The sequence below is a fragment of the Paenibacillus favisporus genome, from assembly GCF_040545415.1.
GTDB lineage: Bacteria > Bacillota > Bacilli > Paenibacillales > Paenibacillaceae > Paenibacillus_AQ > Paenibacillus_AQ favisporus.
The window spans coordinates 980,414-1,095,756 of record NZ_JBEPLV010000002.1 but is presented as its reverse complement, the minus strand read 5'-3'; the positions used below and the strand labels follow the sequence as shown (position 1 = coordinate 1,095,756).

Sequence of the window (115,343 nt, the reverse complement as noted above, 5' to 3'; positions counted from 1 at the left end):
CCGCTGATCGATCTGAAGGCGTAGCAACTTAAAACCCCGGTCAACTGCTTCTCTGCCGCAGATGACCGGGGTTTATGCATTCCTTTTATTTTTTAATCCACGATGCCCAAAATCCGGATTCATCGTCATCGGTTTTGTGATAATGCTCGACCAATCGGTTAAGCCGCTCCAGCTGATACCCGTAATCGTACATCGTGGCCCCCACGATGGATAAGCGCAGCCTGCCTTCGGGTTCCTCGATGGCCAGGCTAAGCACCCCCTGGATAAACGCGGTATTTTCCTGGTCCAGCTGCGAAGCTTCCAGGCAGTTCGGCTTGAGCTTCTCTTCGAATTTGAGCAGGATGTGCTCGTGAAACTTGATCAACCGTTCCAGCTGTTCGTCAAAGATCCGGTCGGTGCCGGCTTCCCGGTCCGACTGGAAATAATGCTCCTCCACCGCGTCGAGCACTTCGCGCCCTTTCCGCAGAGCATTCAGCATCTGCTTATAGACGACCAGCAGCCGGGTCTGGCTGAAGGAGGCCCGCTTCATCTTCTTCTGCTCCTCTTCAAACAGCTGATATTTGCTCGACAGCGATTTGATGGCATCCTCCAGCTCGCGCTTTTTATCACGGAACACATTTTCCTTGATTTCGTCCGAAATGGCCGTCCGCATGAGCAGCGACATCCGGTCGAACGTATTTTGGATCTGCCCGATAAACTGCTGCTTGGGCTTCGGCGGAAACAGCAAAATATTAATCAAAAAGGCCGAAATGATGCCGATCAAGCTAAGTGAAAACCGGGTCAGTGCAAACTGCCATTGCCCGGAGGCCTCCATCACGGCAATGACCGTAACCAGCGTCAGGCCGATCGTATCGCCCATCTTCAGTTTAAGACATATCATGATGACCAGGATGCACACCAGGCCGACGGCAATCGGCTCGTTCGAGAACACCTGGCCTGCCAGCAGTGCCAGTACGGCTCCCAGTGTATTCGTCTGGAGCTGGTCCAGAAAGTACCGCCATGAGCGGTAAATCGACGGCTGCATGGCAAAGATGGCCGCCACAGCCGCCATCACCGGCGAAGACAAGTTAAGCCAAATGCTGATATATAAAGCGAGGGTAACCGCGATTCCCGTCTTTAACATCCTCGCGCCAAAAGTCACGCTCACCCCTCCTAATTCTATCGTTGTATAGATTGAACTAAAGTTTTCATTGTTCTATATAGTACATATTGTATCGTCTTCCCGAATTAATTACCCGGTGAAGCCCTTTGTGATACCAAACCAAATATTACAGCCTGGGCCGAGGGCCCAGCATCTTTGAATATACATGTATGTTTTTCCAAATCAGGCGCATAATAGGACAGAAAAAATAAAGCATGACCCAATTCAACCAAGAGGTGAACTGACATGAATCCAATCAAAAATGCGCTGCTGGCCGGTACGCTGGCCTGCACCGTGTTCGCCGGATCCCACGGCATGGCTTTCGCCGACCCGGCGCCTGTTACTCCCCAAACGGACGACTCCCCATCTGCCCATATAGCTACGCCGGATCAGGACCGGAAGGAGAACGGCCATCACATCCGCCATGGACATCACGGCCGTAAGTACATTCTGCTTAAAGACGCTGCGGATCTGCTCGGCATGAGCGTCCAGGATCTCAGCAAGGAATGGAAGCAGGGCAAAACGCTGCAGCAGATCGCCAAGGAGAAAAAAGGCTGGAGCGGCGACGAGCTCGTCAAGAAGATGACAGCCGTCCAAAGCTCCAAAATCGATGCCGCCGTCAAAGCCGGCAAAATGACCCAGGAGCGTGCCGATCAGCTCAAGCAGAAGCTGCCCGCTTCCTTGAAGCGGTTTACCGAGCGGACGTACCGCCCGCACTCGGACCGCACTCAGCCAGGTTCCTACTCGCACATCTAACGCAAGGATATCCGCACAATAAAATCCTAACTTCAACCGTTAGGATTTTTTGTGTAGTATTTTTTTGTTCTTCCTGGCGGCTCCAGCGGGTTCATCTTTCGGCCCGTTGACCGGCACCTCCAGCAGATCCAGCAGGAACATGAACACCGGCACGCCGAGAATAAGTCCCCACACCCCGAAGAAGTGCTCGGAGATGATCAGGACGGCAAACGTATAAAATATCGGCAGATGCGTTTTATCCGACATAAACTTCGGATTCATGACGTACGCCTCGAACGCGTGCAGGACGGCCACCATGATCAGGACGTAAACGACCTTCATCACTCCGCCGATGCTGAACGCGATGGCACACAGCGGCACCAGTGAGACGATCACCCCCATGACCGGCACGAGGCCGAGCAGGAAGATCATCAGCCCGAGGGCGAACAGATTGGGAAATCCGAGGATCCACAGAAACAGCGTGGAAGCCGTTGCGTTAATAATGGAAATCAAAAACTGGACCTCGATCACTTTTCCGAAAGAAAACGTAAATTTTTTTCCGAAATAAGCTAATTCATCATAAAAGTAGGCGAATTTGCTGCTTCTGAACTTATCCGTGAAATGGGTCACTTTCTCTTTCTCCAGCATAAAGAACAAGCTCATAATGATCGCGATGGCAAAATTGATACCGACCTTGCCGATGTTGGAGATCGTTCCGGTCAGCAGGTTGTAACCCTGCTTGACGTACTGCGAAATATCAATCTTATGGATGTACTCCAGCACGTAGTCGATGACTTTATTGTCGGTAAGCTCCAGCGGCTTGCTGTAGAACGAAATAACCTGGTTGATCAGCACGTTCAGTTCACCCAGCAGCTTCGGAGCGTATTGATAGGTTCCGATCGACAGGGCTCCAAGAAAGACGGCATAGATAATTAGCACGGCGATCTTCTTGCTGATTCCCATTCGATTCGTAAACCGCCGGGTGAGAGACGAATGAATCCGGTTCACCAGGTATGTAATGATGAAGGTAATCAGAATGAGGTTCATCATGCTCCGGAAGACATACAAAAACAGCACGAGCAAAATGAGGACCATCACTTTTTTAACGGCAGGCAGTTGAACAAAATCTCTTAGCGACGTCATCGGACCGAAGCCATACACCCTTTCCTTTAAAAAGATCTTTATGCAATCATATTACGCGAGCGAGGCGTTTTCATGCAAGTTTCTGCCGCCTGATGTACGGTTTTCATTTCCTGGCGCCTATGGCCTTGGCTTCCAGTACTTTTCAAAGATATAAATGGACAGCATCAGCCACGTTGCGCTCGCCAAATACCCGCCGAAGACGTCGCTCGGATAATGCACCCCGAGATAGATCCGGCTGATCCCGATCAGCAGCGTCAGGGCCACCCCGATAACGATCATCGCAATTCTTCCGGCCAGCGCGGGAATATGCCTCCACAGCAAGTAGGTCAGCGTACCGTACAGGGCGAACGCAGCCATCGAGTGCCCGCTCGGAAAGCTGAATCCGCTGATTTCGATCAGCCGGTGCGTGTTGGGGCGCTGCCGCTGCATCCAATTTTTGATGATGATATTCCAAATTTCCGATCCTCCCACGGACAAGAGAAACATCATCAGCTCCTTGCGGTGCCGCAAAACCAGCCACAGAAACAGGAACGCGATTACGCTCAGCAGCGTCGCCACAAGCGATGACCCAAGGAAGGTGAAGCCCTTCATGATTCGGGTCAATCCCTCATTCTCCATCCCCTGAACTGCATCGATGATCGATTGGTCAAACCAGGCGATCCGGTCCGCTCGGACCAGGACCATCATGATTACGAACAGCACGCCCAGCACCAGGCTCATAACTAACAGCTTATTCAGCCGTCCTTGATTTGCTCTCATATCTATATGTACTCCTCTCTCTATAAACCCCCCGCTTCTGCCATGCGGTATGACTTTAATATTATCCATGAAGACCCGGCCTTTGTCACGCTTATCCGGAAGCAGAATTTGTCAGCTGCAGCATAAGCAAAAAGCACCGGCAAAACCGGTGCTTAAGGCAATACGTTATTGGACTGGAGCGGTATGGCCTGATACGGGGGATCAATTAAAGGATTAGAAACCTTTATATTGAGGCTCCTCGTTTTCAAGCTGTTGTACCCGGCTTTCCACCTGCTGCACGATTTGCTGGGTTTGCTGGGCAGCTTGAGTGAACAGGTTTTTAGCTTCCTGGTTTTGCGTGCCGAGAGCAAACGTCTCCAAGCTGGCTTGGGCGCTTTTCAGGGATGCAAGTGTCGTTTTGACTTGGGATGCAACGGTCATTGTTACTTTCACCTCCTTTACAGGATAAGTACGAAACATAATCTAACCTGCCTGAAATCAAAAAATTCATAAAACGAGAAGATGCTGCAAATAATTTTGTTATCCGCGTTTAAAGCAAAGATCTGGAATGGAGGAATTTATAGATATGCCGGATTGGATAGAGGTTATCGTTCGGACTTTGGCTTCTGTGGTCTTTCTGTTTGCCTTGACCCGTCTCTTGGGCAAAAGACAAATCTCCCAGCTGTCCTTCTTCGAGTACATTACGGGGATCACGATCGGTGACCTGGCGGCCTCCATCTCGCTTGATTTGAAAGCCACCTGGTACCTTGGCGTCATTTCCCTCGCCGTGTGGGTAGCCGTTTCGCTCATGATTGAATTTTTGCAGTTAAAGAGCAAGAAAGCCCGGGATTTCATTGACAGCACCAGTACCGTGCTGATCAAGGACGGCAAGATCATGGAGGACAACCTGAAGAAGGAGCGGCTGACAAATGAAGAGCTTATGGAGCAGCTCCGCGGGAAAAACGCCTTTAAAGCGGCGGAGGTTGAGTTTGCGATCATGGAGCCGAACGGACAGATCAACGTGCTGATGAAAAAAGAAAATCAACCGCTGACCCCCACCCATCTCGGCATCAAGGTCGGGCCGGAGAGCGAGCCTCAGACGGTCATACTGGACGGCAAAATCATGGACGAGCCGCTGGCTACAAGGGGCCTGAACCGGCGCTGGGTACATACCGAGCTCGAAAAACTGGGCGTATCGCTGGACAACGTCTTTATCGGGCAGGTGGATGCGTACGGACAGCTGTACGTCGACCTCTTCGACGATCAGATCAAGGTTCCCGAGCCGCAGCAGAAAGCGATGCTGTATGCGGATCTCAAAAAATGCCAGGCGGACCTGGAGATGTACGGACTTTCGACCAAAAACGAGCAGAACAAGGCGATGTACGAGCAGGTGTCCGCCCAGCTGGAGCAGGTTATCTCGGACGTCAAGCCATTATTAACCCGTTAGGAGTGAAGCATCATGGTCAGCAAAAAGAAAAAGAAACTGACGCCTGTCCAGCAGGAATACCAGGAATTGGCCAAAAAGCGCGAGCCCAGCAAGTTTACGTTCAAAAATTTATACAGGGCCTTTCTCGTCGGCGGCCTGATCTGCCTGCTCGGGCAGGCGGTGCAGCAGATGTTTATCCACTGGTGGGGCTTTGAGGAAAAGGCGGCCTCGAGTCCGACCGTAGGCGTTATGATCATCATCTCCGTCATTCTCACCAGCTTGGGGGTATATGACAAAATTGCCCAGTGGGCGGGCGCTGGAACCGCCGTCCCGGTCACCGGCTTCGCCAACGCCATGGCTTCGGCGGCGATCGAGTACCGCCGGGAAGGGCTCGTGCTCGGCCTCGGCGGCAGCATCTTCAAGGTTGCCGGACCCGTCATCGTGTTCGGTTCGGTCGCAGCCTTTTGCGTCGGCATCGCCTACATCATTTTTGATCCTAATATTGTAGGGGGGTAAGGATTCATATGCTGAAAGGCCATCAAAGCTGGGTGTTCGAGAACAAGCCTTCCATCAAGTCGAAAGCGGCGATCGTCGGCCCGTTTGAGGGTCAGGGTCCGCTGGCCGACGACTTCGACATTATCCACGGCGACATGTATTTGGGACAGGACAGCTGGGAGAAAGCCGAAAAGGCTTTAATGGAGGAAGCGGCCAAAATGGCGGTGCAGCACGCCGGACTGACCGAGGGACAAATCCAGTTTTTTCTCGCCGGCGACCTGATGAACCAGATTATCAGCAGCAGCTTTTCCGCGAGAACGCTGGCCATTCCTTATCTTGGCCTGTTCGGCGCATGCTCCACGTCGATGGAGAGCCTCGCGCTGGCCTCTTATATCGTAAACTCAGGCGGGGCAAAATACGTGCTCTCCGGAACGTGCAGCCATAATGCCAGCGTGGAGAAGCAATTCCGGTATCCGACCGAGTACGGCTCCCAAAAGCCCCCCACGGCTCAGTTTACGGTGACCGGGGCCGGCGCGGTCGTCCTGTCGCAGGACGGGGACGGGCCATACGTCACTTCCGCCACGATCGGCCGGGTGGTCGACATGGGCATCAGCGACCCGTTCAATATGGGCGCGGCAATGGCGCCGGCAGCGGTAGACACCATGGAAGCGCATTTCCGCGACCTGCAGATCGAGCCGGGTTACTACGACCTGATCGTTACCGGCGACCTGTCCAAGGTCGGGTATCAAATCGCCAACGATCTGCTGAAGAAGCATAACATTCCGATTCATCAGACGACCTATTCGGACTGCGGCATGATGATTTACGATTACGGTAAACAGAATGTTCAGGCCGGGGCCAGCGGCTGCGGCTGCTCGGCGGTCGTAACGTACGGCCACCTGCTGAACCGGATGCAGCGCGGCGAGCTGAACCGCATCCTCGTCGTGGCGACGGGCGCCCTGCTCTCCCCCCTCTCCTATCAGCAGAAGGAGAGCATTCCTTGTATTGCGCACGCCGTATCGATCGAACGGCAAAAATAAGGCATATCGCTATGGCCGCTCCCGGGGCATTCCCGTCCGGAGCGGTCTTTTATTTGGACACATCGTCTGCTTCCTGATTAAAACCGCCGCAAACAGCCGAATCTTAAAACAGGATTAAAAAAAATCTGTCACAATTTATGTCTTCTTAAGGATTATTTACGGCAAATCTGGTAAAGTGAACCCATAAGCGTTTTGCATATATTAAAGGAGGACAAGATTTAATGACAGACAAAGAAAGAGAATCGTTAAACAACGAAGAGCTGAACAATACCGAAACAACGGGGGAATCATCTGAACGGACCAGCAAACCGGCAGCCCCTTCCGAGAGCGGCGCACCGGTCCTCAGCGAAATGAAGCGCGACGGCGAGACGCCGGCCAAGCCAAATAAAGAGAAGACGCCTGCTCCCAAAGCGTCTGCTGCAGCGTCCGGTCCTGCTCCGAAAGCATGGTCCGGCGGAACTGGCAAGGTATGGATGGCCGTATCGCTCGTGCTTGCCGTCATTCTCGTCATTGTGCTGATCAAGCCTCCTTTTAATTCGGGTAGCAACCCGACGGTAGCGACGGTCAACGGCACGGACATTAAAAAGGACAAGCTTTATGAAGCACTGGTGGACGCCGGCGGCAAACAGACGCTGGACAGCCTCATCACGGAAGAGCTGGTCAACCAGGAAGCGAGCAAAAAAGGCATTAAAGTAACCGATGCCGATGTCACCAAGGAAATGGACGATATCAAGAAGGGCTTCAGCAGCGAAGAGGAATTCCAGATGGCTCTGCAGCAGTCTGGCATGACGGTGGAAGACCTGAAGAAGCAAATGAACATGCAGGTGCAACTCCGCAAGCTGCTCGAACCGGAAGTAAAAGTGACCGACGACGATATTAAGAAATATTTTGATGAAAATAAAGCATCCTTCAACACGCCGGAAGAAGTTAAAGCTTCCCACATTCTGGTGAAGACGAAGGAAGAAGCCGAAGGCATCCTGAAGCAGCTCAAGGGAGGCGCCGATTTCGCCACCCTGGCAAAAGAGAAATCGATCGACCCGGGCTCCAAGGACAACGGCGGCGACCTTGGCTTCTTTGCCAAAGGTGTGATGGAAGCACCGTTTGAAGAAGCAGCGTTCAAGCTGCAAAAGGGCGAAATGAGCGGCATCGTGCAGTCCAGCAACGGCTACCACATCATCAAGGTTACCGACCGCAAAGCGGCTCACACGGCTACACTTGACGAGAAGAAGGCTGACATCAAGGAAACGCTGATCACGCAAGGCATTTCTTCCAAAGCGTCGACCTGGATTGCCGACCTCAAGTCTAAAGCCAAAATCACCAACTCGCTGGATGATTCGGCTAACGCGGCAACCGATACGGCTGCAGGCGCAGACGCAGCCGATACAGCAGCAAATACAACGAAATAACAGCTTGTTTATCGAAGAAGCCCGAGGATAATTATCCTCGGGCTTCTTCTTTGTTTTTGAATAGGCGGCTTGCATGAGATCTTGGTCAAAGCTCTGCCTGGTGCATTTCCCGGATGCTGGTGCAGCCCCCAGTCACCGCACGTTTTCGGCAACTCCTCCGGTTAGAGCCGGAGCGATACATATTTGACCTCGAGGTATTCCTCGATGCCGAAATGGCCGCCTTCCCGTCCGAGTCCGCTCTGCTTGAATCCGCCGAACGGAGCCTGCGCCGTGGAAGGCAGCGGATCGTTTACGCCGACGATTCCGTATTCGAGTGCTTCGGCGGCGTACAGCGCCTCCTGGATCCGCTCCGTGAAGACGTAAGCGGCCAGCCCGTAAGGACTACGGTTGGCCCGCTGTACGGCTTCCTCCAGCGTACGGAAGGTCGTAATCGGAGCAAGCGGTCCAAACGTTTCGTGTACCATGCATTCCATGTCGTCCGTCGCCTGTTCAATCACGGTTGGCTGCACGAAGTGTCCGCCGGAATGCTGCAGCGCCTCGCCGCCCGTCACGATGATCCCGCCCTTAGCTTTGGCGTCCTCAATTTGCCGCAGCACTTTGTCCACCGCTTTGGCATTGATGAGCGGACCGATATCCACGCCTTCCTCCATCCCGTTGCCTACCTGAAGCGCGGCCGTTCGTTCCGCCGTTTTGCGGGTGAACTCGCCGGCGATCCGTTCATCCACATACACCCGGTTGGTGCAGACGCAGGTCTGGCCGCCGTTGCGGAACTTGGACTTGATCAGCCCGTCCACCGCTTTGTCCAGATCCGCCGCGGCGGTCACGATAAACGGGGCGTGGCCGCCAAGCTCCAAGGAAATCTTCTTGACGGTTTCGGCCGCTCCCTTCATCAGCTCCTTGCCTACGGCGGTCGAGCCGGTGAAGGAAATTTTGCGCACCCGCTCGTCCTGCTGCCAGCGGCCGGCGATCGCTGCCGCCTCGCCGGTCACCACGTTGATCACGCCTGCCGGAAGTCCGGCGTGGTGTGCGAGCTCAGCGAGCTTCAAGGCCGTATACGGCGTCTCCTCGGACGGCTTGATCACGACGGTGCAGCCGGCGGCCAGCGCCGGCGCAACCTTGCGGGTAATCATCGACGCCGGGAAGTTCCATGGCGTGATCGCCGCAACGACGCCGACCGGCTGCTTCTGCACCCAGATCCGCTGCGAAGCGGACGAGGCCGGTATGCTCTGCCCATAGACGCGCTTGCCCTCCTCCGCGTACCAGGAAATAAAGCTGTTCGCGTAGCCGATTTCGCCGGCGGCTTCCTTCAGCGGCTTGCCCTGCTCCGTCGTCATGATCCGGGCGAGCTCGTCCGTATGCTCTGCGATCAGGCCGTGCCATTTCATCAGCAGCGCTCCCCGCTCGTCCGCCGTGAGCGCGGACCATGCCGGGAATGCTTCATAAGCGGCATCCGCGGCTTCGCCAGCCTCCTTCGCACCGCCGTTCGGTACGGTGCCGATCACGTCACCGGTGGCCGGGTTCAGGACGTCGATGTGCTCCGCGGCATCCTTCCAGGCGCCATTTATATACATTTGGTTGATAAACATAAATGATTCCTCCCTGCTCCTAAATTCACCTCTACTTATTCATTATACCCCCGAATGGAAGGTTCACGCGAAAAGACGGACTTTGATTTAGCCTTGAGGCCATGCTAAATCGTTACCCGGGTGCCTCGTTTGGCGGTTGTGAGGACGCTCCGCGCTCGAATCCTTCCTCCAATCGCTGTTGCCCCCGAATATCCTTGAATCTATTTCAATGGTGGATATTCGGGGACAAAGGCGACCGCTTCGCTTTTCCGGAATGGCTTCGATCTCTCCGCTTCTGCGTGCGTCCGCCTAGCTAAAGCAATAACAACTTCCACCCAATCGGAAGGTTCAAGCGAAAAGCCGGCTTTGCACCAGGCCATCGAGTCGTTCGCTTTGCTGTTGTGACGCGCTGTGTTTGGCGGTTGTGAGGACGCTCTGCGCTCGAATCCTTCCTTCAATCGCTGTTGCCCCCGAATATCCTTGAATCCATTTCAATGGTGGATATTCGGGGACAAAGGCGACCGCTTCGCTTTTCCGGAATGGCTTCGATCTCTCCACTGCTGCGTGCGTCCGCATAACTAAAGCAATAACAACTTCCACCCAATCGGAAGGTTCACGCGAAAATCCGGCTTTGCGCAAGGCCATAGAGAGACGTTCGCCTTGCTGTTGTGACGCGCTGTGCTTGGCGGTTGTGAGGACGCTCCGCGCGTTTGAATAGCTTCAAGCAACAAAAAAACTCCCTCAAGAAGACGGAAGCTCAATTTGCCGTCTTCTTATGGGAGGTACCCTCAACCATTCGCATTCGATTAGGATGAACATTGACCTCTTTTTCTCGAGCCCTCACGAATTCCGCAGAATTTTCCGGCCGAGACTGACCGTCAGCAGCAGCATGCTCAGGCCGACGACGATCTGCACGCCATAGATCCGGGTCCATTCCGGCCAGTGGCCGATGAGCTCGTAAAGATTGCCCCCGATCAGCGGGCCAAAGAACGCTGCGACACCCGTAATCGCCGCGTACATCGCCATATACATCGGACGCTCCGCCTTCGGCGTGTCACCGATCATGAAATTGAACGCCAGCTGGTTGAATCCGCCGACACCGATGCCAAAAATCATGTGTGCCGCAATCAGTACAGGCAGCATCGGCAGCACCGACAGCAGCCCCCAGCACAGGCAGGATAATGCGATGATCGGCAGCGTCCAGAACAGCAGCCTGCGGTTGCTGTGCCGAACGTTCAGATTCCCCCACACATAGAAGCTGGCCATCATGGACACCGTTTGCAGCACGTTCAGCAGCGACAGCTTCTGGTAGTTGATGTGCAGCATTTCCAGCATGACGTACGAATACAGCGGGACAACCAGGTTTTGCAGAAACAGGAATCCGGCCAGGAAGAGCGTCGCCTTCAGAAAAGAAGCGTCGCGCAGCGGTTTTTTCAGCATCGGGATAAAACGCTTCTCCGAGGACCGCTCAAACGGAATGTCCGGATAGAAGAAGAACACGGCGATATTGGCCGCAATGCAGACCCAGACGATGATATAGAGCAGCAGAAATCCCTTTCCGCCCGGCTCATGATCGAGGATGACTCCACCCCCGTACATCACCAGCGTTCCGAGCGCATTCAGAATCGTGTTCCGGATGCCGAAGTACCGTCCTCTGACTTTGGGGTGGACCATATCGCTGATAAGCGAGTTCCACAGAATGCCCCCCAGCGTATTGAACATGAAGGCCACCGTGTACAATACGATAAACGCGGGCACCCAGTATGGCTTCGGGACAATAAACGGCACGAGACCGGTGCTCCCCCAAATGACCCGGTGCACGGCTACGAACAGCACCAGCGTCCACTTCCGGCTGCGCAGCCTCTGGATCAGATACGCGGCAAAAATTTGGACGATATTGACAAAAGTTGTGATCGCCAGCACGAATCCAATCTCACCCGAGCTTGCGCCTAGGTACAGCAGATAACCGGTCAAAAACTGCCCGCCGAGCAGGGTCATAAACATCACGGCCGGGATGCCTTCCAGGCTGGCTACCCTCAGGTTTCTGCGCTGCATGGAAGTCTTGCGGCGGTGCTGCGGCCGCGTCTTGAATGATATCATCGGGTACTCTCCTCCGGTGCCTTCAAACCGAATCATTTTGTCGTTTTCACTTCGTCTTTGCTCCCATTCTACTCGGAAGGAAGGGCAAGTCAATATGCGCCGGACCGCCTCTGTTTACAAAAATAATTGTGGGAAATCACGTGGTAAAAGCGGCAAGAAAGCGTTATAGTGGAATGTCATGACGCTGCATGCCCCATGGCAGCAGACAGCTTATGTACCCGCTTCCCGCCGAAAACTTTTCCTTGTCGCGCTATCCTATTTTTGGTATGATGGAAATCCTTCTCACTCACCCGCCTTGACTGAAGTTGACGGTTCTCGTCGCCACAAAACTTATCGGAGGTGTGTAATGCTTTATTTCTCACTTGCTTCAAAAGCGTATGCGCGCAACCTGCAGTACCGCGGGGCCCATATGCTGCACAACGTTGCAAGCGCCCTGTTCGGCTACCTGTATGCCTGCATCTGGATCGGCATCGGCCAGGACAGGCCGCTCGGCGAATACGGCGTGCACGGGATGATCGGCTACATCGCTTTTACCCAGGCGTCGCTGTGGATTTCCGGATTTACGACCAATGGGCTGGGCATTCCCCAATCGGTCAGGACAGGCCAGATCTCACTGGATCTGATGCGCCCGGTTCATCTGTTCGTTCATTTGATGTGCCGGGAATGGGGTCAAATCGCGTACCAGTTTGTGTACAAGTCCGTTCCGATCTATCTGCTGTACGTCCTCGTATTCTCCCTGTCGCTTCCGCAGCAAGTCACCACCCTGCTTCTGGCACTGGCCGGTTTGGCCGCGGCCGCCTATTTATCGATTTGCATGAATTACATCATCGGGGCTACGGCCTTGTGGACCACGGAATCCAGCTGGCTGTATTGGATGAACCATGCCCTGATCAACCTGCTGGCAGGCTTCTTCATTCCGGTGGAATGGCTGCCGCGCTGGCTGCAAACGGTTTCCTGGCTCTCCCCCTATCCTTACCTGCTGTACGTACCGACCCGGATTTATCTCGGGTTTGAGGATGCCTCCCGGCTGCTGGGCTCTCTCGTATGGTGCGTACTGATGACTCTGGCTTGTCTTGGCGTAACGGCGGTCGTTCGCCGCAAGGTGGAGGTGCAGGGCGGATGAACATTCGGTATTGGCTTCATCTGTATTTCGTATTGATCCGATCCAGCATCCGCAGCGGGATGCAGTATAAGATGAACTTTCTGCTTGGGATGTTGCTGGCCGCTGGAATCCAGATCGCCGAGTTTCTCATGATTGCCATCGTGCTGAACAAGTTCGGTGCGGTGAAGGGCTGGTCGCTCTATGAAGTCGGCTACCTGTTCGCCGTCATGACGCTGTCCAAGGCGCTGTACCGCAGCTTTGCCAATGATGTTCATCATCTCGAGAACTACCTGACGTCAGGCGACCTGGATCAGCTCCTGACCCGGCCCGTCCCTGTTCTGCTTGCCCTGATGTCGCAAAACTTCCGGATGATGCCGGGGGAACTGCTGCAGGGCGGATTTATTCTGACCTGGGCGCTGCACGGGATGATGCACGCCGGGCAAATTACCTGGATAGCGGTTCCCTTCACTTTTCTGGTGATCCTTACGGGAGCAGCCATCCTGTTCGCCATTGGTCTCGCCACCGCTACCGCCGGGTTCTGGCTGACCCGAATCAACGAGCTGCAGACGCTGACAGAAGACGCCTCCCAGACCGGGGTCCGTTACCCGCTGGTCTTGTATCCTGTCTGGCTCCGGTCCATTCTGCTCGTCGTCATTCCCGTCGGTTTTGTCAATTATGTACCTTCGCTGTTTATCCTGCGCGGGGAGCTGGGTGCCTGGGTCCTGCTTGGCATCGTCCTGGTGGCGGCAGTCAGCCTCTTCGCCAGCATGAAATGGTGGACATTCGGCATGTCCCGTTACCAAAGTACCGGAAGCTAGAAAGGAGAAGATCGATATGGGAATCATGACAGAAGCAGCCGTACGAACGGAGTTGGAACGGTCGGCGGATAAGGATCGGCCCCAGCCGATGATTGAAGCCAGGGGGCTGCACAAGCAGTTTAAAACGCCTGTGGTCAAGGAGGGGAGCTTCGCGGGCATCCGAACCTTGTTTACGCGGGAGTACCGCGTCAAGGAAGCGGTGAAAGATATCAGCTTTACGATCAACCAGGGGGATTTTATCGGCTATATCGGGCCGAACGGTGCGGGCAAATCGACGACGATCAAAATGCTGACCGGCATCCTTCATCCGTCATCGGGGGAAGTCCGCATCGCCGGAGTCGATCCTCATCGGCACAGGCGCCGCGTCGTCAGCCGCCTTGGCGTCGTCTTCGGGCAGCGAAGCCAGCTGTGGTGGGATCTGCCGGTCAAAGACTCATACGAAATATTGGCCCATATGTACAAAGTTGGGGACAAGGAGCGGGACCTGCGTCTCGGACAGCTGTCCGAGCTGCTCGGCCTGGGGGAATTTTGGACGACGCCGGTGCGCAAGCTGTCCCTCGGACAGCGGATGCGGGCCGACATCGCGGCCTCGATGCTGCATGATCCGGACGTCCTGTTCATGGATGAGCCGACGATCGGCCTCGACGTCACCGCCAAGCGCAGCATCCGCGATTTTCTGAAGACGCTGAATACCGAGTTCGGCAAGACGATCCTGCTGACCACCCATGACATGGACGACATCGAGCAGCTCTGCGAGCGCGTCATGGTCATCAATCACGGGCAGCTCAGCTATGACGGGACGATCGATGAACTCCGGGAGAAGATCGGTCTTCCGACGACGATCCGGGTAACTTTCGCAGGAGCTTGGTCCATCCCGCTACCGCCAGGTGAGAGCCTCCGGCTCCCGCTTGAAGTTCGCCTCCCCACCGGGGAAGCGTTCCGCGTTGTCGAGACCGGACCCGATTACGTCCGGGTTGAAGCGAACCGCCAGCAGATCCGTGCGGTGGACATTCTGCGCGAAATGTCCGCATGGGGCGAAGCAGCCGACATCCATACGGAAGAGCCGGCGTTTGAGGATGTGATCCATAAAGTTTACTGAGGAAGCAAGGAAAGAGCAGAGCTGCTGGGCCTGCTCCCCATTCACAGCCGGCCCTCTGCCGCAGAGGTGCCGGCTTTTCGTATGTATCCAGCCGATCCATCATTGATAGATGGCTTGGACGTTACCGGCGGCAAGCTGCATGAGATAGGCCCCGTATGCATTTTTGTTCATCCGCTCGGCAAGCCGAGTCAGCTGCTCCCGGTTGATATACCCTTTGGAATAGGAAATTTCCTCAAGGCAGGCCACCTTCAGACTTTGCCTTTTCTCAATCGTCTCAATATATTGGGAAGCCTCCAGCAGCGACTCATGCGTTCCCGAATCAAACCACGAAAAACCGCGGCCCAATATTTCCACACGCAGCTGTCCACGCTCCAGATACATCCGGTTAATATCGGTAATTTCCAGCTCTCCCCTGTCTGATGGTACGATTTGTTTGGCGTAATCCACAACGTTCCGGTCATAAAAATACAGCCCGGTCACCGCGTAATTGGACCTCGGCTCTGCCGGCTTCTCTTGAATGGAAACGGCCCGCCCGTCTGCATCGAACTCCACTACGCCGAATCGGCCGGGATCCTGCACATGGTAGCCGAAGATCGTGGCACCCTGCTCCCGCTGGACCGCCGTCTGCAGCATTTCCGTCAGTCCATGGCCGTGGAACAAATTATCTCCCAGGATCAAAGCCACGCTGTCCCCGCCGATGAACTTCTCGCCGATGATGAACGACTCCGCAAGCCCGTTCGGCTGTTCCTGCACTGCATAAGACAGCCGGATTCCGAGCTGCTCACCTGTGCCGAACAGCTCTTCAAACCGGGGAGTGTCCTGCGGCGTCGATATGATCAGAATATCCCGGATCCCCGCAAGCATAAGAACGGACAACGGGTAATATATCATCGGTTTGTCATAAATCGGCAGCAGCTGCTTGGAAATGATTCTGGTGAGCGGATACAGCCTGGTGCCGCTGCCCCCTGCCAAAATGATGCCTTTCACTTGCGAACAACCCCTCTCTCTACCATCATATGATCTGCACACCACAGGACATCCCTTGATTATGGGTTCACACTAACGATATTACCGCTGAAATCTCTCCAGTTTGCGCCGTCGTAATAGACCGGCTTTTTCCGAACGGTATCGTAGTATGTGTCGCCTTCGACCGGGGTTTTCGACACTTCGGTGCTTCTTTTCAAATTGATGAACTTATCCTTCAGCACGACCTCCGCGTACTTGCCGTTGGAATTATTCGGTTTACCGCGGTAGAACAGCCTTCCCGTTTGGGTCTGATAGCTGAAAAATCCCGGCGCATAGTCACCGGACGGGAACCCGGAGGTGCTCTTCTCATCCAGAACGAGCGGGGTCAGCATCGTTTTATCGTATCCTTTATAAAACAACGCCCGCTTGCTGTGGTTATACCATACGGTTCCGGGGTCCACCCCTGTCATGACACCGTTGTTGACGTCGCCCGGCAAGGACGAAAACCGTACGAAAGGGGTCCGTTCGGCAATTTGGTGCCCGGCCCAGGCCAAATCGGCTTCCACATGGTCGTCAATCAATAAATTTTGGGGATTGATATTGCCCCGGATCAGATGGCGGCCTTCCACTACAGAGATGGCTTTTACGATATTTTTTCGACCGGGTCTCGTGTCCATGAGCAGATTCCCTTGAATCAGGCAGCAGTCGGCATTGAACAAATTAATCCCGCAGATCTGGTCATGATTGGTCGCGGGGCTCAGGTCAAGGTTGTTCCAGTTCAAGATCCGGTTGCTCGTGATGATGATATTCTGGCACCGGGACTCTGGATATTTCGGTCCGTTGACCAGTGCAATCCCGGAGGTAGGCACATTCTCGATCGAATTGCCGTCGATAATGACGTCCTTCGTCGCAAAAATGTTGATCGCCCCGAAGCTGTACTCCTTCATCGCGGGCGCACTGATGCTGTTCCCCTCGATCACGCCCTGCCTGACACCCCAAAATTCGATCCCGTTATACCGGTTATTGATGCAAATATTGTTTACGACCGTTATATCATAGGTTTCGTATTGTTTGGAAGCAAACGCCGTAATCCCTTCCTGCCCGTTCCCGATCACGATATTGCCTGCGGCAATGTTGCTGAAGCAGGCCCGGGACGCAGCGTCCGCAATCCCTGTATTGGTGTCGAAGCAGATGCCCTGACCGCCGCAGTTTTCCACATAGTTATTGACGATTTGGCAGTAGCTGGAGGAGGAAATATTGATTCCCGTATTGCTGTTCGGATCTGCGCCGTTGAACAAGGTCTGATTTCGGATCTGGTTGCCCTGAACGAGCATACGGGTACAATCGTTAAGGTATATGAATCGTTCGTCCTTGTTGGCGGACTCCACGATGCGGTTATCCATAAGCTGTCCGTCTTCGGACTGGTAGATATGCCATCCCTCCACATTTTGACGAACTCGGAGGTTCCGGATAACAAAATCCGAACTGGATAGGATGTTCAAGCTGATGGGCCCTTCAAGGTCGGCTACCTCGAATCCGGCTGCTCCGGAAGCGGTCAGTTTTGCATCCTGACCCGCGGTAAACGGCTCCAGTACTGCGCCCTTCTCTCCTCTCAGCTTCATACGGTTCTGAAGCTTGATCTCCCTGATTTTGTACGTTCCTGCAGGCAGGACCACGGTCGCCCCCGAACCGTCCGCTGCGTTGACGGCGGCCTGAATGCCGGCTGAATCGTCCGCGTTCCCGTCGGCAGCCGCTCCGAACCACTGCGGATAATATTCGGCCAGCGCCCCTTTCACGATGCCTGAACCTGTAAAGATGGGGTACAATCCGGCCTCCACGCCGCCGTTAATGGTCAGCACTTTTCCTTGTGCGATGTTCAGCCGAGCCCCGTTCATCAAGCGAAGGGTAATGCCCGGATCCACCACCGTATCGGCCGGGATCGGATAATCTCCCGCGGGGACTACGAGCACGCCACCCCCTTGGGCCTTCAACCGGCTCAGGGCATCAGCGAAGCCTGCGGCGGCAGGGACGCTCAGCCAGGATAAACCGAGCTTGTCGGCAGTGACCGAATGTTCGGCGATTTTGGTCGTCACCACAGCCCCATCCACCAGATTGGACGTCCCCACCGAGTTCAGCGGAAGATTCCCGCTTGTCGCTTCAGCCGCCGATATGGAAGCGATTTTCTTCTCCGGCTTGGCGCGGCCCCTGTTTCCCCGCTGCCCTATCCCCTTCTTGTGCCGATGCCTATCAAAAAGACGACCCATAGGCAAAACCTCCCCATCAACGAATGTCAAGTCCAATGCTATTGTATTCGGGGCAGACTTGCTTAGCTTTGGACATTTCCCTAGGGCCGCTTGCCTATTTTACTTGCCGCAGGTTCCATTTAGCCAAGCGCTGTACCCTGACGAATGGGCCCAGTTTACTTCACAATTTACTTCACAAAGGTGTGGTCGTCCCTTTGGTGCGCGCCAGCCGGCGTCCGCCCGCCTGCTTCGCCGGCACATAATCGTTCCCTTGAAACAGCGTTTCGTAGGATTGCACGATAAGATCCCACGAATATAAGCTCCGGATCCGGTGCTTCGCCCGTTCCCCAAGCTCCTCCAGCTCTTCATGACTCCACGATTCAGCCTCATCAATCAGCCTGCTCAAGGCGCCGGATTCATTCGAAAAATAGTGACAGCTCTCCCCGCCGACTTCCCGGTTGAATACGACGTCAAACAAAAGGTTCAGACGTGTCGATGCCAGCGATTCCAACAGGGACGGGTTCGTTCCGCCCACTTCATGACCATGGCAGTATCCGTATGCCTGCTCCCGGATCTTTTTCAAGAGTGGCTGCTCGTAGACGGTTCCTACAAATTTGATCCGCGGATCCGAATCGAAACCCGTTCTTAGCCTCAGCTCGTCATAAAACGGCTGCTGCTGGGCCCCCGTCACAATGACCAGGTCTTTGGCGGTGCCCGACTTCATAAACTCGCGGATCATCAATTCATAGTTGTTCTCCGGAACAAAGCGGCCGATGACCAAATAATATCCGTATTTGGACAATCCGAACCGGTTCATCCAATCCGTAAACCGGTGATCCTCATCGTCCAGCGGCGACGGCGTCACGTCCGCCCCGTAGGCGATAAAGGTGGTATTCGGCTCATACCGGGCGTACATGTCATGAATGTACTGCTCGATCCCGCGGGAATCGCAAACGAGAAGATCCGCGTGCTTCACCATCAGGCGCTCGGACCATTTCCAGTAGCGTTTGACGGGTGCGCTCCATTTTCCCCGCTTCCATTCATGACCATCAGGATTGACGAACACAGCAACCCCCAGCTTTTCGAGCTGCCTTTTTAGAATATAGAAAACAGGGCCGATCCGGCAGGCCAATACATAAACGATGCTGTTCTCAAGTCGATGGGTTTTGATATATTTCACGCACTCCAGCAAGCTGAGCACATCGTAGACGACCGCCCTTGCACTTCCCATCTTCGGTGTATGCACCGGAAAGCAGCGCGCATCCTGATACACAAATTCCTCTGCTTTGCGGTCGGACAGGCAGGCGACATGATACTTTGTATCCCGGTCGGTCTTTCTTCCGGTCAGCTGGTCGACGAAGGTCTCAAACCCGCCGTACTTCGCCGGTATTCCTTTCGAGCCAACGATAAACACGTGCTTCATTTGACCACGACCTCTTCTCCGATTTGAAGATACCATTCATAGATATCCTGGGCATGGCGCTTCATGGACAAGTCCAGTTCGCTGTTCACGATGCTGCGGTTCGCCGCGGCGAGCAAATGCCGATTGGTCAGCAGGTGCGTAAGACGCTGCGCCAGATCCGCGGGATCAGGCTCAAAAATCCATCCGTTGACTCCGTCTGCGATCATATCCTTCACGCCCGCCTGTCTGGAGACCAGCACCGGTACCCCGTGCGACAGCCCTTCCAGCCCGACGAAACCGAACGTTTCCTTCCATACGCTGGGGACGATCAGCAGATCGGTTTCCGCGAAAATACCGGCAATCTGATCCGGTTCGTAGCGGCCATGAAAAGTACAGTGCTCGGCAGGGGGTGCCGATGCCGGGATGCCGTCATTTCCGTAAACGTGAAGATGCCAATGGCCCGCATGGGTATCCGGCAGTTGATCCAGCGCCTCCTGCAGCAGAAAAAATCCTTTATAGCGGTCAACCGGACCCAAATAAGCGATGCGCAGGGGTTCATCCGCGGAAGGAAATGATTTTAAGACTCTCCGGTCGGCCATATGCCGGTGGCGGATGGACAGGACCTTTCCTTTCACGTTCAGGTAAGCCGTAAAAATCTCCTTGGCCACCTGGCTGTTGAAATGAAATTCGTCGATCATTTGATACATTTCCAGGTAATAGCTTCTGAGCTCTTTGTATTCGTTGGCCCGTTCCGGATGAATCATAGGCTTGGAATCCCCCGCTTTCCTAGGCATATGGCTGGAAGTGCTGGAAGTGCTGGAAGTTCGTTTTTTCACGGCCCTGCGGGCCTTTTGCAAAATCCGGCTGTTTTTCAAGCGCCTGTAGCTGTAGGACTGCATCATGTAAATCATGTGCGGCGAATACGCATGCTGGTTGCAGGAAATGCAGCTCTTTCCCTGGTCAAAATCGTCGCAGTGGTCTCCTGCCGCATTCAGGAGGTTGACCTTGGGGCAGATGCCGAAGTAGTCGTGCGACGTATACACCGTCCGGATTCCCAGCGCTTTGGCCGCCTCCAAGAGTTCTTTATGGATTCCCATCAAAGTGTGAAAATGGATCAGATCCGGTTGTACTTCCCGGAGCAGCTTAAGGAATACCTCAGGATCTCCGGCTCGGGAAAATGCGGGTGGGCGGCCGATCCCTCCGAGAAGGGGAACCGGAAGCGGATTGATGATCTCGTATACGCCGATGCCCTCATACGGAGGGTTTGGCTTTGTTTTCATTTTTCCGGACCATGTATAACGCCCCGGATACAGCAAGCTGACTTCATGCCCCTGCTGCAGCTGGGACAGCATGAGATCTACGCTGTATTTCGTCAGTCCGCCTGTTCGGTATGGGGGCAATCCGAGGGTGACATGCAGCAGTTTCATGACTTCAACTCCAAGGTCCCCGTGCTCTGAACGCCTGCGGCGGGCAGATTCTCAGCAGGAACAAGATTTGGGCTGCGGCTGTGCCGAAGCAAATAGGGATTGGCTATGATGCCATACACAATCCAATTGACCGGGTTCGTAAAATATCCGCCGGCGATTTGGTAGCTGACAATAAAGAAGAGAAGCGCGTATTTCAATATTTTTTCTTCCGGACGAACCGGAAGGACTAATGAGAGGAAGAAGACAGCGAGGAGAAGGAGCATCAGCCACCCTCCCTCGGCCAAGGCGTACATGAAGGAGTTGGAGATGACATCCACCAGCCCGAAGCCGGCATAGGTGTTATGGATCGTGTCCGTGTTCAGATTGCCGAAGCCGATGCCGAAATAATGCGTGTCCAGCAGCATCTGTTTCATGACGCGAAAGCTGACGTTAAACCGGTAGACGACCGACCCGTCATTTCCGTTCACGATATCGTTAAAGCGGAGATAGAAGCTGTTATTGCTGTTCACGACCGCCAGCACACTAAGAGCCGCCAGAAAGATCAGGGCAATCAGCCCGAGCACCCGGACTGTGCTGAAGTTTTCCTTCAAATAAAATAAGTACATCACGACACAGGCCAGAGACAGGCTGAACATCCCTCCCATGCCGGCCGAGAGCACCACGATGACCAGATTCGCGCCGATCAGCGCAAAGTGGAGAAGATTCCTGGACCCTGATTTTTCCCGCAGGGCAAAGAAAACGAGCAGCAGAACCAGCAAGGCGGCATGAAAAGAGGCTTCGCTCGGTTCGAAGTACAGAAGCGACAGCCTCGTTTTTTGATAAATATTGACCGTTTCGTCCAATCTCCACAGCCACTGCGTTTTAAACGCCAGGCTGACGGCAAGAAGGAATACATGAAGCAGGGAGGAATAGACGGCCATTTTTCTCCATACCGGTAATGGAATTTTCGATTCCTTGATTTGGATGAATAAAAAGACGTTCAGAAAGATTTTCGCGACGTTAATAACCAGTCTTGGAATCTCGATCTGGTCGTTCAGTACGATCTGCAGCAGCGCATACAGGACGACAAGGTAAATGTAACCCAGTGCTTTGACCGTCAGCCGTTTGTTTTTATAGATATCCACGAAAATCAGGACAAGGCTGAGAAAGTACAGCAGGTCCAAATTGGCGGACAGCAGTTCATGCAGCACGTAGGAACACGACAACATCAGCGCCATTTTATACCCTCTTTACTCTTTTTTGCGTCGCTCCACGAATGTGCTCCCCAATCATGGCCAGAAGCTGCTCCGCCTGGTTCGTACGGGAAAAGGCTGACCGGCCGGAGAAATCGAACTCCCTGGCGATCAAGTCCGCCAAACCATCGGCCACGCTGTCCCGGTGATGGCCCGCGCAGATGCCGTACCGGCCGTGGACCAATTCCACCAGCTCCCGGTCGGCCGTAACCGCCAGGATCGGCTTGCACGCCCCGATATATTCAAAGGTTTTGCCCGGGATGGCATAATCGCTGCCCTTGGTATGCGTAAGAGTGACCGCTACGTCCGCTTCTTTCAGCAGAGACGCCGCCGCCTCATGCTTGACGCTTCCTACGATCTCCACCGTAACCCCGTCACCTGTCATATTCACATTGGATAGATCCCTGGCCGCCTGCTGGTCAAGCAGCCCCGCAACTTTCAGCTTGATCCGTATGCCGGTCCTCTCGTGAAACAGCTGCAGCCCCTCGATCAATGCATGTATATTTCGTCCTTTATAGATGGAGCCAATATGAGCCACGGTCAGCTCGCGAACATTGTCGGAAATACGTTGATATACGCAGTTTTGGAACGGTTCCTCGTCGTATCCGTTGCGGATCAGCCGTATAGACGGCCGTTCTTGCCCAATTTCATAATGCTGCCGGATCCCCTGGGACACGGCCACGATTGCGTCGGCCAGCCGAGGGATCATCCTCTCCGCCCTGCGGTAGGCCTGACGGGGCTGACCTTCCCCGATGTTATGGTTGATGATATCCCTGATCTCGATCACTACCGGAATGCCCGGCGCTTTGCGTTTGATGTGGTCAATGATGTACAGTCCGTACACATCCGGTATCGTCAAAAATACGGCTGATACCTCGTTCTGCTCCAGGCATGCGTCCAGCTCGCGGAAGAGGCGGATGTTCATGCGCCTGAAAGCATAAGAGCTGTACTTATAGTTCCTCCATGCCGTGATCGTCCATTTGTTTCTGAGCACACCTTCAATAAGCTGCTTGATTCCCCGGCCGGAAGGCTCCCCGCCAACCATCGTCTGCGTAAAGGTACTGCTGGGCGTATCGTATTTGTAATTGACAGCGGCAAACCGGCTCGGCGCCGGGCCGTATTTCCGGTCGTTCACGACGATCAGGCGGTATTGTTCCATAAAATGCTTCATCAATCCGGCATACCGGACCGATGCGACCACCGGCGCGCCTTCGATATAATCCGAGATGACGATCATCGTCTGCTTCATCTGATTTCACCTTCCCGAATGAAATATTCCCCTTTCATGACCGGAAGGTTCGCAATCCCGGCTGTTACCCGGACTGCCGTGCCGTCGGGCAGCAGGATGCTTGCAGGATTGGACGGGTCCAGCTTCAGCGAGAGAATGCCGCCGGTTCCGTATCTGGATTCGTGTTCCAGGGTAAACATCCTTTCCTCACCCGGATAAGTCACGACCTGCACGTGATCCCGGAGGTTCACGTAATCGGCAAGCTCCGAACCGGTGCAGTACCATACGTTTTTCCCCTCCAAATAATGAAAGATCGCCTGCAGGCTGCCGCAGTCGTCAAAAATGTTGGGGGACTGCCTCTTCCCATCGTCGCGTGCGGGGGAAATATGCTCCTGAATCCCGATGACCAGCCTGTTCTCCAGCAAATAATCCAGCTCCCGGAGCTTCCAGCGGCGAAGCGGCGTCTTTAAGAACCGTTTGGCCATCCCCTTCAAGGAAGCTTCCGGCCGGTAAATCCCATTCAGCAGCCCTCCGTCCACCGTCGAGGGAATGTCGATTACGCCGCTTTCGCCAAAGCGTTTAATGTCGTAGTTGGTGAGCGGATCTGGATCCCCGCCGCTGATCCGTTTCATCGCAGGGTCTCCCGCCCCCCGGTTCCAGTATCTGCACCACCAAATGAACCCCGCCCGATCAATGCTTTCATCCGAGCAGTCGTTGCCGGCGTACCCGCAGTATTTGCCGCCTTTCGGCCTTTCGCCGACGGCATCGGCATAGACCGATATCCCTTCCAAGGTACGTTCCAATGCTTCTTCGGCGCTCTCGAACAGCTCCCATTCCTGTACAAAATCCTCCGGATTTGGTCCCGTTCGGCCATGGGTCGTACCATGATAGGCGAGTTCATAGCCCGGGTGCCGGTGAATGCCGCGGAAGAAAGCCCTGCTCTCCTCGTCGGCGTTGATCGGGCGGGAGGTTTGCCTGCACACCGGGTGATCGGACATACCGGCCCGGACCCCTACCGGAACGAAGAAGGTTACCTTGACCTGCGGAAAATGCCGCAGGATTTGCTCATTCAAGTACCGGAAGGATGAGTTTTCTCCATTTTTGCAGTAACCCCAATCCTCCTCCAGATCGGGAATTCCGTTATGGTTGACGTCCACCCACGTATTGGCCAGATCATCGATCATAAAGAAAACAGGCGAATCGGCGCCGTTAAACCATTTGCATTTCTCCAAGTGCATGACGATTTTCCCCTTATCCCTTTCCTTCACCCTGCTGCATCAGGAATGCACAGCGGTTTTCCGGTTCAGGTACTTCAAAATTCCCTTCCCCTTGACCAGCATTCGGTACAGCCTGGTGTGAAGGCGGTCATTGTTCCACATTTGCAGCGAATACATGACGGTAAATTGATTGGTCCACCGGAACTTCCACGGGTACGAACCGGCGCCCAGATCGATGTCCGTCACCTGCCCCTGCTCGATCAGCCGGCGGATCGTTTCCAGCATCAGTACGTCGAAGACGCCGTATTTCGCATAATCGGGGGAATACCCGGTATTCCAGCCGTACAGCTTTCCCCTGTGCAGAAAAAACAGCTGGTAGGCGATCATCACGTTCGAGTCCTCAAGCTCGAGGAAGGACGCAATGACCTGGTCGTTGTTCATAAATACCCGCTTGTAAAACTCCTCGTTCTTCTGGTCTTCAAACAGGCTTCTGCGGTCGATCCTTCCCCTTTGCTCGTGCAGATACGCCTTCTCCTGCTTGTGAACATTGGAGATCCGGTCATAAATATCCCCGCTTTGCCGGCAGTCCACCATTTTGAACTGATAATCGGTCTCCTGCTGGAGCTTCCTAAGCTTCTTTTTCGCCTTGGCATTGATTCCGCTCGTGTCCCACCCGACTGTGGTATCCCATCCGCCGATCCGGATGCTCGGACAGGAGGTGAGGTACTTGATGCTCGGATTGTACCTGTCATGGCGCAGTAAAAAGTGAAGCAGCGACGTGTCGGTTGCAAGGTGCGTCAATTCGATTTTGTCCCACAGGTCGGAATGGTCCTCGATGGCTTTGAAAATTTCCTTGATAATCGCAGCCGGACTGCCCTTTTGGGAATGGAGGATGAAATTGAAATAATCGCCCTTACCCATAAATCCGAGCACACGGCATTTCACGATTTTTTTATCCACCGTACGGATGACAAGCGGAGCGATGCCGACCATTTCGTTGTCCCGGCTGCAGCAAATAATGAACAGCTTGTTGTTCCGGTCCTCTCCAAAGGTCAGCCACCATGCGTAGTTATATTGAAAGGTGCTGTAGTAGGTCAATTCGTCGTCCAGCTCCTGCAAGCGCTCCCAATCCTCTTGAATGCTAAGGAATCCATCGGTATCGGTAACAATTTTTATACTCATGGTTCCAGTTAAACTCCTTTATCCTTGAGTCAGCTCGGCTGTCGGTAGACATTACAGCATGATTTCGATCATTCCGGTCATGATGAAAGCGGTCTGAAGCATCGTTTTGAATCCGGACAAAAACCGGTACAACCGGCCCCTGGCTTTCAGCAGATTCCACATCTTGAACGTATAGTTTACGTTGAACCGGCTGGTCCATTTAAATTTCCAGGCATAACTGCCCGCCCCGCAGTCGAGCCGTTTGCCGAGCTTCTCCTTGAACAAATGCTCCAGCGTTTCGATCATGAGCACGTTGGCTAAGCCGTGAAAAGTCGAATATTCGGGGGCGTAACCCGAGTTCCAATCGTACAGAACATCCTTGTAAAGATAGCAGATGCTGTAGTTGATAATCTCCCCGCGTTCATCCTCAAGCATAAAGACGACCACCTGCTCGTTATTGCGGAACAGCCGCCTGAGAAATTCGTCAGTGTACTCGTTTTCAAACAGGCTCCGCCTTTCGGACCTGCCTTTTTCGGTCTGCAGGTATTCCTTCAGCAGCCGGTGAACCCGGGCTACCCGGTCGTAGATTTCCGCGTTCTGCTCACCGGTGACGACCTTGAACCGGTAGTTCACCTGTTTGCGGAGCTTATCCCGCGTCTTTTTCATTTTGATAAAATCCTTTGTTTGGCTCAGCCGCTCGTAGGTCTCATGCTCCCTGATCGGGATCACCGGACAGGAAGTGAGGTACTGCACATGTTCGTTATACTGCTCATGGCGAAGCAGGTAGTGGAGCAGCTGCGACTCCTGCGTCAGATGGGTCAGCTCGAATTTGTCCCAGAGGCTGTCATGGGCGTGAAAAGCGCCGAACAGCTCCTTCAGGATTTTGATCTCGCTTCCGCCCCCTCTTTCGAGCAAAAAGGTGAAATAATCCCCCTGACCGATAAAGCAAAGCGTGCTGCAGCTGAACAGCTTGCTGCGGTCACGGCGGATCATGAGCGGTGCGATCCCCACAACCCTGTTGTCCAGGAAGCAGCACACGATAAAAAGCCGTTTGCCCGGGTCCTTGGAATGGGTTTTCCACCAGAAATAATTGAACTGAAACGTACTGTAATAGGTCGCATCCGGATCCTGAAGCTCCAACCGCTCCCAGTCTTCCTGAAGGCTTTGAAACCCCTCCATATCGGTTACAATTCGGGTATTCATAGCTCGGATTGGACTCCTTTCATGGACATATTGGACTTCTGCTTGAGCACCTGCCGGATCATCCCGCCCAGCTCCGCCCGGGTCACCAGCTTGCACAGCAGGCATAAATAAACGAAGCCGCAGCAGAGAATGCCATTAAACAGAATTTCCAGCAGCACGGAATGGATGACCTGCATCAAGACGAAATAAATGCCGTAAATCGGCAGGGTAACGGTCAAGTACTTGTACGGAAACAGCAGGCCGAGCCCAATCGAATAATACTTGGTGCCAAACCGGTAAAACAAATAATTCGAGGCCATATAAGCGATCACGGTGGATATGGCCGATCCGTACAGCCCAAGAAGCGGAATAAGGGCCAGGTTGCAGCCGACGTTGATCAGGGCGGCCGTAATGATAATGATCGAGTACAGCTTCATTTTTCTGGCGATATGGAGCCCCAGCGCATAGAAATCCGCCGCACCCGCCAAAAAATACGAAATCGCCACGATCGGGATAATGTAGTTCGCATCCCGGTATGCCTCGGTGGCGACCAGCTGCGTGGCAAGGTTGGCAAACAGCGAGAGCCCGAGCACGCACAGCCAGCCTACGAAGTTGTACAGCCTGAACATTTTACGGATCTGCTCCGGTCCGGCCGTTTCCTTGTACATGGCATATTTGAACGGCGTGAATACGGACATGAACGGGTTGATGAACACCGGATTGATCAGCATGCCGATTTTGTAACCGATGGAATACACCGCTACCGAAGACAGGTTCAGAAAGCCCTTTATCAGAAAACGGTCGCTGAGGGACAGCACCCATGCGGAGACATCGCCGATCATCAAACCCGTGCCGTAGCCGAGCATCATCCGCAGCTTCCGGATACTCAGCCTGAAACGGTACTGCCGGATATGAATGAGAAAAAGCAGGACGAATACCGTCAAGTGGCCGAAGAGCTGAGCTTGCAAAATACCGAGAACCCCCATCTTCAGCACCAGAAAAAAGTACAGCGCATAGACCAGCGTGAACACAACGGTTGCGATTTGGATGCTGCTGGCGAGCAGCGCCTTAAACTGCATCGTGTAGTAGCTGGTATAGATCAAGTTATGACAGGCCAGCACCGAACTCATCACGACATAGGGAATAAACAGATGGGTGGAGTCCGAGAGCTGAACGAACACATGGGGATAGATCCAGGGATTTACAGCCCATGTCAAGAGGATAAATGCCAGCCCCCACAGCAGGGAAAAATTCACCGCCGTATTTCTCAGCTCCAGCTTGTTGTCGTATTCATGGTAAAACCGGACCATGCCCGAATATACGCCCAGCGTAATCCCGAGCGCCAGCAGCTGCTGAATGCTGAGAATGATGTCATATTGTCCGTACTGCTGCTGGCTTAAGTTGCGGGTGTACAGCGGGATGAGGATCAGGTTCACCATTTGGGTCATCAGAGAGGAGCAGAAATAGGCGACGCCGTTGGAGAGAATTTTTTTATTTTCCATAGACCTCCACAGCCGGCTTGCCGCTCGGCGATTCCTTTCCTGCGATGCTGGAATACACCTGGATGAGCTCCGCCGCGTAGTCCCCGACTTGAAGGTTCTGCAGCTGATCCTTGTAATGCGGATAGCGGTCAATGATGTCGCTCACTTTGGCGGCAAGGTCCGCCAAGTCCCGGGAGCGGAACACGACCGTCCCCTCCGGCCGCTTGCATACGTCGCTCGCCGCGCAAGGAATGCGTCCGTGCAGCGACTCCGCAATGGACATGCCGTAACCGTCCGTGTTCGTCGGCCGGATGAATAAGTGGCTCTTCTTCAGAATCGGATAGAACTCCGTATCGTTCACTTCATAGAACATGACATCGCCGCTGAGGCCGTACGCGTTGAGCTCCCGTTGAAGCCTCATGTAATGGCTTCGTTCCTCCCCGGTTTGCGCGGAAACCCCCATGACCGCAATCAGCAGCCTGACCCGCCTGCCGCGTCCGCGCAGTTCCTTCATCAGCTGGATCAACAAATCGAAGCCATACAAATCCTCCCCGCTGTAAAAGCGCACATAGCCGTTGGCACAAATCGCAAAATCCGCTTCTTCCAAAAACGTGTACACCTCGGCAGGGATGGCCCTGGCCTCCTCTGCTCGTTCCGGCGGGTGAATATATGCCGGGATCGTTACGACCCGGTCATGACGAAATCCCAGTTCGCGCAGGAACCGGGTCGTATCCTCATTGACGCATATAATCAGGTCGATGCTCTTCAGGCTGCGTATAAGAATCCGCCGCCTCAGCGGACCGGCATGCCGGATCTGATCCTCCAGGTTGACGCCGTGAACCGTGAGGATGATTTTTTGGCCAAGCCGCTTATACAGCCCAAGCAGACTGCGAAGCCGTGGGTCGATCGTATGGAAATGAAGAATGTCCCCCTTCAGAAAAGGGATCTTGAACAGAAACCGCCGGTACCGGTTCAAAGGATGGACGTGCGGGCTGCGGGCCGCGCCCTTGGCTTCGTTATATATCTCATAATCGATACCCTGCTGCTCCAGGACGGCGGACAGACGGCTGAGATGGACGGATACGCCGCCGCGCGGAGGCGGAAGCGGACCGATGAATACGACTTTCATGGAAGGATCACCTCGTTCACTTGAGCTGCTGCGTTTGATTACGAAGTCAACATGTGCATCTGCTGCGATTTTATTTCCAACGGATGCGGGTGCTAAGCCCTTCCGGATGACTGCTTCGAACCCGGATCAGCCGGCTTGCGCGCCGCACGCCATATCGTTCCGAAACCCAGGAATCTTCCAGCTGGATGGCGGACGCCCCCTCAAAACTCATATGTATCGTTACTCCGGCTTGGCGTATGAGAACGATGCCATCCGTTTGGGCTGCAGCGGCACCCGGTGCCAGCATGAATGAAGCCGTAAATTCCCGGATCTCTTCCGCTCCAGGTGACACCGGATCCAGACGGTCGGATAGTGTCAGTTTCCCCTCGTGAAAATCAAACACGCGCCGATGGATGACGCCGCACTTGCCGGCATAGCCTGAATGACTGCCAGCGAAAAAGCCTTCCCTGAACGCATCGCAGCGCGCGAATGTCTGCTCCCACATCAGGAACAGCTCGTGTTCATCAAAATCGTTTTGCTCATGCCCGCCCACTTGAACGGTGTTATGCATGCCCGTACTGCGGAACAGGTTGCGCAGCCGGTAATCGGCGGAGTAAATATAGGCGCCCGGATCGACAAAGATGTCCTGGCCAGACACCTGAAGCTCAAAGCTCAGCTGGTCGTTGTGGCTGTGGGCCCCTTGGCCGCGGAAAGACAGCTCGCCGCAGCGCACCAGGCAGTACGCCGAGCTGCTGCGCAGCACATAATACCCGCCGTCCGGATATGCTGCGCAGGGCCGGCTCGCGGACGCTCTTTCAGGCGCTGCATAAGGCCGGAGCGCGGGCAGCCCGGCAATCCACATCGCTTCCTCACGGTGCAGGCGTCCGGCGGCGCGGAAATCGTCGCGGTCGAACAGCTCGCCGGCCACGGCCAGCATATGGCGGCAATCCGCCGGCGCCCACCGGCCGTAACCGGACGCGATCATCACGCGTCCGTCGTCCGCATCGCCGACGACCGGCGTTCGCCCATTCTGCTTCAAGAGGTCCAGCATGAACTCGTGCATCTTCTCGAGCCGCTTCATGTATTCCGGCGTGAATTCAATCCCGTTGCTGCGGCACCAGACCGAAGCCAGGACAAACAGCTCGGCGACGAGCCGGTGATAGGAAGTGGAAGCCTCGTAGTTCGATCCGTCCGCGTTCACCTGCACAAACATTTCCCGCTCGGTTTCCCGGATGCCGTAAGCGAGCCACTCCTTGGGGCTTGAGCCGCTTATTCCTTTGCCGCGCACCTCTATATCCCCAAAATAAAGGCCCAGTCCGATCAGCCCGGCGAGATTGGACAAATAGTGGTTTCCCGTATGCTCGCCCGTGTTTTCCAAATTGTCCATAATAAAACCGCCGTGCCTGTACAGCGACGCATGAAGCCGATCCCAAAACGCTTCGGGCAGCGAAGGGCTGCCGCTGAAAAAATAAATGCCCGCAATCCAGTTGACGGCACGGATCGCCACATCCATCGCGCAGGCCCAGTTTACCGACATTTCGGGTGGATTCTCCTGGATCCAGTCATCCAGCTGGGCTTGAAATTCAAGCGCATACGCCTCTCTGCCTGTCAGCCAATAAGCTTTCCCCAACGTAAAGACATGCTGAAAACGCGAAAGCTCCCAGGGAACCTTCACGTCAGCCCGGTTCGATAGATCAACCGTTCGGATTCGTTTATAATACCGGGGCTCCCAGCGGAATCCCGTCTTGAAGTCTTCATGCCAGGGAAGCCGCTCTCCAAGGGTCATGGGACCCGATCCCAGCAAATCGAACTCGTGGACGCAGATGCGGTCCGCCTGCCGGATAATCTCTGTATCGGCGCCCCCTTTGCGCAGCAGTTCGGCATACCGCTCCTTATCCTGCGGATCGAACAGGAAGCGGCCACAGCTTCGGAATCCGCTGAACAGGCTCGGCTTCAGCACGGCCGGAGCCAGCCTGTGCCGGATGCTGAGATAGGCGGAGCGCGTTTCATCAAGCGCTTTTTCCGCGACCTTGGCCGCCGCCGCATGCAGCGGCATCCTGCGCAGCTTTTTCACCTTCATCATCAGCGTGGACATCAGTACACCCCGACCCGTTCCCGGGGCGATTCGCTGAAGAAGCCCCTTGTATCGATCACGATTTTTTCCTGAAGCAGGTTGCGGTCCATATGGGAGAAAGCGTCGTGATTCACGAGCAGCAGCACGATATCCGCCTTGCGGACCGCCTCCACCGTTTCAAGCAGCTGAACCCCGGCTTCCGCAAGCGACGCCGGCAGAAGCTGGATATGCGGCTCTACCGCATAAATGTCCCCGATCCGGGCCTTCGCCAAATGCTCCACGATGGCAAGCGCGGGGCTCTCCCTCAGGTCGTCGATGTTCGCCTTAAAAGAAAGTCCCAGGCAGGCAATGACGGGCGACTTCAACCGTTTGGCCCGCTCCGTCACCTTATTCACCACGTAACCGGGCTTATAGTCGTTAACGATTCTGGCGGTATGAATCAGCTTGGCCTGTTCCGGCGCCGCATGGACGAGAAACCATGGATCGACCGCGATGCAGTGTCCTCCCACGCCCGGTCCCGGCTGAAGAATGTTCACCCTGGGATGGTGGTTTGCCAGCCGGATCAATTCCCACACGTTGATGTCCAGCTGGTCACAGATGAGAGACAGCTCGTTCGCAAAAGCGATGTTGACATCGCGGAAGGAATTTTCGGTCAGCTTGGCCATCTCCGCCGTTTTGGCGTTGGTTTCAAGGATTTTCCCGCTGACGAACTGCTTGTAAAAGGCCACGGTTCGCTGGGTCGACTCGATATCGATCCCCCCGATAATCCGGTCGTTTTCCACGAGCTCGCGGAGGATTTGCCCGGGCATCACCCTCTCGGGGCAATGGGCGACGTAGATCCGCCGGGCGGCCTGCTGCGGTGATCCGGACACGGTCAGGTCCGTCCGGGCGTCCAAAATCGAGCGCGCAACCATCTCGGTCGTCCCCACCGGACTCGTAGATTCCAGGATGACAATGTTGCCCGGCCTGAGGTAAGGAGCCACGGAAGCAGCCGCCTGTCTGACGTAAGACAAATCCGGCTTCTGGTTCTCCTCGAAAGGGGTTGGAACGGCCAGAATAAATACATCAGCCTCCTCCGGTTCTTCCGAGACATGCAGCTGTCCGCTCTGGACGGCCGCCTTGACCATAATGTCCAAATCCGGTTCCACGATATGAACCTCGCCCTGGTTAATCAGCTCGACCGCATGCCGGTTCGTGTCCACGCCATGCACTTCAAAGCCTTTAATCGCAAGCAGACTGGCTGTCGGCAGTCCGATATAACCGAGCCCCACGACGCAAATTTTTTTGACCATATGTCCGCCCCTGCCTTCATTTCAAATGGTAATGACCTTTCTTTCACCGCTCATACGGCTGATCAGGCACGCTGATCCCGGTCAAATCTTCGGTTCCACGTTCTCGATTTGCAGAATCCGGTCCAGTTCCCTTAAGAGGGGCGTCCGAAGTTCTCCCTGGCGAAGCGCAAACTGAATGGTGGTCAGAATGTACCCGAGCTTCTCGCCGACGTCGAAGCGCTCCCCTTCGAATTCATAGGCCAGACAGCGATGCTTGACGATCAGCTGCTGGATAGCATCTGTAAGCTGGATCTCCCCGCCATACCCGGCTTCCTGGTGTTCCAGCAGGCTGAATATTTCCGGGGTAAGCACATAACGGCCCATAATGGCCAAATTTGACGGCGCCTCTCCCGGAGCGGGCTTTTCCACCACTCTCCGCAGCTCAAAGGTCCGTTTGTCCGTGTCGTGAATCGCACTCGGGTCGATGATGCCGTACCGCGATGTGTGCTCGGACGGAACCTGCCCGACGCCGACGACGGAGCACCCGTGCTTTTCGTACTGGCGGACGAGCTGTCCGATGCAGGGCGCTTCCGCGCGGACGATGTCATCACCGAGAAGCACGGCGAAGGGCTCGTCACCGATAAAATTCCGTGCGCACCATATGGCATGGCCGAGGCCTTTGGCTTCCTTTTGCCGGATATAATGGATCTCTACGGCTGACGAACGCCGAACCATCTCAAGCACGTCCAGCTTCCCTTTTTCCAGCAGGCTGAGCTCCAGCTCGAAGGAGTAATCGAAATGATCCTCAATCGACCGTTTTCCCTTGCCGGTGACTATAATGATGTCCTCGATTCCCGCCTCGATCGCTTCCTCCACGATGTATTGAATGGTCGGCTTGTCGACGATAGGCAGCATTTCTTTGGGCATCGCTTTGGTTGCCGGCAGGAAACGGGTACCGAGTCCGGCAGCCGGGATAATGGCCTTTTTCACTTTTTTCACTTGAATAAACCCCCAACTTCATAATGTTGTATCCTTCGGTTTTATGTTTGCTTCTGTTTATCAGGATGAAAGGATGAGCTATACCGCCTGCAGGCAGCATAGCTCATGCTTCCATCCGAAGCATGAGCGTTACTCGGGCATTGAACCCGGCCTCACATCACACTCTCGACGATAAACGTCTAAGGTATCCGAATACCCACAGCATGACCGAGTGCCTACCCGTGATAAAGGTACAGTAGACATGACCTGTAAAGACATGCTTCATGAACACGTGGTTTCCTTGATACCCGAAAAACTATTGATGACCGTAATAACGGTACTGGTTCGCCTCGGATTTGCTGTATTTTTTCTGATTCAGAACGACGCCGAGAATCGTTGCCTTCGCCAGCTCCAGCTTCTCTTTCGTTTTCTGGATGTACTCCCGCTTGACCTTGCCCGATAGAACAACGAGGATCACCCCGTCGCACACGGAGGAGACGATCAAGCCGTCGGCAACAGCCATAACCGGTGACGTGTCGATGAGGATGATGTCGTATACGGGCTTCCAGCCGTCGATCACTTCCTGCAGCCGGTCCGAAGATAACAGCTCCGTCGGATTCGGAGGAACCGGTCCGGCGGTGACCAGCGACAGGTTCTCCACCACGGTCGTCTGCACGACATCACCGAAAGCGCATTGTTCGGCGAGAAGGTTCGAGAGCCCAAGCCGGTTCGGCACGTTAAAAATGCTCTGCAGCGACGGGTGCCTGAGATCGGCGTCGATCAGCAGCACGTTTTTTCCTTCCTGGGCATAGGCAACCGCCAGATTGCTGATCGTTGTCGATTTCCCTTCCCCCGCCTGGGTCGAGGTCACGGCAAGCACCTGCAGCTTTTGATTCCAGCCGGAAAATTGGATGTTGGTCCGAATGTTGCGGTACCCTTCCGAGATCGACGACCTGCGGTTGACGTTCATGATCAGCTTGTTTCTATTGGCTGACTGACGCATACTTTTCACCTGCCTGTTGTTTGGATCGGGCGGTCGCCCGCGTTCGCAAGTCCCGCTTTTTCATTTTCCGGATCGCGCCCAGGGTCGTAAGCTCAAGATACCGCTCCACGTCCTCATCGGACTTGATCGTGTCATCCAAGTACTCGATAAACAGCACTACGCCAACGATGATCATGAACGAGGCGGCAAAAGCGATGGCGATGTTAAGGACAACATTCGGACTGACCGGATCGGGAGCACTCGTTGACAAGGTGCTGTCCAGAATCGAAATATTGTCCACTTTCATGATTTGGGGGATTTCATGCTTGAACACGAGCGATACGGCGCTCACGATCTCTTTGGCATGCTGGTAGGAGGCATCGCGGATTTTCAATTCGATGATTTGCGAGTTTTGGGTCGTCACGACTTCGACCCGGTCCATCAAGTCCTGCGCGGTCTCATGCAGACCGGGGTATTGGGCGACGACCTTTTCCATGATGGAAGCGGAGCTGATAATGACCTTATAGGAGTTGATCAGCATAATGTTAGAATTGATTTCATTAATATCGAGCGTCGGTTTTCCCTCGCTGTCCAAATTGGACTTATTGACGATCATCGTGCTGCTTGCTTCATAAACCGGCTTCATGACATAGATGCTGTATGCACCGGTGCCGGCCGAGCACAAGACCACCACCAATACGATCAGCCAAAGGCGCTTTCTTAATATTTGCAGCAGCAGCTTGAACTCCATAATCCTTCCCCCCCAATTTCATCAAATGGTTGCCTCCGCTCTAGACGGTGGGCTGATGAAACGTTCCGATCTCCTTTCCGCTGATGAGCTGCACCGCATGGTCCTCCAGGCTCTTCCGAAAGCCTGCTCCACACAGCTTGTCGATGATGCCGAGCCCTTCCTGTGCGTAAAATTTCCGCCGGACCGTGTTGTGCGCATCCGTTCCTATCAAATGGATCAACCGGTGTTTGCACAAGTACGCAGCTGTGCTCTGTACCGATTCCCCAAAAAATCCGGCAAGAGATGGGGTCGTTACCTGCAGCAGGACGCCGAAGTCCCGAATCCATCCCGCCACTTGGTCGGGCTGATCGATAATCCCCAAGTTCCGTTCCGGATGGGCAATGACGACCCGAATATCGGCCCGCTTCATGAAGGCAAGAAAATCTGTAAAATACCCGGGTACCTTGCGGGAGGGAAGCTCTACGAGTAAATAGCGGCTGCCGGCAAGCGTCTGGATCCGGCCGCGCCGGAATTCGGTGGGATAACGTTCGGTAAGGTGGTACTCCTGTCCGGGGAGCACCTTCAGGGGGATTCCGACGCGCTTGAGCTTGGCGTTAAACAGCTTCACGCGGCGGTTGATTTTTTTGGCGGAGTTCAAATAATGTCTCTCTCGGTGGTGCGGGGTGGCGATGATCGTCGTAATCCCTTCTTCCACTGCAGCCGCAGCCAAGCGAAGTGCTCCATCGATCGTTTTCGGCCCGTCGTCCACAGCCGGCAGGATATGGCAGTGTGTATCGATCATACGTATCAGCATCCATCCCTTTGATTTTTGAAAAACAATGCAACATTATGTATCATTAAATACGGAAGCTCGACAGAATATGCACTGGTTCCGGCTTCCTGGTGTAACCGATGGTGACGAATTGCGTCTTTATTCCTGGAATTGGCTTATTCTATGAATAAAGATTGACTTTCCAAGAGGAGAATGAACCTGATTTTTTGGGTAAATCGGTTCAAAAACAGCTTGCACTATTGACGACACTGTTAATTTACGATACATTTTGTATCATGTCAAGCGTTATTTAGCAGGTCCAATTGCTCACGCATACCCGGGTATCCAAGGGGGGAAAGAAATGAATTACGGCAACCGAATATCAGAGCTCAGGGAGCAGAGGAAATTGACTCAAGAGGCATTGTCCATCACCCTTGGGATCAGCCGGGCGGCCTTGTCCCACTATGAGAAGAACCGCAGGAAACCGGATTTTGATACGCTGTCGAAGCTGGCTGATTATTTTCAAGTCTCCATAGATTATTTGCTTGGACGAACAGAGGCAGCCGCGGCGAACGAAAATTCGGATACAGCCAATCCGGCTGATTAACGGACCTGATGGTTACACGAACTTTAGTCCCATCCTCTCTGACAGGCATATACACGTGACACCAAAACGTGTATAATACGATAGCAAACATATGTTTGCCTGCAATCATCCTGTTGTCAGTCAGAGGAGGAGAAATGAAGGGTTCGACACATCTCGCTATAGGCGTAGTGATCGGTGCTGCCGCCGCAGCCCATTATCCGTTTACGCTGAAGCATGCAGCGATGTACATCGCGGTTTCCGCCTTATCAGCGCTAAGCGCAGACCTCGACGGCCCCAGCATGCTCAGTTCTACCCTCGGCCGGTTCTCGAAATGGCTCAGAGAATGGCTGTACTGGTCCGGGCTTCTGCTCGTGATCGTCCTGGGGTACCTGTATATTGCTAAGGGGAGCTTTTATCTCGAATATTCCATCTTGGCGCTCGTCCTGTTTCTGCTCGGACTGATCATTAAAGACGGCATGATTCGTAACGTGCTCGTCAGCCTGATTGGCTGCATATTGATTTACGCCGGAATACATAACGCCATGGTCTGGATGTCCGGACTGGGTGCATTTGTGGGTATCGCCCCTTGGCTCAAGCACCGCGGCATGACTCATACCGTCTGGGCAGTTTGGCTCTGGGCATGGATCAGTTCCGGACTGGAGGCATACCTCAATCTGGAAGGGATCATGCTCGTATCCACCGCCGGGTACTTGTCCCATCTGATCGCCGATTCGATGACGCCAAGCGGTGTGAAGTGGCTGTATCCGCTCTACAGGAAATCCTTTAAACTTCCGTTTAAATAGCCTCCGCAGTTAGACGATCCAGCCTTGTACCGGAAAAGCTTCTGTTTCATCAACCAAGCAGCGTCAATTTAGGCCTCATAACCGGCATAAGCCTCCTGTTATTTGTCAGCCTCCTGCACCTCATGTTATGCGGAGAAGACAAATGTCACGGGAGGCTTTTGTTCTGTCGCTTGAGCCGGAAAGTGGGAATATGATGTATACGATTCCACCTTTTTCCGAATACTTTTAACTCGGAGAACTCCCGAGGCGCGATATTGTCGTGTCATGCGGGGGTTATCTTTGTCCGCTAGGCATGTTTTGGCGTAATAAGAAATGTTTATTTTTGGTTATATAAAAAGAAATAAACCCAAGAATGGAGCGAGGAGACTGGAGTCCGTGGCCAGCAAATCAATATTGGCGGTATGGGTCAGCCTCATCAGCAACGTCTTGCTGACCCTTCTCAAAATCATCGTCGGGCTGTTATTCGGCAGTAAGGTTCTCGTAGCCGACGGGATTCATAATGCAGGCGATGTCGTGGCGACGATCGCGGCACTTACCTCGGCCATGGTATCCCGCAAGCCGGCGGATGAAGATCATCCCTACGGGCATGGGAAAGCAGAAGCGATCGCATCGGGCATCGTGGCGATCATTCTCGTCATGGCGGCGCTGCTGATGGTGTATAAATCGATCGAATCGCTGTTCGTTCCTCCAGCCGAAGCCAGCTGGATCGCGCTTACGGCCGCGCTGGTTTCCCTGATTTGGAAGCAGATCCTGTACATGTACTGCATCCGGATCGGCAAGGCCGAGAACAGCCGCAGCCTGATCGCCACGGCCTACGACCATATCGCAGACGTCTACGCTTCCGCAGCCGCGTCCATCGGGATCGGCATTTCGCTGATTGGCGAAGCCTATCATATCCCCTATACGGAATACGGCGACCCGGTGGCCGGGATTATCGTATCGTACCTGGTGATCCGGCTCGGTTACAAAATGGGACGGGAGTCCGTCGACATTCTGATGGACAAAAACATCACGAACGAGCAGCTCGCCATGCTGAGCTCGATCATCTACTCCGTTCCCAACGTGAAGCGCGTTGACAGCATTCGAGCCCGGGAGCTCGGCAACGCCATCATCGTCGACGTCAAAGTCAGCGTCCCCAACCATCTCACCGTACAGGAAGGGCATGACGTCAGCCGGGAAGTGAAAAAAACGATCATGGAGCGCATGAAGCAGGTGGCCGACGTCATGGTGCACCTGAACCCATGGTACGATGACGGACAAGAGGCTGTCCCCGCCAGGCCGAAGTAGCCTGGGGGACAGCCTCTTGGTTTGTGACAGCACCGGTTCCATCATCCGGTGCTTAATGTCCAAGCGCATGGTCGATACGGCCATGTCCGCCGCTCCAAATCCGCTTGGACGTCCACTCGGCTTCGCCCTGCCAGAACGGATCGTTCTCCGGCAGCGCGAGAGGCAGCAGGACGGTCGCGCATAGATACAAACTGCCTGTAGAAATATAACCCTCGCCCAGCTCCGGCTGGTGACCGCTGAGGCCAATGCGCAGCCAGCCTTCGGCGTCGTACGTTCCGGCCGGCTCGAAGCAGCGCTTCATGACGGCCGTCAGCGCGCCGCGCACCTGCGCCGCGTCCAGCCCTTCCGGCAGCCGCCGCTGCCAGGCCAATTGGGCCAGCAGATGGAAGGCGCCCGTCCGGTAGCTGATGGACCGGCCGACCACCGGAAAGCTGCCGTCCGGGGCGATCATACGCTCCAGCTGCTCCGCGTAACGCTGCGCCCGGACGAGCGCAGGTCCCTTATGCTCCTCCCAGTCCGGCTGCAGCGCGCCGGCGTGATCCAGCACGTCCAGCAGCATCGGGTGGATGACGAAGCTGTTGTAGTAGTCGGCGTGGTACGCCGGCCCGTCGCCGTACACTCCGTCGCCGGCGTACCACTGCTCCAGCTGCTTCAAGGCGTAATCGATCCGCATCGGATCCCAGTCCCGGTCGCCAAACCGGGCCAGAGCCGTCTCGATGACTGCCGAGAACAGCAGCCAGTTGTTGAAGAACGGCTTGCGCGTGCGGGTCAGCTTCCAGGTGGATAGCCATCTTCGCTTCTGCTCGTCCGTTAACGGATCCCATAAAACATGGGGCGCACGGAGAAAAGCTTGGCACAAGAAGGCCGTGTCCACGATGGGCTGATGCCCTTCGCCAAAATTCAGCACATCCGGGGAGGCCGGATCGCTGGCCTGCTCCAGCGCTTGATGTGTCAGTCCCAGCAGCTCTGTGCGCAGCCGCTGCTCCTCCGCACTTCCACCCTCGGCTCCGAGCCAAGGGGCGATGCCGTCCAGGAGGCGGCCGAAGGCCTCCAGATGGGTGTAAGCCTCCCGGCCTTCCCCGCTGCTCTCCACCGGCATCTCTGCGCGCAGCCTTCCCTCCGCAAGCCGCGTCAGCACCGGACGCGCCCAGCGTTCCAAATGATGAAGCCAATACAGCCGCTCTTCCCTGCCAGCATGTTCTGTTCGTTCCGACATTCCTGTGTCTCCTCTCCCGGCTTCACGGCCGGCCCTAAGTTGGATGAAAGCACCGTATTCGCGCGGGCTTACAAAAGCCCCCTCCACTCGCTACTGGCAGCGGTTCATGAACTCCACCATGCGGGTGTACGCGATTTTTTCGTTGGCCTTTTTGGTCATGCCATGACCCTCGTCCTCGAACACAATATACTCAACGTCGCGGCCCTTGGCCTGGAGCGCTTCCACGATCTGGTCGGACTCGGCCTTGACCACCCGGGGATCGTTAGCCCCTTGAATGATCAGCATCGGGTTGACCATCTGATCCAGGTACGTTATCGGCGAATCCTTGACGAACCGTTCGCGGTCGCGTTCCGGATCGCCGAGCCAGCGCTCCATGATCGACTTCCAGTGGTCCGGCACGGAATGGTAGAACGTAAACAGATTGCTTACGCCGAAAATATCCACGGCCGCCCGGAAATACTCGGGATTGCGCCCGGCCAAGAGCAGGGTCATATATCCGCCGTAGCTGCCGCCGACCACGAACAGCTTATCCCTTGAGGAAATGCCTTGCTCGAACAGCCACTCCATCCCTGCCAGGCAGTCCTTGCGCGGCCCTTCGCCCCAGTCCTGCTCCACCAGCTTCACAAACGAGCTGCCATAGCCTGTGCTGCCGCGGAAGTTCGGGCAGAAAATGTTGTAGCCCTGTGCGATGATATATTGGAACATCGACCGGAACTGCTTGCGCTCCGCGGCCTGCGGCCCGCCGTGCGGCCAGAATACCGTATACCCGTTGGCCGCGTCCTCCTTCGCCCGGTACAAAAGAGCCTCTATCTTCATCCCGTCAAAAGAGGAATAGGACACCACTTCGGGCGCGGACAAATCCTCCTCGGTCAGTCCCGTCAGCACGTTTTTCGTCAGCATTGTCCACTGTCCGTCCGCATAACGGTACACATTCAGCGGCTTGACAGCGCCGCGTGCAAGCACGTACAGGTTCCCTGACCGGGTTACGGTCAGCTGGTGCACGATATCGGCGGGCAGCGGAATCGGCGTCAGCTCGCCGGTGTCCAGCGCATACGCGTACAGCCGGTCCTCGACTCCGCGGTCCGTCACCAGATACGCCGTCCGCGATTCCCGGTGCAGACGGATCAGCTCCACACTTTCCCGCTCGATGTGCAGCCGTGGTTGAAACGTCCCGGTTGTCAGATCGAAGGAGGCCAAATACGCAAATTCAGCATCATAATCGGTGGCAAAGACCACTTCCCCATCATTTACAAAATGAACCTCACCGGCATTATGGACCCGCTCCGGATCCGGCGTCAGGCACTGATCCGCCTCGTCCCCTACCCGGCGTAAATAACTGACGTTGTATGTATTGGCATAGCTCTTGGTGTATGCGAAGGTCTGCTCATCCGGGCTGACGGCCGTAAGGCTGGTCGTCGTTTCTTCGCCCTTCAGGAGCATCCGGTCCTCTCCCGTATCCAGGCGGTACACCCGTGAATTCAGAAACATCGGGTTATCCCGGGAGGTGCTGTAATACAGGCGGTTGCCGTCTTCGGACAGATGGACAAAGTAATGCTTCTCGTCCGGAGCACTCTCAGGAAACAGCGGCAGCGGCTGTCCTCCGTTCCACTTTAGCGCATGGAACTGGTAGTTTTCGTCGCCGTCGCGGTCAAACGCCGTCAGCAGATGCCTTCCCTCCGGGTCCGGCTTAACGAAGCTGGCCATTTGATCGTTGTACGTCAGCGGGTACGGATACGATGTATCCCCTTTCAAATCCATGGCCCACACATTGAATTTCCCGCTCAGGCTGGCGCTGAACACAAGCCTCGACTCGTCGGCGCTCACTCCGAAGCTGCTGATGACATAGCTCTGAAAAAACTGCTCCACATCCGGTTTTGGAAATGATATCATGACTTCGCCTCCTTTGATTAGGTGTGATTAGGCGCTTGTATACTTGCTGCTGCAATGCTGCTCGTGTTGGCTGCGCCTGTACGCTTTCTTACCCATTATATCGAAAAAACGGCCTGCGGAAGGGAGATCCTCCCTACTTTTTTCCGCCAAAAAACCAAAAAAGCCGCATCCCAAGGTCCATGCATCCCATTGCATCCTTCCTTGAGCGTACAGCTTTTTCCTGTTACAGCTTTCCAGCTTCAATAAATGTTCGTATCCCTCGAATCATGCTTTACGGAGCAGTTGTCTCCCGCCAAGATGGCCCAGCATATCCTTCGTCATCGCGTCCAGGTCGTAACGCGCCCGGAATCCCCATTCGGCCTTCGCCGCCGAAGCGTCGATGGAGTGCGGCCAGCTGTCTGCAATCGCCTGCCGCTTCGGATCGACATCGTAGTCCAGCGTGAAGCCGGGGATCTCTTTGCAGATCGCCGCGGCGATCGCCTCGGGATCTACGCTCATGGCCGTTACGTTAAAGGAATTGCGGTGCGTCAGCCGCGACGAGTCGGCTTCCATCAGATCAATGATGGCGGTCAGGGCGTCCGGCATGTACATCATATCCATGTTGGTGCCCTTTGCGATATAAGACGTGTACTTGCCTTGAGTGACGGCCGCATAATAAATCTCCACCGCATAATCCGTCGTCCCTCCGCCGGGAGGCGTCACATAGGAAATCAGCCCGGGAAAACGGAGGCCACGCGTATCCAGCCCATATTTATGGAAATAGTAATCGCACAGCAGCTCACCGGACACCTTATTCACGCCGTACATCGTGTTGGGGCGCTGAATCGTGTCCTGCGGCGTGTTGTCCTTCGGCGTCGACGGCCCGAACGCCCCGATGGAGCTTGGCGTAAAGAACTGGCATTTCAGCTCTCTGGCCACCTCCAGCGCATTCATCAGACCGCCCATGTTCAGATTCCAGGCCAGGAGCGGCTTCTCTTCGGCTGTTGCCGACAGCAGCGCCGCCAAATGAATGATCGTATCGACCTGATATCGCTTGGCAATTTCATGCATCGCCTTGTCATTGGTTACGTCCAGCAGCTCGAAAGGACCCGTCCGGGTAATTTCGTGGGCGGATGAACGCAGATCTGTCGCAACGACCGCGTCGTTGCCGTATATTTCACGCAGCTTGGCAACCAGCTCGGAGCCGATTTGCCCAAGCGCCCCTGTCACCAGAATCCTTTTCACGCGTCATTCCTCCTTGGAAAAATTCACTAAAAAATTTACCCGATCAGGTTCATTTCTTTGCCGACCTTTTCGTATACACCGATGACCTGCTCCAGCATTTCCTTCGTATGCGCTGCTGTCGGCATGTTGCGGATCCGGCCCGTTCCCTTCGGCACCGTAGGGAATACGATCGATTTCGCATAGACGCCTTCCTCAATCAGCCGCTTGCTAAACTGCTGCGTCTTCACTTCGTCCCCGATGATGCAAGGGGTGATCGGCGTTTCGCTGTGCCCGATGTCATAACCGAGTGCGCGCAGACCGTCTTTCAGGAAACGGCCGTTCTTCCACAGCTTGTCGATGAGCTCCTTGTCGTTCATCAGAATGTCTACCGCCGCGATGCAGGCCGCAATGACCGCGGGAGGCTGGGAGGTCGAGAACAGGAACGGACGGCTTCTCAGCTTCAGCCACTCGATCAGCTGCTTCGAACCGGCGACATAGCCCCCTACAACGCCAATCGCCTTCGACAACGTACCGATTTGAAAATCGATCCGGTCGGACAGACCGAAATGCTTGACGGTCCCCGCTCCTTCGCCCAAAACGCCGGAGCCGTGAGCATCGTCAACATACGTAATGAGGTCGAATTCCTCGGCAATCTTTACGATTTCCGGCAGCTTGGCGATATCGCCGTCCATCGAGAACACGCCGTCCGTGATCACCATGATTTTGTTGTACAAGCCGGATTCCTTGGCTGCTTTCGCCTGGCTTCTCAGATCTTCCATGTCCGAATGCTTGTAGCGGATCACTTTCGCCTTCGACAGGCGGCAGCCGTCGATAATGGAAGCGTGATTCAGCTCATCGGACAAGATGGCGTCGTTTGAGTCCATCACCGCAGAAATGGCGGCCATATTGCAGTTAAAGCCCGATTGGTACACAATGACAGCTTCCGTGTGCTTGAACCCGGCCAGCTTCTCCTCCAGCTGGTTATGCAAATCCAGCGTTCCGTTGATCGTTCTGACGGCGCCGGCACCCGCACCGTGCGTCTTGGCTGCCTGCACGGCCGCGTCGACCAGCCGGGAATCGGTGGCGAGACCCAGGTAGTTGTTGGAGGAAAGGTTAATCAAGGACTTTCCGTCAATTTGGATCACCGGGCCGTTTGGTCCCTGCACCGTATCAATCACGTTATACAATCCCTTGGCTTTCAGATCTTCTATGTTCGTGCTAAGAAACAAATCCAATGCCTGACTTGCCATATCAATCCCTCCTCAATATACATATGTCCTCTCGTAGTAGACATTTAAAATCCGTTATATCCCTTGTCATTAAAGGATTTATTTAATTTTTAATGTATCACCTTTTATTCGATTTGTACATCCACTGAGGACAAAAATATTTCGGGTTTTTTACGGAGCAAAGCGCTGGCCGGGCTGATAAACAGCGGAAATGAAAAACAACTAAACCCGAGGCATTCGGAGTTTAGTTGTTTTCTGGGCTTGCCGTTCCACTGGAAAACAGGACAGCGATGCCTTGTTTCTGAACGCTTACTTCATCGCCTTATTTCGGCTGCTCGGCTGTTTGCTTCCTGGTCGTCCATGCTTTTGCAAATTCATTCAAATCGATCGATTTCCCTTGATGAAGCCGCGATTCCTCTGCCGCGAACGCCATCAAATGGCTGCGTACCGATGCGCTTGCCGACGTCAGGCCTTCCTGACCGCTGTAGCCGCGGACTTCCTTGAGGAAGCTGCGGACGATGCCGCTGTCTCCGCCGCCGTGGCCGCTCGCCTGGGACGGGATGGCGATCTCCGTCTGCTGATGGGTCAGAAAATCGAAGACGGTGATCTTCCCTTCCTCGCCGCGGAGCTCGCCGCGCGTACCCATGATCTGAATCCGGCGCTCCTGCTCAAAGGTAAAGCCGCACATGCTGAACATCGCCGTAGCTCCGCCTTCAAATTCCATGTTGACCACCTGGTGGTCAACGACGTTATTGTCGCTGCGGTAGACGCAGCGGCCGTAGTCCGTCTCGCGCAGGCCCTGGATGATGCTCGCCTTCGTCAGCTCCGGCGTGAAATGTCCGGCCCAGCCTTTGTATTGGTCGCTGAGGTAGAACCTCGGCGCCGAATACGGGCAGTCCGGCTCGACGGCGCAGTCCAGGCAGCGGGCCGCCGAGCCTTCCGGCGCGCGGCCTTCATGGAAGTGCATCAGCGAGCCGTACGAGCTCACCCGCAGGCACGGCTTATCCATAAGCCAGGACAGCACATCCATGTCGTGGCAGGATTTGGCCAGAATCATCGGGCTGGCCTTGTCCGAGTGATTCCAGTTGCCGCGGACGAAGCTGTGGGCGATATGCCAGTAGCCCACGTTCTCGTTCAGCTGGATCGAAGCGATTTCGCCGATCGCCCCGCTGTCGATCACCCGCTTGATCGTGCTCCAGAACGGCGTGTACCGCAGTACATGGCAGATCGTCAGCAGCCGGTCGTGGTCCCTGGCCGCCTGCTCCATGTCCAGGCATTCGCCGGGATCCGGAGACATCGGCTTTTCCAGCAGGACATGATACTTTTGCCTCAATGCCTGCATGGTGGGACCGTAATGCATCCGGTCCTGCGTGCAGATGACGGCAATGTCCGCCATCCGCTCCGCGGCGAGGAGCGGCTCCCAGGTTTCATAACACCGCTCCGGGTCAATGCCGTGCTTCTCGGCAAAACGGAGCCGCCGCACCGGATCCGCCTCGGCCACGGCCACGAATTCCAGCTCATGCGGGTAGTCCAGCGCGTATGGGGCATAACCTCCGGCTCCGCGGGCGCCAGCGCCGATCAGAATCGCTTTCAGTTGCGTCATATCTTGTTCGCTCCTTTGAAGTCACTATATCAGTTGAACCATTGAACTGGGTTCAACCTATCCATTGCAATTATTTGGAATAACGGTCCGCGGCCGACTGATAGATGGCGATGTAGCGGTCCAGGCCCATTTTTTGCAGCGTGGACACGTACGCATCCCACTCGTCAAAGGAGGCGTTGCCGGATATGAATTTGTCGCGCATTTCGTCGACATAGGTCGTAATATCCGTCTGGATGCCCGTCAGGTCGGCCTGCTCCTCGGCGGTGAAGTTGAACGGCGGCCAGATTTGATCCTGCGGCACGACATGCGGCTCCGCTTTTTTGGCATTGTCCACGGACGTCGGCAGCCCTTCGGCTCCTTTGAAGTACTTCTGAGTGACGAAGCCGGGATAATAGCCGCCTGGCCAAATCAGGTACTGCCCTACCGCCTGGTCCAGATTCAGGCCGTTCGGGTTGTTTTTGATGTCGTCCACGTAATCCACGCTGCCGTCCGCGTTTTCTTTATAGGTCTCGTCTTTCCAGCCCATGAAGAACATCTTGATGCCTTCGTCGCCGTAAAAATAGTCCATCCAGCGCGTCAACGCCTCGGGATTTTTCGCTTTATCGGTCAGTACAAACATCCCGATGTTGCCGAGCGGCGATCCGGTCGCGCTGAACATTTGGTCGCCATGCGGCCCCTTGAGCACCGGCAGCCCGACATAGCCCTTCTGGTTGTAAATCGCCACCGGGTCGACATTATCCACTACCCCGATCAGCCCTTCCATCCCTTTCGCATCGACTTCGGTGCTCTTGACCGACATGATGTCCTGTTCCAGCAGCCCGTCCTTGTAGAGCTTGTTGACGTACTGAAGCAGCTCTTTGTAGCGCGGATCGGTCGGGATAAATCGGACTTTCCCGCTGTCCGGATCGGTATCGACATAAATATTTGACGTTCCGTGGTTGTTCAGGCCGAAAGATCCGCGAAGGTAATTGACCAGGCCAGCCGCTCCGACCGCGCCCCATGCGATTTCATCCTTCTGTCCGTTACCGTTCGGATCATTCTCCTTAAACGCCTTCAGCATGTTATAAAACTCATCCAGCGTCTGCGGCTCCTTCAAGCCCAGCTTGGTGAGCCACTCGCTTTTTACCCATGGCGTCCCGTACAGCACGGAGTTGAATTCCGGATCGTACAGCGTCGGCAGACCGTAAATGTTGCCGTCCGGCATCGTGATGCCCTTTTCGATGATCGGATACTTCTCCATCAGCGCTTTAAAGTTGGGCGCGTATTTGTCGATCAGGTCGTTCAGCGGAAGAAATGCGCCCTGTTTGCCGTATTTGAGCAGGTCGGCCCGGGGAAACGCGGAAGCGTAGAACATTTCCGGATAATCGCCGCCGGCCAGCAGCAGATTGCGCTTCTCCGCCAGATTGTCCTTCTGGACCGTGTCCCACTGGACGTGAATGTTGGTCATTTTCTCGTATTCCTGCCACAGCTTGATGTTGTTCCAGTCGGCATTGGCGAAAAACTTGCCCGCAAAAGCGGTCACCGTCAACTTGTCGGTTACGATCGGCATTCCGGTCTCATTAACCTGTCCCCCGGCCGATCCCCCGCCCTTCGATTCCGCGGCTGCGCCGCCTTCCTTGTCCCCCGAGCTGCAGCCCGCCGCCAGCGATACCGTCAGCACGCAGGTCAGCAGCAGACTCCCCCATTGCTTCAGCTTCATCCAAGATTCCTCCCTTTGTTCTGATTCCAACCACGATTCCATCATTTATCCATGCAAGGAATTATCCTTTGATGGCTCCGATCATGACGCCTTTGACAAAATAACGCTGCAGGAACGGGTACAGCACAAGCACAGGAATGTTGGCCACCACCAGCACGGCGTATTTGATGCCTTCCACCTCGCGCTGCTGCTTGATCGCCGATTCGGTCGACATTTTGACCATGTCGTTCGTCTGCCCCTGGATCAAAATTTCGCGGAGCACCAGCTGCAGCGGGAACTTGTCCTTATCCGTGAGGTAGAGCAGCGCGTTAAAAAACGCGTTCCAATGGCCGACCGCATAAAACAAGATCGTGACCGCGATGATCGGCATCGAGAGCGGCAGTATAATGCGCGTCAGAATCTGAATGTTGGAGCAGCCGTCGATCGTCGCCGCCTCCTGCAGCTCATGCGGGATGGACTGCTGGAAGAAGGTCCGCATAATGATGATGTTCCAAATGGAGACGGCGTTCGGAATGATCATGACCCAGAGGGTGTTCAGCATGCCGAGGTTTTTGATCAGCAGGTATGTAGGGATCAGGCCGCCGCTGAAAAACATCGTGAACACCAGCAGCGCCATAATGCCGTTTCGTCCCACAAAGTCTCGGCGGGACAACGGATAGGCAGCCAAAATCGTCATGACGAGATTGATCGCCGTCCCCATCGTCGTGTATATAAGCGTGTTGGTAAAGCCGCTGATGATGTCTTTGTTCTGGAAAATTTTCTCGTATGAGTTCAGGTTGATGCCTTTGGGCCACAGCAGCATTTCACCGCGCAGCACCGTCTGCGGGTCGCTGAACGAAGCGCTGAGCACAAATACGAGCGGATACAGCACCACCAGCGTAACCAGGATCAGAACGACGTAGTTGATGACGTTAAAAATGCGATCTCCCTTGGATTCAATAAGCATGCCTCATGCCTCCCCTACCATAGACTTGTCTCGCTGATTCGCCGGGAAATCTGATTCACGACGACCAGCAGCACGAAGTTGATGACGGAATTGAACAAACCGATCGCGGCGGAAAAGCTGTATTCGGCGTTCTGGATCCCGCTGCGGTACACATAGGTGGCGATGATGTCGGAGGATTCCAGATTCAGATTGTTCTGCATCAGCAGCACCTTCTCAAACCCGACGCCCATGATGCTGCCGATGTTCAAAATGAGCAGGATGACGATCGTCGGCATAATGCCGGGGATGTTGATGTGCCAGATCCGCTGGAGCCGGGTGGCTCCGTCAACGCGGGCCGCTTCATGCAGCTGGTTGTCAATCCCCGCCAGGGCGGCCAAATAAATGATCGAGCTCCAGCCCATCGTCTGCCATACGTCGGAGAGCACATACAGCGATTTGAACCAGGCGGGCTCGGTCATGAAATTGATCGGCTGGCCCCCGAACAGCTGGATGGCATGATTGACCATCCCGTAGCGCGGCGACAGAAAAATCATCATCATGCCGACGACAACGACGGTAGACAGGAAATGCGGCGCGTAGGTAACGGTCTGTACGAATTTTTTGAATTTCTCGGCCCTTACCTCGTTCATCAGGAGAGCGAGGAGGATCGGGATCGGAAAACCGACAGCCAGGCTGTACAGGCCGATGCCCAGCGTATTTTTCATCAGCCGCCAGAAAAAGTAGCTGTGAAAGAAACGCTCAAAGTGGTCAAAACCGACCCATGGGCTGCCCCATATGCCTTTGGTCGCAATAAAGTCCTTGAAGGCGATTTGGATGCCGTACATCGGAACGTATTGGAACAGGATGTAATAAGCGATCACCGGGGAAATCAGCAAATAGAGCTGCCAGTTCCGGTAGATCCGGTTCCACTTCAACGCCTTGCGTTTTTTGCCGGCTGCCGCCTGCACGGCGGGTTGTACTTGAATCTCAGCCATACGACATCACCTCGAATGAAGGATAGGATAGCGCAAACCCTGTCATGACTGGGGATCGCAAACAAACGACCCGATTTATATGTAATATAAAATGACATAACAGCAATTGGAACGGAGTTTGGAGATGTGTCGCTTACAAGAATGGAGTGTTTTGGATTATTTTTGGATAAAAATATGGATTTCATTTGGATTAATTTTGGATATAAACAATCATCTATAGGACAAAACCGGGATATCCCGGGGAGTTATCATTAAAGGGAGGGATGACCTCATTTTCATAATTCCTTTATTCAAAGTAAATGAAAACGCAATCATATAGCATATGGTTCGCGGAAAGTTTGGATTTTGATCACTCCAAAAGGATGAAAACCTATCCAAACGTTGTTTAATTTTTCCTCATCATAATATAGCTTTTTGGGGATGTCAAACATTATTTTGGATTGTTTTGGTTTCAAAACCGCTCAAATTTTGCTTAAAAATGCAAAAAAGCATCCGCCGGAACCTGCTCCCAGCCGATGCTGCTCACAAAAATGCGTTATTATTATGTAACATTATCGAACATATAAAGTCATTTTCTGCTGTAACTGGACGACTCTCTGACGATCAATGAACAGGACAGCAAAATCTTGGTCCCTGCCGGATAGTGCCCGTCCAAATAGTCGACAATCGATTTGGCGGCAACCCGGCCGATTTCATGCTTGGGCACCGAAACTGAAGTTAATGGAGGCGTTGTATATTGGGCGACATCAATATTGTCCATGCCGACAATAGCGATATCCTGCGGGATCCGGCCTTCATGCTCCACAACCGCCCGCATCGCCGGGATCGCCAGCATGTCGCTGGCGCAGAAGATCGCCGTCGGCCATTCCGCTTTCGGAAGCCGGCTCAGCAAATCGCTCACCCCGCTGTAGCTGCGGTCCACGTTCCAGCCCGTATTGATCAGCCAGTCCTGGCGCAGGGCAAGTCCCTCCTCCAGCATGGCGAATTTATACCCGACAAAACGCTCCTCGCTCTCCATCTGCCTGGAATAGGCAGGACCACCGACAAACCCGATCCGCGTATGTCCCTGTTCGATCAAGTGGCGCACGGCCGCCCGTGAGGAGAAGATCCGGTCGCAGTCCACGACAGGCACCGACAGTCTATCGTCGTTCAGGCTCACGCCCAGGATGGCGATCCCTTCCTTCTGAATCAGCCCGAACAGCTCCTCGTCATACCAGCTGATGGCCACGACGCCCTGTGCCCCGGTTTCCCTCAGCATCTGCTTCAGCCTCTCGGCATCCGACACTTCCTCCGATGTGCGGACCATCGCCGGCGGCTGTCCCATCTCTTCCATCTTTTCATGGAAACCGGCCAGCACCTTGGAGAAATACGGATGATCGTCCATCAGATGCTGGGGAACGATACAGGCGATCCGCTTGGTCTCGACAACCTGCTGCGACGCGCCTTTCGGCGATCCGTGCCATTTGTACCCCAGCTCTTGGGCCGCTTCCCGGATCTTCTGCTTCGTTTCCTCACTGACCGGCCGGCTGGTGTCATTGCTGATCGCCCGGGATACGGTAGAAATGGACACGCCCACCCGTTCGGCAATATCTTTTAGCTTCGCCAATCCAAGTCCCTCCTCTGCAAATTTTGGCTCCAAATTTTTCAACCGTAAATTGATCATATCATAAACCTGGAATTGCGTGGCGTCAAAATTCTGCGGCGGCGGTGCCGCCAAAAAAAGAACCAAATGCAAAAAAGGCTGTTCCGAAAAACGGATGAATCCGCTCCGGGAACAGCCCGTACTGCCGCTATCTGTCGTAGGTGACCACATAATTTTGAAGGCCGGTATGATAGTAACCGATGCTGTATTCGATCACCTGGCCCAGCTCGTCATAGGAGTAACGCAGCCTTTTGAGGACCGGGGTACCCCCGTCCAGGCCGAGCGTCTTCTGCACATGTTCCGGAGGGACGGCCACCGTAAACTCATCCCGCAGATTGCCGAGGGGAATATCCCGCCCTTCGAGCCATTCATACAGGGACATGGCGTTCAGGTCGTCCATATCCACCTCGCCGGCATCCGGGGTCACATAATGCGTGTAATAAATGTACGGCCGGTCATCCAGGAAATATACCCGTTCCAGCAGTAAGCTGGTCTCTCCCAGCAGCCGCCAAGCTTCCGACGATTCGTCATTGGTCACGTGCTTGACCTGAAGCCACAGCTTCCGGATCTGATGCCCTTCCTCCACCAGCACTTCCGTGAAATGCTTCCACTTGGCCAGCTTGGATACCGATGTATTGCGGATGACCTTCGTCCCCCGGCCGCTGCCCTTCTCCAGAAAGCCCTCGCTGACCAGCTCCGAAACGGCGGCCCGGATCGTAATTTTGCTGACCGCAAATTCCTTCTCCAGCTGCGGCTCCGAAGGGATATTTTCGCCTTTGGGGTACACGCCGTGCAAAATCCGTTCCTTCAAAATATGCTTGATTTGTATGTACAACGGCCTATCTTTGCGGGATAAGCTCACAGCAGCTCCACTACCTTTCTACGTCACCTGCGGATGCCGTCATCGCCTTGAGAATGTCCTGTGCGGTGGACATCGGCGTATCGCCCGCCACCGTATGGGCCAGCATGCCTGCGGCCGCCGCATAACGCACCGTCGTCTCCGGCGGCAGGACTTCCAGCTCGCCATGGATGATTCCGCTGGCAAAAGCATCTCCTGCCCCTATTCTATCATAGACGGCGAACGTCAGCAGGTCCGAATACGCAAATTGTCCGCTGGTGAACATAAATCCTTGCAGCGAATGGGAATTGTCGCCGTTCACGAAGCGGTGGGTCCCGGCGACCGTGCGGATGCCGAACGTCCGGGCGGCCTGCGGGATCAGCTCTTCCAGCTGCTCCCGGCGCGCCTCCTTCTCCGTATGGAGGCCAAGCGTCAGCATGGCGTCCCGCTCGTTCATCAGGACGACGTCCGAGAGGCGGAGCATCTCTTCGTAATGCGGTCTTGCCCGGTCATATCCGTCTTCCCCCCACAGGGAAGGACGGTAGTTGCAGTCAAATATGACCGTGCCGCCCTGCTGCTTCACCGCCCGGGCGAGCGCCTTCATATGGGCACGCACCCCGTCGTTCATAGCCAGGGCGATCCCGCAGAAGTGAACGGCGTCCACCTTGTCCGCAATATCGGCGAAATCGTACGTTCCCTCTGGTGCGGTGTTAAAGCTGCTCTCCAGCCGGTTCGTGTACGTGACCCGGCTCGGCCGGACCCCAAAGCCGTTCTCGAGAAAGTACATCCCGAGGTACTTTCCGCCGCGGCCCGCAAAGGAGAGGCCGATGCCGAGCTTGCGGAGATAGGCTGCCGCCGCATCGCCCATCGGATTGTCCGGCAGGCGGGTCACGATCATGCCTTCATGGCCCATGCGTGACAGTGCGGAAGCCACGTTGACTCCGGTGCCGGAGAACGTGTAATGCAGCGTCCCGGACTGGGACAGCAGTTCAACTCCCGGAACCGTCAGGCGCATCATCACTTCCCCGAAAGCCGCAATGCGCTTAGGCATAATCGTCCGCCAGCTTCTTCATGATTCCGGTCAGCGTCCGGACGTGCATGATGTTGGTATTGCCCGTATCTTTGTCGATGATGGAAGAATACACATGCGGAATGACCTGCGGCACGCCGCCTTCCAGCGCGATGCGGAGAATGGCTTCGAAATTGTCTATGTCGATGCCGCCGGTCGGCTCCAGGGCAAAACCCTCCGCAGCGCATGCCTTCACGACTTCACGGTACTCATCCTCGCGGGATAGCCCCTGCATCGGGAAATACTTGAGCGCATTCCCGCCCATGTCGCGCACCAGCGCGATCGCTGCCGCCACAGGAACGATGGCGGGCTCGGACTGCGCCGCGCTGAACGGGCCGGTCGAAATGTTGACATAGCCCGGACGGCCGCATGGCGATACAAGGCTGTTGATCCAGCTGTCCTTCGCCCCGAGGTTCGCCCGGGTCGCGCCGACCGCCGGGAAAACCTGATTGATGTGGCTGCCGGGATAATGCTTGGCGATCTCTGCCACAACTGCTGCCTGGCGGTTGTCCCCGGCCCCAAGCCCGATCGACACCGCCTCGTCGATCGCCTCGCCGTACTGCTTCATCGCCGCCACAGCTTCTTCCACGCTGGCGTAGTTCTTCGACAGGACGCCGACAAGCACATGGCCTTCGGCCGCTTCAAAAATCTCCTTGGCGTTCGCGATATCCTTCGCCAGCACGTTCAGGGCGACACGGCCCTTATACCATCTCTTCTCTATGTGGGACATTTTATTTTCCTCCTGTCAATTCACGGATTCGCGATTCAATCACCGTCATGTCATCGCCCATCAACGGCCTTGGATCGATGTCAAAATACCCCTGTCTTACGCCGTAATCCCGGGTATATATCGCAATGGCGCCCTGCCTCAAGCCGTCGTTCACATCCTTGGCGGTCGTTCCCGCCTGCTGCGGATCGATCTGCACCCGCGCCCGGTAAATGGCCCGGCCGGCCTCATCCTGCACGATCGTTACCCGGACCCCGGGAATATCGTTCAGCGGCATCAGTGCCTGCAGCGAAGCCTTCTCCTCCTCGCTCCGGTCGACTTTGACCCTATATTCGTCCAGCGCCTGCAGCAGGCCGAACGACGTTTCCTTGCCCACCTTCATGCTTCGTCCGATACCGTGCAGCTGGACCTTCACCCACTCGATATATTCCCGTTTACCGGCCACAATGCCGGAAGTCGGTCCTTCGATCGCCTTGGAGCCGCTGTAAATGGCCAGATCCGAGCACTTCACGTACTTCTGGAGGTCTTCTTCCGCCGCAGCGTCGACGATCAGCGGGACGCCTGCCCGCTTGGCGGCTTCCCACGCTTCTTCAACAGAGATCATGTTCTTTTGTACGGCATGATGCGATTTTACGTACAAAATGGCAGCCGTCTTGTCCGTCACCGCGTCTTCGATATGCTCCGTGCGCCCCTCATTGGCATATCCGACCTCGACCAGCTTGCCTCCGCCGAGGTAGACCATCGTTTCCACCGGAGCGCCGTACTGCACGTTATGACCTTTAAGAATGATAATTTCGTTTTTCGCGATTGGCTCTTTATGCAGCTGTTCGCTCCGGCGGCGGTTTCCCTGCGTAACGATACCGGCCACCGACAAGGCGATGCCGCTGGATGCCGAGTTGACGATGACCGCAGCCTCCGAGCCGAGAACTCCGGCAATGTAATCGCCCGCCTTATCCACCAGGTCGGCGATTTCCACATAGCTCTGCCCGCCCTGCTTCATCGCTTCCATGACCGTGTCCGTCGGCGCGGACACGCCGAGAATGCTCATCCGTCCGCTGGCATTGATGACCCGCTTTAGCCCATACTTAGAAAACAATGAATTCCCCATGAATGACCACTCCTTTGGTAGTAATGACTTGCTCGGCCGTTCTGTGCACACCCTCGGAATCTACAAGCTGCGCGGATTCGCCGCTCACCGTAAAGAGGCTCAAATTCGCCGCATCTCCGACCTGTATCCGCCCGAGCTCGGATCTGCCAAGCCACTGCGCCGCACGGACCGTGACCCTGCTGATCGTTTCCTCTAGAGAATACCCCAGGCTGAGGAACTTGGAAAGTACATTTGCCAAGCTGTACACGGGACCGTTCAGCCGGTTGCCCCGGTAAATATCCGTACTGATCGTATCCGGATGAATGCCGTGCCGTTTCGCGTCTTCAGCCACCCGGAAGGAGAAGCTTGCCGTCCCATGCCCAACATCCAGATGGACGCCGCGCCGCACGGCATCGGTGAGCACGTTCAGCGGACGGCCGTCCGCGTCAAACAGATTGTTGCTCTTGCCGTTTAAATAATGGGTGATGATGTCGCCCTTCTCCAGAAGGGGGATCACGTCCCGGATATCCGGCGGCGCCGAGCCGATATGCACCATCAGCGGCAGGCCGGTATCGGCCGACAAGCCCCGGGCAAGGCGCAGCGGCTCGAGCCCGCTCTCCTTGACGACGCTCCGGCTGATGCGCGCCTTCAGCCCGACGATCAGCTCCGGATACGCCTGCACCGCCTCGATCGCTTTGCCGCGGTCGATCCAATCCAGCCGGGACAGCTCATCCACCCGCTCCAAGCCGATCCGCGAAATGTTCATGAAGGCGAGCAGATTCGTCTTGGCTGCACGTCCGCTGGCGGCCAGATCGGCAATCCGGTCGGCCCCGCAGCTTCCCGCGTCGACGATCGTCGTGACGCCCTGCTTGACGCCGATTTCGTCAATGTCATCGCCGTAAGGGTCAAATTCGGGAAAGGCGTGAACGTGCATATCGATCCAACCACTCGACACGTAAGTGCCCCGGCCGTCCCATACGGCGTCGCCCTTCCCCTCGCCGGCAGCCGTTATGCCGGCGATGACACCGTTGGTTATGACGATGTCGATTTCTTCTCCGCTCACAAGCTTCACTTGGCGGAGCACGGTAGTTTGCTCCATGTCATCACCTGTCTTTTTATTATAACGTTATAATGTTTAAGATAGCATGGAACCATCCACAAGTAAATATAACGTTATAATGTTTCAAAGAAGCGACTTTATCCAAAAATCAGAATGAAAGGTTGTAGATCCTCAGCCCGCCGTCATAGATAATAGGATTAGACAAACCGCGTTCGACGTACATTGGAAGAAGCAGAACCGCCATCATCAGCTCCGTACGATACGGAAAGGGGAAACAGCCATGAAGCTGACCTTGGTAAGACTTACCGCCTACGGGCTGGATTTTATCATGCTTGCGCTTGTGCTCGTCGGTCTCCAGCTGGCGGCCTATCATCTGACCGGAGGATTCCCGTTTGACAGGCTGGTCAAAGGCTATCAGATCGAATGCTGGGTGCTCGCCACCATGTCCTTCCCCGTGTGGTTGTATTTTATCGTGTCGGAGTATTTTTTCGGCGCGACGTTAGGCAAAAAGCTGCTGCGGCTCTCGGTGACCCGCAGGGACGGAGGGCGTATTTCCTTCATCCAGGCCGCCGGCCGGACCTGCCTCAAGCTGCTGCCGTGGGAGCTGACCCATCTGATCGTCTTGGTGCCGGATCCATGGTGGAGCATCCAGGAGCCGCCATATCCCGCATTGGTTCTGATTCCGAACGGGATGATCCTGCTGTATATCGTGTTTCTGCTGCTTAATCGGGGAAAGCGCGCGCTTCATGATATTCCCGCCGGTACTTTCGTCCGTTAACCGTTGACAGAGCTGGACAGCTCCGCTGATCGTTTATAATCTAAAAAACGGACCACGCCCACTGGCATGATCCGTCTTCCTTTATAACTATAATTTTGCCGGCGTGCCTGCAATCGTTCGGCCCACTTGCGTCAAAATGTCGGACATGGACCGCTCGTCGTGCACATCATAATCCTCGATGTTCAGGCGCAGCACCGGGCAGGCATGAAATCCGTTAATCCAGACGGTATACCGTTCATGCATTTCTTCCCAATAGGACACGTCGGTCTGGATTTCCATCTCGCGGCCGCGTTCCCGGATTCGGGACAGAATGGACGGCAGGCTCCCTTCGATATAGATCAGGACATCCGGATGCGGAAAATAAGGCGTCATTACCATCGCCTCGAAGAGGCTGGTATATGTACGGAAGTCCGTTTCCGACATCGTCCCTTTATCCGCGTGCATTTTGGCGAAAATCCCGGTATCCTCATAGATGGAACGGTCCTGGACAAAGCCACCGCCGAGTTCGAACATGCGCTTCTGCTCTTTAAACCGCTCGGCCAGGAAATAGATTTGCAGATGGAAGCTCCAGCGCTCAAAATCGTGATAGAACTTCTCCAGGTATGGATTGTCGTCCACCTGCTCCAGCGAGGTTTTAAAGCCGAGCGAACCGGCCAGCGCCGCCGTCAGCGTCGATTTGCCGACACCCACCGTGCCCGCCACCGTAATGACCGCATTATCCGGGATATTATATGGATTCATACACAAGCTCCTTTATTTGCGAGGCTATCGTTTCAAATTGTTCCTCATTCTTGACGAAATCAACTTCGTCCCCATCAATCGTCAGCAGTACCGTCGATGAACCGTCTGTGCCGGCACTGAGCTTGCCCATCGCGGCATCATAGTCTTCGATCAGCTGCTTGAGATAGGCGGGATCCATTCCTTCTTCAAAAGGGCGGCCCCGCCGGGCGATCCGTTGCAGCAGCGTATCCAGGCTGGCCCGGATATAAATAATGACGTTCGGCCTCGGCAGATCGCCGGTCAGCACCTGATAGATTTGCCGGTACTTGTCCCGCTCGACTCCGTGCAGCGTTCTTTCGCTGAAAATTAGGTTTTTATACATATGATAATCGGAGATCACCGGCTGTCCCTTGCCGATATAGCCGTTCACCGTATGGGTGAGCTGCTTGTACCGGCTGCACAAAAAGAACATTTCGAGCTGAAAGCTCCAGTCCTCCATATTCTCGTAAAATGACTCGATGAACGGATTTTCCTCCACAATTTCCTTCACCACCGGAAAGCCCAGTCTGTTAGCCAGCATCGCAGCCAGCGTGGTTTTCCCCGCTCCAATGGGCCCTTCCACGGCGATAAACGGCACCTGTTTCATGAATGGTGTGACTCCCTCCCTACGGTATGCCAAAAAAAACGACTTACCTATTGTATCACAGCAGCGTCCGTTTGCTAGAAGAACTTTTCTTGAAATCATATCCTTTAGCTGCACAGGTTATGCAGGCGCTGAAGGCCTGGAGAGCCAGTGCTCCGGTCCTGGTTGACGGGCATGCCGACATAACACTATAATTTGTAGTGTAAAGGGAGTGCGCTGTATGAAGATGAACAAGTTCAATTATCAAGGACGGGGATTGGAGCGATTCTTCGGCCCGCTTGAAGCCAAGGTCATGGACGTGATCTGGAGCCGCCTGGAGGCGGTGACCATCAAGGAAGTGAACGCCAAGATCAGCGAAGACAAGCCCATGAGCTTCAACACGATCATGACGGTCATGAACCGGCTTGTTGACAAGGGAATTCTGCAGAAGAAGCTTCAGGGGAAATCTTACGTGTACAGCCCCGTTCTGACGAAGGAGCAGTTTCTGGAGGAACAATCGAAAGAGCTGTCCTACGATCTGGTTAAGGAGTTCGGTTCCCGGGCCGTCGCCCATATGATCGATGCGATGGAACAAGTGGACCCCGACCTGCTCGACCAGCTGGAGAAGCAAATCAAACAATGGAAAAAGGATCGGTAAGCCATGTGGGAAAAGCGATCGAAAGGGATGCTCGCCTTTGTCATGCTGACGGCCGGCTTGGTCTACGTGCAGATGACGCTGTTTGTGGTTCAGTTTATTTTCCATGTCCGTATGCCGGCGAACCTCTTTAATGTCTGCATTGAATTTTTGCGGTTCATCGGGTTCCCGGTCCGGATCAATGTCATGCTGTTTTTGCTGCTTACCTCGCTCCTGCTGTCGCTTGCCGTCTGGCTCCGGGAAGGCATCGCTTCGTTCCGCTGGAGGAAGCTTCTGCACCGCTGCCTGGATCCCGACTTATCGCAGGCGATCGGCGAAGAGCACGGTCTTGGTCCCCAAGCTTTAACTGTGATCGATCATCCGGATCAGGTAGCCATGACGGTGGGACTGCTGCGGCCCCGCATCGTCCTGTCGACAGGCCTCATATGCGAGCTGAGCGAGAGCGAACTCGCGGCCGTCATGGCTCACGAGAAGTACCATTTGAGCGAGAGGCATCCGCTTAAAATTTTTCTGCTGACGCTGGTCGGCACCACGTTCTGGTACATACCGATCTACCGCTGGCTGATCGGCAAATACAAAATGCTGATCGAGCTGATGGCCGACCGGCAGGCCGTTCGCGCCACCGGGAGCGTCGCCGATCTTGGCAGTGCCCTGCTCGTGATGTTGAAGCGGGGGACATCCGCCACGCTGGTACCGAGCAGCGCGTCGTTTGCCGACAATGCGATCAATCTGCGCTTGAAGCTGCTGGTGGATCCGCACTTTAAGCCGCCGCTGCGTCCGCCGCTTATCCCCTGCATCGTCTCGCTGATCGCATTCGTATTCGTCGTATTTGGCATTGGATAATGCGGTAAAACAACGCCTTGCCGTTTCATATCAGGCAGCGGCGTTTTTTCGGAGACTTAAAACTACGTTATGTAGTGTTAATTGAAATGGAGGAGGAATGGTGATGAATTATTTATGGGATAACAAGCATTTTATCATTACTCATTTTCCGATCGTGCTCCTGCTGTTCAGCTTGCTGTTTGATCTGGCTGCACTGATCTGGAAAAAACGGGAGTGGCATTCCGCAGCCCTCATCTGCCTCATCATCGGCACGGTCAGCACGGTCGCTGCGGTACTGACCGGACCGAAAATGATGCGCAATCCGAACGTAGAAACTCATGCAATGTACGGCGTCTATACGATGTATTTGGCGATCGCGCTGTGCATCGTCCGCGGAGCGATTGGGCTCTGGAAAAAGCGGGATATCGGCAGAAACCCGCTGTACCTCGTGGTGACCCTCGCAGCCGTCGTCCTGGTGATGTATACCGCTCACCTCGGAGGAGAGATGGTGCACCGTCCGTTCGAGTCCGGGCAGTTCCCTCAAGGGCAGATGGGCGGCGGTCAAGGCCAAGGAGCCTCAGCCGGGATGCCGGGCGGGCAGGGTGTGCCCGGGGACCAGGGCGGCCAGCCGCCGGCAGAAGGAAGCTCCGGCGCTTCCGGATCGGATTCGGCGGAGTAAGTTCCTATTTCCGCCAGGCTGCACTCCCCTTAACGGCAAAACAGCGGTCCCCGGTGCATCCGGTTGGGGCCGCTGTTTTTTGGTATGACGATCCATGCCGTTGAATAATCCGCTCACCGTGCCGGATGATCCGCTGCAGGCTGCTTGATGCGCTCTTTGCTTCCGTCCTTCCCCGCTTTTCCGTTTGGACTCGGCTTGGCACGGGGGCCGGCTGGCCCATCATTGCCCGCCTGTTTTTCAACCGGCTTTGCTCCCGGCCCGGTTTCCGCTTTAGGCGGCGCTTTGGCCCCCGCGGGCTCCTGCTTCGACTGGGATTCCAGCTTGACGCCGGGCCTGGCGGGCAGACGCTTCACGTACCGGTCTGACAGCCCCATCCGCTTTTGAATAAATTCAAAGTCCGGTCGATACCGCCCGACGTTCTGCACCGGCAGCAGCGTTCGGAGATCGTATGCTTTTCCGTCCTCAAATCCGTTTTTTCCAGCGACAAACACGATGTCGTCATTAAAAAAGGAGCCGGCCGGCATGTAATACCGCGATCCGACAATATTATGATCGACGTTGGCCAAATCGTGGCCGAATGCGGTAAACTTCTCCTGTTTCAAATCAATGCCCATCACATTGGCCACTGTGGGCAAAATATCGATTTGCCCACCGGTCCGCTCGATCCTCTTGCCTTCGTGCTGGCCGGGCAGGTGGATGATCAGCGGCACGTTGTACGTGCTGATGTGCTTATGGTACGGAATGCCGAGCGCTTTGCTGACGGTGGCGGGGCGATGATACCTTTTATGAAGGCCGAAATGGTCTCCATAGATCACGACTACGCTGGTATCCCAGAGACCCGATTTTTTCAGCATGTCGATAAAAGTCCCCAAGGCATAATCGGTATAGTTAACGGCCGTCAAGTAGTCCCCGAGGCGCCGATCGGCGAAGTCGTCGGGAAGATGAAGACGCTTGTCGGCTTCTTTAATTTTATAGGGAGAATGGCTCGTCACGGTGACGAATTGGGCGTAGAACCGCTTGTCCAGCTTTCGCATCGTTTTCATTTTACGGATACCGACCCGGAACAATTCCTCATCTGACGCCCCGAACCGGCTGAATTTGACCTTGCTGAAATAGGGCTTGTCATAATACGCGTGAAACCCCAGCGCCGGATACATTTGGTCCCGGTTCCAGAAGGTCACGTCATTGACATGAAACGTCGCCGTTACGTAATTATTCCTGCCCATCAGCTTGGCAAGGCTCGGCAGCTTTCGGTCGGCATACGTAGTAGACATGGCCGAAAACCCGATGGGGTAGATCGACGTGCTGGCGGCAAACTCCGCGTCGGACGTATTGCCTACTCCGATTTGCTGGAATATGTATGGAAAATACAAGCTTTCTTTGGACAGCTTTTTCATAACTGGCGCTACCTGCTGCCCCTGAACCGATGCATTCAGCACAAAATTTTGAAAGGATTCCAGCTGAACGACAATGAGATTTTTGCCCTTTCCGGCCCCCCAGTAAGATCTGGCACTGCCCTCAGGAGGCTCCCCAAATGGATAAGTCCGGTCGAGCTCCTCTAGTTTTTCGGGAATCGTTTTTTCACGCTGAGGCTTAACCACTTTTTGTGTCATCGAATGCGGTTTGGTTTCGGGCTGCAGCTGGCCCGGAAGGTTCCGGTAGAGCAGGACCGCGCCTGCAATCAATGCAGTCGACAGGACAGCGGCAATATAACGGGCATAACGAGACTTGAATCGGTTCATCAGCTCTTTAACCACTCCAAGAAGCATAATATGGCGGTCAATCCTGGACCTGTTATAGGGTGTCCCATCCTGCCCGAATGATTCCCGGTTCTGCGAAAAAAAACAAAAAAACCCTTGGCATTCAAGGGTTCGGATTTCCATATCGCGACGGGTCTAAGGTTAACATTTACAGCGTTTCGGCAGCCTTGCTGAGCCAAACCGACAGCTGGCCGGCATCAAACGAGTCCCCTTTGCGCAGCCTCATCGTTTTTCTTTCCGCCGGTCCCTCAAACATGCCTTCCGGAAGGTCCAGCCCGTCCGCATTAAAGATCGTAAAGCTGACCGCATCCTTCGAGACGGAGATGACAGCAGCGTATTTTCCATTTTTCAAAAAATGGGGTTTCTTGTACTGGATGCGCTCGCTCACGCCCGGCAAGGCCTGTTGGACCACTTCACGCAGACGGGTGGACAGCTCATTTTGCCACGGTTCTTTCAACGCCTCAATATAATCGACGACTTCCTGACTCATTTATAATTCGCTCCTTTGTCAACGATGAATGGGTTGCTTATAAAAATTTCTGCATCTGATTCAGCATACGGACCTGCTCCTGCAGGTCGGCTTCCAGGGCCAACACCCTAGGATTCCGGTCTTCCTGCACCCACTCCCTGAGCTCGCGGACATCTACTTCGCTGCCCTCACAGCCTGCGGGTACCGGCATCTTCATCGCCCATGCCACCGCCTCGTCCGCCGTTTCCGCCTCGATGACTACGTATCCCGCGATGAGCCGATGATCCAGCGGGAATGGACCGGGGTTGACCTCCGGACTAGCGTCCCGGCCGGTGAGCCGGATTCGGACCCCGCTTGAACTGGGCTGGAGCTCCTCGGCGGCGAGGAGCTTGCCTGCCTGCGCCAACGCCTTGCGATATTCAGCCATTCCTTCTTCGAACCAGCGCGTGTGTAAAATACCTGCTTCGGACAACCCGTTTGCCCTGACGATCAACATAAATCTCATGAACGTTTCCCTCCTTGTTGGAGGAAGAACGAAGGCCGCGATTTCCTGCCCTTCTTATTCTTCCACCTGCTATGACGACGAATGGGAACGTCCTTCATCGACATGCGGCAGCAAAATAATTAATTTGGTGAACCGCCGCACTCCGCGGCCCGCTTCAAGAGCAGCTGCTGCTCACGGCTGTTGCGAGTCATGGCGGCCGCCCGTTCGAATTCGGAGCGGGCTTCGCCCATCCTTCCGAGCTTGGCCAAAAGGTCGCCGCGGACGCTCGGCAGCAGGTGATACTCTGTCAGGGCGGGCTCGTGCATCAGTTCATCGACGAGCTGCAGTCCGAATGCCGGACCGAAGGCCATCGAAATGGCCACCGCCCGGTTCAGCTCGACGATCGGGGATGGCGCCACCCTGGAGAGCGCCTCGTAGAGGGCAGCGATGCGGGCCCAATCCGTGTCCGCTGCAGCGGGCGCCTGCGCATGACAGGCGGATATCGCCGCCTGAAGTGCGTAAGGTCCGAGCGGGCGGCCCAGCTTCCGGCACCGCTCCAGCGCCGCCAGCCCGCGGCGGATAAGCAGCCTGTCCCACTGCGCCCGATTCTGGTCCATCAGCAGCACCGGCTCGCCGGAAGCGCTGACCCGGGTCTTGAAACGGGAGGACTGGATTTCCATCAAAGCCACCAATCCGTGAACCTCCGGTTCCTCCGGGGCAATCTCGGCCAGAACGCGTCCAAGCCGCAGCGCTTCCTGGCAGAGCAGCGGGCGGAGCCAATGGTCTCCGGTCGTCGCCGAATATCCTTCATTAAACATCAGGTAGATGACTTCAAGCACGGCGCTCAAGCGCTTCTGCAGCTCCTCTCCTGCCGGAACCTCAAAAGGAACCTTGCGGCTGCTTAAGGTCCGTTTGGCGCGGACGATCCGCTGGGCGATGGTCGATTCTGCCGTCAAAAAGGAACGGGCGATTTCATCCGTGGTCAGGCCGCATAACAGGCGAAGCGTCAGCGCAACTCTGGCATCCTGCGACAGTACCGGATGGCAGGTCATAAAAATCAGACGGAGGAGATCGTCGCCGATCTCCCCGTCCATATTCCGCTCCAGGTCATCTTCGGTATACAATTCCGTTGTCTGTGCCATCTCCGCGTATTTCTCGTCCCGAAGCTTGTTTCTGCGGAGAAGATCGATGGCCCGCCGTTTGGCCGCCGTCATCAGCCAGGCGCCGGGATTGTCGGGAATGCCGCTTTCCGGCCACCGCTGAAGGGCGATCACCAGGGCGTCCTGGGCCAAATCCTCGGCCAGGCCCACATCCCGGACCATTCGTGTCAGGCCGGCGATCAGCTTCGGGGATTCAATCCGCCAGATGGCGTCAATGGTCCGGTGCGTTTGGGATGAAGTCACGCTTTTCTTTGCTCCTCCAGCTGCTGTCTCAGCGCGTTCTCCTTGGCGATCGCTTCCGGATTATCCGTCAGGTCCTCCACCTCAAACACCTGTCTCAGCTCAATTTGACCCTGGCCAAATCCGTGGGGATCCGGCATCCGCAGCGCCCACTCGATCGCTTCCTCTCTCGATTTGACTTCGATCAGGGTGTATCCCGCGATCATCTCCTTGGCTTCGGTGAACGGCCCGTCAACCACTTTCGGTTTGCCGCCGGGCTCCGGATAAGAAATGCGGATTGCACTGGAGCTCGGATGCAGGCCATCGCCTCCCAGCAGGACACCGGCTCTGGCCAGCTCCTCGTTGTAGCGGTGCATGGCTTCGATTAACTCCGGACTTGGCAGAACTCCCGCCTCAGAATCCGTTGTAGCTTTGACGATCATCATAAATCTCATGTTTTATTCCTCCTTGGATTGGATGAAGCCGCCCGCCGTGCTCTTCACAGCTTCCCTAATTCAGCTTCTATCATTTCGACGAACGGGAGAGACTGATATCGACATCAGCGCTTCATTTTTTTAAAAATTCATTATTTCTTTTGGTCTGGATCGTTCAAACAATGCCTCTACATGCCGGATGCTTTCGCCTTGTCTGCAAAAAATGCGGACAGCTCCGCCGCAATTTTCGTAGCGTCCAGCTTTTTCGTATGGCCGAGCCCCTTCTTACTCAGCAGGATGGCGTTAGGCAGTCCTTGGGCCAGCGCACCGGCGGCATGGCGGAGGGAGACCGGACTGTCCGGCCCTTCCAGAACAAGCGTCGGCATCGTCACGCGGCCCCACTGTTCAATCGGCAACGGTTTGCCGTCCCAGTAGCCGTCAAGCAGCGCGGCATCATAGGGCAGCGTGTGGGCCACCGCCATCAGGTTCGCCCACACCTTCGGCATCATTCGCATCATGCTGACAACGAACCCGGGGGCTCCCATCCCTTTGGTCATAAAATACTTGATCGCCTCAGCGCGCCGCCCGCTGCGGATCAGCTCCGTCACCTGCGGTATAAAGTCCTGCGGCGGCTTCCGGTCCGAGGCATCGACCACAAACGGCGGTTCGTGGAGGGCAAGCTTCGTGATGGCCGCCCCTCCGGCGGCTGCCTCAAGCGCCAATACGGCTCCCGAGGACAGCCCCCAGACATACGCGGAGCCTCCGGCCGCTTCGATGACCGCTTCCAAATCCTCGATCTCGCGTTCCACGGCGTAAGGCTGGGAATCCCCGCTTTCTCCCCGCCCGCGGCGGTCGTAGTTATATACGGTAAACTGACTGGACAGTAGCTGAGCCAGCTGGACCTGTGCCGGAAATTTGCGGTAGCTGAAAGCTCCCGCCACCAGGATGAGCGCAGGCCCCCTCCCGGTCCGGTCGTAAGCGATCTTGGTTCCGTCTTTTGAAAGGACAATGTGCATGAGAATAATCTCCTTTTTCATGGTTTCTATATAGACGACGAATGGACGAAACCCAGATCGACATATTTCAAAAAAAAGTTTTCAACACAAGCTGTTCAGTCCTTCCTTCCCTTTCCGGATGTAATCACCCTTCGGTTGGATCTTGGACGCCTAATTGTTTTCGGCAGCGTATGCCTGATTTCCTCCCCTGTTCACGGAGTGCTCTTTTTGCAGCTAAAGCAGCCGCCGGGAAAATCCCTTGAGCCGCTTTTCTGACCCATATTTCCCAAAACGATCTGGCGCGCTTTCGTTCCTTAGACAACAAGGAGTATGAAAATACGATGTCGAAGAACAAAATCATAGAAACTGAATGAGGGGGATGTCAATATGGCAGAAGACAATACCCGGTACGAACAGGTGAAAGTGATTTGCGGAGAAGATTGCGGAAACGCACCCAAAAAAGAGTTCCTCAGAGCGTTTAATGCTGCCTTTGTTTGCAACGATATTGACTTTATTAATGAGAAGACGATAGAAGATATCCAATGGAATATTATCGGCCGTAATACATTGCAAGGTAAGGATCAGGTTTTCGAAATGCTCAAAAAGCTGATGGACAAAACACCGACGGAGTTAATCATTAGCAATATCATCACGCACGGATATTCCGGCTCTTTAAATGGCATACTCAACCTTGAAAATAATATGAGCTACGCTTTCTGTAATATTTATCGTTTCAACAGCAGTTTAAACAAAACAAAAATTAAGGAGATTACTTCTTATATCATTGACATTTCAAAATAACAAACGATAAATAAGCCGCCTATAATCCTCAGGCGGCTTTTGTTCATTTAACAATGAACCTTCAAACCATCAGCGGCAGAGCCAGCGGTTCTAAGGCATGGGTCTCATGGATAAAGACGAACGCATCATAACGCATCGGCATACGCGAGGGAACGTAATTCCCCAGCTCATACCCGGGGTCATAGACGACGCCGATCGCCCGGTGACCGAATACCTCCCGCAGCTCCGGCTGGGCATCGGCGTCGAACAGCAATAGCATGTTCTCGCCTCCGCCTGCACGGGCCAGCAGGTCTTCCCAGCTGCCCCGGATGGCGGGCGGAACTTCCATGACCTCCACGGGGGCTCCCCAGGCCGAGCCTGCCAGCACATGCCCGTGATGGGTACCGAAGCCGACGCTGAACGTCTGGGCCGGACGGTAATATTCACGTACGAGCTGACCGACGTTGACCATGCCGTCAGCCGCCATGTCCGTTGCGCGGGCGTCCCCGATATGGGTATTATGCTCCCACAGCACAGCCTGGCCATCCGGCCCGTGATAATCGAGCAGCTGCCGGAGCGCCCGAACCATATGACGGTCCCGGACGTTCCAGGAATCGGGTCCTCCGCGGACCATGGTCCGGTAATAGTGCTCCGCGTCGGCGGCCGCCATCGTGTTCATCATGGCGTTCAGCTCCGCTTCGCTTTGCGGATGGCCGAGCCTGGTGCGCTGCATTTCATGCAGCAGCGCCACGATCTCCTCCTCACAGCCTTCCCCGATCAGTCCGGCGGAAATGCCATAGGACTGCGAGTCGTCCCCATAAGGCTCAAAGCAGCCGAACGCCTGCAGCGCCGTATCCAGGAGAGGCGACTCCGTTTGCTTCAAATAATCGACGATATGCTGCATGGATTCCCACAGGCTGTATACGTCGAGGCCGTAAAAGCCGATCCGTTCCCCGGCGGGCCGCTCCAAGTTATAGCTTCTGAGCCATTCGATGAACGCTTCCATTTCCCGGTTGGCCCACATCCAGGACGGCCATCTGTGAAATGCCCGCAGCGCCTCTGCCGCGTTCCTGGCTTCATTATCCTCAAAATCCTTGACGTACTTGTTGACTTCATAGCAGGAAGGCCAGTCGCCCTCCACAGCTATAAACCGGATCGCCTTGCTTGCGATCAGCTGTTTTGTTATCTCGGCGCGGGTCGTATAAAATTCGGACGTCCCATGCGAAGCCTCGCCGAGCAATACTAACCTCGCATCCTTGGCAGCTTCGACCACCCGGTTTAAATCTTCCGGGCTGTGGTAAGGCATGGCCTCGCGGTGGATTCGCCGGGCTGAAGATTCCGATTGCAGCAGTTGTTCCACATTTCATCCCCCTTTAGGACAGATATGGATAGGGTATCCACCTCCGCAGCGGGATTATGTGAATTTCCCAATGAAATCTTCGCCTAGGCCGGCTTCCGCTTCTTTTTGCCAATCAGCATCGCAATGACCAGTATCCCGGGAATCACCAGCTGCGTAATCGGCATCAGCTGCTCTACGGTCAGCTTGAGACCTGTCCTGAAATATTCCGTAAACGTGGGTGATAAATACGTGAGGGCAAATACCGTCAATGCCAGCGGGATGATCCACAGCTTGTAGCGGATTCCGGTGATGCGCTGAAGGCCGATGCCTGCCCCGATCAGTAAGAAATTAGCCTTCATGCCGATGCCCATGAACAAGAGCAGGACAAACAGCGCGTCGGCTCTCTCAATCACGTTGGCCACCTCCATCATCTGTACGACCATAAACAGCGGATACGTGCCGATGGTGGCAATCTTAGGACCGAGAACGAGAATAACCAGCTGGTTTAGAACGGTCAAAAAAACAGCGGTAGCCAGATAGGATACGATGGTGAGCCTGCCGAGATGTTTGCCCTTCTGAGCATATTTAAAATAAACCAAAAACAGGACCGTCTGCCCGAACGGAAACGATACGATGTTAGGCATGGCCGCCCGCCACACTGGAGCGAATCCGTTCTCCAGGACAGGAAACATAAATTTAGTGTGCAGCAGCCCCGTCAAAGGGACCATGACTAAAATCAATACATATCCGAACGCCATGATATAGGCATAAATCACGCTCAGTCTGAAAGCCGCCCGTGGCCCAAGATAGGTGATGTACGACCCGATAAGCACCGAAATGAAAATAATGATCGACATCGGTGTCCGGTTCAGCATCGTTTGAATGGCCAATTCGCCGATATCGCGAAAATTTCGGGAGGCTTCATAAGCAAAATAAGCGGTAAGTGCAAACGCAGCAATCCAGCCGAATATGCTGCCCAAGTAATGCCGGCACATCTCGAACAGATCCCTTTCCGGATCCAGGCGGTACATCAGCAAATATACCAGAAGCAGCAGCAGCCCTGCCCCGGCGCCCAGCAGCATAGCGAGCCAGGCGTCCTGCTTCGCCTCTCCCCCTATCAGGAACAGGGTAGTGCTTCCTACTTCATACAAAGATAACGATATGGCAATTTCAGAAGCACGGGTCGTTCGAATCATAGGATACTCCTTCTACATACCCAGTTTCTCTAGGGCTGCCTACGGCAAACGTTATTTCATCTGTTGTATCGTCTTCTGGATCAAGCCCGGCCGGCGGATGGTTGCCTTGACCTGAACCTGAATGTCCATGCGCTTGAATTGTTCAGGCCATGTGGTCTGCATCTTCCTCCACTCCTTAGGAAAACTGCGGTGGATAATGTCGGCGTAACCGGTCACGTCGACCCCCATCTGCCGCACGGCATCCCAACCGGTAAACATCTGGTCGCGGACTTCCGCTTCGATGCTCCTCTCCATTTCACGGATGATCTCCGGTTTGGACAAGTCCTTGTTGCACGTGGATTCCATCAAATTCCCGTTCAGCTTGACGCTGACCAGCATCGTATAATGCGTGCCAGTATGGACGGGTCTTAGCTTTGTTTTCGAAGAGGTGATGATGATCGAATTATGCTTGTTTTTCGCTTGGGGACAAGGAAAGGATAGCTCGGTCCCCTTCACTTGATCGGTAAGCCACGACAGTCCCATGCTTTCTCTGCCGCTCAGATACCCCGCCAACCGGTCCCCGCTGAATACACCAAGGCGGGTCAGCCTCAAGGAAAGCGGAGGGGAGGTATCCTTGAGGACATCGAGCGAATGCAGTTTTGCCTTGTTCTCCTCCGTATCCTCACCCACAAAAGTAGCTACCGGTATGCCGATGCTTTTGGCATCCGAATGCAGGCTGAATGCCAAATCAAAGATCGTTTTTTTCGGAAAAATCGATATGAATTTTGATTCTTTTCCCATAATATCGCTGTAGCTCGCACCCGGCAGCTTTTCGGGAGGAACCATTTTCTTCAGCAGATCCTTCGCCGTACCGTCGGTGATCAGCAGCTCTACGCTTTCACGCGATTCCGAATTTCGCAGGAACAAATCAACCAGCTCGCCAAGCCCCCGCTCTGCCGCTTCCCTGCCGACCACAATCACTTTGGCGTGAGCGACATACAGCTTTCGGGAGGCTTCCAAATTACTCTTCATTCGGGCGCCGAAAATGGTATCGGAAACCATGGAAAACACATAAATGGCCGGCTGTGAGCCCATCCCTGCCGAGCCGCCCGTACCCGAGGCCATGGAGGACGGGATGATCGTCTGATAGCTGATTTCCCATTTGTCCCCTACTCGGTCGATGCCGCCAGCTACCGTAATTCTCAGATCGTTCAGCTCAGCCCGGTTCCAGCAGCCTGTCGTAAGCAGCAGGCAAGCCAACAGCACCAAGCAGGCAATCCCTCTCTTCATCTCCATCCCCCTTCCTAGGCCAATGGATCCCTTGGACGCCCGACCTCACGTTCTGCGAACGACTTCTTGTCTTTGGGCTGGCGCATCCGGTTCTGGTCCCCGATGCCTACTGGACGCGTGCGCAGCTTCCACCAGGGCGCCCGAATCATCTGGTCCTTTTGGTTCGTTTTGTTAAAAGGCGATGACGGCATGAGATAAGGTACGCCAAACGATTCGAGTGAGGCCAGATGCGCCATCAGCGGAATCAATACCCCAAGCACACCGACCAGCCCGAAGCTTCCGGAAAATATCATCAGTACAAATCGGAGAAGGCGGACGGACGAAGCAAAGTTAATCGCCGGAAGTGCAAAATTGGAAATCGCTGTAAAGGAGACGACAATCACGACGGCTGCCGATACCAGTCCCGCCTGGACCGCGGCCTGACCGAGCACTAATGCGCCGACGATAGAAATGGCCGGGCCGATCGCTCTCGGCATCCGGACGCCTGCTTCACGAATGACTTCAAAGGTCAGCTCCATCAGCAGCGCTTCGACCAGCGTCGGCAGCGGCGTAATTTCCCGCTGTGCGGCCAATGAAATCAAAAGCGGCATGGGAAGCAGTTCCTGATGGAAGGTGGTTAAGGAAATAAAAATCGATGGGAGAAGCAGGGCGGTGAAAAACGAAATCATCCGGACAATGCGAAGAAAGGAAGAAATATCGAATCGTTGATAATAATCTTCGCTGGAGGTCAGGAAACGGTAAAAAGTGACAGGAGCCACTAAAACAAAAGGCGTGCCGTCCACAAAGACGGCGACCAGTCCCTCCAGCAGCCCGCCGGCGACCGTGTCGGGCCGCTCGGTATTATATATGGTTGGGAAGGGCGACTGAACGCCGTCCTGTATCATTTCCTCAATGTACCCGCTCTCCAGAATCCCGTCGATTTCAATACTCTGGATCCGCGATGTCATTTCCTTGACGACCTCCGGGTTTGCGATCCCATCGATATAGGCGATGGATACGTTGGTGCGCGTATAGGTTCCGATGACATGCGATTCAATGGTCAAGTGCGGGGATTTGATTTTTCGCCGGAGCAGGGCGATATTGGTCGTGATATCTTCCGTAAACCCTTCTTTCGGGCCTCGGATCACCGTCTGGGAGGAAGGCTCCTCTACGGATCGCCGGGAACCTCCATCGATATAGACGGCGAAGGCTTCCCGCATGCCTTGAACGACAATGACGGCCCTCCCGTCCAGGACCGAATGGATTAAATCTTCCTGCGTGCAGATGACCCGAACATTCCCCATGGCCAGCTGATTTTTGAGCCAATCGGCAGATGCCTTGTCCGCCCGAAGCAAATTATCTAACTTCAAGCGATTCAGGTTTTCCAGCAATTTGGAAAGGAGCAGCGAATCTACCAGGCCGTCGATATAGCTGACGATGACTTTATAGTCCGATTCTTGATCGGCTGCAAGATGATGGATGACAAAATCCGTATTTTTGCCCATGGATTGTTGGAGCAGCTCTAGACTGTCGGATAGTTCTTTGCTAAGGGGCTTCCCCTTAGGAGAATCCTGATGTTCTTGCTCCCGCTCAGGCCGGGGATAGGTATACAGAAACTTTTTCAGCCGCTGAATAAACAATGGGAAAACTCCTTCGAGAAATGATTACCATTATTTTGCTGTTTCCCCTGTTTTTTATGCATCAGGTTCCCTTGCCCGGTAACACCTCCGATATCCGAAAACGCAAAACCGCCCCCTAACGGGAGCGGCCACGGTCATTGTGTGCATTTTTACCTCGATGATTTGGGCCGACCCGATGACGAATCATGCCCTTCGTTGTTAAATCTTAGAATCACGCTTCAGTTCTGTCGGTATGTAAGCAAAGATCCAGATCCAGTCAGAGCCAAAGAACGATTTCTGCTTAAAAAGCGGCTGTTGGCCCTGGAGGAACCGGCGGATTGTACAGCTGGTAAGTCGTCTTGCTGGAGTAGCCCCAAACCATCCACAAAATCACATACACCGGAGCCAGGAAAACGCCGAAAAGGACATAGGCTCCGTTTTTGCCGAACGCGTTCAGCAGCCTCACCTGCCAGATGATGCCGAACACGATATTGGCAATCGGCACCAGCGTGATCAGGATCCACCATGCACTCTCCTTGATCAGCTTCAGCTGGAGAATATAATTCAAGATCGGGACAAACGCAAACCACGCGATGTCGTCTCTTCCCGCCTTTTTGGCAAGCTGGAAAAACGCTCCGCAAATGGCGATATAAATAGCCAGGTATAGCAAACTCAATACAACGATCATTAAACATCCTCCTGAAAATTGGGTATTGAGGTAAAAATGCACTTCTCTTTATTCGATGCGTTTCCTCAAATCCCTTCTTTAATTGTACTTTTTTCGACATAAAACTACGTCCCGGGACCGATGCATTTTCGGAGCACTCCGATTTCAGCCGGGCCTTTTATAACTTATTGCCGGCCTGCGGATTTATGACATCCAGCTATTCGCCGAAATCAATAAATTTCCGTCTACTTGTCCGGCGGGATACAGGACACGAGCTGGAACGCATTGGAAAGATTCGTTACAATAAGGAATGGAGAACAGTACAGCGATAGGAGAAGAGGAACATGACAAGTGAGGTAGCTCAGGAAGAACAAAGCTTTGGCTTCTCGCGGGTATATGCGGTCGAACTGAAATATCGGCACAAGCCGGAAATCGACCGAAACCGTTTGTATGCAAGCATGGAGCGTTACACCGGCTCCACCCAGCAAGCCGGAGAACGCGAACATGCCGGCCTTGCGGTGTGGGAGCCGGATGAGTCCGGTCCGGATGATCTGCTGCACTTTTTTCACCTGGACTATAAGGTTGCCTATTCGGAAGGCGAGATGCCGGCGCAAACCAGCCTGATGCCGGTCCACAACCGCCCGGTAGACGACTACGCCACAGCCGTTCAGCAGTCCTGGCACTGGAGAGAAGCGGGAGAAGTCGTCAGCGGATGCGGTTATACGCTGCTGCTCACCGACCTGATGGCTTCCGGCCTTATGCCCCAAGACAGATTGCAGCTGATGACCGGCGCCCTGCGGGCCGTGCTGGAGGCGGCTCCATGCGACGCCGTCTATTTCCGGGCCAGCGACAAGCTTGTCGAGCCGCAGGCGTACCTGGCTGCGGTGGAACAAGGCGAGCTGCTCTACGGCGCGATGAACATCCGATTTTATAACGTGGAAGGGACCGGGAGCGGGCGCAATGAAGGGCTGATGGATTCACTTGGGCTGGCGGCGCTCGGGATTCCCGACGTCCAATGCCACTGCTTTGATCTCGACCCTTCCGAGCTGGCCGGCCAGCTGATGGATGTGGCGTACTATTTATTCAGGCAGGGAGACGTGATCGAAGACGGCGAAACGATCGGCTTCACCGAAGAGATGCGCTGGCGCTGCGAGCATCAATATGCGCTGGCCGAGCCGCAGCGCGTCGTGATCGACATCGATCCAGGCGCCCCCTACTACGCCGGACGGCAGGAGAACAGCCGCTAAATGGCCCGAACCCCGCGAATATGAACTCTTGATAACATCCGAATAACGCTTGATCATGCTTAACAGGCGGAGCGCAGAAGCACTCCGCCTGTCCTATTAGCGTGAAGAAGGAATTTGTTTAATGCGGGTTTTCCCGCCTTCCTGCACCACGATCATTCTCCCTCCGCCCTTTCTGCGAGTAGCGGCGATCCGGTTCAATAGCAGGATAAGCACCGTCACGCCGGTCACTGCATAGAGCACAATCACGGGAGCCTGCCGGCTATCCGTTCCCAGCATGATTCCGTGGACCAGCGCCATCAAATAGGTGGGCATCGCCAGAAAATGAATCAAACGCCAAGCCTTTTTGCCGAGCTTCTTCATCAGATCCGAGCTGATGATCAGCAGCAGCATCAAGTACAGCGACAAAATCCCCAGCCCCATCCACAACCGGTCGCCGCTCGCCTTAAAGGGGATCAAAAGATCCGCCAAGGAATACCCGACATACCGGTCGAACAGGAGTACGAGCCCGTGAGCCATACCGAATAACAGACCGAACCAGCCGCACCATTGATGCACCATGTTCAGCTTCGCTTTCACCGGCCCTTTGGCCCACGCACTGCCCTGCAGCAGCCCTGCCGCGATGGAAGCGAACAGGAGCATATAAGAGGTCAGCCCCGCCGCCCTCGTCGTGACCCACACCGATAAAATTTGACTGATGCTGCTGCCGAAATGATGAAAGACCGCCATCATCCCGCCTCCTTTCCATTCTCCTGTCGATATGCTTCGATGAATCCCGCCGTACAGACGGAGCCGTCTTCGCAGACGAATACAGCCGCCGCGGCGGGATGTTTGCTTTCAAGCCATGCCGTCCCGGCCTGCAGGCCGAGGATCAGCAGGCATTTGGCATAGACCTCGGCCGCCGTCAGCGACGGATGGATGACTGTCGCCTGCACCACATCCGTCAGGCTCGGTATCATCGTGCGGGGATCGAGGATGTGATGCCGCTCTTGTCCCTCCCCGTCCAGCCATTTCCGCTTTAACCGGCTGCTTGTGGCAACGCCCGCGTTCCTGCGGATGACGAACGAATCAATGTCGCGGTCCAAAGCGAATGGATCCGCTATGTTAACCTGCTGCGGGCGATCCTCTCCGCCCCACAGCATCATGTCCCCGCCGGCGCTGACCGCCCCGTGCGCAATGCCCTTTCTGCGCATCATGCCCGCGAACTTCTCGGCGCTCCAGCCCTTGGCGATGCCGCCGAGATCCACCGACCATGCCGGAGACAGCTCGATGCTGCGATGCAGCGGGTTCAGCTTGGCCCCGATCTCCGGGCCAAAAGACCCCAGCAGCCTTGCAATAGCCTCCGTTCGGTCGGGTGCCAGTGAAGAAAACCCCTTTTCCTCGGCTGTCTCTCCGAAACTTCGGCCGTAGCCCAGATCAGACAGGAGCTGTCCGAGAAAAGGGTTAAACAACCCGTCGGCCCTATGGTAATAATCCACCGCCACGCTGACGGCTTCGAACAAGATCGGCGTCGCCAAAAACGGACTGCCTGCCGAACGGTTCAGCCGGGACAGCTCGCTACCCGGATCGAAACGGGTCAAATGCTTTTCCACAAAAGCAAACCAGGACTCGGCTTCCCTCTGCTCCGCCTCAGGCAGTCCCTGCGTGACGAATTCTGTGTTCATCGCTCTGAATGTATGCATCTTCAATCACCTCCGTCCAGCGCCTGCCGCTAGGAAGCGTGGGTGCGCATGGAGCCTTCCCCGCTGCTGCTTTGCCCGGAACCGAAGTCCATGCCCGACCGGGAGCGGCCGCCCATAAATCCGCGTTCCTGCCCGGAGAACCCTGCGTCCCCGCCGGAAGCTTCGTCCCGCCATTGGTTCTCGACGTCGCCGCTTGAGTCGTCTTGTCCCGCTCCGAAGATCGGGGATGCGCTCGCCACATTCCCTTTAGCAGTGTCAGCCGGATTAAATTTGGAGATATATCCTACGAAACCTGTAAACATGACCACACCCGCCATGCCTGCCGTCCATTTGATCCATTTGGAATTTGCCATATACAGACCACCTTGTTTCAAGTATGTTCATTTCCGTTATGCTGTCATTGTAAGGGGCGATGGTGAAAAGATGGTGAAAAGCCAAAGTCTCACAATAAAATCTAGCGTTCAGGCAGAAGATTGCTAAAAAAAAGATGACCCCTGTCCTTGCAGGAATCATCGATGGCCGGCGATACTACACCGCCCTATATCCAAATACTGATTGTCTCACGATATCGCACACCGCCTGTTTCGCGGTCAATTCCAAACTTTCTCGGTCGTAACCGGCTCTAACCGAGCCTCAATGTCACCGCGCTGCGGTTCAAACCATTCCGGCAGCATTAGCTTGCGTCCCAGTTCATCCGGCGCTTCGTCCCGGGCGAATCCTGGAGGATCCGTCGCAATCTCGAACAGGATTCCGCCGTGTTCCCTGAAATAGATGGCTTTAAAATACTGGCGGTCCTTAATCGGGGTGACGTCAAAGCCATTGACCGACACGCGTTCCCTCCACGCTTCATGCTCCGCGTTATCGCTTGCCCGCCAGGCGATGTGATGTACGGTTCCGGCAGTGCCATGTCCCGCTTCCATGTTCTCCATACGGACATCGATCAGGTTGCCGAGTTCAGCCGTCGCTTGAAAACGGGCGTATCCATTGTCTTCCCCGATTTTGGCCAGTCCGAGAAGGTTCTCCAGCACGTCGATCGTGTCGGCATAAGCCTCGCTGAACAGAACCGCACCGCCTAATCCCTTGATGGCCTGGTCATCCGGAATGCTTTCAAGCGGGCTTGCGCCCCCGACTCCGTCTTCCCGCTCCACCAGTTCCAGGCGCAGTCCGTCCGGATCCGAGAACTGCAGATAGTTCTCGCCAAACCGCTTGCTGCTTGCTGTATCCCGTCCGAACCAAGCCAGCCGTTCCTGCCAAAAATCGATGGACCCGGGCGGAATGACAAAGGTCACGATGCCCACCTGACCGCCCCCTATCTGACCTTGCCGGGCCCGAGGATAGGGGAAAAAGGTCAGGATCGTTCCCGGAGATCCCGCCGGGTCGCCGAAATACAGGTGATACACTGTAGGATCATCGAAGTTGACCGTCTTCTTCACCAAGCTGAGTCCGAGGATGCCGCTGTAGAAATCAATCGTTTCCTGGGGATTTCTTGAAAATGCCGTAATGTGATGAATACCTGCCGTGCGTGTGATCATCTGTATCGCTCCTTTAGGATTATTAAATCCGGGCTTTTATTTCGAATTTATTTATCTTAAATTAAAGATAAATGATGTTCTGCTCATTGTCAATCCATTTTTTCGGAGCGAATCCGATCCGTCCCTTTCTCAAGCAAATTAGGGCCACCGGTACTCACCGGCAGCCCCTGTCCTCTGTAACTGCAACCCTATTTCATCCTATTTCCCTGCCAAATAAGCAGCAACTTCCGCCAATCTGGAGGCATAACCCCATTCGTTATCGTACCAGGTGGCGACAGACAGCATTTCACCCTGCACCTGGGTTAACGGCAGGTCGATAATCGAGGAATGCGGATCGGCAACGATGCGTGACGATGCCCATTCCCCTTCCAAAACGTCAAGCACACCCTTCAGATCGCCTTCGCTTGCGGCCTGCCGGAACATATCATTGATCTCCTGAACGGTGCAGGGCTTCTCCGTGATCAGGTTCAGTTCGGCAATGCTGCCTGTACGCGTCGGAATGCGGTACGCTTTGCCGGTAATCTGCAGATCGTTCCAGATGAACTTGAGCGCTTTGGCGGCGCCGGAAGACGATGGAATGATGTTTTCTGCTGCAGCCCAAGAGTCCCGGCGGTCCTTCATCGGCTGATCGGTTAACGATTGCGTGTTCGTATACGAGTGTACCGTGGAGAATAAGCCGTATTTGATCCCGTAGTTTTCCCGGACCAATTTGACGACCGGAGCCAGCGCATTCGTCGTGCAGCTCGCCATACTGATGATTTTATGCTTTTCCGGATCGAAGCTGTCGAGGTTGATTCCTTTCAGCAGAACGGCGTCGCAGTCATCAAGCGTTTTGCTTGGTCCGCTGACCAGCACCCGTTTGGCTCCCCGCTCCAGGTGCTGTTCGGCCACAGGCCGCGTCACGGCCCGCCCGGTGCAGTCGACGACCAGGTCGACGCCGAGCTCACCCCAATGAGGCACTTCCTTGGCCGAATTCAAATACCGGATATCCCGGCCGCCGATCACGATCGCGCCTTCGCCGCCCGATACGCTCTCATGCCAGCGCTTGTAATTCGTGTCCACTTCAAACAGCGCAGCCAGCGTCGCTTCGTCTTTAATATCGGAGATGGAGTAAGGAACAAACAAATTTTGTTCCAACGCTGCCCGAAGCAACTGTCTTCCGATCCGACCGAATCCATAAATTGCAATGTTACCCATAATAGCCTCAGCTCCTGATTAAAATGGTTATTGCCCGTTCATCTGCTGTACCTGATCGACCCACTGGATGAACGACCGCACATAACGCTGTACATACCTGCGGGTCGTTTCATCGGTCAGCTTACCACTCTCCGGATCAACCTTCTCCATCGCCTGCGATATATACATTTTTTGAAACGGCATCACATAAGACTGAACGGCGTCCAAGGTTTGCCGGATTTGCTGCTGCGACAAAATCGTCCCTTTAACGCCTGGCGTCGCACCGATGACCCCGGCCGGTTTATGAATGAGGACCGCGGTTTTGGTCGGGGTTGAGGCCCAGTCCAGCGCATTTTTCAGCACACCCGGGATGCCCGAGTTATATTCCGGGCTCACGATGATGATTCCGTCCGCCTGTTGAACCGCTTCGCGGTAGCGTTTGACCGACTCCGGGCTTTCCTCCCGGTCCAAATCCGCGTTGTATAAGGGCAGATCCGCAATCGAGATGAATTCATATTGTGCGGAATCCACAAGCTCCGGGATCGTATCCGCAATCATCCGGTTATACGAATGCTCCCTTAAACTCCCCACCATAATGCCTATGTTTGTCGCCATTTGCTATTTTCACCGCCCCTGCTATTCTTTGAGCCAAGCGTTCGCCAGCGCGATCGCGCCTCTAGCCGCCGCTGTATCCGCAAGGGCATTCAGCATGACAAAGTCATGAATGGCCCCCTGGAACCGGGCAGCGGTCACCCGGACGCCGGCTTCGCGCAGTTTGTTGGCGTAAGCTTCGCCTTCATCGCGAAGAACGTCCGCTTCTGCTGTAATGACCAGTGCAGGAGGCAAGCCTTCGAGCTGCTCGCGCGTTGCCCGCAGCGGGGAAGCATAGATCTCCTCTTTATCGCTCGGCTTCGTAATATACTGCTCCCAGAACCAGGCCATGGCGTCCCGGCGCAGGAAATAACCTTCCGCAAACTGATGATAGGACTCCGTGTCGTTGCCTGAATCCGTCACCGGGTAGAACAGCAACTGTTTATGAATGGCGGGACCCTTGCGCTCTTTCGCCATCAGCGTAATCGCAGCTGTCATATTTCCCCCAACGCTGTCCCCAGCCACGGTAAGGCGATCCGTATCCAGGCCGTACGCCTCCCCATGTTCCGCAATCCAGGTCAGAACCGTGTAGATTTCTTCGATCGCCGTCGGATACTTTGCTTCCGGAGACAGGCTGTAATTCGGGAATACGACGCAGGCCTCGGCACCGACCGCAAGCTCCCGGATCAGGCGATCATGGGTATGCGCATTTCCGAACACCCAGCCGGCGCCATGGATATAAAGAATGACCGGCAGCTTATTTGTAACGTTTTCGGGACGAAGCAGTCTGACCGAAACCTGTCCGCTTGGCCCTCCCTCAACGGTGATATCCTGAATTTCAACCGGCAGCTTCGGGACGTCGCCCGATTGAACCTCGTCTACGGCTTCGCGCCCTTTTTCCGGTCCAAGATCAAACAAATACGGCGGATTGGCGGTATCTTGTGCAAATTTCAAAGCAGCGGGTTCCAAAACAACCTTCTTTGTCATATGTATTCCCTCCTATAATTTATACTACAATGCGTAGTTTCAAAAAGCATGAAATCACCCGGTAAGGACCACGGCATCCCATGATGCCCGTCCATCAGGCTAAGGACCGTCCAATGTTGATCCGGTGCTCCGTGCAGCCAGAAGCGTAGTGGCAATCGATAAACGATACTTGACGCATAACATCTCTTTGGCAACGTTAGAATAGCACATATTATTTTTCGTGTATATAAAATTATATTAACTGAGTTTTTCTCTCTAATGTACAAAAAATCAGTAAAAAAGGCCATTGTATTTACCCCTGCTTAACAATCCGGGACTTCGGTTACAGCCTGCAGTCCTATTTCCGAAAATGTAGTAGACCGGGATTTGAAAATTGATATAATAAATTGATTCTTCGGATGAGCGGCGGATTCGCTTTTGACTCATTTGACTGCATTCATCACATCAAGGAGGGGATCATAAGGCTATGATTGAAAAAAAGGTGACCTGGCTGGAGCTGTTTTACGATCTTCTCTTAGTCGCAGCCGTGTCCAAAGCAACGCATGTCCTGCTGCATGCGGAACACGGAACCATTCCCTTGGAGTACCTGAGCAAATTCGTGTTGATTTTTATCCCTATCTGGTGGGGTTGGGTAGGACAAACGCTCTTTGTGAACCGGTTCGGCCAGGATATTTTAATTCACAGGGTCTTCATGATCCTTCAGCTGTTGTTCGTTCTCGTCATGACGGCGAGTTTGTCCCCAGATTTTGACCAATACTATGTTCCCTTCTTTGTAGGATACATAGGCTCAAGGGTGCTTACGGCCCTGCAGTATCTTTTCGTCCATCGGGCCAAAGCGGCGCATCAGCAAGTGACCGCCTCCTATTTGGGCACCCACTTTTTGATCGGCATTCTGATCTCGGCCTGCTCGCTGTTCTTCGACTCCTGGATCCGGTATGCCGTCTTGTACGCGGGGATCGCCGTAGATATTTTGCTTCCCTTAATGGGGCGCCGGCACTTGGTCAGAACGCCGATCAATACGCACCACTTGTTCGAACGCTTCGCCCTGTTTACCTTGATTCTTCTAGGCGAATCGGTCGTCAGTATTCTGGCTGTGCTGCAGTTTAATCACTGGGATCTGCCATCCGTCTTGTTCGTCGCCTTTACCAGCCTGCTGGTCATTGCCATGTGGTGGCAGTACTTTGATAACATCGACAAAAAGGTAAGCCGGGAAATCCACACGGCCGGCCAAATGATTATTTACGGCCATTTATTCGTGTATTTGTCGATGAGTATGATCGCGGCAGCCATTCAGCTGTTATACAAAGACCAGATGGATTACTCCTTCTTGCTGGCATTCGTGTTTGGGTCCGTGCTCCTGTATTTCTTATCGACCTCTGTGGTGTTTCACCGGTACAGACACAAACATTTGCGGCTGAAGCCCTATCATCTGGCTATTATGCTGGGGATTCTCGCTTGCTGCTTCGTGATTGACCTGATCTTTCCCGTCCCCAATTACGCCATCGTCGGAGAGGTCATGATTTTCTTTATCGTCTACGCGAAGTTAACTACATAACCCGTCATATTATCAAAAAGCGCATCTCTCCGTTGTATAACGGGGGTATGCCGCCTTCGTCATCAGCCCCAAACCTTCAAGAGCTCCAAAGCCTTGGGTTTTGGGGTTTTTGCGATATGCAGAGTCTTCAAAATCGTGCTTAGCCCCCAAACCATGGCTTGCACCCAAGCTGGAAGGGAAGGTTGAAGCACCCGCCAGCCCCCGATTCTTGACTCGGTTTGTCCGCCGGAAGTATGCTCTTATTAAACTTTAACTCCGGCACGATTTCAGGAGCTAGATCGAATGAACTAAAGAAAAAAATGTCCATCTATATAGATACGGGAAAGGATCGAATATGGATGAAAATATTGCTGGCAGAAGACGATATGCGGCTGGGAGAGCTGGTCGTGCACATGCTGAAGAAAAAAGGCGGCCATACCGCGGATTGGGTCACTACCGGCAGGGAAGCCTGCGAGTATGCCGAGGCCACCAATTACGACGTCCTGATTCTCGACTGGATGATGCCGGAGGGCGACGGTGTCTGGGCTTGCCGGCAGCTGCGGAAGGAAGGATACATGGGCGCCATCCTGATGCTGACCGCCAAGGACGGACTGCAGGACCGAATCAATGGACTGGACGCGGGCGCCGACGACTATTTGGTCAAGCCGTTTGAAATCGAGGAGCTGCTCGCCCGGCTCCGCGCCCTGTCGCGGCGGAATTTTGCGCCCATTCAAGGTGAGGAAGTTCAAGTCCCCGGCCTTATCCTGAACCGGACCAACCAGACGGCAAGCATCGCGGGAGAGCTCGTCCAGCTGACGCCGCGGGAGTTTCAGCTGCTGGACCTGCTGATCCAGAACAAGGGCATCACCTTGACCCGGGAAGTCATTTTGGACCGGATTTGGGGACTCGACGCCGATGTCGGCCCCAAAGCGATCGACGCCATGATCAAGCTGCTCCGTAAGAAGCTCAGCGGACTGGATCAAGAGCTGATTCAGAGCATCCGGGGGGTCGGCTATAAAATTGAAGCCTAAATGGAAATGGAAATTCCCCTTCGCCTGGCCCCGGCAGGGGAGTGACCTGTTCAAAAGAACCCAGAACCGATTGACGCTGCAGTATACCGCGGTGCTTATCGCTTTCCTCGCCCTGTTCATCGGAACGGTGTACGGGCTGCTGTATTTTCTGCTGATCAACGACCAGAAAAATCAGCTGAACGACTGGATTCAGGATATGTCCTATGCGTTTCATGAATCGATGGAGCATACCGGCTCCTATAATATAGAAGGTAATCTCGGCAGCAGCTATCCATCGTTGGCGAACCAGACGGTGGGCTGCTTCAAAGACCCTCATGGGAATTTTCTGTACGAAGCACAGCAGCGGATGGGACTGAGCGCAGCGGTCGGCAGCGCGGTGGCGGAGTGGACGCCCGAAGGCGATCAGACGGAGTACAAGACCGTTACGATCAAGGAAACCGGCCGGGATGCAGGGCCGCCAAGACATGGGAACGATCCCCTCAAGACGGCTCCCGGAAATGTCCGCATGCTTCTGGCCGGCAAGGCGGTTTACGATAACGGGGTCTTTATAGGCACGCTGTACGTGGCCAAGGAGGTAGGCAGCCAGTACCGGCTGTTCGGCTGGCTCCTGCTCGTGCTGATCGGGCTCGCGCTTCTGTTCTGCGTCCTGGCCGTGTTTCTCAGCCGGAACATGTCGGTCAAGGCGATGGTTCCGATCGCCCGCTCGTATACGAGGCAGCGCGAGTTCGTCGCGGACGCCTCGCATGAGCTGCGCACGCCGCTCAGCGTCATCCTGTCCTCCATTGAGGTGCTTGAAATGGAAAACAGCCTGAAGGACGATCCGTTCAGCCGGAGGGTGCTGGACAATATGCGGGAAGAAGCCAAGCGGATGACCGACCTCTCCAGCCACCTCCTGACGCTGGCACGCTCCGACTCGGATGAGGTTCAGCTGAGCATAACCGACTTTGATCTGGCAGCCGAAGCCTCTCGGACGGTGGCATCCCTGCTTCCTTTGGCGCAGGCCAAGCAAATTACACTGAAGCTACATGCGGAAGACGGCATGACCGTTCATGGCGATGTCCAGCGCCTGCAGCAGCTGATGGTCATCCTGCTGGACAATGCCATCAAGTATACGCCGGAGGGCGGCACCGTCTCCCTTGCCCTGGAGATCCGGGAGGACAAACGGAGAATGCTGCATATGACCGTCAGTGACAACGGAATCGGTATACCGCCGGAGGAGCAGCCGCACATCTTCGAACGCTTTTACCGCGTGGACAAATCCCGCGCCCGGGAGCTGGGCGGCCACGGCCTCGGGCTGTCCATCGGCAGATGGATTGCCGAAGCCCACGGCGGCACATTGAGCGTGCAGAGCACGCCCGGCCAAGGCAGTACCTTCACCGCTGTCATTCCTTGTTAAGTCTTCCGGCACATAAAGTAAAAGGACATGCTCAACCTGTCGATGACAGGAAGCATGTCCTTTTTTCACATCAAGCTCTGCATATTCAGGTTACAGCTCTCGGGTCATAAAAGTGCTGTAAGGATCGAGCGTATAATCCGCAAATGGGCCGCACTCCTCAAATCCAAAGGCTGCGTACAGCCGTCGTGCCGGCTCGAACGACGCCATTGAGCCCGTCTCCAGGCTCAGCCGCCGGTATCCCCGCCGCCGGGCCTCCTCAATGATGTGCGCCAGGATGGATCGGGCCACTCCTTTACGCAAGTGGGCGGATGAAGTCCGCATCGATTTGATCTCGCCGTGGCTGGGATCAAGCTCCTTTAGCGCCCCGCAGCCAAGCAGCTCTCCCTGTTCCCATGCGCTCCAGAACGTCACATCCGGCCGCCGCAGCCCGTCCAGATCTAGGGCGTGTATGCTCTCCGGCGGCGACTCCTCCGCCATGCCTTGAAGATGCTCGCGGATCAACGCGGCTATTTCCGGCCCGCTTAAATCGTCCAGCATAATTTCCATACCGTTCACCTTCACTCCGTTGGTAAGTTTCATCTCATGCGCTGTGATCATTGTACAGCCGGACGAGCTTCAGAAAAAGGCAATCTTTCCGGGAAACCTTTCCCCTTTCGCCAGATGTCATGTTTTCCCGTACCGCAATCGCGACTGATCAGCCGCCGTTAACCTTCCCCTTTAAACCAGATGTCCTTAAAATCTACCCACCCGGCGGCATTCAACCGTACGCCCTGCTGGGACGGGTGGGACAGCACCCGGGCTTCGTTGTAGGTCAAATAGACGGCCGTGCTGCGCTCAATCAGCCAGGATTCCAGCCGCTGAAACGCCTCGTCCCGGGCTTCCGGTTCCGCCTCTTGAAGCAGCTGCCCCACAAGCCGGTTTACTTCCGCCTGCATTCCGGGATCCAGCATGCTGCGAATGAAGCTGAACCGGGACAGCAAATATTCGATCTGCCGGAGCAGCCCCTCGCTCAGCAGCGCCTCGAACAGGATCAGGTCCGCCTCCCGGGTTCGCTCTTCCTTCATTAATTCCTCCCAGGGCACAATATGCACGTCCAGCTGGATTCCTGCCTGACCATATTGCTGTTGAAGCCAGTAAGCGGCCTGCTCATGGCGACGGTACGCATACAGCTTCAGCGCCTCCCCGCCGTACCCGGACCGCTCCAATTCCCTGGATGCCTCTTCCGGATCATACAGCGGATCAGCAGCAGCCGGCTGCGGCTCAAGGTGAAAACCGAGGCAAGGGGAAGCATGCGGGTACCCCAGCTCCCGGACCATACGACTCCGATCAACCGCAAGTGCAAGCGCCCTGCGGAAGGAACCGGTTTGCAAAATCCCCGGTTTCGCAAGATTTATCGTCAGCATGCTGCATCCGGTGACGAGACGACTGCGCCGCCATGTCTTCAGCTCTTGGCTGCGCGCTTCTCCCGTCTCGACGACCAGTACGCCCGGATTGGTCTCCACCGTCCATTCTCCGCCGGTGTCCGGGATGATCATCACTTCGATTCGATCGATCAGGCCCCGGGCCGCATAATAATCCGGGAAAACCTCCAGCACGCACATCCCCGGCGTAAGCTTAGCGATCCGGTAAGGCCCGGCCCCGACGGGCAGGCTGCCGGGAACCGTTCCGGCCCCGGACTCCCCGCTGGCACGGGAAAGGATAGCTGCCGCCGTATGCGACATAAATACCGCAAACAGGACGTTGGGCTGACGCAGCTGCATGCGGATGGTGTAACGCGATTCCGCATAGATCTCAACGATGTCCCTGCACAGCCAGGAATGATTGTTGGATTCCCGCTGCACGCGCAGCAGGCTGTATTTGACGTCATCGGCCGTAAGCTCCGTGCCGCCGTGAAATGTCACGCCTTTTCGCAAATAGAACGTCCAACAACAGGCATCAGCACTAGATTCCCAATGATGTGCGGCGCCCGGAATAACCTTGCCGGTGTCCATTTCCAGCTCGACCAGAGTCGCATGGATTTGGCGGATCAGATGGGTATCGAAAGCATACATCGCGTCCGCCGGGTCCAGCGTCACGATCGGCCGGTATAGCGGCAGGCGGAGCGTCTCCACCATACGGCCCTCCCCCGTCGTTTCCGTCCGGTATCCGAAATAGCCGGTGAGCCAGTCCACAAACCGCTGCATCACTTCGGGTTCGCCCGCCTGCTCTTTTACCCAGATCAGCGCGCCCTGCACGTCCCCCTGCTTCACGTATTGCTGCGCTTCCCGGATCACGAGCTCCCGCTTGTCCGCCAGAAACGTCAGCTCCGATCGATGGCCCCTGCCCTGCCCGGCTGCATACCGGATCAGGCCGGCGTCGGCCATTTTGCGCAGGATCAGCCTGGCGTTACGGGGCGTGCAGTACAGGGCCTCAGCCAGCCCGTCGATCGTCACCCGGAACGGCTCCCCTTCCTTTTCACCGGAATAAGCGCTTCGCAGCCGAAGGTAATCTTCTGCCAATTTCACCGGACATAGCCCCTTTTGTTCAGTTGAAAAAATAGTATGCATCCAACATACAAATTTTGCTGGCTCATTTCAATCCCACCGGCCGGGCTTTTCTGAGGGAACAAAAAGGCAGCCTTCGGGCCCCTCAGCCTTCAGACTGCCTGTCTGTATATTTTGTGGTTGTGCGCCGTTGTACGCTAGTTACTTCAGCAGTTCCACCGCCTGCGTATCGGGACTCGGCATCCATATCTGCTTCACCTTAATGGTCAGCGGCTGCGGATAGTTTACCGCATCCTTGCCGAAGTTGTAATCGTAATCGTCTCCCATCGTGTCCTTCTTGTTGGACCAGCTATGTCCACCTTGGGAATATCCTTCAGGAGACTGCCTTTTGTGGACGTTGCCGTCGGCATCGGTGAAGCTGTCATCCAGCGACAGCGACAGGCTCTCGCCGGCATAGGCGTTTTCGAGCTCACGGTGAATCAGCACCTCGCCGGGGCCAGCCGTCCGGGTGTATGAAATCAAGGTAAACCGATCGTCCGGCGCCTCCACAATCTGTTTCTTCTTCAGGTCGATCACGATTTGCAGCTGGTCCTTGTCCACCGCAGCGGTGCCCTCCGTCTTGAGCCTAATGGAATCATACTCGGCGTATTTCTGGCCGCTGCCGTACATCAGCATCGCATCTGTACCCTCCGTGAGGGCCTCCGAATTGTCCCGAGAGTACCACTTCGGATAATACAGCTTTTCGACTTCGTCCCCGACTTTCCCGATGAGCACCGGACTGAGCAGCCGGAATACTTGTTTCCCATTCGCCTGATCATAGTCCAGGTCGACGTACGTGTGCAGCGGCGTATAGATGACCTGAGTCACACGAACCTGCTGGCCGTCTACTGTCAGGGTCCGGTCTGGGTGCAGCACGCGCTCTTTGTCCTTGAACATTTCGGGATCGAGCTCAAACGAAATGTCGAACGCCGTGCGGTATTTATTGGAGCTGGACATCAGCGCTTCGTTTGACGTCTCCGTTAAGGTCACATGAAACTTGGCATCCTTGGTATATTGAACGGACGGGTTCAGGGGCACGGTGTAAATAAAATGATTGGCTCCATTCGCCGGAATTCTGTTGCTGTTGCTTCCCGCCAATTCCACCGACGCTCCTTTGGACGGGGCTTCCACGCCGCCAAGTTCAAGGGCTACGTCCGCGTTGATGACCTCTTTATCCGTTTGGTTGCGGACACCGAACAGCACATAAGCCATCCGGCCATCCGTGACGGCACCGTCCACCTCTACAAGATACCCTTTTTGTTCGACGCTTTCGGCAATCGGCTTGACGAGCCCCCGGTCCATTGCGCTCGCCAGACCCTCCAGATAGGTAGAGCGGTACGGATCTAAGGCGGACTGACTTGGTATCCCCGCCGTCTGCTTCGGCGCCGGCTCCGCCCGATGGGCCAAGCTGCCGATCGAGTAATTGATAATTAGCAGGGCCGCCGCGAGCGCCATAACCGTCCCCGTACTCCAAAAATAGAAACGCCGCTTTTCACGCATTTTTCCTCTCTCCATTCCTTTACGCATAGCCAGAGTCAATTTCATCTCAGGCAACGCTTCCGCATGCTTGTTTACTTCATAGGCATCCTGCAGCAGGATGCGCTGTTCTTTTTCGGGCATAACCTGTCCCTCCCTTCTGCTCAGCCACTACATATATTTCCGGAGCTGCTTCAGGCCTTCCCGCAGCCATGTCTTGATCGTTCCTTCCGGCTTTCCCAGCACCTTCGCGATTTCTACGGACGTCATGTCCTGGTAATATTTCAGCATGACGACATGCCGGTACTTCGGCTTCATCCGCTCCAGCGCGCGCTGCAGGTCGATCCGCTCGCTGCTTTTCATCTCCTGCACGGCCCCTTCCTGCGGCTCCTCCACCGGAAACACCCGTTTCTTCCGCCGCAGCTCGTCCATGCAGCAGTTGATCGTGATGCGGATGAGCCACGGGGTGAAGGACTGCGGGTCCTTCAGCTTCTTCCGCTTCACCCACGCCCGGTATGACGCCTCCTGCACGGCTTCCAGCGCATCGGCTTCACTGCGCAAATAACTGTAGGCGATGGAATACAATTTTCGCTGCTCGGCGGTCAGACGCTCAAAAAACGCTTCTGCTTCCGTCAGCGTGGTTCTATTCATATGGATCTCGCTCCATGTACTATCTGCATTCAGCGTCCCCACTCCCCCCTCTTTATCTCTACAACCCGTTCACCGACGGGCCTCTTGGCGGCCGCTCTATAATATAGACGCGCGAGATTGAAAAATCGATTGATTTTTTTAAAAAGACGTCGGATTTAGCTCAATTAGCAAAGAAATGGCCTTGAGGACAAGTCCTCAAGACCGATAAAATTCCAGGAAGGGATGCTTTATATTTCGATGAGCATTAATCCATCCGAATATGATTCTAATTAACTCGTACTCGTTTTGTGAGTTTTAATTCGCCTATTATTTTTCTCTAAACAAATTATCAATCATTCGTAACCTCGTTACCCCTCTTCATCCATTCCACCATCTCCAAATAGTGCCGATTATACATAATCCCCAGCACGTTACCGAAAGGGTCCGTCACCGAAGCCGTAACGAATCCCTCGCCACGCGGTGTAATTGGTTCGTATTTCTTTGCTCCCATCTCAAGCAATTTCGTATATGTGGCTTCCACATCATCAACATGCCAGTACATGGTGGCACCGCCTGGACCCGGCACCGCTTGCGAAGGAGCATAACGGCGGCTGATCAGACCCAGCTCATGCTGGTAGTCCCCAACCCGGAACTCGGCATAAGCAAGCTCGCCAGACGGTCCGGTGCGTTTGAAGTACGGGGAGATGCCGAGCACCTCCGAATACCACGACACCGCTGCCTCCATATCGTCTGCCCAATAATTAATCGTCGCCATGCCTCTTAACGTTTGTTTTTCGCTCATGTTCATTTTCCTCCTTCGTTTGTTCCCTCATCTTCTAAGGCCATTATAGGAGGCAAAAGCTGACAACTATACGTCATAGTTTTAATAAAGCAAAAAACACCTCCAAGTGATGTCCATATCTCTCGACATGGCTGTCATCACATGAAGGTGTTACGCTCCGCCTCGGGGATTCTCATAAAAACCCGGTCAGCTTTTCATAGATTTTCAGCAGCTGCTGCCTTTCTTCCTCGGTCAATTTTTCAAAAAGATTTCTGCGCAAAATTTGCCCGTCCTGATTCGCCTTTTGAACGATGTCGAGACCCTTGTCCGTAATCCCCAAATAGATGATACGGCGATCCTTCTCATCGACGATTCGAACGGCTAACTGCTTCTGCACGAGTTTTTCCGATAGATGGGTCAGCGTCGGCGGGGTCAGCCCCAGAGCCTTGGCGATATCCGAAGGCCGGCTGTTCCCGTGGTGCTGCAGGTGAGCCAGAACGAGAATATGGGAAATTCCAAGGTCCTCGTTGAACAATTTGCCCCATTGGATGATGAGGTTGTTCGTCACTTTATCCATATTGTGAATGATTTCAAAAATCGTCTGTTCTTCCATCAGGTAAATCCCCGCTTTCTGCAAGTCAAAGCCTCTAATCTGCATTAGAGGCCATCATTATCATACATGCTTTTCAGCCGGGAATCCACCGCTCCTGGCAGCCCGTGAAGCCTGCGGCGTAGGACGATCCCGATTTTAACGCAATTTAATGGAGCCCCCGTCCACCATAAAGGTTTGACCTGTGATATAGTCAGCGTCGCTGCTGGCAAGAAACACCGCAACACGGCCGATGTCCTGCTCGGGATCGCCGAGCCGGTGCAGAGGAATTTTATTCAGCATCGCTTCGTATAGCTCCGGAGCACTTTCGCGCCACTGTTCCACGCCCGGCGTCAGTGCGATCGGAGAGATCAGATTGACGTTAATTCCTTCCGGACCCCATTCATTGGCCGCAACGCGCGATACGCCCCGGATCGCTTCTTTGGCGGCAGCATACGACGTCTGCGTGACCTGCCCGTCAATGCCCGCACCGGACGCAAAGTTGATGACCTTGCCTTTCGTTTTCTTCAGTTCCGGATACGCCGCCTGCATGAAATGAACGGTAGGATAAAAACCTGTTCCGAAGGATAAATCAAAAAGCTCCTTCGTTGTTTCCATAAAAGGGGCCTGTCTCGATACATGCGCATTGTTCACCAGAATATCCAGCCTGCCGAAGCGCTTGACCACGTCGGCCACGATTTCATGCGCGCTCTCCTGCTTGGAAATATCCTTGATGAACAGCATTCCCTCTGTATATTGGTTAATCTCGGCGAGGGTATCTTTCCCTTTCTCTTCGTTCACATCGACGATCGCGATATGCGCGCCTTCCTTAGCCATAGCCAGCGCCATGCCTTTGCCGATGCCTGATGCACTGCCGGTAATGATACCGACTTTCCCTTGTAATTTCATGCTGCTTCCTCTTTTCGTTATATATTTAGTTATCTAATAGTTTCATATCTAAATAATAACAAACCTCAATTTGACGTGCAAGTTGGTAGAAACTGCATCGCTCATAAAATAGTCTATCAACGTAATGTTATAAAAGGCTGACCGCCTTTTATCAGGAGTTATTCTCGCGCGGATATAGAATGTTCCCTCTGCTGAAAATCTATTAATCTAGAGAACAAAGCAACCGCACCCCGTACATCGGGTTGCGGTTGCTTGATGGAACATCAGCTCAGCGTTGCCCCTATTTTCGCTGTCTGTTCTGCGTGGGCAGTCGATAAGCCCTTTTGCTGCTGCATTTTATTTTTCCGGATGAAGATCGGCATCCGGCAGAACCTTCCAGCGCTGCCGCAGCTCGCTGGCGGCCGGTTCACCAAGCTGCAGCTTTGTCCCATCGGCCGATACCTCCAGCGCCTGGCCGTTATGCACGGAGTATATCGTGACGACAGCGTCTTCCTGGACCTCCACTCGCCAGCGCTGGTTGTTGTAGCCGAGGTAGTCGTACAGCTGCAGGCGGCCCTGCCCCGTGTCGAGGTCCAGTGCTTTGCCCGCTTGGGTCCGGATGGACCATGTCCCGTCCCCGTTCGGAACGAAAACCCATACCTGCGGGGAAGCCCCTTCAGGGCCGTCCACGGTTACCGGTTCGCCGTTTTGCGATTCCGCAGCAAACAGTGCCAGGCCGGAGGCCGCGTTCACCAGCGTCGTTTCGGCCAGCTTGGCATCAGCCATCCCGCTCACCGTCACCTGCTGGTAAAACGCCTGCCCGCCGAACACGTTCACGCCGAAGTGCCCCTCAGCAAACGTGCCGTCCTTTACGTCAAAGACTTGCACCCCGTCCACTTCCGCCCGGATCTCTGGCCCCTTCGCCTCAATGCGGATATGGTACGTTTTTCCTGGCTGGATGAACTTGGGGACCTTGGCCAGCACCTGCCTGTCCTCAAACCGCCCGTCTACTTTATAGAAGAGTCGAATGGCCTTCAGGTTCGGATCGAGATTGAAATAATACCCGCTGCGGCCATCTGCGCTCGCCCGGAACAGGATCGAGCCGGCGCCTCCTGTCTCCCCCAGCGTCATGTCGGCTTCCAGGGTAAAATCCCCGGCCTGCTCCTGCGCCATGTAGTTCGTATCGCTTGTATAGCTGCCCCGGATACCGCGTTCGGTCACAACCCACCGCGATGCCGACAGATCCGGCTTCCAGCCTGTCAGGTTCGTCGTAAACGTCCCGTCGGTGACGTTTACGACGCAGCGAGCCGAAGCCTTCCCGTTCGGCGACACGGCCGTAATGACGGCCGTTCCCGCCTTATTCGCTCGAAGCACCGCTTTTCCCGGAGATTCCCCCTGATTGGAGGAAGTCACCTGCACGACGCCGGGATTGCTGGACTTCCATACCAGCGGCGGATGGCTTGCTCCAGAGGATTCCAAGTAAGATGCATACAATTCCTCCTCATCCCCCTTAGACAAGTCCAGCTCTTTCCGGTCCAGGATGATCGAGGAGCCCGTCTTCTGCCCTTCACGCCATACATTGTCCAGCGCATGCACCTGCAAGGACGCGAGCTTCACTTTACCTCCCTTGGTATAGAAGCTCATGCCCCGCCGGGCCGGATCTGGAAAAACCAGGTCGGAAAAGACGACCCTGCCGTCATTGCCGAACACTTCCACCGAGGATTCATCCACAAGGATCCGCAGGCGGATGCGGCTGCCTTCCAGCTGGAGCGCGGCCTCATGCCTCGTCTGCAGCAGGCTCGAATAATCGGTAACGCCGGATGACGAGCGGTCCACAAATAGCTTCTGTTCGGTAGTCTTGTACCCGATCATCGTCTTCTGCCCGCCGCCTTCGCGGACCGTAAATCCGAATTCAGCTGCGGCTCCGCTTTGCGGCAGCTCGATGTCGGCTTCGATTTCATAGGCGCCTGCTGAAATTCCTCCAAGCACGTTCGCTGCCGATTCGCTAACCTCACGGTTTTTCACGCTGAACAAGGTGCTGCGCAGCCCGGCAAGCTCCCGGATTGGCGACTGGAACAACCGGATGCCGTTGTCCGTCGTATGCAGCGTGACCTCCCTCGGTACGGTCATTTGCCCCTTCCAGCCTTCCGTCGGAAAGCTGAACGGGTAATCCCAGTTCGTCATCCAGGCCAGCAGAATCCGCCGCCCGTCCGGCGTGCCGTAGAAAGACATTGAGGCATAAAATTCTTTGCCCCAATCCGTCTTCAGCACGGTTCCCGCCGGATTGTCGTTCACGAATTTCCCTTCCGGTGTCAGCTCCCCGATAAAATACTCCGCGTCCGAGCCCTGCGTTTTCGGATTCGCACCGGTGCTGATCATCAGCACCCATTTGCGCCGGTCCGTGCCGTCTACCGGAAGCTGAAACAGGTCCGGGCACTCCCACACCCCGCCGCGTACGTACTCCCCGTATCCGAAATTGTCGGTCAGCGTCCAGTCGATCAAATTGCGGGAGGTAAAAAAACGGATGTGATCGCCGCCGGAGACGACCATCACCCAGCGGCCGTTCGCCTCATCCCGGGCGACCTTCGGATCGCGGAAGTCCCAGCCGCCCGGGTCGGCACCGTTTTTGCCGGGATTATCGATCACGACCGGGTGCTCCGCCGAGTACTGCCAGGTCCGTCCCTGATCGGTGCTGTAGGCCAGCCCGATCTTTTGGTTGCCGTTCGGCAGATCCGGCGAATAGGAAGTATAGTACGCGATCAGCCCCTTGCCGCCTGAGCTTCCGAACAATCCGGAAGCGTTCGTCGTGTCGGCCACGGCCGAGCCTGACCAGACATGCCCCAGATCGTTCCAGGGCAGGGCGATCGGCAGCTGCTTCCAGTGCAGCAGGTCACGGCTGACGGCATGCGCCCACTGTCCTCCATCCTGATGGAACAGATGGTATTCTCCTTCAAAATAAACGAGACCGTTCGGGTCGCTTGCCGACCCCCGGATCGGGCTGTAATGGTACTCCGGCCGGTATGTTTCCGTATAGTATTCGGATTCAACCGTGACATAGGCATCCTGGACGTATGCCGTACCTTCTCTTACAACCAGACCGGTATATCCGGCCGAATAACTGTCGTCTGCCACGTCTACGGCGGCGGGAGCATATCCGTCCACAAACACCTGAATCCTCGGCCCGACGGCCTGAATCTCCAGATGATGCTTGGCGTTTGGCGAATCGGGGTAAACGCTAGTCGAGGCGCTGATGAGAGATCCGTCCATTTTCCGCAGCAGTACTTGTACCCCGCTTCCTTGATGCCGCAGCGCAGCCTCATATCCGGCGGTTCCCTCCGCATTTGTCCGAATCAGCAGTCCCGCGGATGAGGTTTCACTCAGTGTGACATTGCCTTCATAGACGGCGTCCGCAGCAATGTTCCGGTATACCCGTAACGCTGGTTTTCCGGTCGTTCCCGTTCCTTTAAGCCCTTTGAGATCGGGCTGCCAGCTTCCGGTTGAAGCGAGCACGCCGTCCAGATTGCCGGCAAGGCTTCCGACCCTCACATTCTGAAATACGGCGGAACCGTTCCACACATGAAGCCCAAGATATCCGGATGCATAGGCGGTATCAATCGCACGGATGACCGGCTGATATTGGCTGCCCCAATACACCTGCAGGCTCGTTCCCTCAGCCTTCACTTTCAGGTGATAGATTTCGCCGACCTTCAGCGGCACCTGACGTTCTTCCTTGAGCCCTCCTCCGGCTGCGTTTTTCAAGCGGATGATGCCCGACGACGGCACGATTTGCAGCATGTATGAAGACCAGCCGTCGCTGCTAGAGCGGATAAGCAGCGAAGCATCAGCCTCGGCATTTTGGATCATGACATCGGCTTCGTAGATAAAATCGTCCGCCTTCGTGCTGGAGACCGCCATCACGTTCTCCTGCGGATCGGAAGCCAGCTCCAGCCCCTCCGCTGTCTGCTCAAGCTTGCCCTTGCCCTGGACCTGCCAGCCTTCCAGGTTCGTATTGACGCCCGCTGCCATCGTGTCCGCCTCCTTTGTTAATGCAGCTGCCGCGCCGTTAACTTCAACTTCGGAATCTGCAGGCATCGCCCATCCCCGGCCTTCGTCAAACTCATACAGCAGGATGGACGAACATGCCAAAATTCCGGCCAGGCACGCGGACAGCATCTTTCTTGCTGATCTCATCAACACTCCTCCTTATCATCAGAACAATGTGTAGAAATGACATATAAACGAAGACAAGCTTATACATGAAACAAATCTTTGCATGAAAACAAATCTGCTCATGCAAATAAACCTGTGCATGAAGACAAGCCTAATGCATGGAAATAACATTATTGTAACCGCTTACATTATGCGGAGTTAAACTGGCGTTTTCCTTATAAACAAACAGTGCAATGCACTCAAATCGGACATGAACGATGTCTGAACTGAGCTAGACTGGACTTAGGTTAGAGAGAAATCGAACAGGATATGCCGAGTATATTCAAGGTTAGTCCTTGGCTTGTTCTTGGCTTGTCCTTGGCTTTTTCTTGCCCCTGTCTCTCCAAAACCTGTCCAGCATCATCTCAGTTGTTCCTCCCAGCCTAATTCGGCTCAGCACGATATGTATACCGTTTGTACCGTCGCCCGCTTTCGGGCAGCCGGCCTGTACTGCGGCTGGCTGCCCCCAAGCGAAGGCCGGATTGAACCAAAGTTTTGCTGCAGGCTCCTACTCCTTCTGACCTGATGCCTCCAGCGCCTGAAGCCCAAGCGCAAGTGCACCGTATAATCCGGCTTGGCCGCCGAGTCCGGGCGGAACGATGTAACCATCGATATCATCCGTGAGCTCCAAGGCGTCCACGTAGCCGTTCAGGCTCCGCTGAACCTCTTGTCGGATCAGCGGGAAGAGCTGCGGCTGCTGCATGACGCCCCCGCCCAGGATGACCTTCTCCGGCGAGAGCATCAGGACCGCCGTTGTGACCGCCTGGGCGACATAATACGCCTCGAAGGTCCAGGCCGCGTGATCCGCGGCCAGCTGCGCCCCCTTCACTCCCCACCGCGCTTCCAGCGCCGGCCCGGCGGCCATCCCCTCCAGGCAGTCCCCGTGATACGGGCATGCCCCTGGGAAGCCGTCCTCCGGATGACGGCGGACCGGAATATGCCCGCCTTCCGGATGGACGAGCCCGTGAACGGGCCGGCCGCCGGCGTACACGCCGACACCGACGCCGGTGCCGATCGTGAAGTACGCGCAGCTGTCCAGCCCGCGGGCCGCTCCCCACAGCGCCTCGCCGCAGGCGGCGGCATTCACATCCGTGTCCCAGCCATAGGGGACGTCGAAGTGCCGCTTCAGCTCCGCGAGCAAGGGATAGTGCGCCCATCCCGGCTTAGGGGTGGTCGTTATGCTTCCATACCCCGGGCTGCCGGGGTGAAGGTCGATCGGGCCAAACGATCCGATCCCGATCGCTTCCGGCCGGCGATCCTTGAAATAAGCGATGACCCGGGGCATCGTTTCCTCAGGCCGTCCCGTCGGAAAGCTAATGCTCTCGCTGATTTGCCCGTGTTCGTTTCCGATGCCGCAGACGAATTTCGTTCCGCCCGCTTCAATGGCTCCGATGCGCATGATGATGTGCCTCTCTTTTCAAATTTTTATCGGTCGATGGATTAGGGTTCTCCATTGGATCAAGGTTCGTATTTAAAAGTACTTATTTATAAGGTTGTTATTTAAATAGAAAGATCGTAAATGTCGAGCGATTCGACGAGCGCCTCCTCATCGTCCACCTTGAGGGACAATCCGGTGGATGCCTGATCCGGATAGATCAGGTCGGTAAGAACCGCACGGCCGCCGCCCGCGAACACTTCCACCGAAGACCGGTCGATCAGGATTCGCAGTTCCACCGTTCCGTCTGCCGCATCGAGAGCTGCCGCATGCCTGCCGGCAAACAACGGATGAAAGTCCGCCACGCCCGCCCGGGTCCGGTCAATATAGACTTCACCGGCCGCTCCGCTGTAACCGATCACCGTCTCCTGGCCGCGGCCAGCCCGCACCTTCAGCTCCAGCGATTGGCCGGATCCTAGGCGGATCCGAATCTCTCCGCTCTCCAGCTGTAAATCGGCCAGCTGCGCGGAGGCCTGAGCAGCCGTTACTCGCTTCAGGGACAGAAGCTCCTTGCGGTATCCCTCCAATTCCCGGGCGGGCTGCTGGATCAGCTCGGCCGAACCTTGGCGCAGCTCCAGCTTGAGTTCCCGCGGCACGGTCATCGCGCCCCGCCACACGCCGGTCGGCGTCTGATTGGCATATTTCCAGTTGCTCATCCAGCCGACGAACAGGCGCCTGCCGTCCTCGGCCGGCACATCCGACCAGCTGACGCCGGCGTAGTTGTCCCGGCCGTAATCGATCCATCTCACGCGGGTCTGCGATACGGCATCCGGCCTAAAGAGTTCCCCGTCGAAGTCTCCGGTAAAATATTGCGTGCGCGACCCTTCCGCCAACTCCGGATGATCGCCGATGCTGACGAGCATCACCCACTTCGTCTGGTCCGGGTCCCCGTCCACCGGCAGCGGAAACAGGTCGGGACACTCCCACACGCCGTCATGGCTGCCGATGCCTTCCCCGAATTCGCTGGACAGCGTCCAATCGATCAGATTCGGCGAACGGTACAGGCAGACGGTCTGGCCGCAGGCTACAATCATCACCCACTGCGAGGAAGCCTCATGCCAGAATACTTTCGGATCGCGGAAGTCCACGAAGGTATCATGCGACAGCACCGGGTTGCCGGCATACTTCGTCCAGGTCCGTCCCGCATCCGTGCTGTATGCCAGGCTCTGGCGCTGCACAGGCGCTCCGCCCTCCGGTCCTTCGGCATGCTGCGTAAAAATGGCGACAAGCCCCGGCTCCCCGCCGAAAAAGCCGGTCGTGTTATTCCAGTCGACCACGGCGCTGCCGGAAAAAATCGTGCCAAACTCGTCCGGCGCCAAGGCGATCGGGAGTTCTTCCCAGACGACCAGGTCCCGGCTGACCGCGTGTCCCCAATGCATCGGTCCCCAGGTGTTCCCGAAGGGATGATGCTGGTAAAACAGGTGGTATTCTCCCTGGAAATAGACCATTCCGTTGGGGTCGTTCATCCAGTGCTCTTTCGGGGAAAAGTGATACGCCCCGCGGTAGTTGTGCGATATGAATGTGGACATCAGCTGTGCTCCTTTGAATTACAAGTTTTATTTGCAGCGGACCCGGCCGCATTTTTGCCCAAAGGCATCTGGCGGCCGCATCCGGATTCTGCACTGCTAACGTTTATGCGCCAAGCAAGTGCGGATATGTGGTTTTTGATTTTTTATTCAACCTTTATTGCGCGCTGCGGTCATACCCCGCCTGCTTGATCTTCAGCCAATCCTGCAGCCCCAGCCGGTTCAGCTCTTTGAGGTAGGCATCCCACTCCTGATCGACTTTGCCGTTCTGGTACCACTCGGTGCGCTTCCGCTCGAGGTAGGCGAACATGTCGGTCTGGATGGTGGACAGCCGGTCCAGCTCATCGATGGAGAAGAAGACGTTCGGATACGTATTTTTCGCCTTCATGTGCGGCACCATCACCTCCTTCAGCAATTTAAGACGCCATGCCGCGTCGTCCGGCATCGTCGTATATTTGCCGTAGTACTCGTCGAGAATGGCCAGCGGACCGGCGATGCTCGTCTTTTGCCGGAGCTCCACAGGGGCTGTGCCTTCCAGCGGCAGATGCTTCAGCATGCCCTTGGCTTCGTCGAATTCGAAAATGTTCTGCTGCGTCTGATCCCCGTACGTCCCCCAGTTATCCTGGACGGACTGCAGCGGATCGTAAAGCTGATCGACCCATTTGGCCGTCTCCTCCAAATGTTTGTTGCTGCTTGTGATGACCATGCGACCGCGGTCCAGCCCGATGCCGTTCGTGCGGGTCACGTTGACTTCGCCGCTTGGTCCTGCCAGCGGAGGCATCACGTCATACGTATCGTTCATGCCGGTGATGTTGGCCTTATCCCATGTAAAATACAGTCCGTACCGGTTATCCTTGCCTTTCGCCAAATAGGTGTTCCAGTCCTGCTGGAAGGACTCGATATCGATCAGCCCCTCCTGGTACAGCTCGTGAATGTACTTGATCGCTTCCTTATAACCTTCTTCCGCTGCGGTGAAGACAACCTTGCCGTCATCGGTCACGACGGTGTGGTCCCAGTTCTCCCCGAGCCCGAAAGAACCGAACAGGAAGGCCAGGTCTTCCCCGCCCGGCTTGTTGATAAAGGAGAGCGGAATTTCGTCCGCCTTGCCGTTGCCGTTCGGGTCCTGCGTTTTGAAGGCGATCAGCACCTTCTTCAGCTCCTCGGTCGTCTTCGGCATAGACAGCCCCAGCTTTTTCAGCCACTCCACGTTGATCCACGGCAAGTCGTCCACGGACTGAATCCGTTCCTTGCCGGAGCCCAGCTCTTCAATCCAAGGGAAAGAATAGATGTGGCCGTCAGGCGCGGTAATCATCTTTTTATATTCCGGCGCCTGCTCCAGCACCTTTTTGAAGTTCGGCATATGCTGTTCGATCAGATCGTCAAGGGGAATGATCACCCCGTCCTTGGCCAGCTTCAGCAGGTCATAATCACCATACCCGGCGTCAAAGATCGCATCCGGCAGATCGCCGCTCGCCACGGCCAGGTTTCTTTTCTCCGCAAAAACGTCGTTCGTGTAATTTTTCCAATTGATATGAATGCCGGTCTTCTCCTCCAGCCGCTTATTGATGAGCTTGTCATTCGGGTCCGCGGGTGCCAGCGGCGAGCTCTGCGTCAGAAAATTGAGGGTGACTTTCCCGTCAGGCGACTCCTTGGCGTCTCCGCCGCTTCCTCCGCAGCCGGACAAGAGCAGCAGCGCCGCGAGCGCTGAAACGGATGCCGTCATGGCAGCAGCCTTGCGATTTCTCTTTTTGTTCATCGTTATGACCTCCAAAGGATTAGAATGGATCAGTGCCATGTATGTTCAGGCCGTCCCTATTTCAGGGAACCGACCATCACACCTTTTTCGAAATACTTTTGGAAAAATGGATACATGACGAGCAGCGGCAGACTGGAAATGACGATCGCCGAGTATTTGATCATTTCCGAGAGGCGCTTGAGCTCGTTCATCGCCAGCTGGTCGCTGATCATGCCCGGCGCCGCCTGGTTCTGGATCAGGATCGAGCGCAGCACGAGCTGCAGCGGATGAAGCTTCGCATCCTCCAGGTAAATCATGGCGTCGAAATAGGAATTCCACTGCCCGACAAAAGCATAGAGAGCCAGCACAAAAATAATCGGTTTGGAGAGCGGCAGCACGATCCGGAAGAAAATGCCCGCCTCCGTCGCGCCGTCGACGTTGGCCGCCTCCCTCAGCTCATTCGGCACGCCTTTGAAAAAGGTCCGGGACAGGATGATGTTCCAGACATTGACCGCACCCGGAATGATGATGGCCCACACCGTATCCAACATGCCAAGCTGCTTGACCAGCAGATATGTAGGAATCAGGCCCCCGCCGAAAAACATCGTGATCACAAACAGCGTCATAAAAATTTTCCGGCCCGCCAACCGCGAATCAGACAAGGCATAGCCTGCGCATACCGATACAGTCACGGTAACGAGGGCAAATGCAGCGGAGTAAAATACGGAATTGCCGAAGCCCCGCAGCATAGCCGGGTTGGACAATATTTTCCGGTAGCCCTCCAGGCTCCAGTCCGAGATGCGAAACGACAGGCCCTGATTCAGCAGCACGGTCGGATCCATAAATGACGCCACCACGACGTAAACGAGCGGCACGACGATCAGCAGCACCGCCACCGTCAGGAACAGGCCGTTCAGAATCAGCAGAAACCGGTCGAACGGCGAATGTTTAACAGCCATAGTTGATAAGCTCCTTCCTAATAAAGTCCTTCGCCCTCATTAAGCTTCTTGACGATAAAGTTGACCGTGAGCAGCAGTACGACGTTGATCACCGAGTTGAACAGGCCGACCGCCGCGGAATACGCATAGTCGCCGGACTGCAAACCGACCTTGTACACATAGGTGGCAATGATCTCCGAAGCCGGGAGGTTCATCGAGGTCTGCATCAGGTACGCTTTTTCAAACCCGATCGACATGATGCCTCCCGCTGCCAAAATGAACACGATAGCCATGATCGGCCGGATCGTCGGCAGGTCGATGTGGCGGACGCGCTGGAGCAGGTTCGCCCCGTCCAGGCTTGCCGCATTGTGCAGCTCCGGGTCGACGTTCGCCAGAGCAGCCACGTAAATGATCGATGCCCAGCCGGCGCCCTGCCAGATGTCGGAGAGGATATAGATCCAGCGGAAATATTTCGGCTCGGACATAAACATCAGCGGCTCTCCCGTGATCCATGTCAGCAGATGGTTGATCGGTCCTGTCGGGGACAAAAAGATGAACAGCATACCCACGATGACAACCGCCGAAATGAAGTTCGGCGCGTACAGAAACAGCTGAACGTTCTTCTTCACGCCCGCCCTCCGGACCTGATTGAGCATGAGCGCCAGCAGGATCGGCACGGGAAAGCTGAAAATCAGGCCGAAGAAGCTGAGTTTAAGCGTATTCATAAATATGACGTCGAAATTGGGCGAGGAGAGAAACTTGTCAAAATGCTTCAGGCCGACCCATTCGCTGCCCATGATGCCCTTGATCGGGCTGAAATCCTTAAAGGCGATAATCGCCCCGTACATCGGGACATATTTGAAAATCAGGGTCAGAATAAGCGCCGGAGCCAACAGCACGTACAGAAAATAATGCTTTCTGACCGTCTGCAGCACCCGCCCCGCAGAGCTCTTCCTCCTCACTGCCGCCGCCCTTGGATCCACTTCTACCGTATTTTCCAAAACCGTGACCTCCGTTCTTTGCACAAAAAGTTTACATGCAGCATACCGTAAGGGCTTACATTCGCACCTGCACCGTATCGCTGCTTTTACAATTTAGCAGACGATGTAATCTTCGTCAATAACTTTTGTAAATATTTATTTGTGCAATTGACCAATACAATTTGTTCATAGAAGTCCATTCTTTTGTTGAAATGTCACTTTTTCCGTCAATTCAGGGACCAGCGCTTTCTTTCCCAAGCGTGGTCTGTCGGTTCCGATGCTGATTTGAGTATAAAGATTGCTTATGTAAAGTCGCCCACGGCGGTTACGTGTCATTTTGCACAGTGAAAGTATTATATATTTGTGCATTTGTAAAGTTGACATTGCTATTTGAAGCAATCTGGTATACATTGGTCATAGGATACCTGAGATCGAATGCATGCAGGTTTATGAGAGGAACTTGCTTCCGTACAAATAATCGTTAGAGGTGAACATCGAATACATGGGGAAAGAGAAAGTCACCATTCAGGATATCGCCGATGCGCTGGGCATTTCCCGGAACACGGCATCCAAAGCGCTGAACGGCAGTGACAGCATACCGGACGAGACGCGCAACCGGGTCATCAAGAAAGCGATCGAGCTGAAGTACAAGCAGTTTGCTTACATGGAAACCGAAAGCCTGATGCCGAAAAACCCGGGCAATATCGCCCTGCTGACGCAAAACATGCCCAGCATGTCGCACTTCGGGGCCAAGTTGATCAGCGGACTGGAGCAACGCATCAGCGGCGAAGGCTACAATTTATCCATCCATATCGTAAGGGACATCGAGCGAAGCTCCCTCCAGCTTCCGAACAATTTTGAAGCGTCCAAGGTGGACGGCATCATCTGCATTGAACTGTTCGACATGGCATACAGCAAGCTCATCACGAGCTTGGGGCTCCCGACCATATTCATCGACTGCGCGGCGGACATGTCTTATCCCGACCTTGAAGCCGACCTGCTTCTGATGGAAAACGAACACAGCACCTATTTCATGACCAAACGGCTTATCGAGGACGGCTGCGGCTCGCTCGGTTTTATCGGCGACTACAACCACTGCAAAAGCTTCAACGAGCGCTGGGCCGGCTTTAACCGGGCCCTTGTAGAAGCGGGAATTCCGCTGGACCGCAGCCAGTGCGTTCTGGAACCGGACCGCGAATTTTTCTCGGAGTCCGACTGGATGGAGCAGCGGCTGGACAAGATGCAAGGCACGCCCTCGGGCTTTGTATGCGCGAATGACTTTATCGCGGTCAACGTGATGAAGGCTTTGAAGAACCGCCAGATCGCCATTCCGGAGGACATCGTCGTGGCCGGATTCGACGACGCGCCCGAGTCGCGCATTGTCGAGCCTCGTTTGACGACCGTGCACATCTATAGTGACGAGATGGGCATCACCGCCGCCAATATGCTGCTCTCCCGGATCAAGGAGCCGGAGCAGCCTTACCAGGTCACGCATATCCAGACCAAGCCGCTGTTCCGGGAGTCGACGCAAGCCGCCCGATAATCCAGGCTCCATGCAGCATGGCATAAGAACGAGCCAAGAGAGCAGTCTGTTTCTCCTGAATACGCAATCGAAGAACCAATCCGGTTACATCATACGAATATCCGCAGTCCGGCGCTTTGCAGTACAGCAGTCGGGCTTTTTTTTCGGTGAAAGCCATTTATTTGATCCTATCGGCTGCTGGGCTATCCAAAGACCGCACAAAAGAACAGGCCGAACGGACTCGATTGAGATAACGTAACAGGTGAAGGATTTTTAAAAAACATGATTCATGAAAAGGAGACTCAGAGATGGTAAATGAAACGAAACCGTTTTGGTTTAAGCGGCTGCCGGTCCTTGCATCGCATCCTGCGGTATGGGCTTCCCATATCGCCCAGCACTGGAATTTGGATGCATTCCGTCCCCAGAACCCCATGGATCCCGAGAAAGTACGGCTTGCTCTTCGTCATTTCATGCCCGAACTGCTCCCCGAGTACGAGGCCTTGCTGTCCGTTTCACCAGACCGTCCCGGCGAAGCACAACTACTAGCCATGTATAACCTCCCTCCCTTCTTCTCCGGCTGCAGCAACTCGATCTCCCACCGATTAGGCCATCATACTTTAATCCGAAATTACGACTTCAGCTTGGACGGGTTCAGCGGCGTATTCCGTTACGAGCCATTGCCTGATGGAGGGTGGATCATTGGTTCCGCCGAAGGCGGCTGGGGCTATCTCGATGGCTTGAACCATCACGGTCTCGCAGCGGCCATCACGTTTGGCGGGGACTTCTCGGTAGGCAACGGGTTCAGCATTCCGCTCATTGTCCGCTACCTCTTGGCCACTTCGGCAACGGTTTCTGAGGCAGTGAAACGTCTGAACTCAATCCCCCACCGGCTTGTTCAAAACATCTCGCTTTTGGATCGAGAAGGCCGTTTCAGCGTCGTCTACACCTCGCCGGAAGGCGTGAGCGAAGCCGACGGTCTCATTTGCTGCACGAATCATCAGAGACTAGTTCAAGATTCCGCGCACGACGAACACCGGACCGTGGAGCGGTTCGACCATCTCCTTAGAATGGGCGGTGCCGTATCGCCTCAGGATTTTCTTAAAGAGCCGTTGTATCATCGCAAGTTTTCGAATCATTTCGGCACACTTTATACCGTCGAAATCGATCCTGTAACGGAAACGGTTCATTATCATTGGCCTGAAGGACAGCAGCTTCTCGCCACGCCGGCGTCGCCAGAGGCTGAGATTAACATTCCATTGTCCGAGAAATAGGCGGATGGGATAGGGCATTTCTCTCAGGGACGTATTAAAGCGAAACTAAATAACCAGTCGCCGATTCATTATCGACGACTGGCTGCTTAAACGTGCAAGGTGTTTTGATCCCTGTCTTATATACGGGGTCAGTCCCCTTGTACGGTTGCTTTTTCGAGAAATTCAGCAGCGATCTTCCGGATGATACCAATCTTGTTATCTCGCTTCTCTTTTCTCCGTTAAGAAGTAGAGCAAAGCCAGCACCGGAAAAAGAACGCCAAGCCATATGGCCGCTTCCCATCCGCCTTGTGCATACGCCCATCCGCCTACTGCGGAACCAATAGCCCCACCGGCGAAAAAGATAGCCATGAACAAGCCGTTCAGCCGGCTGCGAAGCTCTGCACCCAGAGCGAAAATGGAGCGCTGCCCGAGCACCAGATTGGCGGAAACAGCCATATCCAATACAATGGCGGCCACGACCAGGCTGATGATCGATAGCAGGGAACCGCCATGGATCACAATAGGCAGGAGCATGGAAACGGCCGCGAGTCCAAGGGCGATCCCTGTACCGGGACGGATCCACCCTTTATCGGCAAGGCGGCCGGCAACCGGCGCAGCCGCCGCTCCGGCTACCCCTACCAAGGCGAACAGGGCGACCCCTGTCTGGGAAAAATGAAATGCCGGGCTGACCAGCAGCATAGGAACCGTTGTCCAAAACAGGCTGAAGGAAGCAAACAGAAACGCGTGGTAAAGAGCTCTGCGCCGCAAAATCGGCGTCGTCTTCAGCAGCTTCAGCATCGACGACAGGATCTCCGGGTAGCTGATGGATGTTTGCGGACGTCTTGCCGGAAGCGCCTTGGCCAGTACCAGCGCAAGCACCAGAATCAGAACGGCGGACAGAATAAAGATGGCGTGCCATCCAAGGAAGTCTTCCACTAAGCTGGCAGCCGGACGGGCGAGCATGATGCCAAGGAGCAGGCCGCTCATGACATTCCCCACATTGCGCCCCCGCGTTTCCTCAGGAGACAGATGAGCTGCGTACGGGACCAGGATCTGGGCGGCAACGGACCCTACGCCGATAAACAGCGATGCCGCAAGAAACAAAGCCGCGTTACGGACTTCAGCAGCGATGAGAAGCACGACCACGTTAAAGATCAGCAGGGTGACTACAAGCTTGCGGTTTTCGAGCAAATCTCCTAAGGGCACGATCAATAACAGGCCGATTCCGTAACCGATCTGAGTTAAGGTGACGATCAATCCCGCCGCCCCGGAGGATAATCCCAGGGCTGAGCTGATCGATCCTACGAGAGGCTGGGCATAATACAGGTTGGCAGCGATGATGCCGCAAGCGACGGCGAGGATCAGGTTGATCCAGGATGAAACGGCAGCGGCGTGAGGCTTTTCTTTCGCGATGGTACTCATAACATTTCTCCTTTGTTTGTAAGGCATTCCTTTTTCGGAACAATCGTTCCAGTTTAGGAACAGTCCGCCTCATGTTTTTTAAGCATAAAATAGATTTTTCCAGAAAAGAATTTATCGGAACATTCGTTCCAGAATAGTTAAAAAAATGTCTATCGACGTATCCTCGCAGAAGACGGACCGCTAGCGGAAGTATTTGTTGCGAGATCAGGAAGCGGAGGCTTTGTTACAGCATGCCCAGCACCATTTCGATCATCTCCCGCGCCTTCGTGCTGTCCTGCTGAATTTTCGCCACCACGTTAACGCTGTGGTTGAGATTGAGCAGCATGAACGATAAGAGACGAATGTCTTTGTCGGGAGAAATTTCTCCGGTCTCCTGCCCTCTCTTTAATTTTTCGTAAAACAGCCGTTCCAGTTCATCAAAGCTATTCTTGACCATGTTCTGCAGCGGTTCGTCCATGGCGTCGAAACTCAGGGCTGCGTTCGTAATCATGCACCCATTGGGAAGGACTTCGTCCTGCGCGGCAAAAGCACTCGTGATATGAATCTCGAAATACTGCCGGATGCCCTCAATGGCGGTAGGAGCGGCGATTAACACATCTCGCTTTCTTTGCGACAACTTTTTGTAGTGCTGGATCGCCTCGTAATACAGGGACTGCTTATCCTGAAACGTTTCATACAAACTGGAACGGCTAAGACCCATCGCTTCCAGCAAATCCGGTATGCTTGTCGCTTCGTAACCTTTCTTCCAGAACACCGTCATAGCTTTGCGGAGCACTTGATCCCGGTCAAATTCTTTGGTGCGTCCCATCGGCGCCACCTCCCTTTGAGCACAAGTATATACGAACTGGAACGAATAGTCCAGTATTTTTTAGCATCGTATACAACATGCAGGCCGCCGGTGCTTCGGCGGCCTGCTGCATTCAACAGATCATTTTTCCAGGGATCTGGGATTCAGACCCCTGGATGATGTATAGTTTTACTGCTGTTTAACCGCCTCCCCAGCCCACTCTTCCCCGCCTGCTTTTCTTGCCTTCACCGGATGATCCAGCGAGGCTTCGGCGATATCCTTATACGCCCAATATTCAGCAGGCACATCGCTCCAAGGCAGCGCGGCCGTTCCATAGAGCGGCCCGCGCCCGAGCGCGCGGTTCAGTGCCGTTACCGCCTCCGCGCGCGTCAGCGCCTTGGACGGGCGGAAGGTGCCGTCCGGGTAGCCGTTCAGAATGCCGGCTCCCTGCACCTTCACGATAGCGCTCTCCGCCCAGTGGCCCGCGGTATCGCGGAAGCCACTGCCCGCCGCGGAAGCACCCGGCTTCAGCCGGCTGGCCAGCGTGGCCATTTCGGCGCGCGTGATGGCCTGATCCGGCTTGAAGGTGCCGTCTTCATAGCCCTTCATCAGGCCCGCCGCCGTTACGGCCGCGATAGCCTTCCCGGCCCAGAAGCCGGACTTCATGTCGCGAAACGCGCTGGCTGCCGTGCCGGCCGTGTCGCCTGCTGCCTGCGGAACCGCTTTGGACAGAATGACCGCCATCTCGGCGCGCGTAACCGGCTGATCCGGCCGGAATGTGCCGTCCGGATATCCCTGAATATATGCGGTATGCCGCTCATTCTTAGTATCGTCCTGAGCCCCGGGTTCAGGTGTGGACGGAGGCGCTGCCGCTCCTGACGAAGATCCCCCCGAGCTTGATCCCGGGCCAGGTGCTGTTGGACCGGACGGCCCTGTTGGCGGGTTCGGCGTGCCGGGATCTACCGGGCCTGTGCCCGCCGCAGGCACGGTGAATTTCAGCTGGTCCACGAGCATCAGATCGCCCGATTTCTTCACCGCTTTCAGTGTATGGGTTCCGTCAGTCAAACCGGAAATACGGTATAAAGGCTGTGATACCAGGCGCTGATCGCTGTAGGCGCTGACGGTCTTCTTCAGCACGCCATCCACGTACACGTCGATGTCTCCCAGAGCCGGTCCAACGGGACCCAGCAGCTCCACTCCCGTCCCTTTAAACGTATAGGCGAGTTCATCACCGTTTGCTGCCGTATAATGGACGTCGTTCTGATAATCCCCATCAAACGCGAACGCCAGCTGCAGCGTTCCAGCCGGCTGGGCGGCCAGATAAGCTTTGCTTAGAATCACCCGGCTGCCTTCAACCGTATAATCGGTTCCTTCGACGAGCCGGTTCTTCCCGTTCGCTATGCCGCTGAACAATTGCGGCTGCTGCAGCAAGGTGACCGCCACATCCTTCTGGTTCGCGGCGGACTTGTCGAACACGGCCGATACCGGGCTGATCAAGTCGGGGATTTCGACCTTGAGCATATCCACCAGCATGAAGCGGCCGGATTTCTTCACAACTTTCAGCGTATGAAACCCTTCCTTCAGCCCGCTCACGCTGTACAACTTCTGCTGCGGCTGGCGCTGCTCGCTGTATGAGCTGACGGTTTCCTGAAACTCGCCGTCCAGGTAAATATCCATGTCTCCCTGCGACGGGTCGATCTCGGTAAAAAACTGGATGCCCGTTCCCCGGAACGTATGCTCAAAGGAATCGCCGTTGGCTTCCGTATAGTGCACATCGTCTTTGTAGTCACCGAAATCCCTTCCGGTGCTGCGGTTCCAGGCACCATGATAGACGATACCCGGATCGTCATCATTCAGAGTCGTATAGCGCACCGTCTCTGCCCCGGTCATATGGACGGTCAGCGTCTGGGGATCGCCAGCGCTGAACATAAATTTAAGCGTGATGTCGTCACCTGGAAGACCCGCCAAAAATTCTTTTTTGATCGTCACCGTGTCCTGATCGACGGCATATTCATTCTCCGTCAAAGCCTGCCCCTCGTATTCCACGGCGGTCAAGGTGTTGCCGTTCAGATCCAGCTTCACGGACAAGTCCTGCTGCTGGCCGTCGCTTTTGTCGAAGCTGGCCTCCTTCGGGTCGATTGAGCTGTTCTGCGCCGCTTTGCCGCGGATGTCCACGCTCAGCACCTCGCTGTCCCCGCCTTCAAACCTAAAGCTCAGTGCTGCCGGACCCTCCGGCAGCTTGGCAAGATAAGCTTTACTGATGGTTACCGTGCCGCCGCTTACCGTATAATCACTGCCGTTCTTCAGCGCGTCGGCGCCGTTCTGAATGGCCGTAAGCGAACCGCTTCCCAGCGTCAGATTCACGGTAAGGTCGGACGGATTAGCGGCCTCCCTGTCATAGCTGGCGGATACCGGGTCGATCAGATGGCTTGCCGTCACCTTCAGCGCGTCCAGCAGCATATATGTGCCCGTTTTTTTGACCACCTTGATCGTATGCGGACCTTCCGTAAGTCCCGTTACGGTGTACACAACCTGCTGCGCCTGCTTGCTGCCTTCCGTATACGTGCTGACCGTTTCCGGATCAGCCGCTCCGTCCAAGTAGACGTCCACCTCCCCTTGCTCCGGATCCTTCTCTGTAATCAGGTCAATGCCGCTGCCGTTAAAGGCATACTCGAAGAAGTCGCCGTCCGTTTCGGTAAAATGAACATCCCCTTTATAATCCCCCGCCGGCCGGTCTCCTTGTGATGACCAGCTGCCGCTGTATGTAATTCCAGGATCATTATCGTTGATATACACCGAATGAGTGACCGTAGCTTCTGCAGATGCAGTGACATCGGCTGCGCTCTTGTCCGAGGAGCCGGAAATCGCCTCGCCGGAGTCAGAAGTCTGGCTGCCCGCGGCTGCATCAGACTGCTCGGCGGCGGATTGGCCGGCGTCATCCGGTTGAACATCACTCGCTGCATCCAACTGAACACCGCCTGCGTATTCCGGCTGACCGTCACCCGCTTCCACCGGCTGAACGGCCTCTGCTCCTTCCGGTTGAGCTCCACCCACAGCCTCCGGCTGAACGCCGCCTGTGTCTTGCTCGGGGTCTACCCCCTGTACGGATGCGGAGTCTTTAATCGTCACAGCCAGATTTTGCACGGCAGGCGTCTGCTCGTAACCGCCGTTCCGCTGCCAGTCCCCGGTATATCGGATGCCCGTGTCGTCGTCATTGACCGCCGACGTTCCTTGGACAGCCGTTACTTTGAACATTCGGGAGGCATGCGGCTCCAATACGGCTGCGTATCCGTCATCAAAGGTTCCAAGCTCCATATGGCTCCACAAGTCCCTCACCTTGGCCGAGCCGGTCAGACCGATGTCCTTCCAGCTAACCTTGACTTCGGTACTGCGGCTGCCCAGATTGAACAAGGCGACGCTGTAAGTGCCGTCCCCGTTGTTGGCGTACCACACCTGCTGCTGGGTGTCCATCGACACCGGGTGAGCCGGGCGTCCCGCCTGATTGACGGCGATCACCTCGTCGTTGGTCAGCAGCTTGAGCCCGTAGTCATCAAGCCGGGTCATATCGTTGCCGATATAGAGCGGCGCCGCCGATATCGCCCAGAAGGTCATGGCCGTCTGGCGCTCGTCTTTGGTCAAGCCGTCCATCGAGCCGTTGCCGACGTTCAGGGAATCAAAGTCGTTCCAGCCGGTGGCCGGCCCGGCGTCCCTCCACCATACCGCCGCATCCGGGAACAGGCGGGCGATATTGGCCCACTGCGTCAGCCCGACATTGCTGTCATAGGCTTCCACATCCCATTGAATGCGCCAGCCGTTGGCATACTTTTTCCAAAAGTCCGCGTAGTTGTGGTCCAGCGCCCACGAGATCTCGAACCAGATGTCATGGCGCGCCAGCGCCTCGGACCAGGCCTTCACGTCCCCGCGGGAGTCAAGGTTCAGGTTGTTGTTGCCCGATCCCGGCGTGACGCTGTCGAATTTGACGAAATCGATCCCCCAATCCCCGAGCATGTCGGCAATGGAGTCCACATACTTTTGCGCACACGGGTTGCTGAAGTCGATTTTGTACGTGTATGAGTTCCAGGCATCGACGATCTTGAGCGGCTGTGCCGCAATGTCGCGGACCCGGCAGGCACCGCCCGTCCCATAAACTTCGAGATCCTTCTTATAGGCATCAATCGACAGGCCGGGAATCAGATAAATACCGATTTTCTGCCCGTTATGGTGCACGTAATCGATAACTTCCTGAAATCCGTTCGGATACAGTTTCGTGCTCGGAATCGGCCTGCCGTACTCGTCCATGTCTCCGTTCCAGCCCGCATCAATATTGATGTAGTTGTATCCGTGGGCCTGCAGCTTGTCACGCATCGCGTCGGACTGCTTCTTGATGCTCTCCGCCGACGTCCAGTTGCCCGCAGAATCATACACCTGCATACTGTAGCTGCTCCAGCCCATATACGGCTTTTGGGCCAGCTCCTTGTTGGCCGCTTCGGCTACGTTCAGCTTTTGTCCAGCCCATCCGGTCTGCACCAGTACCAGCATCACCAGCAGGATAAGCCCCATCTTCCTTCCCAACCGCTTCATCATCATTCCATCATCTCCTCCCAGCATGAAAAACTTAAAGGCGCCTTCGCGTTTTACGGATGACCTTATTTCGGGCCGCTTGACGGATGCTGGCTTCCAGGACGCTGACGCCACAGTCGACCGGTCACCGAACGCTAAATGACAGCGCTTTCTATACTGCTGATGATAGGGACTTCCTCATTTTCTGAACAGGTACATCTGGGTGTTCCGGCGTACACTTTTCCCAAAAAACGGGTGTTTTGTCCGGCCAGCAAGGGATTTTTTCATTTATGGGTATTCAAAAAAAAGCAGCCTTTTCCCAATTCTTCATGGGGTACCGGCTGCCTCGAACCAAAAAAACGGGAAGTATGTCCAGCGTCGACGTGGATCTTCGTTCCCCTGTTTGAGCATCTGCTGAAGCTCATTCTTCATGCACAAGGCTGTGTCCGTCAAATCTACTGAGATCAACCGGTCCCCGTAAGACTCGTCAAAATCGGCGGCCGGGCTTGTCATCCGCTCTTAAGTTAATTCTATTATGAAATAAAGTTGAGCAGTCCACTTGGTTTAAATCCTTTTTTTGGATAATAGCTTTGATTGGATATTCTTCTATACGACATGCGAAAAACCCACTAAATTTCTCGACATTACAATGGCCTAGCAAACATTCCACAGTCGAGATCCCAATCCCCGGTTACTACCTGCTTCCCTTCCCTTTCGATATCTTCTAGCCTATTTTCAAATAAGTTAATTTCATTTTGGATAAAAGATGTTATAATACAGACAGAATTTAACTCGAGGTGACGTGTTGTGCATACCGACAAGACATCGAAAGCGTACCTGCTTTTTCAATTATTTTGGATTTTTTTCAAAATCGGTCCGGCGACGTTTGGCGGCGGATACGCCATGATGCCGATGATCGAGAAGGAATTCGTCGATAAACGCAAATGGATGGACCGCCAGGAAATGAGCGATTTAATGTCGCTCGCGGGCTCGGCTCCCGGCGGCGTCGGGGTGAACGCTTCGGCTTTTCTGGGATACCGGCTGGGCAAAATTCCCGGCGCCCTGGCGGCCACGATGGGCATAACGCTCCCTACGTTCATCATCGTTTTTCTGCTGAGCGTGTTCTACTCAATGTTCCGCGAGGAGCCCAAAGTCCAAGCCGCCTTCAAAGGCATTCACGGCGCTGTCATCGGACTGATCGCAGTGGCCGCGTTCAAAATGGGCAAAAATGCGCTGTTTGACCGGACGACCGTCATCACCGCCGCCGGCTCCCTGGCCCTGCTTCTGCTGACCGGACTGAACCCCATGGTTCTGATTGCGGTCGGGCTGGTGCTCGGCATCACCGTCATCCGGCTGAAGAAGCGGCTGGGGCTTCCGGTTCACACCGAGAGGGCACGCGAGGAGAACGAGTCCGTCATCGAATATTACATCTAGGAGGGGTCCCATGCTGTTCTGGCAGTTATTTGTCTCATTTTTAAAAATCGGGTTTCTCTCCTTTGGCGGCGGTTATGCGGTTATCCCGATGATCCAGTACGAAGTACAGCAGCACGGATGGCTGAGCACCGGGGAATTTCAGCGGACAGTATCGATCGCGGGCATGTCGCCCGGACCGATCGCCACCAACAGCGCGACGCTGATCGGTTACCAGACCGCGGGCCTGGCTGGAGCCGTTACCGCCACCGCCGGCATCGTTCTGCCTTCCCTGCTCATTGTGATCCTGATTGCGGCTTTCTTTTATCGAATGAATGCTAACCCCTGGGTCAAATCCTCCTTTTACGGCCTCCGGCCGATCATTACCGGACTTATCGTCTATGCGGCCATCCACTTCGGTTTCCCCAATCCGTCGGAAGCCATCTATCACTGGACGACCTTCGCCACGTTGCTGATCGGCGTGCTGGCATTTGTTGCGATCACCAGATACAAACTGCATCCGGTGACCGTCATCGTATGTTCGGGCGTTGCGGGAATCGTGCTGTTTTAATTGGGTGAAATTAAATTTTCTATGCCTTTACGGGGACGTTAAATTATAATAGAATGAACTTTCAAAAATAAACTGGGGGAACTTCTATGACTACACCACCTAAAAACCCAGCGGCATCAGGAAAAAAAGACCAGTTTTCATCCGCAGGCTTTATCCTGGCCGCCATCGGGAGCTCTGTGGGTCTCGGGAATATGTGGAAATTTCCGTACATCACCGGACAAAACGGCGGCGCAGCCTTCTTTCTGCTCTTTATTGTGTGCTTGATCGTCATTGGTTTACCTGTTTTGCTCGCTGAGCTTGCCATCGGACGCGCGGGCAGAGGCAGTGCGGCCACTTCGTTTGTGAAAGCGGGCGGCAGCAAAGTGTTCGGCCGTCTCGGCCTGCTGCAGGTTATCGCGCCTTTTCTGATTCTGACCTTCTACGTCATCGTCGCGGGTTGGACGCTGCATTACGCCGTGCAGTCTTTCAGCGGACACCTGTACAGCAATCCGGATTTCAAAGGACAGTTCAATTCGTTTATCGGCGGCTATATGCCGATCGTATGGCAAGCTGTCGCCATCCTGATTACCGGCTTTGTCGTGGTCAAAGGGATTTCCGGCGGCATCGAAAAGTTTAACAAAGTGCTGATCCCGGGATTGATCATCCTGCTCATCGTCCTGATGATCCGTGCCGTATCCCTGCCTGGCGCGGGTGAAGGCGTATCGTTTTTCTTGAATCCAGACTTCTCCAAGCTGACCCCGGAATCGGCACTAGTCGCTTTGGGACATGCCTTTTTCTCCCTTTCGTTGGGAATGGGCATCCTGCTTACGTATGGTGCTTATGTGGACAAGCGCCAGTCTCTGGGGTCCGCCACAATCGCCATCGGCGTTGGTGACCTGATCTATGCGTTCGTTGCCGGGCTGATCATTTTCCCGACGACCGCTTCGTTCGGTATCGAGCCCGACTCCGGGCCAAGTCTGGTGTTCATCGCCCTGCCGGCCGCGTTCTCGGCCATGCCGTTTGGTGCGTTCTTCGGGGGTCTGTTCTTCGTCCTGCTGGCAATCGCCGCTTTGACGTCGGCGGTATCGCTGCTGGAAGTGCCGGTAACGTACCTGATGGACCGCTGGAAATGGGGCCGTACGAAATCGGTGGTCATCATCAGCGTGCTCGTGCTGCTGATCGGTCTTCCGTCCGCGCTGTCCTTCGGCATCGTGCCGGGTCTGTCGGAAATGGGCAGCAAAAATTTCTTTGACTGGCTCGACTTCATTACGTCCAACATCTTGCTGCCGGTCGGCGGGCTGATCACCACCATTTTCGCCGGGTACTTCTGGAAAGGCGCTGCCGAAGCGGCCGGCCTCAAATCGGGATGGTTCCGGGTATGGCTGTTCATGCTCCGCTATGTGGCGCCGATTCTGGTGCTGCTCGTACTGCTCGACACAACGGGCATTCTGAAGCTGAAATAACGACGAAACTATAACAAAAGCAATCTCCGGGGCTGTTCACAACAGCGCTGTGGAGATTGCTTTTTTATGTTATTCCAACGCGAACCACGGCTGCCGGGACGGCCCGTCATACATCAGCCTGACCTGCCCGGGGTGCCTGCCTTCCTCATCGAACAGAAGCAGCTCGTTTTCTTCCCGCAGCCAATCCGTTGGAACTTTGTAATCCTCCTGGGGACCGATCTGCCAGAAGCGTCCCAGATCATGCCCGTTTAGTACAATAAGCCCCTTGCTCATGCCCGTTAACCGCAGCTTCAAGCGAATGCTGTATCCGCTTGGCCACAATGGCCGGCGGAATCGCCACCGGTACCAAACCGGCCCTCCTGCCGTCCCCGTTTCCGCGGCTGCATCGACCGCCTTCCAGGCACCCGGTCCAAGCAAGCCGGCGCCGGCCATGGACCAGTCCTCCAAGCGTTCCGCATTCCGGAACATGATCAGTTCCAAACGGTTTAGTGGAGAAGACACATAAGGCATCTCGATCACATTGACTTCCCCCGGCTTTAAATACCTGGAGATGTCGACGGTACAAAACGCGAACCAGTCATGGTAACCTTCCAGCTCAACCGGAGTACCATTGATGCGCAGCCCTTGGCTGACCGCGCCGGCGATGATGGCCCGATCCATGGCGCCGGGCTCGAATTCCTTCCGCACCAGGGGGGCGCCGGACGGATGGCTCACTTCGTCCAGGTGGACA

Annotated in this window: 100 protein-coding genes and 1 pseudogene (2 of these 101 running past the window's edge); 26 read left to right on the top strand and 75 right to left on the bottom strand. The window is 55.1% G+C overall.

Annotated elements, in window-relative coordinates; translation table 11 throughout:
* A protein-coding gene (locus ABID47_RS12920) for a sensor histidine kinase (RefSeq protein ID WP_354497215.1) crosses the window boundary here: on the top strand, positions 1-24 show its final stretch. 1,086 nt of this gene lie to the left of the window's left edge; only the last 24 of its 1,110 coding nucleotides appear in the window; its start codon lies off the left edge, out of view; the stop codon is at positions 22-24.
* Positions 25-85: 61 nt separating this feature from the next.
* Here the strand turns inward: ABID47_RS12920 and ABID47_RS12915 are convergent, their stop codons facing one another.
* On the bottom strand, positions 86-1,141 hold the full coding sequence (locus ABID47_RS12915; RefSeq protein WP_354497213.1) for an aromatic acid exporter family protein: 1,056 nt from the start codon (positions 1,139-1,141) through the stop codon (positions 86-88).
* Between the two features lie 246 nt (positions 1,142-1,387).
* On the opposite strand from ABID47_RS12915, the gene ABID47_RS12910 reads away from it, so the two are divergent.
* Complete coding sequence (locus tag ABID47_RS12910; protein WP_354497211.1) at positions 1,388-1,897, top strand: hypothetical protein; 510 nt, start codon at positions 1,388-1,390, stop codon at positions 1,895-1,897.
* Between the two features lie 39 nt (positions 1,898-1,936).
* Here the strand turns inward: ABID47_RS12910 and ABID47_RS12905 are convergent, their stop codons facing one another.
* The 3 genes from ABID47_RS12905 to ABID47_RS12895 all read right to left on the bottom strand — a co-directional run bounded on the left by ABID47_RS12905 (position 1,937) and on the right by ABID47_RS12895 (position 4,198).
* Entirely contained in the window at positions 1,937-3,019 is a 1,083-nt protein-coding gene (locus tag ABID47_RS12905; protein ID WP_354497209.1) for an AI-2E family transporter, read from the bottom strand.
* A gap of 117 nt (positions 3,020-3,136) precedes the next feature.
* Positions 3,137-3,778: a phosphatase PAP2 family protein gene (locus ABID47_RS12900; protein ID WP_354497207.1), complete on the bottom strand. Its 642-nt coding sequence runs from the start codon at positions 3,776-3,778 to the stop codon at positions 3,137-3,139.
* Between the two features lie 213 nt (positions 3,779-3,991).
* Positions 3,992-4,198 (bottom strand): DUF1657 domain-containing protein, encoded by a 207-nt coding sequence (locus ABID47_RS12895; protein ID WP_094593650.1) that lies wholly within the window; start codon positions 4,196-4,198, stop codon positions 3,992-3,994.
* A 145-nt stretch (positions 4,199-4,343) separates the two neighbouring features.
* Between ABID47_RS12895 and ABID47_RS12890 the strand changes: the two genes are divergently transcribed.
* The 4 genes from ABID47_RS12890 (at position 4,344) to ABID47_RS12875 (ending at position 8,124) form a co-directional block, all read left to right on the top strand.
* Positions 4,344-5,204 carry a DUF421 domain-containing protein gene (locus tag ABID47_RS12890; RefSeq protein ID WP_354497204.1) on the top strand — a complete coding sequence of 287 codons (861 nt, stop codon included), beginning with the start codon at positions 4,344-4,346 and terminating at the stop codon, positions 5,202-5,204.
* Between the two features lie 12 nt (positions 5,205-5,216).
* Entirely contained in the window at positions 5,217-5,699 is a 483-nt protein-coding gene (spoVAC, locus tag ABID47_RS12885) for a stage V sporulation protein AC (protein WP_116231330.1), read from the top strand.
* 8 nt (positions 5,700-5,707) lie between these two features.
* Positions 5,708-6,718 (top strand): stage V sporulation protein AD, encoded by a 1,011-nt coding sequence (spoVAD, locus tag ABID47_RS12880; RefSeq protein ID WP_076168471.1) that lies wholly within the window; start codon positions 5,708-5,710, stop codon positions 6,716-6,718.
* Between the two features lie 221 nt (positions 6,719-6,939).
* Positions 6,940-8,124, top strand: a complete 1,185-nt coding sequence (locus ABID47_RS12875) for a peptidylprolyl isomerase (RefSeq protein ID WP_354497201.1) — start codon at positions 6,940-6,942, stop codon at positions 8,122-8,124.
* Between the two features lie 161 nt (positions 8,125-8,285).
* Here ABID47_RS12875 and ABID47_RS12870 read toward each other — a convergent pair whose 3' ends face one another.
* The 3 genes from ABID47_RS12870 to ABID47_RS12860 form a co-directional block, all read right to left on the bottom strand.
* Positions 8,286-9,710 (bottom strand): NAD-dependent succinate-semialdehyde dehydrogenase, encoded by a 1,425-nt coding sequence (locus tag ABID47_RS12870; RefSeq protein ID WP_354497199.1) that lies wholly within the window; start codon positions 9,708-9,710, stop codon positions 8,286-8,288.
* Between the two features lie 327 nt (positions 9,711-10,037).
* On the bottom strand, positions 10,038-10,334 hold the full coding sequence (locus ABID47_RS12865) for a hypothetical protein (protein WP_354497197.1): 297 nt from the start codon (positions 10,332-10,334) through the stop codon (positions 10,038-10,040).
* 195 nt (positions 10,335-10,529) lie between these two features.
* A complete protein-coding gene (locus tag ABID47_RS12860) occupies positions 10,530-11,789 on the bottom strand; it encodes an MFS transporter (RefSeq protein WP_145135086.1) in 1,260 nt (419 codons plus the stop codon).
* 346 nt (positions 11,790-12,135) lie between these two features.
* On the opposite strand from ABID47_RS12860, the gene ABID47_RS12855 reads away from it, so the two are divergent.
* The 3 genes from ABID47_RS12855 (at position 12,136) to ABID47_RS12845 (ending at position 14,808) form a co-directional block, all read left to right on the top strand.
* Complete coding sequence (locus ABID47_RS12855; RefSeq protein ID WP_145948865.1) at positions 12,136-12,912, top strand: ABC transporter permease; 777 nt, start codon at positions 12,136-12,138, stop codon at positions 12,910-12,912.
* Positions 12,909-13,709 carry an ABC transporter permease gene (locus ABID47_RS12850; protein ID WP_354497194.1) on the top strand — a complete coding sequence of 267 codons (801 nt, stop codon included), beginning with the start codon at positions 12,909-12,911 and terminating at the stop codon, positions 13,707-13,709. Before ABID47_RS12855 ends, ABID47_RS12850 begins: the two co-directional genes overlap by 4 nt.
* A gap of 88 nt (positions 13,710-13,797) precedes the next feature.
* A complete protein-coding gene (locus ABID47_RS12845; RefSeq protein ID WP_354497317.1) occupies positions 13,798-14,808 on the top strand; it encodes an ABC transporter ATP-binding protein in 1,011 nt (336 codons plus the stop codon).
* Between the two features lie 99 nt (positions 14,809-14,907).
* On the opposite strand, the gene rfbA is transcribed toward ABID47_RS12845, so the two are convergent.
* From rfbA to ABID47_RS12760, 17 genes are all read right to left on the bottom strand, one after another.
* Positions 14,908-15,795, bottom strand: a complete 888-nt coding sequence (gene rfbA, locus ABID47_RS12840) for a glucose-1-phosphate thymidylyltransferase RfbA (protein WP_354497192.1) — start codon at positions 15,793-15,795, stop codon at positions 14,908-14,910.
* Positions 15,796-15,854: 59 nt separating this feature from the next.
* Positions 15,855-18,038, bottom strand: a complete 2,184-nt coding sequence (locus ABID47_RS12835) for a right-handed parallel beta-helix repeat-containing protein (protein ID WP_354497190.1) — start codon at positions 18,036-18,038, stop codon at positions 15,855-15,857.
* A gap of 172 nt (positions 18,039-18,210) precedes the next feature.
* Positions 18,211-19,440: a beta 1-4 rhamnosyltransferase Cps2T gene (cps2T, locus tag ABID47_RS12830; RefSeq protein ID WP_354497188.1), complete on the bottom strand. Its 1,230-nt coding sequence runs from the start codon at positions 19,438-19,440 to the stop codon at positions 18,211-18,213.
* Positions 19,437-20,846, bottom strand: a complete 1,410-nt coding sequence (locus ABID47_RS12825; protein WP_354497186.1) for a glycosyltransferase family 4 protein — start codon at positions 20,844-20,846, stop codon at positions 19,437-19,439. Before ABID47_RS12825 ends, cps2T begins: the two co-directional genes overlap by 4 nt.
* Entirely contained in the window at positions 20,843-22,063 is a 1,221-nt protein-coding gene (locus ABID47_RS12820; RefSeq protein WP_354497184.1) for an O-antigen ligase family protein, read from the bottom strand. The genes ABID47_RS12825 and ABID47_RS12820 overlap by 4 nt, the downstream gene beginning before the upstream one ends.
* Position 22,064: 1 nt before the next feature.
* Positions 22,065-23,327, bottom strand: coding sequence for a glycosyltransferase family protein (locus ABID47_RS12815; protein WP_354497182.1), 1,263 nt, complete (start codon positions 23,325-23,327; stop codon positions 22,065-22,067).
* The gene (locus ABID47_RS12810; protein WP_354497180.1) at positions 23,324-24,544 is read right to left on the bottom strand and encodes a polysaccharide deacetylase family protein; all 1,221 of its coding nucleotides are present in this window, start codon (positions 24,542-24,544) and stop codon (positions 23,324-23,326) included. Before ABID47_RS12810 ends, ABID47_RS12815 begins: the two co-directional genes overlap by 4 nt.
* 39 nt (positions 24,545-24,583) lie before the next feature.
* Positions 24,584-25,705: a GNAT family N-acetyltransferase gene (locus ABID47_RS12805; RefSeq protein ID WP_354497178.1), complete on the bottom strand. Its 1,122-nt coding sequence runs from the start codon at positions 25,703-25,705 to the stop codon at positions 24,584-24,586.
* 51 nt (positions 25,706-25,756) lie between these two features.
* A complete protein-coding gene (locus tag ABID47_RS12800) occupies positions 25,757-26,887 on the bottom strand; it encodes a GNAT family N-acetyltransferase (protein WP_354497176.1) in 1,131 nt (376 codons plus the stop codon).
* Positions 26,884-28,368 carry a lipopolysaccharide biosynthesis protein gene (locus ABID47_RS12795; RefSeq protein WP_354497174.1) on the bottom strand — a complete coding sequence of 495 codons (1,485 nt, stop codon included), beginning with the start codon at positions 28,366-28,368 and terminating at the stop codon, positions 26,884-26,886. The genes ABID47_RS12800 and ABID47_RS12795 overlap by 4 nt, the downstream gene beginning before the upstream one ends.
* On the bottom strand, positions 28,358-29,476 hold the full coding sequence (locus ABID47_RS12790) for a glycosyltransferase family 4 protein (RefSeq protein ID WP_354497172.1): 1,119 nt from the start codon (positions 29,474-29,476) through the stop codon (positions 28,358-28,360). Before ABID47_RS12790 ends, ABID47_RS12795 begins: the two co-directional genes overlap by 11 nt.
* A gap of 70 nt (positions 29,477-29,546) precedes the next feature.
* Complete coding sequence (locus ABID47_RS12785) at positions 29,547-31,550, bottom strand: heparinase II/III family protein (RefSeq protein ID WP_354497170.1); 2,004 nt, start codon at positions 31,548-31,550, stop codon at positions 29,547-29,549.
* The gene (wecC, locus tag ABID47_RS12780) at positions 31,550-32,821 is read right to left on the bottom strand and encodes a UDP-N-acetyl-D-mannosamine dehydrogenase (RefSeq protein ID WP_354497168.1); all 1,272 of its coding nucleotides are present in this window, start codon (positions 32,819-32,821) and stop codon (positions 31,550-31,552) included. The genes ABID47_RS12785 and wecC overlap by 1 nt, the downstream gene beginning before the upstream one ends.
* 81 nt (positions 32,822-32,902) lie before the next feature.
* On the bottom strand, positions 32,903-33,799 hold the full coding sequence (gene galU / locus ABID47_RS12775; protein WP_145135114.1) for a UTP--glucose-1-phosphate uridylyltransferase GalU: 897 nt from the start codon (positions 33,797-33,799) through the stop codon (positions 32,903-32,905).
* A gap of 295 nt (positions 33,800-34,094) precedes the next feature.
* Positions 34,095-34,781, bottom strand: coding sequence for a CpsD/CapB family tyrosine-protein kinase (locus ABID47_RS12770; RefSeq protein ID WP_145022167.1), 687 nt, complete (start codon positions 34,779-34,781; stop codon positions 34,095-34,097).
* Complete coding sequence (locus tag ABID47_RS12765; RefSeq protein ID WP_354497165.1) at positions 34,762-35,511, bottom strand: YveK family protein; 750 nt, start codon at positions 35,509-35,511, stop codon at positions 34,762-34,764. Before ABID47_RS12765 ends, ABID47_RS12770 begins: the two co-directional genes overlap by 20 nt.
* A gap of 40 nt (positions 35,512-35,551) precedes the next feature.
* Positions 35,552-36,292, bottom strand: a complete 741-nt coding sequence (locus tag ABID47_RS12760; RefSeq protein ID WP_354497163.1) for a tyrosine-protein phosphatase — start codon at positions 36,290-36,292, stop codon at positions 35,552-35,554.
* Between the two features lie 331 nt (positions 36,293-36,623).
* Between ABID47_RS12760 and ABID47_RS12755 the strand changes: the two are divergent.
* The 3 genes and pseudogenes from ABID47_RS12755 to ABID47_RS12745 form a co-directional block, all read left to right on the top strand.
* A pseudogene (locus ABID47_RS12755) lies at positions 36,624-36,827 on the top strand (helix-turn-helix domain-containing protein); the annotation flags it as partial.
* A 176-nt stretch (positions 36,828-37,003) separates the two neighbouring features.
* Positions 37,004-37,651, top strand: coding sequence for a metal-dependent hydrolase (locus tag ABID47_RS12750; protein ID WP_076168532.1), 648 nt, complete (start codon positions 37,004-37,006; stop codon positions 37,649-37,651).
* 366 nt (positions 37,652-38,017) lie between these two features.
* A complete protein-coding gene (locus tag ABID47_RS12745) occupies positions 38,018-38,938 on the top strand; it encodes a cation diffusion facilitator family transporter (RefSeq protein WP_435530622.1) in 921 nt (306 codons plus the stop codon).
* Positions 38,939-38,990: 52 nt separating this feature from the next.
* On the opposite strand, the gene ABID47_RS12740 is transcribed toward ABID47_RS12745, so the two are convergent.
* The 14 genes from ABID47_RS12740 to ABID47_RS12675 form a co-directional block, all read right to left on the bottom strand.
* On the bottom strand, positions 38,991-40,154 hold the full coding sequence (locus tag ABID47_RS12740; protein ID WP_354497159.1) for a DUF2264 domain-containing protein: 1,164 nt from the start codon (positions 40,152-40,154) through the stop codon (positions 38,991-38,993).
* A 90-nt stretch (positions 40,155-40,244) separates the two neighbouring features.
* Complete coding sequence (locus ABID47_RS12735) at positions 40,245-42,044, bottom strand: S9 family peptidase (RefSeq protein ID WP_354497157.1); 1,800 nt, start codon at positions 42,042-42,044, stop codon at positions 40,245-40,247.
* A gap of 264 nt (positions 42,045-42,308) precedes the next feature.
* A complete protein-coding gene (locus ABID47_RS12730; protein WP_354497155.1) occupies positions 42,309-43,268 on the bottom strand; it encodes an L-threonine 3-dehydrogenase in 960 nt (319 codons plus the stop codon).
* Positions 43,269-43,303: 35 nt separating this feature from the next.
* On the bottom strand, positions 43,304-44,497 hold the full coding sequence (locus tag ABID47_RS12725) for a glycine C-acetyltransferase (protein WP_354497153.1): 1,194 nt from the start codon (positions 44,495-44,497) through the stop codon (positions 43,304-43,306).
* Positions 44,498-44,798: 301 nt separating this feature from the next.
* The gene (locus tag ABID47_RS12720) at positions 44,799-46,079 is read right to left on the bottom strand and encodes a Gfo/Idh/MocA family protein (protein ID WP_354497151.1); all 1,281 of its coding nucleotides are present in this window, start codon (positions 46,077-46,079) and stop codon (positions 44,799-44,801) included.
* Positions 46,080-46,149: 70 nt separating this feature from the next.
* Positions 46,150-47,778, bottom strand: coding sequence for an extracellular solute-binding protein (locus ABID47_RS12715; RefSeq protein WP_354497149.1), 1,629 nt, complete (start codon positions 47,776-47,778; stop codon positions 46,150-46,152).
* A 61-nt stretch (positions 47,779-47,839) separates the two neighbouring features.
* Positions 47,840-48,724, bottom strand: a complete 885-nt coding sequence (locus tag ABID47_RS12710) for a carbohydrate ABC transporter permease (RefSeq protein WP_435530612.1) — start codon at positions 48,722-48,724, stop codon at positions 47,840-47,842.
* 14 nt (positions 48,725-48,738) lie between these two features.
* On the bottom strand, positions 48,739-49,698 hold the full coding sequence (locus ABID47_RS12705) for an ABC transporter permease (protein WP_354497147.1): 960 nt from the start codon (positions 49,696-49,698) through the stop codon (positions 48,739-48,741).
* 568 nt (positions 49,699-50,266) lie between these two features.
* A complete protein-coding gene (locus ABID47_RS12700; protein WP_354497145.1) occupies positions 50,267-51,304 on the bottom strand; it encodes a LacI family DNA-binding transcriptional regulator in 1,038 nt (345 codons plus the stop codon).
* Between the two features lie 184 nt (positions 51,305-51,488).
* Positions 51,489-52,202, bottom strand: coding sequence for a GntR family transcriptional regulator (locus ABID47_RS12695; protein WP_116231358.1), 714 nt, complete (start codon positions 52,200-52,202; stop codon positions 51,489-51,491).
* A 10-nt stretch (positions 52,203-52,212) separates the two neighbouring features.
* Positions 52,213-53,229 carry a sugar kinase gene (locus ABID47_RS12690; protein ID WP_354497142.1) on the bottom strand — a complete coding sequence of 339 codons (1,017 nt, stop codon included), beginning with the start codon at positions 53,227-53,229 and terminating at the stop codon, positions 52,213-52,215.
* On the bottom strand, positions 53,222-53,977 hold the full coding sequence (gene dagF, locus ABID47_RS12685; protein ID WP_354497140.1) for a 2-dehydro-3-deoxy-phosphogluconate aldolase: 756 nt from the start codon (positions 53,975-53,977) through the stop codon (positions 53,222-53,224). Before dagF ends, ABID47_RS12690 begins: the two co-directional genes overlap by 8 nt.
* 1 nt (position 53,978) lies before the next feature.
* Entirely contained in the window at positions 53,979-55,082 is a 1,104-nt protein-coding gene (locus ABID47_RS12680; RefSeq protein ID WP_354497138.1) for a DgaE family pyridoxal phosphate-dependent ammonia lyase, read from the bottom strand.
* Entirely contained in the window at positions 55,060-56,160 is a 1,101-nt protein-coding gene (locus ABID47_RS12675; RefSeq protein WP_354497136.1) for an amidohydrolase/deacetylase family metallohydrolase, read from the bottom strand. The genes ABID47_RS12680 and ABID47_RS12675 overlap by 23 nt, the downstream gene beginning before the upstream one ends.
* 241 nt (positions 56,161-56,401) lie before the next feature.
* Between ABID47_RS12675 and ABID47_RS12670 the strand changes: the two genes are divergently transcribed.
* Entirely contained in the window at positions 56,402-56,899 is a 498-nt protein-coding gene (locus ABID47_RS12670) for an RDD family protein (protein ID WP_354497134.1), read from the top strand.
* 87 nt (positions 56,900-56,986) lie between these two features.
* On the opposite strand, the gene ABID47_RS12665 is transcribed toward ABID47_RS12670, so the two are convergent.
* On the bottom strand, positions 56,987-57,640 hold the full coding sequence (locus tag ABID47_RS12665; RefSeq protein ID WP_076168573.1) for a deoxynucleoside kinase: 654 nt from the start codon (positions 57,638-57,640) through the stop codon (positions 56,987-56,989).
* The gene (locus ABID47_RS12660) at positions 57,627-58,265 is read right to left on the bottom strand and encodes a deoxynucleoside kinase (protein ID WP_354497132.1); all 639 of its coding nucleotides are present in this window, start codon (positions 58,263-58,265) and stop codon (positions 57,627-57,629) included. Before ABID47_RS12660 ends, ABID47_RS12665 begins: the two co-directional genes overlap by 14 nt.
* A 217-nt stretch (positions 58,266-58,482) precedes the next feature.
* Between ABID47_RS12660 and ABID47_RS12655 the strand changes: the two genes are divergently transcribed.
* The 3 genes from ABID47_RS12655 (at position 58,483) to ABID47_RS12645 (ending at position 60,397) form a co-directional block, all read left to right on the top strand.
* Positions 58,483-58,899, top strand: coding sequence for a BlaI/MecI/CopY family transcriptional regulator (locus tag ABID47_RS12655; protein ID WP_089546433.1), 417 nt, complete (start codon positions 58,483-58,485; stop codon positions 58,897-58,899).
* A gap of 3 nt (positions 58,900-58,902) precedes the next feature.
* A complete protein-coding gene (locus ABID47_RS12650; protein ID WP_105443757.1) occupies positions 58,903-59,739 on the top strand; it encodes a M56 family metallopeptidase in 837 nt (278 codons plus the stop codon).
* A gap of 103 nt (positions 59,740-59,842) precedes the next feature.
* Positions 59,843-60,397 carry a DUF2231 domain-containing protein gene (locus ABID47_RS12645; RefSeq protein ID WP_354497129.1) on the top strand — a complete coding sequence of 185 codons (555 nt, stop codon included), beginning with the start codon at positions 59,843-59,845 and terminating at the stop codon, positions 60,395-60,397.
* 113 nt (positions 60,398-60,510) lie between these two features.
* Here ABID47_RS12645 and ABID47_RS12640 read toward each other — a convergent pair whose 3' ends face one another.
* The 6 genes from ABID47_RS12640 to ABID47_RS12615 all read right to left on the bottom strand — a co-directional run bounded on the left by ABID47_RS12640 (position 60,511) and on the right by ABID47_RS12615 (position 65,939).
* Positions 60,511-62,139: an LTA synthase family protein gene (locus ABID47_RS12640; protein WP_354497127.1), complete on the bottom strand. Its 1,629-nt coding sequence runs from the start codon at positions 62,137-62,139 to the stop codon at positions 60,511-60,513.
* 166 nt (positions 62,140-62,305) lie between these two features.
* The gene (locus ABID47_RS12635) at positions 62,306-62,647 is read right to left on the bottom strand and encodes a DUF1801 domain-containing protein (protein WP_354497125.1); all 342 of its coding nucleotides are present in this window, start codon (positions 62,645-62,647) and stop codon (positions 62,306-62,308) included.
* A 37-nt stretch (positions 62,648-62,684) separates the two neighbouring features.
* Positions 62,685-63,131 (bottom strand): YciI family protein, encoded by a 447-nt coding sequence (locus ABID47_RS12630; RefSeq protein WP_354497123.1) that lies wholly within the window; start codon positions 63,129-63,131, stop codon positions 62,685-62,687.
* Positions 63,132-63,250: 119 nt separating this feature from the next.
* A complete protein-coding gene (locus tag ABID47_RS12625) occupies positions 63,251-64,513 on the bottom strand; it encodes an RNA polymerase sigma factor (protein WP_354497121.1) in 1,263 nt (420 codons plus the stop codon).
* Positions 64,510-64,944, bottom strand: a complete 435-nt coding sequence (locus ABID47_RS12620; RefSeq protein WP_089546426.1) for a YciI family protein — start codon at positions 64,942-64,944, stop codon at positions 64,510-64,512. The genes ABID47_RS12625 and ABID47_RS12620 overlap by 4 nt, the downstream gene beginning before the upstream one ends.
* 167 nt (positions 64,945-65,111) lie before the next feature.
* Entirely contained in the window at positions 65,112-65,939 is an 828-nt protein-coding gene (locus ABID47_RS12615) for an alpha/beta fold hydrolase (RefSeq protein ID WP_354497119.1), read from the bottom strand.
* A gap of 366 nt (positions 65,940-66,305) precedes the next feature.
* On the opposite strand from ABID47_RS12615, the gene ABID47_RS12610 reads away from it, so the two are divergent.
* Positions 66,306-66,719 carry a nuclear transport factor 2-like protein gene (locus tag ABID47_RS12610; RefSeq protein ID WP_354497117.1) on the top strand — a complete coding sequence of 138 codons (414 nt, stop codon included), beginning with the start codon at positions 66,306-66,308 and terminating at the stop codon, positions 66,717-66,719.
* A 61-nt stretch (positions 66,720-66,780) separates the two neighbouring features.
* Here ABID47_RS12610 and ABID47_RS12605 read toward each other — a convergent pair whose 3' ends face one another.
* The 5 genes from ABID47_RS12605 to ABID47_RS12585 form a co-directional block, all read right to left on the bottom strand.
* Positions 66,781-68,058, bottom strand: coding sequence for an erythromycin esterase family protein (locus tag ABID47_RS12605; RefSeq protein WP_354497115.1), 1,278 nt, complete (start codon positions 68,056-68,058; stop codon positions 66,781-66,783).
* Between the two features lie 83 nt (positions 68,059-68,141).
* Positions 68,142-69,233 (bottom strand): GerAB/ArcD/ProY family transporter, encoded by a 1,092-nt coding sequence (locus ABID47_RS12600; protein ID WP_354497113.1) that lies wholly within the window; start codon positions 69,231-69,233, stop codon positions 68,142-68,144.
* 51 nt (positions 69,234-69,284) lie between these two features.
* The gene (locus ABID47_RS12595) at positions 69,285-70,502 is read right to left on the bottom strand and encodes a Ger(x)C family spore germination protein (RefSeq protein ID WP_354497111.1); all 1,218 of its coding nucleotides are present in this window, start codon (positions 70,500-70,502) and stop codon (positions 69,285-69,287) included.
* Between the two features lie 14 nt (positions 70,503-70,516).
* A complete protein-coding gene (locus tag ABID47_RS12590; protein WP_354497109.1) occupies positions 70,517-72,121 on the bottom strand; it encodes a spore germination protein in 1,605 nt (534 codons plus the stop codon).
* A gap of 280 nt (positions 72,122-72,401) precedes the next feature.
* Positions 72,402-72,788: a DUF5684 domain-containing protein gene (locus tag ABID47_RS12585; protein WP_116231375.1), complete on the bottom strand. Its 387-nt coding sequence runs from the start codon at positions 72,786-72,788 to the stop codon at positions 72,402-72,404.
* 323 nt (positions 72,789-73,111) lie between these two features.
* On the opposite strand from ABID47_RS12585, the gene ABID47_RS12580 reads away from it, so the two are divergent.
* The gene (locus tag ABID47_RS12580; protein ID WP_354497107.1) at positions 73,112-74,014 is read left to right on the top strand and encodes a DUF4261 domain-containing protein; all 903 of its coding nucleotides are present in this window, start codon (positions 73,112-73,114) and stop codon (positions 74,012-74,014) included.
* Positions 74,015-74,110: 96 nt separating this feature from the next.
* Here the strand turns inward: ABID47_RS12580 and ABID47_RS12575 are convergent, their stop codons facing one another.
* The 7 genes from ABID47_RS12575 to ABID47_RS12545 form a co-directional block, all read right to left on the bottom strand.
* Positions 74,111-74,743, bottom strand: coding sequence for a ferric reductase-like transmembrane domain-containing protein (locus ABID47_RS12575; RefSeq protein ID WP_354497105.1), 633 nt, complete (start codon positions 74,741-74,743; stop codon positions 74,111-74,113).
* Positions 74,740-75,693, bottom strand: coding sequence for an FAD:protein FMN transferase (locus tag ABID47_RS12570; RefSeq protein ID WP_354497103.1), 954 nt, complete (start codon positions 75,691-75,693; stop codon positions 74,740-74,742). Before ABID47_RS12570 ends, ABID47_RS12575 begins: the two co-directional genes overlap by 4 nt.
* Before the next feature lie 29 nt (positions 75,694-75,722).
* Positions 75,723-76,046: a hypothetical protein gene (locus ABID47_RS12565; RefSeq protein WP_354497101.1), complete on the bottom strand. Its 324-nt coding sequence runs from the start codon at positions 76,044-76,046 to the stop codon at positions 75,723-75,725.
* Positions 76,047-76,283: 237 nt separating this feature from the next.
* Positions 76,284-77,225, bottom strand: coding sequence for a ring-cleaving dioxygenase (locus ABID47_RS12560; RefSeq protein ID WP_354497099.1), 942 nt, complete (start codon positions 77,223-77,225; stop codon positions 76,284-76,286).
* Positions 77,226-77,423: 198 nt separating this feature from the next.
* Positions 77,424-78,422 carry a type I glyceraldehyde-3-phosphate dehydrogenase gene (locus tag ABID47_RS12555; protein ID WP_251674340.1) on the bottom strand — a complete coding sequence of 333 codons (999 nt, stop codon included), beginning with the start codon at positions 78,420-78,422 and terminating at the stop codon, positions 77,424-77,426.
* A 27-nt stretch (positions 78,423-78,449) separates the two neighbouring features.
* The gene (locus ABID47_RS12550; RefSeq protein WP_354497097.1) at positions 78,450-79,016 is read right to left on the bottom strand and encodes an NADPH-dependent FMN reductase; all 567 of its coding nucleotides are present in this window, start codon (positions 79,014-79,016) and stop codon (positions 78,450-78,452) included.
* Positions 79,017-79,037: 21 nt separating this feature from the next.
* Complete coding sequence (locus ABID47_RS12545; RefSeq protein ID WP_354497095.1) at positions 79,038-79,979, bottom strand: alpha/beta hydrolase; 942 nt, start codon at positions 79,977-79,979, stop codon at positions 79,038-79,040.
* A gap of 466 nt (positions 79,980-80,445) precedes the next feature.
* On the opposite strand from ABID47_RS12545, the gene ABID47_RS12540 reads away from it, so the two are divergent.
* The 3 genes from ABID47_RS12540 to ABID47_RS12530 all read left to right on the top strand — a co-directional run bounded on the left by ABID47_RS12540 (position 80,446) and on the right by ABID47_RS12530 (position 83,940).
* Entirely contained in the window at positions 80,446-81,534 is a 1,089-nt protein-coding gene (locus ABID47_RS12540) for a low temperature requirement protein A (protein WP_354497093.1), read from the top strand.
* Between the two features lie 338 nt (positions 81,535-81,872).
* Complete coding sequence (locus ABID47_RS12535) at positions 81,873-82,544, top strand: response regulator transcription factor (RefSeq protein WP_326103362.1); 672 nt, start codon at positions 81,873-81,875, stop codon at positions 82,542-82,544.
* Positions 82,534-83,940: a sensor histidine kinase gene (locus ABID47_RS12530; protein ID WP_354497091.1), complete on the top strand. Its 1,407-nt coding sequence runs from the start codon at positions 82,534-82,536 to the stop codon at positions 83,938-83,940. The genes ABID47_RS12535 and ABID47_RS12530 overlap by 11 nt, the downstream gene beginning before the upstream one ends.
* A gap of 90 nt (positions 83,941-84,030) precedes the next feature.
* Here ABID47_RS12530 and ABID47_RS12525 read toward each other — a convergent pair whose 3' ends face one another.
* The 13 genes from ABID47_RS12525 to ABID47_RS12465 all read right to left on the bottom strand — a co-directional run bounded on the left by ABID47_RS12525 (position 84,031) and on the right by ABID47_RS12465 (position 101,631).
* Positions 84,031-84,486: a GNAT family N-acetyltransferase gene (locus tag ABID47_RS12525; protein ID WP_354497089.1), complete on the bottom strand. Its 456-nt coding sequence runs from the start codon at positions 84,484-84,486 to the stop codon at positions 84,031-84,033.
* Between the two features lie 158 nt (positions 84,487-84,644).
* The gene (locus ABID47_RS12520; protein WP_354497087.1) at positions 84,645-86,444 is read right to left on the bottom strand and encodes an ABC transporter substrate-binding protein; all 1,800 of its coding nucleotides are present in this window, start codon (positions 86,442-86,444) and stop codon (positions 84,645-84,647) included.
* Between the two features lie 180 nt (positions 86,445-86,624).
* Complete coding sequence (locus ABID47_RS12515) at positions 86,625-88,082, bottom strand: DUF4179 domain-containing protein (RefSeq protein ID WP_354497086.1); 1,458 nt, start codon at positions 88,080-88,082, stop codon at positions 86,625-86,627.
* A gap of 27 nt (positions 88,083-88,109) precedes the next feature.
* Positions 88,110-88,589 carry a sigma-70 family RNA polymerase sigma factor gene (locus ABID47_RS12510; RefSeq protein ID WP_076168631.1) on the bottom strand — a complete coding sequence of 160 codons (480 nt, stop codon included), beginning with the start codon at positions 88,587-88,589 and terminating at the stop codon, positions 88,110-88,112.
* Positions 88,590-88,917: 328 nt separating this feature from the next.
* Entirely contained in the window at positions 88,918-89,370 is a 453-nt protein-coding gene (locus ABID47_RS12505; protein ID WP_354497084.1) for a VOC family protein, read from the bottom strand.
* Between the two features lie 172 nt (positions 89,371-89,542).
* Complete coding sequence (locus ABID47_RS12500) at positions 89,543-90,007, bottom strand: MarR family winged helix-turn-helix transcriptional regulator (protein ID WP_354497082.1); 465 nt, start codon at positions 90,005-90,007, stop codon at positions 89,543-89,545.
* A 90-nt stretch (positions 90,008-90,097) separates the two neighbouring features.
* Entirely contained in the window at positions 90,098-90,847 is a 750-nt protein-coding gene (locus ABID47_RS12495; RefSeq protein WP_354497080.1) for an SDR family NAD(P)-dependent oxidoreductase, read from the bottom strand.
* A gap of 336 nt (positions 90,848-91,183) precedes the next feature.
* Complete coding sequence (locus ABID47_RS12490) at positions 91,184-95,017, bottom strand: GH32 C-terminal domain-containing protein (protein ID WP_435530611.1); 3,834 nt, start codon at positions 95,015-95,017, stop codon at positions 91,184-91,186.
* 526 nt (positions 95,018-95,543) lie between these two features.
* The gene (locus ABID47_RS12485) at positions 95,544-96,434 is read right to left on the bottom strand and encodes an ROK family protein (protein ID WP_354497078.1); all 891 of its coding nucleotides are present in this window, start codon (positions 96,432-96,434) and stop codon (positions 95,544-95,546) included.
* Positions 96,435-96,535: 101 nt separating this feature from the next.
* Complete coding sequence (locus tag ABID47_RS12480) at positions 96,536-97,999, bottom strand: glycoside hydrolase family 32 protein (protein WP_354497076.1); 1,464 nt, start codon at positions 97,997-97,999, stop codon at positions 96,536-96,538.
* A 154-nt stretch (positions 98,000-98,153) separates the two neighbouring features.
* Positions 98,154-99,752, bottom strand: coding sequence for an ABC transporter substrate-binding protein (locus ABID47_RS12475; RefSeq protein WP_354497074.1), 1,599 nt, complete (start codon positions 99,750-99,752; stop codon positions 98,154-98,156).
* 56 nt (positions 99,753-99,808) lie between these two features.
* Positions 99,809-100,690, bottom strand: a complete 882-nt coding sequence (locus tag ABID47_RS12470; RefSeq protein ID WP_076168655.1) for a carbohydrate ABC transporter permease — start codon at positions 100,688-100,690, stop codon at positions 99,809-99,811.
* A gap of 17 nt (positions 100,691-100,707) precedes the next feature.
* Positions 100,708-101,631 carry an ABC transporter permease gene (locus tag ABID47_RS12465; RefSeq protein WP_354497313.1) on the bottom strand — a complete coding sequence of 308 codons (924 nt, stop codon included), beginning with the start codon at positions 101,629-101,631 and terminating at the stop codon, positions 100,708-100,710.
* 520 nt (positions 101,632-102,151) lie between these two features.
* Between ABID47_RS12465 and ABID47_RS12460 the strand changes: the two genes are divergently transcribed.
* Complete coding sequence (locus ABID47_RS12460; RefSeq protein ID WP_354497072.1) at positions 102,152-103,192, top strand: LacI family DNA-binding transcriptional regulator; 1,041 nt, start codon at positions 102,152-102,154, stop codon at positions 103,190-103,192.
* Between the two features lie 287 nt (positions 103,193-103,479).
* Positions 103,480-104,442, top strand: coding sequence for a C45 family peptidase (locus ABID47_RS12455; protein WP_354497070.1), 963 nt, complete (start codon positions 103,480-103,482; stop codon positions 104,440-104,442).
* Between the two features lie 195 nt (positions 104,443-104,637).
* Here ABID47_RS12455 and ABID47_RS12450 read toward each other — a convergent pair whose 3' ends face one another.
* From ABID47_RS12450 to ABID47_RS12440, 3 genes are all read right to left on the bottom strand, one after another.
* Entirely contained in the window at positions 104,638-105,843 is a 1,206-nt protein-coding gene (locus ABID47_RS12450) for an MFS transporter (protein ID WP_354497068.1), read from the bottom strand.
* A 223-nt stretch (positions 105,844-106,066) separates the two neighbouring features.
* A complete protein-coding gene (locus ABID47_RS12445; protein WP_145156616.1) occupies positions 106,067-106,651 on the bottom strand; it encodes a TetR/AcrR family transcriptional regulator in 585 nt (194 codons plus the stop codon).
* Positions 106,652-106,819: 168 nt separating this feature from the next.
* Positions 106,820-111,217, bottom strand: a complete 4,398-nt coding sequence (locus tag ABID47_RS12440) for a X2-like carbohydrate binding domain-containing protein (protein WP_354497066.1) — start codon at positions 111,215-111,217, stop codon at positions 106,820-106,822.
* A gap of 780 nt (positions 111,218-111,997) precedes the next feature.
* Between ABID47_RS12440 and ABID47_RS12435 the strand changes: the two genes are divergently transcribed.
* From ABID47_RS12435 to ABID47_RS12425, 3 genes are all read left to right on the top strand, one after another.
* Entirely contained in the window at positions 111,998-112,624 is a 627-nt protein-coding gene (locus ABID47_RS12435) for a chromate transporter (protein WP_354497064.1), read from the top strand.
* Positions 112,625-112,634: 10 nt separating this feature from the next.
* Positions 112,635-113,171 (top strand): chromate transporter, encoded by a 537-nt coding sequence (locus ABID47_RS12430; RefSeq protein ID WP_084203786.1) that lies wholly within the window; start codon positions 112,635-112,637, stop codon positions 113,169-113,171.
* Positions 113,172-113,257: 86 nt separating this feature from the next.
* The gene (locus ABID47_RS12425) at positions 113,258-114,613 is read left to right on the top strand and encodes a sodium-dependent transporter (RefSeq protein WP_089546393.1); all 1,356 of its coding nucleotides are present in this window, start codon (positions 113,258-113,260) and stop codon (positions 114,611-114,613) included.
* A 69-nt stretch (positions 114,614-114,682) separates the two neighbouring features.
* Here the strand turns inward: ABID47_RS12425 and ABID47_RS12420 are convergent, their stop codons facing one another.
* Positions 114,683-115,343, bottom strand: partial view of a beta-galactosidase gene (locus ABID47_RS12420; protein WP_354497061.1) — the 3' portion only. It continues 2,189 nt past the right edge of the window; only the last 661 of its 2,850 coding nucleotides appear in the window; its start codon lies beyond the right edge, outside the window; the stop codon is at positions 114,683-114,685.

Bases quoted from the DNA above. Each gene is read 5' to 3' on its own strand.
- dagF (WP_354497140.1), bottom strand. From the start codon at position 53,977: ATGTCCCACATAGAGAAGAGATGGTATAAGGGCCGTGTCGCCCTGAAC.
- ABID47_RS12610 (WP_354497117.1), top strand. From the start codon at position 66,306: ATGGCAGAAGACAATACCCGGTACGAACAGGTGAAAGTGATTTGCGGA.
- ABID47_RS12865 (WP_354497197.1), bottom strand. From the start codon at position 10,334: ATGGCCTTGCGCAAAGCCGGATTTTCGCGTGAACCTTCCGATTGGGTG.
- ABID47_RS12515 (WP_354497086.1), bottom strand. From the start codon at position 88,082: ATGCCCGAAAAAGAACAGCGCATCCTGCTGCAGGATGCCTATGAAGTA.
- ABID47_RS12875 (WP_354497201.1), top strand. From the start codon at position 6,940: ATGACAGACAAAGAAAGAGAATCGTTAAACAACGAAGAGCTGAACAAT.
- ABID47_RS12850 (WP_354497194.1), top strand. From the start codon at position 12,909: ATGAACATTCGGTATTGGCTTCATCTGTATTTCGTATTGATCCGATCC.
- ABID47_RS12555 (WP_251674340.1), bottom strand. From the start codon at position 78,422: ATGGGTAACATTGCAATTTATGGATTCGGTCGGATCGGAAGACAGTTG.
- ABID47_RS12800 (WP_354497176.1), bottom strand. From the start codon at position 26,887: ATGAATACCCGAATTGTAACCGATATGGAGGGGTTTCAAAGCCTTCAG.
- cps2T (WP_354497188.1), bottom strand. From the start codon at position 19,440: ATGAAGCACGTGTTTATCGTTGGCTCGAAAGGAATACCGGCGAAGTAC.
- ABID47_RS12835 (WP_354497190.1), bottom strand. From the start codon at position 18,038: ATGGGTCGTCTTTTTGATAGGCATCGGCACAAGAAGGGGATAGGGCAG.
- ABID47_RS12770 (WP_145022167.1), bottom strand. From the start codon at position 34,781: ATGCGTCAGTCAGCCAATAGAAACAAGCTGATCATGAACGTCAACCGC.
- ABID47_RS12900 (WP_354497207.1), bottom strand. From the start codon at position 3,778: ATGAGAGCAAATCAAGGACGGCTGAATAAGCTGTTAGTTATGAGCCTG.
- ABID47_RS12910 (WP_354497211.1), top strand. From the start codon at position 1,388: ATGAATCCAATCAAAAATGCGCTGCTGGCCGGTACGCTGGCCTGCACC.
- ABID47_RS12790 (WP_354497172.1), bottom strand. From the start codon at position 29,476: ATGAAAGTCGTATTCATCGGTCCGCTTCCGCCTCCGCGCGGCGGCGTA.
- ABID47_RS12670 (WP_354497134.1), top strand. From the start codon at position 56,402: ATGAAGCTGACCTTGGTAAGACTTACCGCCTACGGGCTGGATTTTATC.
- ABID47_RS12640 (WP_354497127.1), bottom strand. From the start codon at position 62,139: ATGAACCGATTCAAGTCTCGTTATGCCCGTTATATTGCCGCTGTCCTG.
- ABID47_RS12810 (WP_354497180.1), bottom strand. From the start codon at position 24,544: ATGCACTTGGAGAAATGCAAATGGTTTAACGGCGCCGATTCGCCTGTT.
- ABID47_RS12705 (WP_354497147.1), bottom strand. From the start codon at position 49,698: ATGGCTGAGATTCAAGTACAACCCGCCGTGCAGGCGGCAGCCGGCAAA.
- ABID47_RS12675 (WP_354497136.1), bottom strand. From the start codon at position 56,160: ATGGAGCAAACTACCGTGCTCCGCCAAGTGAAGCTTGTGAGCGGAGAA.
- spoVAC (WP_116231330.1), top strand. From the start codon at position 5,217: ATGGTCAGCAAAAAGAAAAAGAAACTGACGCCTGTCCAGCAGGAATAC.
- ABID47_RS12815 (WP_354497182.1), bottom strand. From the start codon at position 23,327: ATGAAGCAGACGATGATCGTCATCTCGGATTATATCGAAGGCGCGCCG.
- ABID47_RS12650 (WP_105443757.1), top strand. From the start codon at position 58,903: ATGTGGGAAAAGCGATCGAAAGGGATGCTCGCCTTTGTCATGCTGACG.
- spoVAD (WP_076168471.1), top strand. From the start codon at position 5,708: ATGCTGAAAGGCCATCAAAGCTGGGTGTTCGAGAACAAGCCTTCCATC.
- ABID47_RS12665 (WP_076168573.1), bottom strand. From the start codon at position 57,640: ATGAATCCATATAATATCCCGGATAATGCGGTCATTACGGTGGCGGGC.
- ABID47_RS12710 (WP_435530612.1), bottom strand. From the start codon at position 48,724: ATGCTTATTGAATCCAAGGGAGATCGCATTTTTAACGTCATCAACTAC.
- ABID47_RS12500 (WP_354497082.1), bottom strand. From the start codon at position 90,007: ATGCAGATTAGAGGCTTTGACTTGCAGAAAGCGGGGATTTACCTGATG.
- ABID47_RS12565 (WP_354497101.1), bottom strand. From the start codon at position 76,046: ATGGCAAATTCCAAATGGATCAAATGGACGGCAGGCATGGCGGGTGTG.
- ABID47_RS12470 (WP_076168655.1), bottom strand. From the start codon at position 100,690: ATGGCTGTTAAACATTCGCCGTTCGACCGGTTTCTGCTGATTCTGAAC.
- ABID47_RS12765 (WP_354497165.1), bottom strand. From the start codon at position 35,511: ATGGAGTTCAAGCTGCTGCTGCAAATATTAAGAAAGCGCCTTTGGCTG.
- ABID47_RS12620 (WP_089546426.1), bottom strand. From the start codon at position 64,944: ATGAGATTTATGATGATCGTCAAAGCTACAACGGATTCTGAGGCGGGA.
- ABID47_RS12795 (WP_354497174.1), bottom strand. From the start codon at position 28,368: ATGGAAAATAAAAAAATTCTCTCCAACGGCGTCGCCTATTTCTGCTCC.
- ABID47_RS12580 (WP_354497107.1), top strand. From the start codon at position 73,112: ATGACAAGTGAGGTAGCTCAGGAAGAACAAAGCTTTGGCTTCTCGCGG.
- ABID47_RS12485 (WP_354497078.1), bottom strand. From the start codon at position 96,434: ATGCGCATCGGAGCCATTGAAGCGGGCGGAACGAAATTCGTCTGCGGC.
- ABID47_RS12440 (WP_354497066.1), bottom strand. From the start codon at position 111,217: ATGATGATGAAGCGGTTGGGAAGGAAGATGGGGCTTATCCTGCTGGTG.
- ABID47_RS12725 (WP_354497153.1), bottom strand. From the start codon at position 44,497: ATGGCAAGTCAGGCATTGGATTTGTTTCTTAGCACGAACATAGAAGAT.
- ABID47_RS12820 (WP_354497184.1), bottom strand. From the start codon at position 22,063: ATGGCGCTGATGTTGTCGTGTTCCTACGTGCTGCATGAACTGCTGTCC.
- ABID47_RS12505 (WP_354497084.1), bottom strand. From the start codon at position 89,370: ATGAGCGAAAAACAAACGTTAAGAGGCATGGCGACGATTAATTATTGG.
- ABID47_RS12690 (WP_354497142.1), bottom strand. From the start codon at position 53,229: ATGCCTAAGCGCATTGCGGCTTTCGGGGAAGTGATGATGCGCCTGACG.
- ABID47_RS12680 (WP_354497138.1), bottom strand. From the start codon at position 55,082: ATGGGGAATTCATTGTTTTCTAAGTATGGGCTAAAGCGGGTCATCAAT.
- ABID47_RS12600 (WP_354497113.1), bottom strand. From the start codon at position 69,233: ATGATTCGAACGACCCGTGCTTCTGAAATTGCCATATCGTTATCTTTG.
- ABID47_RS12860 (WP_145135086.1), bottom strand. From the start codon at position 11,789: ATGATATCATTCAAGACGCGGCCGCAGCACCGCCGCAAGACTTCCATG.
- ABID47_RS12660 (WP_354497132.1), bottom strand. From the start codon at position 58,265: ATGAAACAGGTGCCGTTTATCGCCGTGGAAGGGCCCATTGGAGCGGGG.
- ABID47_RS12805 (WP_354497178.1), bottom strand. From the start codon at position 25,705: ATGAGTATAAAAATTGTTACCGATACCGATGGATTCCTTAGCATTCAA.
- ABID47_RS12490 (WP_435530611.1), bottom strand. From the start codon at position 95,017: ATGAGATCAGCAAGAAAGATGCTGTCCGCGTGCCTGGCCGGAATTTTG.
- ABID47_RS12635 (WP_354497125.1), bottom strand. From the start codon at position 62,647: ATGAGTCAGGAAGTCGTCGATTATATTGAGGCGTTGAAAGAACCGTGG.
- ABID47_RS12475 (WP_354497074.1), bottom strand. From the start codon at position 99,752: ATGAACAAAAAGAGAAATCGCAAGGCTGCTGCCATGACGGCATCCGTT.
- ABID47_RS12455 (WP_354497070.1), top strand. From the start codon at position 103,480: ATGGTAAATGAAACGAAACCGTTTTGGTTTAAGCGGCTGCCGGTCCTT.
- ABID47_RS12545 (WP_354497095.1), bottom strand. From the start codon at position 79,979: ATGACAAAGAAGGTTGTTTTGGAACCCGCTGCTTTGAAATTTGCACAA.
- ABID47_RS12525 (WP_354497089.1), bottom strand. From the start codon at position 84,486: ATGGAAATTATGCTGGACGATTTAAGCGGGCCGGAAATAGCCGCGTTG.
- ABID47_RS12760 (WP_354497163.1), bottom strand. From the start codon at position 36,292: ATGATCGATACACACTGCCATATCCTGCCGGCTGTGGACGACGGGCCG.
- ABID47_RS12740 (WP_354497159.1), bottom strand. From the start codon at position 40,154: ATGTCGGAACGAACAGAACATGCTGGCAGGGAAGAGCGGCTGTATTGG.
- ABID47_RS12550 (WP_354497097.1), bottom strand. From the start codon at position 79,016: ATGGCGACAAACATAGGCATTATGGTGGGGAGTTTAAGGGAGCATTCG.
- ABID47_RS12905 (WP_354497209.1), bottom strand. From the start codon at position 3,019: ATGACGTCGCTAAGAGATTTTGTTCAACTGCCTGCCGTTAAAAAAGTG.
- ABID47_RS12630 (WP_354497123.1), bottom strand. From the start codon at position 63,131: ATGAGATTTATGTTGATCGTCAGGGCAAACGGGTTGTCCGAAGCAGGT.
- ABID47_RS12855 (WP_145948865.1), top strand. From the start codon at position 12,136: ATGCTTTATTTCTCACTTGCTTCAAAAGCGTATGCGCGCAACCTGCAG.
- ABID47_RS12510 (WP_076168631.1), bottom strand. From the start codon at position 88,589: ATGAATAGAACCACGCTGACGGAAGCAGAAGCGTTTTTTGAGCGTCTG.
- ABID47_RS12445 (WP_145156616.1), bottom strand. From the start codon at position 106,651: ATGGGACGCACCAAAGAATTTGACCGGGATCAAGTGCTCCGCAAAGCT.
- ABID47_RS12450 (WP_354497068.1), bottom strand. From the start codon at position 105,843: ATGAGTACCATCGCGAAAGAAAAGCCTCACGCCGCTGCCGTTTCATCC.
- ABID47_RS12595 (WP_354497111.1), bottom strand. From the start codon at position 70,502: ATGAAGAGAGGGATTGCCTGCTTGGTGCTGTTGGCTTGCCTGCTGCTT.
- ABID47_RS12615 (WP_354497119.1), bottom strand. From the start codon at position 65,939: ATGCACATTGTCCTTTCAAAAGACGGAACCAAGATCGCTTACGACCGG.
- ABID47_RS12430 (WP_084203786.1), top strand. From the start codon at position 112,635: ATGCTGTTCTGGCAGTTATTTGTCTCATTTTTAAAAATCGGGTTTCTC.
- ABID47_RS12575 (WP_354497105.1), bottom strand. From the start codon at position 74,743: ATGATGGCGGTCTTTCATCATTTCGGCAGCAGCATCAGTCAAATTTTA.
- wecC (WP_354497168.1), bottom strand. From the start codon at position 32,821: ATGGTCAAAAAAATTTGCGTCGTGGGGCTCGGTTATATCGGACTGCCG.
- ABID47_RS12560 (WP_354497099.1), bottom strand. From the start codon at position 77,225: ATGATCACACGCACGGCAGGTATTCATCACATTACGGCATTTTCAAGA.
- ABID47_RS12645 (WP_354497129.1), top strand. From the start codon at position 59,843: ATGAATTATTTATGGGATAACAAGCATTTTATCATTACTCATTTTCCG.
- ABID47_RS12845 (WP_354497317.1), top strand. From the start codon at position 13,798: ATGATTGAAGCCAGGGGGCTGCACAAGCAGTTTAAAACGCCTGTGGTC.
- ABID47_RS12750 (WP_076168532.1), top strand. From the start codon at position 37,004: ATGAAGGGTTCGACACATCTCGCTATAGGCGTAGTGATCGGTGCTGCC.
- ABID47_RS12825 (WP_354497186.1), bottom strand. From the start codon at position 20,846: ATGAAACTGCTGCATGTCACCCTCGGATTGCCCCCATACCGAACAGGC.
- ABID47_RS12735 (WP_354497157.1), bottom strand. From the start codon at position 42,044: ATGATATCATTTCCAAAACCGGATGTGGAGCAGTTTTTTCAGAGCTAT.
- ABID47_RS12870 (WP_354497199.1), bottom strand. From the start codon at position 9,710: ATGTTTATCAACCAAATGTATATAAATGGCGCCTGGAAGGATGCCGCG.
- ABID47_RS12425 (WP_089546393.1), top strand. From the start codon at position 113,258: ATGACTACACCACCTAAAAACCCAGCGGCATCAGGAAAAAAAGACCAG.
- ABID47_RS12460 (WP_354497072.1), top strand. From the start codon at position 102,152: ATGGGGAAAGAGAAAGTCACCATTCAGGATATCGCCGATGCGCTGGGC.
- ABID47_RS12585 (WP_116231375.1), bottom strand. From the start codon at position 72,788: ATGATCGTTGTATTGAGTTTGCTATACCTGGCTATTTATATCGCCATT.
- ABID47_RS12540 (WP_354497093.1), top strand. From the start codon at position 80,446: ATGATTGAAAAAAAGGTGACCTGGCTGGAGCTGTTTTACGATCTTCTC.
- ABID47_RS12535 (WP_326103362.1), top strand. From the start codon at position 81,873: ATGAAAATATTGCTGGCAGAAGACGATATGCGGCTGGGAGAGCTGGTC.
- ABID47_RS12895 (WP_094593650.1), bottom strand. From the start codon at position 4,198: ATGACCGTTGCATCCCAAGTCAAAACGACACTTGCATCCCTGAAAAGC.
- ABID47_RS12715 (WP_354497149.1), bottom strand. From the start codon at position 47,778: ATGAAGCTGAAGCAATGGGGGAGTCTGCTGCTGACCTGCGTGCTGACG.
- ABID47_RS12480 (WP_354497076.1), bottom strand. From the start codon at position 97,999: ATGTCCACATTCATATCGCACAACTACCGCGGGGCGTATCACTTTTCC.
- ABID47_RS12785 (WP_354497170.1), bottom strand. From the start codon at position 31,550: ATGTCCACGCTGATGATGAAGGTGAAAAAGCTGCGCAGGATGCCGCTG.
- ABID47_RS12570 (WP_354497103.1), bottom strand. From the start codon at position 75,693: ATGCATACATTCAGAGCGATGAACACAGAATTCGTCACGCAGGGACTG.
- ABID47_RS12720 (WP_354497151.1), bottom strand. From the start codon at position 46,079: ATGACGCAACTGAAAGCGATTCTGATCGGCGCTGGCGCCCGCGGAGCC.
- ABID47_RS12655 (WP_089546433.1), top strand. From the start codon at position 58,483: ATGAAGATGAACAAGTTCAATTATCAAGGACGGGGATTGGAGCGATTC.
- ABID47_RS12890 (WP_354497204.1), top strand. From the start codon at position 4,344: ATGCCGGATTGGATAGAGGTTATCGTTCGGACTTTGGCTTCTGTGGTC.
- ABID47_RS12495 (WP_354497080.1), bottom strand. From the start codon at position 90,847: ATGAAATTACAAGGGAAAGTCGGTATCATTACCGGCAGTGCATCAGGC.